This window comes from Pseudomonas asiatica (assembly GCF_009932335.1).
GTDB classification, from domain to species: Bacteria; Pseudomonadota; Gammaproteobacteria; order Pseudomonadales; family Pseudomonadaceae; genus Aquipseudomonas; species Aquipseudomonas asiatica.
Genome location: NZ_BLJF01000001.1, coordinates 2039568 through 2154910, shown reverse-complemented (window position 1 = coordinate 2154910; position 115343 = coordinate 2039568). Strand labels below are relative to the sequence as shown.

Sequence of the window (115343 nt, the reverse complement as noted above, 5' to 3'; positions counted from 1 at the left end):
GGGAGAGCCTTTGCTCACCGCAGGTTCTGCGATCGGGCCCAGTCCGTTGCATCAGCCAACGTGCGCTCGAAGGCGCTGAAGATCGCTTCGATGTCGCCCTGCGTGGTAATCAACGGCGGGCAGAACGCGATCGTGTCGTAGAGGGCGCGAATGATCAGCCCATGCTTGTGGGCCTGTGTGAACACGTAGCCACCCAGTGCACCTGGCTGGGCGAACGGTTGGCCGGTGGCCTTGTTCGCAACCAGTTCGATCCCGCCCATCAGCCCGACGCCTCGGACGTTGCCGACCAGCGGGTGGTCTTCGAACGTGCGCAGGTGGCGCTGGAACATGGGGGCCAGGCGCTGGACATGGCCAACCAGGTCGCGCTCTTCGATGATGCGGATGTTTTCCAGCGCAACCGCGGTGGCGACGGGGTGGCCCGTGCAGGTCAGGCCATGGGCGAATGCCCCCAGGCGCTGGCTCTGGCTCACCAGTACATCGTTGATGGCATCGGACACCACCACGGCCGCCAGCGGCTGGTAGGAAGAGGTGAGCTGCTTGGAGAGCACCATGATGTCGGGCTGGATGTCGTACAGCTGAGCCCCGAACATCGTGCCCAGCCTGCCAAAACCGGTGACGATCTCGTCGATCACCACAAGAATGTCGTAGCGCCTGCACACTGTCTGGATCGCCGCCCAGTAGCCAGTGGGAGGAGGGATCACGCCGCCCGCTGCGATCACCGGTTCGCCGACGAAGGCGGCAATGCTTTCCGGCCCTTCGGCGAGGATGTAGCGCTCCAGTTCGTTCGCCAGGCGGGCCGAAAAGGCTTCCTGCGTTTCCCCTGGCCGGGCGAACCGGTAGAAGTTCGGGCACGTCAGATGGTGAACCGGGATGGCCGGCAGGTCGAAGTCGCGATGAATCGAGGGGATGCCGGTCAGGCTCCCGGCAGCGATGGTGGCGCCGTGATAGGCCTGCTGGCGAGAGATGAATTTCTTCTTGTGCGGTTTGCCCAGCGCGTTGTTCACGTACCAGAGCATCTTCACCACCGAGTCGTTGGCTTCGGAGCCTGAATTGGTGAAGAAAACATGGTTCAGGTCGCCCGGCGCCAGCTCGGCCAGCTTGGCGGCGAGCGCCGCCGCCGGGGCGTTGGTCTTGTGGCTGAAGCTGTGGTAGTAGGGCAGTTGCCTGAACTGCTCGACGGCGGCGTCGACCAGGCGCTTTTCACTGAAGCCCAAGGCAACGCTCCACAGGCCCGACATCGCCTCGATGTAGGCGTTGCCTTGCTCATCGAAGACCCGCACGCCGTCGCCGCCGGCGATCACGAGGGGGCCGATTTCCTGGTGCTGCGCCAGGTTGGTGTTGGGGTGTATGAATGAAGCCAAGTCATTCTGGATGGTTGAAGTGACGTTGCTCATTGGTGTGATTTCCTGCCACGGACGGGTTGTCGACTGCACGCGATGAGCCTGCATGCGGCGCTGTATCGATACAGGCCGCACCGCAGGCCCGTGCAGTTACTGGCTAAACGCTGCCGCGACCGATTCGCCGAAGGCTTTCAGGCCTTCTTCGAGCTGGTCGGTCGGGGTGTTCACCGGTGGCATCAGCTTGATGATTTCGCCGTTCGGGCCGCAGCGGTCGACCAGCACACCCGCCTGCAGCACACGCTGCTGGGCATCCTTGGCGAATGCGACGTTGCCGCGACCGAAGTCGATGCCGGCGATCATGCCGCGACAGCGCGCGGAGGCGACGCCAGGAATTTCCGCGAAACCGGCGACCGCGCGCTCCATGGCCGCGCAGTTGGTGGCCAGCAACTTCAGGAACGACTCATCGCGCCAATAGCCGAGCGCGATCTGGGCCGTCAAGAAGGCCAGTTGATTGCCGCGGAAGGTGCCGATGTGATCGCCCGGTTGCCACACATCCAGCCCGGCGCGAATCAACACGATCGCCATCGGCAGGCCGAAGCCGCCGATCGATTTGGCGCAGGTGATCAGGTCTGGCACCACCCCGGAGCGCTCGAAGCCGAAGAAGTCGCCGGTGCGCCCGCAGCCGGCCTGGATTTCGTCGCAGATGAGCAACACGCCGTGATCGCTGGTCCACTTGCGCAAGCGTTGCAGCCATTCGTTGGAAGCCGGGTAGACGCCGGCCTGGATCTGCACGGACTCGACGATCACCGCCGCCGGTAGCTCCGAGCCGCTGCCCTGGTCGTTGGCCAGGCGCTCGAGGAAGCCAATGCTGTCGAATTCGCCGTAGGGGCTGTCTTCGTACGGCACGAACACCACATCGGTGGAAAGCCCAGGGCCACGGCGAGTGCGGTTGCCGGTGACGGCCAAGGCGCCGGCGGTCATGCCGTGGTAAGCCCCATAGAACGAGACGACCTTGGTACGCCCCGTCGCCTTGCGCGCCAGCTTCAACGCCGCCTCGACGGCGTCGGCACCGGTCGGGCCGGTGAACTGCACCTTGTAGTCCCAGCCGCGTGGCTTGAACAGGTCGCGCTCGATCGCTTCGAGAAACTGGCGCTTGGTGGTGGTGTGCAGGTCGAGGGCGTGGGTCACGCCGTTGGACGACAGATACGCGATCAAGGCATCGCGCATGCGCGGGTCGTTGTGGCCATAGTTCAGGGCGCCGGCGCCAGCGAAGAAGTCCAGGTACTCGCGGCCGTCTTCACCTCGGATCTTGCTGCCTTGGGCGGTATCGAACACCAGCGGCAAGTCACGGCAGTACATCCGCACGTTGGACTCGAGCCTTTCGAATGTCTCGATGTTGTTCATGCAAACCTCTTGAAAAATGATCTGGGCTATCTGGGTCGTGGGCGGTCAGTGCTTGAACATCACGTGGCGAACCACGGTGTAGTCTTCCAACCCGTACATCGACAGGTCCTTGCCGTAGCCGGACAGCTTCACGCCACCATGGGGCATTTCGCTCACCAGCATGAAGTGGGTGTTGACCCAGGTGCAGCCGTATTGCAGGCGAGCGGCCAGGCGATGGGCGCGACCCACATCGGCGGTCCATACCGACGAGGCCAGGCCGTAGTCCGATTCATTGGCCCATGCCAGTGCCTGGGCTTCGTCTTCGAATGGCGAAACCGTCACCACCGGGCCGAAGATTTCACGGCACACTACCTCGTCCTCCTGCGTAGCGCCGGCCAGGACCGTCGGCTCGAAGAAGAAGCCGCCGCCCGCAGCGCGCTTGCCGCCGGTGACCACCTCAATGTGAGGCAGTTCCTTGGCACGGTTCACGAAGCCCTCGACACGCTCCAGGTGCTCTTGGGTGATCAGCGGGCCCATCTCGGTCGCCGGGTCATCCTGAAGCCCGCACTTGATGCTGGACACGGCTTCGCCGAGCTTGCGCACGAACTCCGGGTACACCGCCTTCTGCACATAGAGGCGGCATGCGGCGGTGCAGTCCTGGCCGGCGTTGTAGAAGCCGAAGGCGCGGATGCCTTCGACGGCGGCGTCGATGTCGGCATCGTCGAAGATCAACACCGGTGCCTTGCCACCGAGCTCCATGTGCATGCGTTTGACGCTGTCGGCGGTGCCTTCGATGATACGGCTGCCGGTGCGCACGGAGCCGGTCAGCGACACCATGCGTACCTGGGGGTGGCTGGTCAGCGGCTCACCCACCGAGGCGCCGCGACCGTGCACGATGTTGACCACACCGGCGGGGAAGATGTCGGCGAGCAACTCGCCCAGTTTCAAGGTGCTCATCGGCGTGTGTTCCGACGGCTTGAGCACGACGGTGTTGCCGCCGGCCAAGGCTGGGCCCAGTTTCCAGGCTGCCATCAGCAGGGGGTAGTTCCACGGCGCGATGGAGGCGACCACGCCCACCGGGTCGCGGCGGATCATCGAGGTGTGGCCCGGGATGTACTCGCCCGCCGCCGAGCCCTGCAGGCAGCGCACGGCACCGGCAAAGAAGCGGAACACGTCGGATACGGCAGGCAGTTCATCCTGCAACACGGCGGTGAACGGCTTGCCGCAGTTGTCTGCCTCCAGGCGGGCAAACACCGGCGCCTGGGCGTCGATGCTGTCAGCGAGCTTGAGCAGCAGTGCCGCGCGGTCCTTGGGCGGCGTTTGCGACCAGGCGTCGAAGGCCGCATCCGCGCTTTGCACCGCGGCATGGACCTGGGCACGGCTGGCTTCGGTGGTCTGTACCAGGACGCTGCCCAGGGACGGGTTGTACACGTCGAGGTTTTCGCCTTCGCCGGCCACCAGGGCACCGTTGATCAAGAGTTTGGTTTGCATGTCGATTCTCGCCATTGAACGGCAAGGCCATGGCCTTGCCTTGTGGTTGTCGTCAGGGCATTCGATTGGAAGGTGGCCGCTACGCCAGCGCGTCAGGCACTGGGTTGCGGAAGAAGCTGGTCCGGCAGGCGAGGTAAACCGCGCCCAGGGCGAGCCAGCTACAACCCATGATCAGTGCGTCTTTATCCAGGCTGGCCAGCATCCAGCCGGCCGTGACCAGGCCGATGAGTGGGAAAAGCACGCCGTGCAGCAGGCCGGCCCCGTCCTTGACGCGTGCGTCAAAGGTGAGCCGCAACGCGCAGAGGTTGACGGCGGTGAAGGCTAGAAAAGCGCCGAAATTGACCAGGGACGTCGCGGTGGCGATCGTCAGGCCAAAACCTGCGGTGCCGAAAATGCCGCAGAGCAGGATGTTGAAGACCGGGGTCTTGTAACGAGGATGCAAGGCCCCGAATAGCTTGCGTGGCAGTTGGTTGTCCCGGCCGAGGGCGTACAGCAGCCGGCCCACGCTGGCCTGGAATGACATGCCTGCGGCGAAGTGGGCGATGATGATCCCCGCCAGGACCACGACGAAGAACAGGTCGCCGCCGATCATGCGGGCTATCTCGAAGGCAGCCCCGTCCACGAACTCGAATGTGGGGGAGGGGTGCGCCAGGTACATGAAGTACGAGGAGCCGACGTAGACCGAGCCGCCGATCAACGCGACCAGCAGGATGGCGCGCGGCAGTGTGCGGCCCGGGTCGCGGGTTTCCTCGCTGAGCGTGGACAGCGCGTCAAAGCCCAGGAACGAGTACGCGGCGATGGCGGCGCCGGCCATGCTGGTGGCGAAGGGCACGTTCTGGTTGAAGAACGGCTTGGCCGACAACAGCCCGCCAGGGCCGTTGGCCGCGACAATGTAGTGCACGCACAGGCCGATGAACACGACGATGATGGCCAGTTGCGCGACCATCAACAGCACGTTGAAACGGTTGGCAACCTGGATGCCCAGCACGTTCAGCAGCGAGGTGGAGACGATGAACCCGATGATCCACACCCACTGCGGCACTTCTGGAAACGCCATGTTGAGGTAGCTGGCACCGAGCAGCCAGATCAGCATGGGGATGAAGAAGTAATCGAGCAGGGCGGCCCAGCCCACCATGAAACCGAGGTTCGCGCTCAGCATCTTGCGGGTATAGGTGTAGGCTGAACCGGCCACCGGGAACACCCTGACCAGCCGGCCATAGCTCAACGCCGTGAACACCACGCCGGTCGCCGCGATCAGGTAGGCCATCGCCGTGGTGTTGCCGCTGGCCTGGGTAATCACGCCATAGGTGCCGAAGACGATCAACGGCGCCAGGAACGCCAGGCCGAACAGCAGTACCGAAAACGGACCCAGGGTGCGCTTCAGCGAAGCGCTAGGGATTGATTCGCTCATGACTGACATCCCTCACGCTACGAAGTGGTAAGCAGTGGCGACGATTTCACGGTAGGTCTCGACGGTCATTTCCTTGGCATTGCTGGCGTCGGAGAAGTTTTTCTTCGACTTTTCAGCGATGGTCAGGAAGTCTTCCTCGCGCACGCCCTTCACCTCGGCGAAGCGGGGGATGCCCAGATCCTTGCTCATCTGGAACAGGTAACCGACAGCGGCCTCGGCGGCCTCGGCCGGCGAGAGGTTGGGGTCGATCCCGAGCGCATAGGCGACCTGGGCGTGGCGGGTGATGTCGGCATCGCGGTTGTGACCGAACACGAAGGGCAGGAAGATCGCGTTGCCCACGCCGTGCGGTGTGTCGTACATGCCACCGATGGCTTCGGAGATGCAGTGCACGCTGCCGACGTCGGCGTTCCCGAAGGCCATGCCGGCGATCAGACTAGCCACCAGCATCTGCTGGCGGGCGTGCAGGTTGCCAGGCTCCAGCACGGCGGGCTTGAGGTGTTGGCTGATCAGGCGGATGGCGTGCAGCGCCAGGCCGTCGCTGATCGGGTTCGCCATGCGACCGGTGTAGGCTTCGATGGCGTGGGTGAGGGCATCCATGCCGGTTGCGGCGGCAATCGACGAAGGCAGCGTGTCGAGAATATGGGCGTCGAGCAGTGCCAAAACGGGCCCGACCCGGTAATCCTGGACGCTCATCTTGAAATGGCGGACGGTGTCGGTGATCACCGCGAAGCAGGTCACTTCACTGCCGGTGCCGGCGGTGGTCGGGATGGCGACGATAGGTGGAATGGCATGCTTAAGGGTGAAAGAACCCTCGTAGTCTTCGATCCGGCCCTCGTGGGTCAGCAGCAGGCTGATGGCCTTGGCCGCGTCCATCGCGCTGCCGCCGCCGATGGCCAGGAGGCCCTGGATACCTTTGCCGCGGTACAGCTGTGCCGCGCGGTTGATGTCTTCGCTGCGAGGGTTCGCCTTCACGTCCGCGATTTCGTCGAACGAAATGCCCGACCTTTCCAGGCTGGCGTAAACGCTGTTCAGCAGCCCGGCGGCCTTGACCCCGGCATCCGTGACGATCAGAACGTGCTTGAGCCCCAATTCACGCAGATGCTCGCCAGTGCGCTCACGCAGGCCTGGCTCCATCACGACTTTGGTGGGGAGTAAGAACTTGAATTCCATACGTACCTCTTGCTCAGTTGTTGTCGTTGTTGAACGGGCAGTGGAGGAGCATCGCGCCAGGCCGTCGTCGCGGCTCAGGTGTGCTTGAAACTGGAATGTTGTTGTTTTGGGTTTGGGTTAAGCCTGTTGCGAGAAACCTCTGGTGGAATAAAAAGAGGGGCGGCCAAGCAATCCGCCCCTAAATGGAAACGGTGTTAGCGCATGTGCCCTGCCAGCAGGGAAAGCAGTGTGCCCGACAGGCACGTTGGGAAGTCATGCCCCATCCCAGGCAACAGCACCAGGCTCGACTGGCGAATCGCCGCGGCCGTGGCGAAGCCTCCGGTGGTCGCGACCATGAGGTCTTTGTCCCCGTGGATGACCAGCGTGCTGCAGCGAACCCGCTGCAGCTCCTGGGTGCGGTCTCCAGAGTTGATGATGGCGCCGATCTGCCGGGCGGTGCCGAGGTTGCTCACCTCGCCGCCGCCGCGCTCCCAGGCCTGCGTGGCGTAGTTGCGCAGGGCTTGCTCGTCGCATTCGAGGGGCGAGCCGATCAGTCGCATGATGTCCACGTAGTCCCGAACGCTTTCCTGCTGGTTGCGCGGCGGGCGGCGCAGTAGTTGGAAAAGGGCTTTGAGCGCGGGCTGGCCGACGCGCAGCGAGCCGGTGGTCGAGAAGATCGAAGTGAGCGTCCTGACGCGCTCGGGGTACCGGGCCGCGAGGGTCTGGGCGATCATGCCGCCCATCGACATCCCCACCACGTGCGCCGTTTCCAGGTTCAGGCCGTTCATGAGCCCGATCACGTCGTTGGCCATGTCGCCCAGGTCATAGCCGGGAGTGCGCTTGCGCAGGAACTGCTGCATGGCCGTGGGAGGTACCACGTCGGTGAAGAACGATCGGCCCGAGTCACGGTTGTCCAGCGTGATGACGCGGAACCCGCGCTCGACCAGGCCGGCGATGATCGGTTGCGGCCAGTAGGTCAATTGCAGCCCCAGGCCGACGATGAGCAGGACCGCCGGGGCGTCGTCATCGCCGTGAGTGCGATAGCAGAGCTTGCGCTCCCCCGGTAGCTCGCAGAAGCGATCGGCGCTCATCGACGGCTACCTTGTTGCTGCAGCATGACACCAGCGTGCAAAGGCGCGTTGGGCACTGTGGTGAACGAGAGGCACTTGTCGGCAACGTTGCCCCGACGCAGCAGTTTGACGTCGCGGAAGTAGTCCATCGACATCACCCAGGGCTCACGCGGCCCTTGGCGCGGCATGCTGTCCAAGGCGCGTTGCACGTAGCCGGCGCCAAAGTCCAGCAAGGGGCGGGTTTCGATACCGGCTGGCGCCTTGGGTTCGCAGACGTTGTGGCCCTGTTTGTCCATGAAGCCCAGCAGGCGACAGAAATGATCGCACAGCAGGCACACTTTCAAGGTCCAGGACGAGTTGGTGTAGCCCACGGCAAAGGCGAAATTGGGCACACCAGAGAGCATCATGCCTTTATAGGCCAGGGTTTCGCTGAGTATCACCGGTCGGCCGTCCTTGTGCAGGGTGATGCCGCCGAACAGCTGTACGTTCAGCCCCGTGGCGGTGACGATGATGTCGGCCTTCAGTGTCTTGCCCGATTTGAGCAATACTCCGGACTCGGTGAACCGCTCGATGTGATCGGTGACGATGTCGGCTTTGCCTGCGCTGATGGCTTTGAACAGATCGCCTTCGGGGACCGAACACAAGCGCTGGTCCCAGGGGTTGTAGGGCGGGTTGAAATGTACGTCGACCGGGTAGTCTTTGGGCAATTCCTTGCGGGTCAGCCACAGCAGCAGCTTTTTCGAAAGCTTGGGGAAGCGTTGGCAGAATGCCCAGAAAGCCAGGGTGATCTTGGCGTTCTTGTAGCGTGTCAGGGAATAGGCGGTTTGCGCAGGCAGGATTTTGCGCAGAAACGCTGCAACGGAGTCTTTGGCGGGCTGGTTGATGATGTAGGAAGGGGTGCGCTGCAGCATGGTGATGCTGGCGACCTTGTCCGCCATCGCTGGAATCAAGGTTACCGCCGTTGCACCGCTGCCGATGACGACGACACGCTTGCCCGTGTAGTCCAGGTTTTCCGGCCAGTGCTGGGGATGAATGATCTGTCCCTTGAACGCCTCCGTGCCCTCGAAGCGTGGGCTGAACCCTTGGTCATAGCGGTAGTAACCGCCTGCACTGAACAACCAGCGGCACTCGATGATGCGGGTTTCTGCCGTGTGACCATCCTCGACGCTCACTGCCCAGAGCCCTTTATCGCTCTGCCAGTTCGCCGAAACGACTTTCTGCCGGTACTGGATGAAGGACGCCAGTTCATATTCGTCGATGGCTTCTCGCAGGTATTCGAGAATGTCTGCGGCGTCCGCCAGGGACTTTGCCTTGGTCCAGGGCTTGAAGTCGAAACCGAAGGTGTACAGGTCCGAGTCGGAGCGAATGCCAGGGTAGCGGAACAGGTCCCAGGTGCCGCCCATTCGTTCGCGGGACTCGAGAATCGCAAATCGTTTGTGCGGCTGATGACGCCGCAGGTAGGCTGCCGCACCAATGCCAGACACACCGGCTCCCATGATCAAAATATCGAGCGGCTCAACCGGAAGAGCAGTGTGAGAGGACATGTCGCCTCCTATTGTTGTGTTATAGAGACTTGGTCAAATGACTTGATCGTTTGGCAAGAATAGGATTGGCAACGCAGGCGGATCAAGGTGCGAAATGCACCAGGTTTCTATTGGTTTGGGATGATTTGCACCATCGCGCCATGGCGCGGGGGCAGTTCTCTCAAGAAAGGGAGAGGCAAGGAGGGGGCAGGCTGGGGCAGTCGCCCGGTATGAGAAAGGCGGGAAGGTAAGCCAGGTTGATGGCTAGTCAGTACCGATCGCGCCGTACTGAAGCACGGCGCATTCGAACCTTGATCAGTAACTGGCCACCAGCAGTTTTACAGCTTGGCAGGCGGTTTCGGTCTCGGCTTCCAAGCGTTCCCGGTCGCCATGGGCGGACCAAGCCAGCAACAGGCCGTCGAACAGGTTGATGAGCAAGCGGCTGATGGTGGTCAGCCTGGCCTGGTCCAGCCCGGGGCCAGTGACCTTTTCGATGGCTTGCTTGGTCGCTTCGACGGATACGGTATAGATCTTGGTTGCCATGGCCGGGTTGTTGCGCAGGTTCCAGAAGAAGAGCTCGAACTGTGTGGTCGCCAGGTCAGGGTGGGCGGTGAACCATTTGACGAGCTGGCGCAGCATTTCCCCCACCGACTCTGCCGCCGTGGCGCCTGTGGGTACGTCCTGCAACGACTGTTGCGGCATGTTGATCAAGGACTCATAGACCGCATAGAACAACTCGTCCTTGGTATGGAAGACGTAGTGCAACGAAGCCAGTGGCGAATTCGCCTCGGCCGCGATACGGCGAGTGGTGGCGTTGGCTATTCCATGTTCCGCGATCACTTTCACGGTGGCTTCAATAAAGTCTTGTCTGCGCAATTCAGCGCCTATTCGAGCCATTGGGCATTTCTCCCTCTTCGGTATTGCCGCCAGCCATCGGGTCTGGCCTCGGCGGGGACGAATGCTAACGCATGGTTGTTTCCCAATCCATGCGTCGATGCGATTGAGCGTCAGGGGGCGGTCTGCGCGACGCCTTCCCTGGGAAACTTTAGATAACAAGTGTTTCGTTAATACACAATATGGCGTGCCGGGCGAACACGGGGAGGCACCGATTTGGGAACGCCAGTATCACTGTGCATCGGCAGGCCAGGCGCTCGCCCCTGAATTTCCGTGGACGCTGGCGCGGGTCAGGAAAACGGCACGTGAATTGCTTTGGTCATAAGACTTGATCAAGTGATCATGTCGGTTGATCAGTCGATCGCTCTTGTCGGTAGTGCCGGATTTTCGGCGCTCGCGACAGGTGAGCGCAGGGTGCCTACGGCAACTTGTAGCCGGGCCCTGGGCCCAGATCCGCTGACAAACAATGACTCAAAGCACACAGGTAAATGCGCAAATGGATACACGGAAACTTTCGACGGTCAGCAGCGACACACCGGTCGAGCAGGTAGTGGAAATCATCAAGCGTGACGGTGCCGTAATCATTTCCAACTTTGTCTCGGAAGGCACCTTGAAGGCCCTGACCGAGGAGTTGGACACCTTTTTGAGTGTCACGCCTTGCGGTATGGACCCTTACTTTGCCGGCACCCAGACACGCCGCGTCGCCCGAATTCTCGGGCGAAGTGACACGGCGGTAGAGGTGGCGCTGAATCCGTTGTTTCTCGAGTCCGCCAGAAAGATCTTGCAAACACCTACCCATGTCTGGGTCGGAAGCGACCGCGTCGAGATCGAGCCGGATATCCAACTCAGCATTACCCAGGCTATCCAGATCGGCCCAGGCCAGGGTTTGCAACCTTTGCATCGCGACGATGCCACATCGCTCTGGCGGCATCCGCAATATGGTCGTGAGGCTCGGCTGCAAATCATGCTGGCCATTACGGACTTCACCGAAGAGAACGGTGCGACACGTGTCATTCCCGGCAGCCATCAATGGGATGACGAACGCATGCCAACGCAGGAAGAAACAATCGCCGCCGAAATGAAGGCAGGCTCTGCGCTGCTATGGATGGGGTCGGTCTACCACGGTGGTGGCGCCAATACATCCTCAACGCCTCGCACCGGTCTGACCATGGCGTATGACTTGGCTTTCCTGCGACTGGAAGAAAACCACTTCCTGTCCATTCCTGTTGAGCGTGTTCGGCAGCTCCCTGCGCAACTGCAACGTCTGCTGGGTTGGAGTGCCAGCTCCACGCTGCTGGGTTGGGTTGAAATCGATGGGCAGATGCGCGACCCACAAGAGCTTCTGGGCATGGCGTCTTTCTCCGAGCCAGGCAAAGGCTTCTAACCCTTCCCCTTGGCAGAATTCCCTGGAGCGAAGTGAATGAATGCGTCGAACAATGTGGCCGGGAACGGTTCGGAAACACTGAGGTTTCGCAGCCTCGGCGGGTGGGTGGAACGTCCTATCGACCTGCAACCTGAATTGAAAGGTCACGCGCATGCCGATGTGATCGTGATAGGAGCCGGGTTTGCCGGTTTATCGACGGCCTTGGAGCTGTCAGCCCTTGGGGCGAGCGTCATCGTGCTGGAGCAGGAGTTCGCCGGTTTCGGTGCCAGTGGGCGCAATGCCGGTTACCTGCTCGGCAGCATGGGAATCGAGTGCGAAGTCTTCGTCAAGCGCGTGGGGCTGGAACAGGCCAGGACGTTCGTCAGTTTCTACGACGAGGCTGTCACGTATGTGGAAGGGCGTTTCGCGGCGTTGGGTATAGATTGTGACTACATCCCCTCGGGGGTTATCCGAGCTGCCGTGCATCCAGGCCAGGAAAAGCGGCTGCGCGCGAACATGGCGCTTGGGCACACATTGGGCTCTGTGACCCGTTTCGTGGACCAGGCCGAGATGCGCGCCCGCGGGCTCCCACCTGCCTTTTTGTTTGGCAGCGAGCAGCGCGGTGGCACCCTGAACCCAGGGAAGTACATCGGTGGCCTGCGCCGTGCGGCCATCCAGGCCGGCGTGAAACTCTACGAACGCACCCCGTTGGTTTCCTACAGTGAAGGGCAAGTCATCACTTGCAAGACCCCGTTCGGCACTGCAACGGCGCCCGTGATGGTCATGGCGACCAACGCCTATACGCCTCAGGTGGGACTGTTGCGCAACAAGGTGGCGCCGATTCGCGTATCGGCAATCGAAACCGAGCCCCTGTCGACGGAGCAGTTGGCTGCCCTGGGATGGAAAGGGCGAGAAGGGATCATCACCCCGCACTACACGATGGAGAGCCACCGCCTGACGGCGCATGACACCCTGGTGTTGACGGTCAAACAGTTGGGCTATGCCTACGGTTCCAAGACTCCCAACATTCCGGACTACAGCGCCTATGCCGCGTTGGCGCGGGTGTTGCGCCAACGTTTTCCGGGTCTGCAAGGCCTTGGCATTCAGCACTGCTGGAGCGGTTATGTCAGTGGGGCTTACGACTTCCTGCCCGTCATCGGCACGACGGGGGCGAAACAGAACATTTTCTATACGGCGGGATGCTCGGGCCATGGCCTTGCGACGCAATCGCTCATGGGCTCGCTGTTCGCCCAGAGAATCAACGGCCAAAAGCCGCCACTGCTTTCGGCATTGCAGCACAAGACACCGTCCATGCTGCCGGAGCCTTTCCAATGGTGCGCTATAAACACGGCGCTTGCAGCGGCCCGGTTGTTGGATGCCTGGACCGATAAAAAAGTGCGCAAAGACAGTGCATTGAAAAACTGAACAGTGCCGGCGCCTCGATGGCGCAAGGCTGTGGCGCGGCATTATTTACAGAGGCGGTTATCGTGGAGCTCAGAGATCTAGGTGCACTGGTTTCGTGCATTCTGTTGGTGGTGTGCGGGCTGGGTTATGGCATGGCATTCGTCAGGCGGAAGAATTATCTGCTTGGCCTGGAGTTCCTGGTCGTGGGGATTTCCGCATCGAACTTCACGGCGTTCATCGCGACGGGTTGGCAGGCCAATTACAATGTCGCGATTTTTCTCGATGCGTTTTCGCGCGGGGTGGGCGTACCTGTTATCGCAACATTGGGGTTGATGGCGGTTACCCACGGTTACAAACCTTCTATAGCAAAAGACCTGCTGCTGTTCGTGGCCGGTTTTGCCGCCACCTGCGTCTACTACCTGTCTGGCATCGTCAACGATACATTGGCGTTCTTCTACTTGCTCATGTGGTCACTCTACACGGTGTACCTGTGCTACTTCACGTGGCGCCTGGCACGTGCCGGGGAGGTGTTCCATGCATTGGCTACCGTGCTGGGCGGGGCGGCGGGGCTGACGGTGGCGTTGCGGTATGACTTCTTTCCGATTCCGGGCGATGACACGAAGATGGTCTTCATGACCTTCGCCTTCCTGACCTGGTCCTATTCGATCGTGCAGTTGTACTACGCCTATGGCGCGCTTGAGCGCTCCAAGCGGGTTTCCTCTCAGTCGCTCGTTCATTCCCGATAACGTTTACTCCATGGCGGGCCACCGGCCTGCTTTTTTGCCGCCCCTCGGGGCGGTTTTTTTTGGGGGGGCATTTTATGCGCCGTACGGTTGTCGGGTGAATGGCACGCCTCAGCTGGTGTCGTTATGCCCAGCCGTCGATCATCTTTTGGTAACACTTGTTTCGATAATTCACATGATGGTGCATGAAAGCGCTGCGTCCACCGCAGGGAGTATCATCTAACTAATTGATATTGAAAGAATATATTTATTCATGAGGATTCTGGCATATGGCTTGCGTCATGATCTTGCGACATGATCGGTTGATCAGGTCAGTTGATCATGAGATGTGACAGGGCTGGTTTTCCGTCTGGAAAGTCGAGCCACGGTCAAAGCCCTTTGTTGAGGATCCTGCAATGAAAGAAGTGACTGAACGGCTGGAAGGTGAAGTGTCCGCTCGCCGTGTTTTCAGGCAACTGCTGCTGGCTTGCGCGGTATCGACCGCGATCTGCTCGGTTCAGGCAGCGACCCAGGAGCCTGAGGCGCTGGGTTCGAAGCTGACCCCTCTGGGCGGTGAGAGCGCAGCGAGTTCAAGCGGGGATATTCCGGCCTGGGCACAGCCAGGGCAGCAGGGGGCGGGGTGGAGTTACGGCCAGGTACGAGGGGAGCACTGGAAGTTCAAGGGTGATAAGCCCCTCTACAGCATCGACGCGAACAATGTGACACAGCATGCGAGCAAGCTGTCCCCTGGCCAGCTCGAACTGTTCAAGAAAGTCCCAGGCTATCGCATGGATGTCTACCCGACCCGTCGTACCTGCAGCGCGCCGGATTTCGTGATCGAGAACACCAGGCAAAACGTTGGCTTTGCCAAGCTCGACGCTGCCGGTGTAGCCCTTGAAGAAGCCCATGTACCCGGTATCCCGTTCCCAATGCCCAGCACTGGGGCCGAGGTAATGTGGAACATGAAGATGCGCTATCGCGGCGTCGGCGTGGAAATTCCCCGGAGCATTTCAGGCATTTCTCCGCGCAAGGGCGGGGAATGGTTGCGCCAGTCGACCGACACCTTCTTCCTGACCCCTTGGGGCAAGAAGGGGAGCGCGCTTTTCTCTTCCTATGGCCGGCTGGAGAACGCGACCTTCTTCAACTACCTGGAGCCCGCTGCGCTGGCCGGTCAATCCGCCGTGCAAACGGCTGTGGCCGGCGAGCAGGCCACGACCTTCTACTACTTCCCTGGTCAGCGTCGCGTGCGGCGCATGCCGTCGTATTCCTACGACGCGCCACAGATCGGCCTCGACAACCAGTACACCGTGGACGAGGCGAACATCTTCTTCGGCACCATGGACCGTTTCGACTGGAAACTGATCGGCAAGCAGGAACTGCTGGTGCCTTACAACGATTTCGGTGCCTACGACACCGCTGCCAAGGTGGAGGCGTTCGCTGGCAACGACTCGATCTCGCCGCAGTCGCGTCGCTATGAACTGCATCGCGTCTGGGTCGTCGAGGCCAATGTTCGCCAAGGCATGCGCCACCAAGCGCCCAAACGCATGTTCTACATCGACGAGGACAGCTGGAACCCGCTGCTGGCCGTCGACTTCGACAAGCAAGGGCAGATCTGGAAGGTGCGTGAAGGGTTCTCGATTCCCGTGTTCGAGACCGGCGCTTGCGACGTGCAGGCCCAGGTCCAGTACAACCTGGCCGAGGGTCGTTACCTCTTCGACATGACCTCCATCGGGGCAGGCAAGAACGATATTCGCTGGATCACCGAAGACAGTGGCAACCCTCGCCTGAAGCGCGACTTCTTCACCTCCGACAATCTGCGAGCCATCAGCGAGCGCTAAACCGACGCCAGATCGAGAGCCAACATGAAAAAAATAATTACGAAAGCGTCAGGCCTTGTCATCGTGTGCGCAACCCCCTTGGCAATGGGGTTCACATTTGAAACCGAAACCCTCAATGGCTCCTTCGATTCCACGATCACCGCAGGCATGGGCCTGCGTACCGAGTCGCGGGGCTGCAACCTGATCAACCAGGGGCCGATCGGGCACAACGTGCCCTCCGGCTGCCTGGCACAGAGCTCCGGCGTGGCGGACCAGGGCGACCTGAACTACGACCGCGGCGACATGTTCACCAACTACCTCAAGGGCACCCATGAGCTGTTGCTCAAGATGCCCGAGGACGTCACCTTCATGGCGCGTGGCACCTGGATCCGCGACTTCGCTGCCACCGATACCACCGGCACGCTGTCGTTCAACACCCCTGAGAGCGTCGGTAGCAACGGGCTGAGTGACGACGCGCGTGACGACCTCGCTTTCAAGGCTCGCCTGCTGGACCTTTGGGTGAGCAAAGGATTCAACGTGGGCGGGCAGCGGGTCCGCGCGCGCCTGGGTAACCAGGTGATCAACTGGGGCGAAAGCCTGTTCGTGGCCGGTGGCATCAACAACACCAACGCCTACGACTACCAAGCCTTGGCGCGCCCTGGCGTGCAGCTCAAGGAGGCCGTGCTGCCCGCGCCGATGCTCAGTGTCGCCTCGGGCCTGGGCTCGGGTGTCAACGTCGAGGCCTACTATCAATTTCGCTGGAACAAGAGCGAGTTGCCGCCGGTGGGCAGCTACTGGTCCACTACCAACGCGCTGGGTGAGGGCAGGGGAGACTATGGGTTCTCCGAAAAAGACGCCCGCGACAGCGGCCAGTGGGGCCTTTCGCTGCGTTGGCAGCCGGAAGACAGCGACATCAACTATGGCTTCTACGTGATGCGTTATCACGACAAGTTGCCATCATTGCGCGTCGCCATTCTTGACCCTAACACCTTCGCGGCGGCACCGACCTGGGAATACCAGGAAGACCGGATGATGTATGGCGTCAGTGCCAACATGCCGATCGGTGACTGGGCAGTGGGTACAGAGCTTTCTTACCGGCCGAAGGATTCGGTCATGCTCAACCCTGTTGTCGACCTGTGTTCCAGCAATGGGGGCAAGTGCTGGAAAGACGAAAAGAAATTCCAGTGGCACCTCACCGGCCTTTACAGCTTCACACCGTCCAACTCCCCGACGCTGCTCGATTTCACCGGAGCCAGCACGGGTACCCTGCTGTCGGAACTGGTGGTCATCCATTACCCCGGGCTGCATGACGAGTTCAATGGCGAGCCCCTTGCCGCGGGGCTCAATGCCTGGCAGTTGGACCCTGCGACAGCGCCCAAGTCCCGTGGCGACAAGACGTCCTCGGGCATCAATTTGGACTTCAGCCTGACCTACGACGGCACCTTGTTACCGGGCTGGCAGGTCACTCCAGGTGTCTTCTATTCGCGCTCGCTGGGGGGCAGAACGCCGAACTTGAGTGCGACCTTCACCGAAGACGCGAGCAGCATGAACCTGTACCTGAACTTCGTGCGAAACCCGGCCAGTTGGCAGATTTCCCTCAACTACGCGAAGTTCATGGGCGGCGAGACGCCCTACGACCAGCTTTATCGTGACCGCGATTATGTCGGCATCGCGATCTCCCGCACCTTGTGAGGCTTGCCGTGAACGGTTCTGTAAAGCTATCTGAAGCCCCGGCACGTGGCCTGTTGTCACGTGTCGAGGGTGTGTTGTTCGGGCATCGTCGTCTGGTGCTGGCGAGCCTGGCGATGTTCACGCTGATCATGGGCTGGTTCGCCGTGCAACTGCGCATGGATGCCGGCTTCGAAAAGCAATTGCCGGTAGGCCATGAATACATCGAGACATTCGAGGCTTACCGCAATGACCTGCTGGGGGCGAACCGGCTGACCCTCGTGGTCAAGGCCCGACAGGGCGATATCTGGAGCTCCGCAGGTCTGAAACGGCTGTATGACGTCACCCAGGCGGTGACCTTTCTTCCGGGTGTTTCGCGCAGCAGCGTGCGTTCGTTGTGGACGCCCAATGCCTTCGTCAACGAAATCACCGAAGAGGGTTTTCGCGCGGATCCACTGGTACCGGGGACGGTTTCTCCCGAGCACCTGGATGACCAGGTCATCGCGACGATCGCCAACTCCACTGCCCAGGGTGGTTTCATCGGCACGCTGGTTTCCCGTGATCAGCGCAGCGCGATGATCACGGTGGAACTCAACGAGTACGACACCCATGGCGCCCACCTGGACTACGTGGCGTTCAACCACAGGCTGGAAAAAGAGATCCGCCAGCAGTTCGAAGATGGCGATTTCGAAATCCAGATCATCGGTTTCGCCAAACAGATCGGCGACATCGCTGACGGGGCTTCAGCGGTGTTGGAGTTCTGTTTGCTGGCGTTGCTGCTGACGGCGGGGGCAGTGTACTGGTATTGCCACTCCCTGCGCTTCACGCTGCTGGCGCTGGTCTGTTCGCTGGCCTCGCTGGTCTGGCAGTTCGGCAGCCTGCGCCTGTTGGGGTACGGGCTCGACCCGCTGGCGGTGCTGGTGCCCTTCCTGGTATTCGCCATCGGGGTTTCTCATGGCGTGCAGCAAATCAACTTCATCGTGCGCGAGATCGCCATCGGCAAGCGCGCCGAAGAGGCGGCGCGCTCGAGCTTCACGGGGTTGCTGATTCCCGGGACGCTGGCGCTGGTGACCGCGCTGGTTTCCTTCGTGACGCTGCTGTTGATCCCGATCCCGATGGTGCGGGAGCTGGCGATCACGGCCTCGCTTGGCGTGGCCTACAAGATCATCACCAACCTGGTGATGTTGCCGTTGATGGCGTCCTTGCTACGTGTCGATGACAAGTATGCGGCCGCTCAGGAAATTTCCCGGCAGCGGCGCACCCGCTGGCTGCGTGGCCTGGCCCGGCTCGCCGAACCGCGCAAGGCGCAGTGGGTGCTTGGCGCGGCCTTGGTGGTGTTCCTGGTGGCGATCTGGCAAAGCCATGACCGTGTCGTTGGCACGCTGCAGGCGGGCGCGCCGGAATTGCGCGAGAATTCGCGCTTCAATCGCGATGCGGTCTCCATCGCCAGCAACTACGACATAGGTCTGGACTGGCTCAGCGTGGTGTTCGAAGTCAACAAGGCCGCTTCCAGCGAAGGCAGCCAGGTGGCCTGCGAGGATGTCGCCCTGGGCCAGTACCAGGATCGCTTCGTGTGGGCCATGCAGGGGGTGCCCGGTGTCCTGTCGGTCGCGTCTTTCTCCACCAACATGCGCCAGTTCAACGAGGGCTACAACGAAGGCAACCCGAAGATGGCGGCGGTGCCCATCGACCCGATGAACTACGCCGCGCTGGCCACCGAGGTGGCGCGTACGCCCGGGCTGATGCGCACCGACTGCAACATGTCGGCGGTGCACCTGTACCTGGCAGACCACAAGGCCACCACCATCAACCGAGTGGTGGACGCCGCCAAGGCGTTTCGCAGCGAGTACCCGATGCCAGGCATTTCGGTTCGCCTCGCGTCCGGTAACGCCGGCGTCCTGGCCGCCATCAACGAAGAGGTGGAAAAAAGCGAAACCCCCATGCTGCTGTATGTCTATGCCGCCATCGCATTGCTGGTGTTCGTGGTGTACCGGGACCTGCGAGCGGTCCTGGTGTGTTGCCTGCCGCTGACTATCGGCACTTTCATTGGCTACTGGTTCATGAAGGAACTGCAGATCGGCCTGACCATCGCCACCTTGCCGGTGATGGTGCTGGCGGTGGGCATTGGCGTTGATTATGCCTTCTATATCTACAATCGCCTGCAACTGCACCTGGCCCATGGCCAGTCGATTACCAAGGCGGTCGAGTGCGCGCTACTCGAGGTGGGTGTCGCCACTATTTTCACCGCCATCACCCTGGCCGTGGGCGTGGCCACCTGGGCGTTCTCGGAGCTCAAGTTCCAGGCTGACATGGGCAAGCTGCTGGCCTTCATGTTCATCGTCAACATGGTCATGGCCATGACCGTGCTGCCGGCCTTTGCCGTCTGGCTGGAGCGGGTGTTCCCGCGTAAGCGTCCCGTGCGCATGATCGGTGCGCTGGTGCACTGAGGAGAGAAGCATGAAATTCAGGGTTTCATTCACCGCGGCCTTGCTCGCAGCAGCATTGCCGCTGATGTCTCTTCAGGCCGCGCCGTTGCAGGCCGTGCCGGCCGTACAGGCGAGCAATGCCACGCAGGCCACCATGCTGGCCGCCAGCTGGGCCGGGGAGCGCGTGGTTGCCGTGGGCGACCACGGTGTCGTGTTGTTGTCCGACGACCAGGGCAAGCAGTGGCGCCAGGCGAGGTCGGTACCGCTGTCCACGCCATTGACGGGGGTGTCGTTCGTGGATGCCAAGCGCGGGTGGGCGGTGGGCCACTGGGGCGCGATCCTGGCCACCACCGATGGTGGGGAGTCCTGGCAGGTCCAGCGCCTGGCCACCGAAGAAGACCGACCGCTGTTCGCCGTGCACTTCTTCAATGCCCGGCAGGGCGTGGCGGTAGGGCTCTGGTCGTTGGTGCTGACGACCGAGGATGGGGGGCTGACGTGGGCTGAGCAGGCGGTGCAAGCGCCGCCCGGGGCCAAGCGGGCCGACCTCAACCTGATGGGGCTGTTTGCCGACAGCCGCGGCACGCTTTACGCCACGGCCGAGCATGGGCAGGTGCTGCATTCCGAAGACCACGGGAAGAATTGGCGTTACCTGGATACCGGCTACGAAGGCACCCTGTGGTCAGGCGCGGTACTGGCCGATGGGCGTCTGCTACTGGGTGGCCAGCGCGGTACCTTGTTGCAGGGTTCAGCGGACGGCAAGGGCTTTCGCCGAGTGCCCACGCAAAGCAAGGGCTCTGTCACTTGCGTCGCGGTAGCGGGCTCTCGTGTGCTGGCGGTCGGGTTGGACGGGCTGATGGTGCAGAGCAGCGATGGTGGACACAGTTTCGAGGAAACCCAGTCGGCTGATGGCCTATCGCTGACGGCGGCGCTGTTCAATGCCGATGGCACACCGGTTCTGTTTTCACGTCGTGGGGTAATGCCTTATCGGGAGTGAAGGGCTGGCGCTCAAAGGCCAGGCATCGCAAACCGATGCCTGGCCTGTTTCCTTGCCTGGGCGTTTGGATGGTCGTGGCACCTTCAGGGCCAGGCAAGTCAACGCTGGATGCTAGAGCTGAAGGTAATCCGCCAGGTCTGCGTAGTTATGCTGCCAAAGGCCAGGGCTGCCATTGGGGTATTGGGAGCGGAAACCGAGGATCTTCTGAACGCGTGGAGAAAGCGTGCGCACCAGCTCGAGCGGCACGATCAACGGGTAGGCTTCTTCAGGCGTGATGATCGAAGCCTGCATCGGGATCGTCAGCCCGCGACGGTAATAGTCGGCGGTCACGTTGGCCCCGCCACCGTGAACGACCTTGCCGCCGAACAGCACGGCATCCCCGGCTTTCAGCAGGGCGGGGATCGTCATCTCTGGGGTTCCGACGTCGTTGAAGTCATCCCAGTCCTGGCTTCCCGGAATCAAGCGCGTGGCGCCGTTTTCCTCGGTGAAATCGGTCAGCGCCAGCATCAGGTTGGTGATGGCGCGTGGCGCATGTTTGTTCATGGCCACGAACGGTTGGTACTGCGCCATGTCGCGGTGCAGCATTTGCGCTTTGTTGCCCGGGCCGATCTCGATCAACTGGGCCGTGGTCAGCCACCAGTCTCCGCACTCCGGGGCGAAAAGCACGTTTCCCAGTTCGTGGAAGAGGTCGTCATCGAGGATTTCCTCACGAAAGGTCTTGCTGTGGGTGACGAGGTTGGTGAGCCGTTTGGTCTGATGGCCGTGGAACTCGGCGATCAGCGCGTGCTCATGCTTGGAGCCGGCATCGAGCGCGGCCAAGGGAGCGTCGAGTTCGTTGTTGATCCGCACGACTTGTTCGGGGGGCATGAAGTTGCGAATGATGACCGCTCCTGCTTGGTCGCTCAGCAGCGCAATCTCTTGCGCTGAAGTCGAGCGGGTTACCACGGGCAGGCTTGGCATGGAGTCGCGAGAGGCTGACATTGAGAACACTCCAGATTGAAAGAACGGTTGGCGCAGGCGGGTTGATCCCCCCAACTGCTGGCATCAGGAAACAAACCCGCTTGCCACTGCGCTAAACCCAAAAAAGGGACATGAAGCGTCACGGTGCCTCCTTGTATTTTTTGTTCAGGCAGTGAGTTCATGCTAGGTTTCCCCTGGCCTTGAGCCAAGGTACGAACTGCACCATTTACCAGACGATTTTTGAGCGATTTGCACTGATCATGACCAGCACGCCATTCCCCTGGCCACGCCCCTCGGAAGCCGTTCGCGAGCTCATGCGCAAAGGTGCCGAACTCGCTCAGGCGCTGCCGCCCGAGTGGATCGAGCGCCTGAACCAGGCACTGTTTTCTACACCGGAAGATGCCAAGTTGCTGGAGGATCCGGTCATCCTCGCCGCGTGCCGGCGCGCCAATCGGGCAGAGTTGCTGCACTGGGCCAATGCCAATCTGCAGCGCCCTGGGGAGCCGGTGGAGCCCTACGTGTCTGCTGACATGGTGGACACGGCCAGGGAGCTCGCCCGCAGGGGGCTCTCCGAGCTGCTGATGAATGTCGCAAGGTCGACACAGAACGCAGCCTGGGACCTGTGGATGAAGATGGCCTTCAGCCTGACGCAGGATCCCGCGCTGCTCGCGGAGTTCCTGGAGGTCTCGTCGCGGTCGATCTCGACGTTCATCGACAGCAACATGCGTGTGGTGACCCAGATCATCCTCGAAGAAAAGAGCGCCCAGGCCCATGACGACCCTATCGATAAACGCAGCCTCGTAAGCCGGCTGCTCGACGGCAGGGATGTGGACGCCGAGCAATTTGGCAGGCGACTGGGCTACAGCCTGGCTCAGAGGCATCACGCCTGCCTCGTCTGGAGCGAAACCCCGGACGCCGAGATTCGCCCGCTGGAAGATATGGCGCGAGCCCTGGCGCAGCTCACGGGTACGGTAGCGCCTCTGATCGTATTCGCGGGCCCTGCGACCCTGTGGGCCTGGTGCAATGCGGCAAAGCCGCTGGACCTGAACCTTTTGCAAGGTGTCGCTCGACAATTTCCCAAGATACGCGCGGCAATCGGTTCGGCGGGCGCGGGGATGAATGGCTTCCGGCGCTCGCACCTGGAAGCCTTGACCACCCAGCGGTTGATGGGCCGGTTGGCGGGTTCACCTGCCGTTGCCACGATCGATCAGGTGAGGATGGTGTCGCTGATGACCCAAGATGCCCGCGCGGCCAGGCAGTTCGTCTTGAGCACCCTGGGGCGCTTGGCGACCGAGCCCACGGTACTTCAGCATTCGTTGCACGCCTTCCTGGCCAATGGCTGCAACATCACCCAGACCGCCGAGGTACTGCGTACGCATCGCAACACCTTGCTGCGCCGACTGGAGCGCGCCCAGGACCTGCTGCCTGTCCCGCTTGCCGACCATCGCATCCAGATCGCCGCTGCCCTTGAGCTGGTGATCTGGAGTACGCCGCTCGATGGCGACGAGCAATAGCGTTCATTCCCTACCTTTGACGCAATAGCGGCCTCACGGCTGTTGCCTCCATGCGGGCGCTCAACAGGGCGCCCGCGCTGCAATGCCCTGCAGGAACGCGTTCTCCAGCACCGTTGCACTCTCCCTCGGCGCGCGCCCTCGTTGGCGGGCATCGACCATGCCATGCAACAGCGATACGAACATCTCGGTCAGCAATGCCGCGGTGACATCCGCGCGAAATACACCCTGTCGCTGGCCGCTGAAGAACAATGCATCGAGCCGTTCCAGATAGAACCGGAGGTCGTGCTGCACGCTCATGTGCACAGGGTAACGGGAGGCGAGGAATGCGATCAGTTCACTTTGGGCCAGGTGCGCGCGGATCAGCTGACGCAACGCGGCCAGGGGCTCTGTGGAGGCCAACGTATCGCTGTTGTCGAGGATCTGCATCAGCGTGTCTTTGGCGTGCTGTTCGAGCTGGCTATCGAGGTTGTCTCTCGTCCCGCAGTAACGGTGCAAGGTGGCCCGGCTGATGCCCGCCAACGCCGCCAGTTCACCCATGGACGCTCTGGGCCGCAAGGCGGCAGCGGCATAGAGGGCATTCACCAGCTTGGCGGGAAGCGATGAAGGTGGGAAGCCTGAAGTGATCATGAGGAGCCTTGTTTGATTTATATGAGACATCATTGACTCATCTGGGTTTGAAAAGTAGCATTCGCCCCGTTTTCAATCAAGGCTCGGGTGAGTGATGGGCAAGACAGGTTCGATAAGAGTGGGCGTACTCGCTGTGGCGATTGCCTTGGCCGGGTGCGAGCCCGCAGCAGAGCAGTACGGTGCAGCCAATGCGAGCTACCCGGTGGAAATCGTGACGTTGGCCTCCGAGCAGGTGACCTTGGCCGCTGAGTTGCCGGGCCGGGTCGAGCCGATGCGCGTCGCAGAGGTGCGGGCGCGGGTGCCGGGTATCGTGTTGCACAAGCGCTTCGAGGAAGGGGCTGACGTCAAGGCGGGGGATGTGCTGTTCCAGATCGACCCGGCGCCGTTCAAGGCCGCCCTGGCCCGCGCCGAGGCGGACCTCGCCCGTGCCCAGGCCATGCAGCAGGAAGCCCAGGCACGTGTGAAGCGCTATGAGCCGCTGGTCAAGATCGAGGCGGTCAGCCAGCAGGACTTCGACAGCGCCACTGCCGAGTTGCGCAGTGCCCGTGCGGCGGTACGTTCCGCGCAGGCCGATGTGCAGGCCGCTCGCCTTAACCTGGGCTACGCCACTGTCACTGCGCCGATCTCCGGACGCATTGGCCGTGCGCTGGCCACCGAAGGCGCGTTGGTGGGGCAGGGGGATGCGACGCTGATGGCGCGTATCCAACAACTCGACCCGATCTACATCGACTTCACGCAGTCTGCCGCTGACGCGCTGCGCCTGCGACAAGCGGTGAAGGACGGCGCACTTTCGGCCGACAGCCAGCGCCTGACCGCGCAAGTGGAAGGCACCGATTTCCAGCGCTCGGGCGAGCTCATGTTCACCGATGTGAGTGTGGACCGCGGTACCGGCCAGGTCATCCTGCGGGGGCGTTTCGACAACGCGGACGGCACCCTCTTGCCGGGCATGTATGTGCGCGTGCGCACGCCGCAAGGCACCGACAACCACGCCATCCTGGTTCCTCAGCGTGCGGTCCAGCGAGGCAGTGACGGCCAGGCGCGGGTATTGGTCGCCGCCAATGGTATCGCTGAGGCACGCGTCGTGCGAACCGGCGTGATGCAGGGTTCGCGCTGGCAGATTACCGAGGGGCTGGAGCCGGGTGATCAGGTGATCGTCGGCAGCCCGGCCGGGCTGGCCCCCGGTATGCCGGTGGCGCCTGCCCAGAAACAAACGGCTGCCGCCCAGTGATGCGAGGGAAGTGAGATGTCCAGATTCTTCATCCATCGCCCGAACTTCGCCTGGGTCGTGGCGTTGTTCGTTTCACTGGCGGGCCTGCTGGTGATTCCATCCTTGCCCGTGGCCCAGTACCCCAACGTGGCGCCACCGCAGATTTCCATCACCGCCTCCTACCCCGGCGCTTCGGCCAAGGTCATGGTGGAGTCGGTGACCAGCATCATCGAACAGTCGCTCAATGGCGCCAAGGGCCTGCTGTACTACGAGTCCACCAACAACTCCAACGGCGTGGCCGAAGTGATGGTGACCTTCGAGCCAGGCACCGACCCGGACATGGCGCAGGTCGATGTGCAGAACCGTTTGAAACAGGCCGAGGCGCGCATGCCTCAGGCGGTGCTGACCCAAGGGCTGAAAGTCGAGCAGGCCAGTTCCGGTTTCCTGCTGATCTACGCCCTGACCAGCACGGCTGGCAACCGTGGCGATACCACGGCCTTGGCCGACTATGCCGCGCGTAACATCAACAACGAACTGCTGCGCGTGCCTGGCGTGGGCAAGCTGCAGTTCTTCGCCTCGGAAGCGGCCATGCGGGTCTGGGTGGACCCACAGAAACTGGTGGGCTATGGCCTGTCCATCGACGACATCAACACGGCGATTCGCGGCCAGAACGTCCAGGTGCCGGCCGGCAGCTTCGGCAGCACGCCGGGCGCCAGCGAGCAGGAACTGACCGCCACCCTGGCGGTGCAGGGCACCCTCGACACGCCGGAGGCTTTCGCCGGCATCGTCCTGCGCGCCAACCCGGATGGCTCCAGCGTACGCCTGCGTGATGTCGCGCGCATGGCCATCGGTAGCGAGAACTACAACCTGTCGGCACGCCTGAACGGCCACCCGGCGGTGGCCGGCGCGGTGCAGCTGGCGCCGGGCGCCAACGCCATTCAGACCGCGACGCTGGTCAAGGAGCGCTTGGCCGAACTGTCGCAGTTCTTCCCCGAAGGGGTCGAGTATTCGGTGCCGTACGATACCTCGCGCTTCGTCGACGTGGCCATCGAGAAGGTGATCCACACCTTGATCGAAGCCATGGTGCTGGTGTTCCTGGTGATGTTCCTGTTCCTGCAGAACGTCCGCTACACCCTGGTGCCCTCGATCGTGGTACCGGTGTGCCTGCTCGGGACGCTGATGATCATGAAGCTGCTCGGCTTCTCGGTGAATATGATGACCATGTTCGGCATGGTGCTGGCCATCGGCATCTTGGTGGACGACGCCATCGTGGTGGTGGAGAACGTCGAGCGCTTGATGGCCGAGGAAGGCCTGTCGCCGGTGGAGGCGACCATCAAGGCCATGGGGCAGGTTTCCGGGGCCATTATTGGTATCACCCTGGTACTGGCGGCGGTATTCCTGCCTTTGGCGTTCATGTCCGGTTCGGTGGGGGTGATCTACCAGCAGTTCTCTGTGTCTCTGGCTGTCTCGATCCTGTTCTCCGGCTTCCTGGCCTTGACCTTCACCCCAGCGCTGTGCGCCACGCTGCTCAAGCCAGTGCCTCAGGGCCATCATGAGAAGGGCGGTTTCTTCGGTGCCTTCAACCGTGGCTTCGCCCATATCACCGAGCGCTATTCGTTGCTCAATAACGGGCTGGTGGCGCGTGCCGGGCGCTGGATGCTGGCGTATGTCGGCATCCTGGTGGTGCTGGGCTATTCCTACCTGCGTCTACCGGAGGCCTTCGTGCCAGCTGAAGACCTGGGCTACAGCGTCGTCGACGTACAGTTGCCGCCAGGCGCCAGCCGGGTACGCACCGACCACACCGCCGAGACGCTGGAAAAATTCCTGATGTCTCGTGAGGCGGTGGCCAACTCGTTCATCGTCAGCGGCTTCAGTTTCTCGGGTCAGGGCGACAACGCCGCGCTGGCGTTCCCCACCTTCAAGGACTGGTCGCAGCGTGACAAGACGCAATCGGCAGAGGCGGAAACGGCAGCGATCAATGCGCAGTTCGCCGCCAACGGTGATGGTGCCATCACCGCGGTTATGCCGCCGCCCATCGACGGCCTGGGCAACTCCGGCGGTTTCGCCCTGCGTCTGATGGACCGTGGTGGCCTTGGCCGTGAAGCGCTGCTCGCCGCCCGTGACCAACTGCTGGCCCGCGCCAACAGCAACCCGGTGATTCTCTATGCGATGATGGAAGGCCTGGCCGAGGCGCCGCAGTTGCGTGTGCACATCGACCGGGAAAAAGCCCGAACACTGGGGGTGAGCTTCGAGGCCATCAACAGCACCTTGGCCACGGCTTTCGGTTCGGCGGTGATCAACGACTTCACCAATGCCGGGCGCCAGCAGCGCGTGGTGGTGCAGGCTGAGCAAGGCGAACGCATGACCCCCGAAAGCGTGCTGCGCCTCTATGCCCCGAATGCCAACGGCGAGCAGGTGCCGTTCAGCGCCTTCGTCACCACCCAGTGGGAAGAGGGGCCGGTGCAACTGGTGCGCTACAACGGCTACCCGTCCATCCGCATCGCCGGCGACGCTTCGCCGGGGCATAGTACTGGCCAGGCGATGGCCGAGATGGAGCGCCTGGTCAGCGAGCTGCCGCCGGGTATCGGCTACGCCTGGACGGGCCTTTCCTACCAGGAGAAGGTGTCCAGCGGCCAGGCGGCCAGCCTGTTCGCCCTGGCCATCTTGGTGGTGTTCCTGCTGCTGGTGGCGCTGTACGAGAGCTGGGCGATCCCGCTGACGGTCATGTTGATCGTGCCGATCGGTGCTCTGGGTGCGGTGTGGGCGGTGACGCTCACCGGCATGCCCAACGACGTGTACTTCAAGGTCGGCCTGATCACCATCATTGGCCTGGCGGCGAAGAACGCCATCCTGATCGTCGAGTTCGCCAAGGAACTGTGGGAGAAGGGCTACAGCCTGAGCGACGCCGCCATCGAGGCCGCGCGCCTGCGTTTCCGCCCGATCGTGATGACCTCCATGGCCTTCATCCTCGGCGTGGTGCCGCTGGCCATCGCCACCGGCGCCGGTGCGGCCAGTCAGCGCGCCATCGGTACCGGGGTGATCGGCGGCATGCTCAGCGCCACCTTGCTGGGCGTGGTGTTCGTGCCGATCTGTTTCGTATTCGTGCTGAAGCTGCTCAAGCGCAAGCCGGCCCCCGTGCAACACGCTGTCGAGGTAACCCAGTGATGCTCATGCGCAATCTTGCAATTCCGTTCGCGCTGGCCGTCACTTTGGCCGGCTGCTCCCTGGCACCGACCTACCAGCGCCCCGAGGCGCCGGTGGCGACCGCGTGGGGCGATGCCGCCGGCCATCGCGGCCGGGCGGTGGAGCAACTGGACTGGCAGGCGTTCATCGTCGACCCGTCCCTGCGCCAGCTGGTGGGGACCGCGCTGGACAACAACCGCTCGCTGCGCCAGACCCTGCTGGATATCGAGCAGGCCCGCGCGCAGTACCGCATCCAGCGTGCCGACCGGGTCCCGGGCTTGAATGCCGGGGCTTCCGGCAACCGCCAGCACTTGCCGACCGACTTGTCGAGCGATGGCCGCGAAGGGGTCAGCAGCACCTATCAGGTGGGGTTGTCGCTGCCGGAATACGAAGTGGACCTGTTCGGCCGTGTCAAAAGCCTGAGCGATGCGGCACTGGAACAGTACCTGGCCACCGAGGAAGTCGCGCGTGCCGCGCGCATCGCCCTGATCTCCGAGGTGAGCCAGGCCTACCTGACCCTGGACGGCGCCGAGCGGCGCCTGGCGCTGACCCGCCAGACCCTGGCCAGCCGCGAGGATTCGCTGGCCCTGGTCGGCCAGCGGCGCACCGCCGGCACGGCCACGGCGCTGGATCACCAGGAGGCGCTGGGGCTGGTCGAGCAGTCGCGGGCCGAGCTGGAAGGCATCGTGCGCGAGCAGCGCCAGGCCTACAACGCCCTGGTGCTGCTGCTGGGCAGCGCGGACGCGGCGAAGGCGATCCCGGCCGAGCGCGACGAGGCGCCGATGGTCCTGCAGGACATCGCCCCGGGCGCGCCGTCGGCGCTGATCGAACGTCGCCCGGACATCCTCGCCGCCGAGCATCGGCTGCGGGCGCGCAACGCCGATATTGGCGCGGCGCGGGCAGCGTTTTTCCCGCGTATCAGCCTGACCGGCAGCTTTGGGACCGCCAGTGCGCAGATGTCCGGGCTGTTCGACGGAGGCTCGCGTAGCTGGACCTTCATGCCGCAATTGTCGCTGCCGTTGTTCGACGCCGGGCGCAACCGGGCCGGGCTCAGCCTGGCCGAGGCACGCAAGGACTCGGCTGTGGCCGCCTATGAAGGCGCGATCCAGGTGGCCTTCCGCGAAGTGGCCGATGCGCTGGCCGCCACCGACACCCTGCGCCGTGAGCAGGCTGCGCGAAGGGCCCTGGTCGATACCAGTCGTGCGACCCTGGCGCTGGCCAAGGCACGTTACGAGGGGGGAGTGGACAACCATTTGCGCTACCTGGACGCCCAGCGCAACAGCAACGTGAACGAAGCGGCCTTCATCGAAGCCAGTACCCAGCGGCAACTGGCGTTGGTCGACCTGTTCCGCGCACTCGGTGGTGGGTGGTCGGGCAAGGGCTGAAACGGCCTCCTTTGGTTGGCATGTCCAGCCACTTCGCCCTAGGGATCGATGCCCTGGGGCTTTTTTTTTTGCGTGCGCAGTCAGGTCAGCGGGCGGGTGCCGCAGCGCCGTCGAGGAACATCAGTTCCAGCGTCTGCACGGACGTCGCGCTGGCCGCCCGCCCGCGTCGTTCGGCATCGACGATGCCGTACACCATGCTCAGGAACATTTCGGTGAAGATCGCCGCGCTGATATCGATACGGAAAGCTCCCGCCTTCTGGCCGCGCAGGAAGAAGGCATCCAGGGCGTCGGCATAGGCCCGCCACGGACGGTTCGCTTCGCTGTCGTCGAACGAGTCCGGGCGGTACTGGAAGAGCAGGAAGATCATCATCTCGCGATGCTTGAGGTGCTCGACGATGAGACGATGCAGGGCTGCGGTCGGGTCGCCGCCGTGCAAGTCAGCGTTGCCGATGACCTGGGAGAGGATCTGGTCGCCATAGCGTTCCAGCATGTTCACCAGGTTGTCACGGGTGCCGCAGAAACGGTGCAGGGTCGCTTTGCTCACGCCCGCCGCCTCGGCCAGCTCCTTCAAGGTGGCTCGGGGGTGGACGACGATCGCGTCGGCCAGCGCTTTGAGCAAGCGCTCATCGGTAGGGAGGTGCATCAGAAGATTCCACACTGCATATCGTGCAGGCATTGTGAAGGAAAACGGCTCATAGGGCACCCATTTGAGTAAATAATGGCTCAACCAAGGCTTGCAGGTCGCAGCCGTGCGGGTCCTTGCTTGCGGGCACCAAGGCACCGCCTCCCTCGGCGTTCCAGGTCGAGGGAGGCGGCGAAGCTCAGGGCAGGGTGAAGAGCACTTTGACCTTGTCATTGACGGCCGAGGTGTCGACATAGCCGATGGCATTCGACTCGCTGCCCACTTTGGCAATCACTGCGGCGTCATCATCCACGCTCTGCAGTGGTTGCCCCTTGCCCGTGAACACCAGGCCTGACCAGTACGACTTGAGCTGAGATTCGTTCTTGTTGGTCAGCGCGCTGTAGAACCTTTCCTTGGTGGGGTTCCAGCCTTTCTGGTCGAGGCCCTTGAGGCTGGTGTTCTTGCCCAGGAATATGTTGGCCACCTCGGCCTGGGACGGTGCGGCGCTGGCGCTGGCATTCACGATCACGGCCACTTCGGCGCGGGCCAGGGTGCAGGCCGTGGCCAGGGCTGCGGCGAACACTGCGGTGATGAGTGGTTTCATGTGGCGCTCCTTAGAAGACGAAATCGACGCCGACGCTGACGATATCGCCGTCGTAGTTGCGCGAAGGAGTGCCGGCGGCACCGTTGCTAGCCGCGAAGACTGCCTGGTCGAAGGTCTCTTGGGCGTTCTGCACGAAGGTGCCGCGGTAGCCGTTGCCGCGCGTGTCCACCCGCTTGTACTCGCCCTTGAGCACCAGGTTCGGCGCCAGGTTGTAGTTCACGCCGTAGGTCCAGGAGCTCTGGCGGCCAGCGTCTTCGTCGAGCTGAGCGTAAGTGAGGTGGAGCAGCACGTCGCCAAAACGGCGCCCGCCCATGAGGTAGAAGGCATCGATGCTGCCTTGCTGGTCACCTTCGGTGTTGTTGCTGGTCCACTCGTTCGAAGAGACCCAGGTGCCATTGTCGTACTGGTAACCGATGGATGCGAAGCGGCCTTTCTTGCGGTTCAGGCTCAGGAAGTCGACACGCGTGGGCGCTCCCCCAGGGGCGACCACCGACGCACTGAGGTCCGTGTCGATGTCTGCTTCGGCATACCCGACGCGCAGCGTGCCGAAGTCGTAGGTTTCCAGGCTGACATTCGCCGCGAAGATTTTCTTGTAGTCGATGTCGTACAGGTCATCCATGGCGAACAGGTTGCGCTTGGCGGCTTGGCCGCCTGCCACCTGGAGCGTCACGGAGCCGATGCCGGTGGGCAGGGTGTAGAGGGCATCGGCGCCTTCGTAGTTGCTCAGTTGGACCTGGCTGTAGACCTCATCCGGCAGCCGCAACCAAGGGTGGGTGACGCCGACGTCGAGGGTTTCGGAGTACATGTAGATCGGCAGGCGCAGCCGGCCTGCGCGCAATGTCAGGCCTTCGGTCGCCTTCCAGGAGAGGTAGGCCCATTCCAGGTTGCCTTTCCAGGTGTCCTGTTCCGGCTTGAGGGTGCCCTGCACGGTCATCCCCAGCTTGTCGGTGAGCCCATATTGGAGTTGGCCGCCCAGCCGGGAGAGCTGGTCACCGCGCCAGGCGTCCGTGGTCTGCCCGCTGATGCCGAAGCTCCGTCCTTGACCCTCGCCTCCCAGGTGGGTGAGGCCGGCAGTGCCGAAGCCGTTGAATCGATAGTCTCCCTGGTCCAGGGCCATTGCCGGGGTGGTCGCGATAAGGCCTGCGATACCGAGTGCTCTAATGCCTTGCATGCTTCAACTGCTCTTGTGGTGGGTAAGGGTCAAATGCGGAACTGAGCGGTGGCGCTGCGAAGGTGGTTGCCCATACCGACCAATTGCTCACCGAGCCGTGCGGTGGCGTCGGCACCTTGCGTGGTGGCCTGGGTATCCTGTTGCAGCTTCTCGGTGTCTTGCTGGATCGAACGGGAAAGGCCGATCTGCTCGTTGGTGAAACGGGCGATGCCGGCGTTCAACTCATCGATCTGGCGAACGGTCTTGGTAATCGCCTCCAGGGTCTGCGTGGCATGTTCTGAGCGCTCGATGCTTGTCCTGGCCTTCTCGCCGTTCAGGTTCATTGCGTGCAAGACGCCGCTGGCGCTGCTTTGCAGGCGCTGGATGATGTCTTGGATCTGCGCGATGGAAGCGGCGGTTTTCTGGGCCAGGTTGCGCACTTCGTCGGCGACCACGGCGAAGCCTCGCCCTTGCTCACCGGCCCGTGCCGCCTCGATGGCGGCGTTCAGGGCGAGCAGGTTGGTCTGTTCGGCGATGCTCCGGATCACCGTCAGCACCGCGCCGACATGCTGGGTTTCTGCTTCCAGTTGTTCCATGGCCTGCACCGAGCCGAGCACGCTGTTGCCCAGGTCGCCGATGCTGGAGGACAGTATGTCGATGTTGTGCCTGGCTTCGTTCGCCTGGCGCGCCGCGGCGCTGGCTTGCTCGGAGGCCTGTCCGGAGCGCTGTGCCACTTCTTGAATGCTGTTGGTCATGGTGTCGATGTCACTGCTGATGGACTCGGTGCGCTCCTGCTGCGAGCGCGCGCTGTCCTCCGCGCCCTGGGTGAGCCGGTGCAGCTCGCGGGACATCTGCTCCAGGGGCGCGGCGGTTTCGATGACCTGGCGCAGGGTGCCTTGCAGGCTGTCCAGCAAGCCGTTGAACAGGCCGATCATTTCGCCGATTTCGTCCGAGGAGTCGACATGCACGCGGCGGGTCAGGTCGCCATCGCCGCTGGCAATGGTCCTGAGCGACGCGATGACGCCGCGGACATTGCCCATGACCTGACGAATCACCCAGGCCGCGCTGGCGCTGACCAACAGCAGCAGGCAAAAGCTGAGCAGGTAGCCGACATGCGTGGTGGTGGCGTTGTCGGCGCGGACCTGGGTCAAGCTGCTCAGGAAGTCGGCGTAGGCGTGGCTGCGAAACTGTTCGCCCAGCGCCTGGGCGTTCTTGAGGTCGCTGGCCATGCGGTCGAAATGGGGGCGCAAATCATCGAACGCGGCCCCGTCGAGCAGTTGGCCGGAGGAGGCGAGCGCGTTATCGGCGTAGCGCTTGATCGCCGCTGACCAGGCTTGAAGCTCCCGGTGTCGGTCGGCCCGTTCAGCGGTCAGCGGTTCCAGGTCGCGCAGCCGCGCATGGACGTCGGCCAGCACGTCGCTCGCTTCATCCAAGGTGTCCCGCTCGCCCGCTGCCACGGCGCTGTTGAGCAGGCCGGGCAGGCGGGAAAACTGGAAGATCACGTTGTCGGCAGCTTCCAGCGTTGGGTAGCGCTGCTTTTCGAGCGATACCAATCGGCTGTCGTTGTCGTCCAGTTGCACCGCGGTGTAGCCCACGAACAGCAACAGACCGAACAGGGCGATGGCGGGTGGCAGGAAGAGTTTCAAGGTGAGCGAGATTTTTTTGAACATGGGCTGTGCGGGCCTCGTCGGAACGAAGGGCAAATCGCAGGCAAGCAGGGCCGCAAAAGCCGGTGCGCTGTTGGCAGGGCCTGCTATCGCTACGCGTCGGACAAAGGGCTGTCCTTCGGAAGTTGGCGTTACGTGATCATGGCGCCCCTCCGTGCCCCGTTGCGAATTGGCCACCCGCTTGCGCGGAGGGTCAGGCCGAGGCCAGGTTGGGAGAGGTGGGGGAAGGTGAGGTCGTCCATTTCAGACAACCTGCGTCTTTGTGGAATAAGGAGCCGGCAGTTCTGGCATGCCTGCTCGGATCGCGACAGCGTCTTGGTGCTAAAGCCCATTTTCGCTCCTGCCACTTGGTTGTGTTTTATTTGTTATATCAAGTGTTTTGTAAAATACAGGAGTTTTGCTTACATGCAAGACGCAATGGCGCCAGAGCCTGCAAAAAAAGCAGGGCAGGCGCTATCGGGGCCTGGTGCTTGGGTTGGGTCGGCAAGGCGCGGGGCGACGGTTGCGCGACGACGGAAGGCGGCGAAGACCGAGCGGTTTGGTGGGGTGACGCCTTCCTGGGAAGGCGCCGGGTTTACCGGGAGGCGACTTAGGACTTGGCGGTTTTAGGGGGAGAAATCATGACAATGAAGGCGTCAATCAAGGCCTTCCCGCGCTCTGCGCTGACAGGCTCGGATTCGAAAGGCAGCATCATGAGCCAGCCATCACTGAACGCGGCAATGTGATCGGCCAACACATCGGCCGGCACATCTTCACGGACCTGGCCCTGGCGCTGGCCGGCCTCCAGCACCGAAGTGGCCACCTCGCGGAAGTTGGTATAGCGCTGCTTGATGACGCTGGCGAACGCGGGCTGGTGCCGGGCATGGGTGAGCAGTTGCAGCCATGCAAGCCAGTTGCCTGGCTCGTCAAGGCTGATCCATTGGTGCCACTGCTCAATGAGCGACTTGATGTCGACCTGATCGAGGTGGATGTCCAGCAGTGCGTCGACCTTGTCGAACAGGGTCTGCGCAACGGCACTGACCATTTCTTCCTTGTTGGCGAAGTAGTAGGTCACCGCGCCTGTGGTGCACCCGGCGTGCTGCGCCACCTTGCGCATGGTGGCACCGGCATAGCCTTCTTGCGCGATCACCGCGATCGCCGCCGCCAGCAACTCGGACCTTTTGGCGTCGCGATCGCCAACCGGGCGCCCACGACGGGCAATCGGTTCGGATTCGCATTCATTGGCCTTGGCGTTGGGAGCAGGGCGGGGATGTGCTTCAGGCATAGGGAGGCGATTTCATCGGACAACCAATAGAGCCGGCAGTTTGCCACAGCACAGCCGACGCGCGCGATGTCAGTGGGTGGCGAGGCTCGTGCTTTTTACCTACCAGCTTTGTGGGCCAAGTGAGCGACGATGAACTGCATTGCGACCTCTACGGTAGGGGCCGTCGCCGAGCGCCCGGTGATGCGCAGTTGAAGCCAGGCCGACCAATAGGCGAGGGCGCTCTGGTAACTGCGCACGGTATTAGCCGCCGTGCCCGGCGAAGACGCCTCGACCGAGGCGCCACTGCATCCACCGCCAGTGGAACTGAGACGGCAATCCTTAATATATTGTATTATTTGACACGTATACCGTATTGTTAATTAAGTTTAATGACGATTAGCTCGGATAAGATTTAATTATCAGACCTAAAATGGTGGAGGGCAGGGCATGGCGGTAGGCGTACCGGAAAATGACGTGTTTGCGGCGGCGGACGCGGTCCTCGCCCGTGGCGAGCGGCCAACGGTGGAGCGGGTGCGCCAAGAGTTGGGGCGCGGCAGCCCCGCGCGGGTCGGGGCCTTGCTCGATCAGTGGTGGGAGCAACTGGCAGCGCGCCTGCGCGGCGAAACGCGCTTGCCTGGATTGCCAGCGGAGGTGGCACAGGCGTTTATGGCTATCTGGCAGCAGGCCACTACCCTGGCCCAGGGTGTGGCGGAGCAAGCGTTGGCCGGCCAGCGTCAGGTCCTAGCCGAGGAGCGCGAAGTGCTGGGTGCGCTGGAAGCTCGTGCCCGACTGGAGGTTGTCCAGGCGCGACAGCAAACAACCGAGGCCGTTACCGCACGGCAGGGCGCAGAAACCCGCTTGGCAGACCTAGAACAATTGCTTGCTCAGCGTCAGGCGCAGATCGACGACCTGCGTGCGCAGCGTGATGAATTGCAGGCGCAGCGTGACGATGCCCACCAGCAACTGGAGCAGATAGAGTCGCAGTTGTATGACAGCCGTAAGCAGGCCGAACATGCGCGCGTGGAGCAGCAGCGCTACACCCGTGACGTCGAAGACCGGGCCTATCGCGAGATCGATCGAGCCCGGGAGGAGAGCAAGGCGCTGGGCGCACAACTCAAGGACGCCCAGGGCCGGCTCAGTGTGGCCCAACGCAGCCTCGAGGAGTATCAGCTCAATCTCGGCGATGCCCGTGAGCAAACGCACGTCGCGCGTACCCAGGCGCAGCTATTGGCTGCCCAGTTGATACACGCCCAGCAACAAGCGACTGGGGCGGGGGAGCAAATGGCTGTTCTGCAAAGTGCATTGCAGGCAGTGCGCGAGGAGTTGGCTGCGACCCGTGAGCGTGCGATCGCTGCCGAAGCCCGTGTTGAAACGCTGGCCAGCCGGCCCAAGCGTTCAGAGAAAAGCCGTGGATGATGCCAAGCCGCCTCCGCATATGTGCCAGTCACGCCGTTTAACCTAGTAGGCCTTTATCAAGTCGGATGGGATCAGTGGCTGCCAAGGTTACGATGCCGAATCTGCTTCGTAGGGAGCGCAACGCGCGCTCTGCAAAAGCAGTCCCACGGAAGGCATTGGGCCAATTTCTCGACTACTGTGTGATAGCTATTGGCCTTTTTGTCTGAGGCTTACACAGGATCGGGAGCGGACGGATATGCGGGTTGCACGGCTGCAGATTGAGAATTTCCGTGGCATCAAGCGTGCGGATGTTTTGTTGCCCAAACATGCCGTCATCGTTGGTGATAACAACATTGGTAAGTCTACGCTCCTAGAGGCACTTGATCTCGTACTAGGCCCCGAGCGACTCTCCCGTAGGCCAGTGATAGATGAGCACGATTTTTATGCGGGAGAGTATGTCGATCTGCAGGGGCAGCCAGTAAACATAACCATAGAAGTGGTCATCACTGATCTGAATATGGATCAGGAAATGCGTTTTAGGGATCACATCGAGTGGTGGGATAATGGCGCGGGAGATCTGCTCGGAGGCCCGCCAGCAGAGAGTACTGACGAGCAGATGGTTCAGGCCTGTTTGCGCGTCGTTTTTATCGGCAGCTACGATGCCGATGAGGATGATTTCACTGGTACCACTTACTTCTGTTCGCCGATGAAACAGGATGGGTCCTACGATTTCTTCAGAACTGCCGATAAGCGTGTCTGTGGATTTCTGTATCTGCGCACGATCCGAACCGGCAGTCGTGCGTTGAGCCTTGAGCGTGGTTCGCTCTTGGACATCATTTTGCGGTTACAGGACGACAAGAACTTCAAAATCTGGGAAGGGCTTTTGGTTGAGCTTCGACAGTTGCAGGTTGCAGCTGATCCGGAGATCGGGATCAACGACATCCTGGCGGATGTTCAGGCCTCGATCCGCGGCTACATGCCCAGCGATGATGGTAGCGATCCCCAAATGCGTGTCACGCAACTGACTCGCGAGTCTCTGCGAAAAGCGTTAACTGTCTTCATGGCAACCGGTGCGCAGCGCAGTGATGGCGAAGCGCATGCAGCACCATTCCAGAGCCAAGGCACCGGTACTGTTAACATGATGGTACTGGCACTTCTGTCACTGATCGCGGAGCTAAAGCAGAACGTGATTTTTGCGATGGAGGAGCCAGAGATAGCAATCCCGCCGCATATTCAAAAACGCATCATCAACGGTGTGCGCAACAAGTCAGCCCAGGCGCTGTTTACCTCGCATTCGCCTTACGTGCTCGAAGAGTTCGACCCCGAGCAGGTAATCGTTATCAGCCGAAACGATGGAAACTTGAGTGCTATGCCTGCAGGGCTGCCGCCGGGCATCAAAGCAAAAATGTACCGGCAAGACATGCGGCTGCGTGTTTGTGAGGCCCTTCTGGCACGTCGGGTGCTGATTGCCGAAGGCCGGACGGAATATGACGCTTGGCCCGCCGTAGCGCGACTGCTTCATCAGCAGGAGCCGGAGTCTTTCATGCCGCTTGAGGCGTTGGGCATCCCAATCATCGATGCGACGACTGACTCGCTGATCGCTCCGATGGGGGCCTACTACCGCAGGCTCGGGAAGAAGGTCTATGCCGTTTTCGACGAGCAGGCACCCGAGCAATTGGAAGCTATTAGGGCGTCGGTCGACTACCCCTATCAAGCGCCTGAGAAAGGTTTCGAGAACGTCGTTCTCAAAGGAACCGATGAGGAAGTGTTGCGTGGCTGGGTTGCGTCTCTGGTCGACAGCGGTGCTTGGCCTTCAGACTTAAAGGACAAGGCCCCGGGCCCTGATGCCACGAAGGATGAGGTAGCAGCGATTCTAGGGGTGCTGCTGAAGCGCTGGAAAGGCGATGGTGCTGCTGCCAGCTTACTTTGTACCGCCATGACCCGACATCAACTCCCGGAATTCATTGTCAGCACCCTCGAGAGCATTACAGCCACAATTGTTCCCAAGAAGCCCGAGCCTGAACTGTCGGAACTGGATGATGACTTTCTCGATTTGGTTGGGCCTTAACAGATGATGGTGCTTGATCAGTCTCGACGGGATGTTATCGAGTCACCCAGACATCTGGTGGTGATGGGCGGCCCTGGCTCAGGGAAAACCACAGTCGCATTGCTCAAAGCTGAAGCATTTCTAGGCCGACTAGACCTCACAGAGTATCAGCAGGTGCTGTTCCTGAGCTTCGCCAGGGCAACGGTCGCGAGGGTTGCGGAACAGGCCGGGAAAATGCTGCCGAAACTTGAGCAGGCTCGGCTCGAGGTCAACACCTATCATGGCTTCACGTGGAATTTGCTGCGCAGCCATGGCTACTTGCTCCGCAACGGGCGACCCTTATCGCTTCTTCCTCCGCCAGAGGCTGCTGCGCGATTGTCCACATTGAGCGAAGAACAGATAGCCTTGGAGAAAATCAGGCTGCTCGAGGAGGAGGGACTGTTGCACTTCGACCTGTTCGCCAGCAATGCTGCCATGTTGCTGGAGAGAAGCCAGTCGCTGCAGCGCATCTACGGCAACAGCTATCCACTGATCATACTCGACGAGTTCCAGGACACGAACGAGGATGAGTGGCGTTTCATTCGGGCGTTGACTCGGCATAGCCAGGTGCTGGCTTTAGCTGATCCGGAACAACGAATCTACGAATTCCGCGGTGCCAGTGCTAGCAGGATTCAAGAGTTCGAACAGGCCTACCGCCCCGCCTCCTTTTCTTTTGGAATGGAAAATCACCGGAGCACAGGGACCGACATTGTCCAGTTCGGCAACGATCTGCTGGCAGGAGTAAATAGGGGCAGAGCCTACACCCATGTGTCGGTTACACCCTATGCGCCGCGCAAGGGGATGCTCCATCGGGCTTTCAAATTTGCCATTCTGACTGCTATAGCACGGTTGAATAGATACGGACGTGATTGGTCACTAGCCATTCTGGTTCCCAGCAAAAGCTTCATGGCTGAGGTTTCTGCGTACCTTTCGAGTGATGCGGACAATCTGCCCAGGCTTTCCCATGAGGTGGCGTTCGACCAGGAGGCGGCAGCGCTCTCTGCTACGGCGATCGCCGCGTTGCTGGAAGGTGGCGCGAATGCTGAACTCATTACTGAAAGACTTCTTAGAAACCTATGTGCTCATCTGCGTGGCAGGAAAGGCGAGAAAGCCCCAAGCAAGGCTCACTTGGAATTGGTACTCGCTCTGGAGCAGTTGTTCGGTGGGCAAGCACTTCGTCGAGCGCCGCACAAGCGGGTTCTTGCTGCCGCACAGCTTATTGCAGTCCAGCGTCTTGAGTTGCAATTGACTGGCGACCCCCAAGTTGACTGGGTTGCCGCACGACAATTTCTGGATTCAAGCACCGAGCAGGTTTTCAAGCAGATCGGTATAGATGGTCGGTATGTGCGCTTGCTTGGGAAGGGGTCGCTGCTTCGAAGCCGTTTGAGCGAGATGTGGCGCTCAGCTGAAGGCTATTCAGGAGCAGAGAAGCTGGTGCGGGATGCTCTTATTCAGGACCACTTTCAAGCTGTCACCAGGGACTGGAAGGGGCTCCATCTGATGACCATGCACAAATCGAAGGGAAAGGAATTCACAGAGGTCATTCTTTATGAGGGAGTGATGAAGGGGCGTTTCTTGCCGACCGAAGCAACCCCGGATCGCGTGCGTCAGGCCCGTTTAGCCATGCGTGTCGCTGTCACTCGTGCAATGAAGAAGGCGACTATCTTGACGCCGACTGGGCGAAATCGCTGCCCGTTGATTTGAACGCAAGATTGGGGATGCCGCCAGGGACCATCGTATTATTACTGATGTGCGGCTGATCGGACGTTGCGATCCGCTAACCTAGAGTGAAAGACAAAATGCCCAGGCCCAACCACCTCGCCTTCTTTGTCTGGCGGATAATGGTGAGCGGGTTCCAGATTAGTGCAAAACGGCGCTGGTTGATCAAGGTTGTACCATTACCCCTTTCTTACAGCTCGCGGATGATACTCCGATTAATCGGCTTTCGAATAAGTACGAGTTTGATCCTGTCCGATGTCCTGTACACTAGCTCTTTTTCATTTTCATCAGAGGCCTCGAAACTGATTGATATCTGCTGTTTGTGAATAATGATACTCCTTGGGTGAAAAGCGTCCCTGTGGGCCAAACAATAAATTGGCCGTTAGATATTCGAGATAGATGATCGCCTCCGGTTGCGCATATCGCATAAAGCACTCGCGCTGGGCCGCAGATAGACAGGCTCGGTGCTTCAGACATGTTTTCACCATTTCCGCCAGTACATAGCCGCGTATGTCGTATCGCTCATCCATGGCGCAAAGGATGGTTCGATAGCATAAGTGATAGTTCGGTTGCTGGCCGGTCTGTAGGTAGGCGTCGTTACTCATCCTTGACTCCCGGCCTGCCAGGAGGCCAGAAATTGCAGCACCTGCTCAACTTGGCCCTGACTGACTAGTTGCTCCGCAGTTCGCCCCTCGAAAGTTAACAATTGATCTTGGCGGAACCAGCCAATTGCTTGCTCGATAGTCGCACCGGTCTCAGTCACCATCAGAACCACACGTAGGACATCTGCTATGAAGCGTAGCGCTGCTTCGGAGTCAGTCGTGGTTGCACCATCTGCCTGGCTTTTGCGATACGTAGCGAGGTAAACGTCAAACTCAGCTGGGTTCAGACCAAAAGCCCTGGCGTAACGTTCCCCTGGAGAGGTTGTCCCTTTCGTGTTGCGTAGGTAATCAGCCAATTCAGCAGCTGACAGCGCGCTTATTTGAAATGCCTCTTGGTTCATGACTTGTTCCCCTCGCGACCTTTCGTTAACAGCATGCCCCCAAATCAACAGTAAGCAAAGCCATAGCTGTGTGGCTTTTATGGTCGACGTGGCAAGGGCGGTCGTTCAGCGGAAGCGTATGTACGCCACGGATGTGGAGCTTTCACGCAACGGCCTAGGAGCATCCCCCGATGACACAGTAGACACAGAGAGGGCCAGGCGGAACGACTGAGACCACGCGATGGTGGTGGGCGGCCTGGAACTAATGTTTAGGGAATGTGCTGTAGGGTCGATTTGGGGGTTTGACTTACCGCTTTTTGGCCTTTTCAGTTCTGATTACTATCGCAGCCGCCAAGCCGTCGACGAAGGGGGCTGTTCAGCGTGCTCCGAAAAGAGTACAAATGTGCTCCATGGACAATCTTACCCCAAAACGCCGCGCCATCTTCGAGTTCATCCGTGAGCGCATCGCCGACCACGGCCAGCCGCCGAGCCTGGCCGATATCGCCACGCGCTTCGGTTTTGCCTCGCGCAGCGTGGCGCGCAAGCACATCACCGCCCTGTGCCAGGCCGGCTACATCGACGTCACGCCGAACCAGGCGCGGGGCATACGCCTGGCCGAACGGCTGCGCCGCCCGGAAATCCTCGAAGTGCCGGTGCTGGGCCAGGTGGCGGCAGGCGCCCCCATCGGCCCGGACCTCGACATTCACGAGCAACTGCTGCTCGACCCCAGCCTGTTCCGCCGTACCCCCGACTACCTTCTGAAGGTGCGTGGCGATTCGATGATCGACGACGGCATTTTCGACGGCGACCTGGTCGGCATCCTCCAGCAGGCCGACGCCCGCGATGGCCAGATCGTGGTCGCCCGCCTGGACGGCGAGGTGACCATCAAGCGCCTGCAGCGCCAGGGTGGCAATTACCGGCTGTTGCCACGCAACCCGGCCTATGCGCCCATCGATGTGCGGCCTGAACAGGAGTTCTTCATCGAAGGCGTGTTCTGCGGCTTGCTGAGGCGTGACTGATGGGCGCGGTGGTCGACCTCGACAGGTTGCTCGACCAGCGCCGGGTATGGCGCGGCCGGCAGGCCCAGGCGCGGCCGCTCGGCCTGCAGCCCACGGGCCATGTCGCCCTTGACCAATGCCTGCCGGAAGGTGGCTGGCCGGCGGCTGCGCTCAGCGAACTGTTGCTGGCCAGCCCCGGCTGCGGCGAATTGCAACTGCTGTGGCCGACCCTGGCCCGCTTGAGCGCTGAAGCCAGCCGAATCGTGCTGGTGGCTCCGCCATTCATTCCTTACGCCCCGGCCTGGCAGGCCGCGGGGGTGGACCTGCGCTGGCTGGTACAGGTGGACGCCGAACCTGCCGATGCCCTGTGGGCCGCCGAGCAGTGCCTGCGCTCCGGCAGTTGCGCGGCGGTGCTGTGCTGGCCGGAACGTGCCGATGACCGCGCCCTGCGGCGCTTGCAGGTGGCTGCCGAAACCGGCCAGGCGCTGGCCTTCGCCTGCCGGCCGCAACAGGCGGCGCACAACCCTTCGCCCGCAGCGCTGCGCATTGCCGTCGACACCCGCCCGGCACAATGGCGCGTGCTGAAAAGCCGTGGCGGCATGCCCCCGGCGCTGCCCATCGCCTGCCCGGGGCGGGGCTGATGCAACATGCTCTGGGCCTGCATCCTGCTTCCGCAGCTGGCGCTGGACACGGTCCTGCGTGAGCGTGACGACCCCGATACCCCCCTGGTGCTGCTTGGCGGGCCGACCCAGCGACGTGTGCTGCAGGCGGTCAACCCGGCGGCGGCGGCGCTCGGCCTGCGGGCCGGGCAAAGCCTGACGACGGCGCGTGCGCTGGCCGATGGCTTCAGCTGCGTCGAAGCCGACCCCAAGCGCATCGACCAGGTGCAGCAGTTGCTGGCAGCCTGGGCCTACCGCTTCAGTGCCCAGGTCAGCCTGCACTACCCACGGGCGCTGTTGCTGGAGGTGGGCTCCAGCCTGCAGCTGTTCGGCCCCTGGCCGCTGTTCGAGGCCCGCCTGCGCCAGGAGCTGGCGGAGCTGGGCTTGCGCCAACGCATCGTCCTGGCCAGCAACCCGGTGGCGGCGCGCATGCTCGCCAATGCTCACGATGGCCTGGCCGTGATGGATGCCGATGCCACCCGTGCGGCGCTGCTGGGCATGCCCATCGAGCGTATCGGCCTGCCTGCGCAGGCTGCCGAGGCCTTTGCCCGCATGGGCCTGCGCCAGTTGAGCCAGGTGCTGGCCTTGCCCCGCGACAGCCTGGCCAGGCGCTTTCCGGCCCAGGTGCAGCTGCACCTTGATCAGCTGCTCGGCCTGCGCAACCTGGGGCTGGGCTTCTACCAGCCCCCGGACCGTTTCGAGACCCGGCTGGAGCTGAACTTCGACGTCGAATCGCACCAGGCCCTGCTGTTTCCGCTGCGGCGCATGCTCAACGACCTTGCCGCGTTCCTCGCCGGGCGTGACTGTGGCGTGCAGCGTTTCTGCCTGCACCTGGAGCATGCCGAAGGGCCGGATACCTTGCTGAAGGTAGGCCTGCTGGCCGCCGAACGCGATGCCGCGATGCTGTTCGAACTGGCGCGCGGGCGCCTGGAGCCGCTACGCATTCCCGCACCTGTGCGCAACCTGCGGCTGGTTGCCGAGGACCTGCCACCCTTCGTGCCGCAACACCAGGCATTGTTCGACCCGCGTGCGCAACAGGCGCAACCTTGGGAACAATTGCGCGAACGGCTACGCGCCCGCCTGGGGGATGAGACGGTCAAGGGCCTGAGCGCGGCAGCCGATCATCGCCCCGAATGCGCCTGGCAAGCGGTAGAGCAGGGTGCCGAGGGCAGCATGCCGGTCGTTCCTGGCAGCCGCCCTGGCTGGCTGCTGTCGGCCCCCATGGCGCTGGACGAAGGCGGCTATCGCCTGCAAGGCCATGCCGAGCGCATCGAATCGGGCTGGTGGGATGGCGGCGATGTGCGCCGCGACTATTACCGCATCGAAACCCGCGACGGCCTGCGCGGCTGGGCCTACCGCGACCTGGGCAAGGCCGGCCCGTTGTGGCTGCAGGGCTGGTTCGCATGAACACCCCGGGTTATGCCGAGCTGCACTGCCTGTCCAACTTCAGCTTCCAGCGCGGCGCGTCGAGCGCCGACGAGCTGTTCCGGCGCGCGCGTGAACAGGGCTACCAGGCGCTGGCGATCACCGACGAATGCACCCTGGCCGGCATCGTCCGTGCCTGGCAGGCGGCCAAGGAACACCAGCTGCGGCTGATCGTGGGCAGTGAAGTGCAGTTGCAGGACGGCCCCAGGCTGGTGCTGCTGGTGCAGGACCTGGCCGGCTACCAGAACCTGTGCGCGCTGATCACCCGGGCCCGGCGGCGGGCGCAGAAGGGCGAGTACCAACTGTTTCGCGATGACCTGCAGCAGCACCATCAGGGCCTGCTGGCATTGTGGGTAGCCGATGACAGCGGCAATGCCACCCCCGGGCAGTGGCTGCACGGCGTGTTCGGTGAGCGCCTGTGGCTGGCCGTGCACCTGCACCGCGGCAGTGACGATACCTTGCGCCTTGAACGCTTGCGCGGCCTGGCGGCCAGGGTCGGCATCCGCGCCGTGGCCTGTGGCGACGTGCACATGCACGTGCGCGGTCGCCGCGCCCTGCAAGATTGCATGACCGCCATTCGCCAGCATTGCCTGGTGGCCGAGGCCGGGCGCTTCCTGTTTGCCAATGGCGAGCGGCACCTGCGCAGCCAGGCGCAACTGGGCGAGCTCTATCCCGCCGACTTGCTGGCCGAGACCCTGGCCATCGCTGCGCGCTGCCAGTTCGAGCTGAGCGAATTGAAATACCAGTACCCACGCGAACTGGTGCCCCAGGGGCATAGCCCGGCGAGCTGGTTGCGCGAATTGTGCCAGCAGGGTTTGCCGTCGCGCTGGCCAAACGGGCCGAGCAGCAAAGTGAGGGATGTGCTGGCCAAGGAGCTGGCGCTGATCGAGGAGCTGGGCTACGAAAGCTACTTCCTGACTGTGCACGACATCGTCGCCTTCGCCCGCAGCCAGCGCATTCTGTGCCAGGGGCGGGGCTCGGCTGCCAACTCGGTGGTGTGCTTCGTGCTGGGCATCACCGAGCTCGACCCCATGCAACACCACCTGTTGTTCGAGCGCTTCCTGTCGCGCGAGCGCAACGAACCGCCGGACATCGACGTGGACTTCGAGCACGACCGGCGCGAGGAGGTGATCCAGTATGTTTTCCGTCGCTACGGCCGACACCGGGCGGCGCTCACTGCGGTGGTCAACACCTACCATGCCGCCGGTGCGGTGCGGGATGTGGCGCGGGTGCTGGGGCTGCCCGCCGACCAGGTGGACGCCCTGGCCAAATGCTGTGGCCGCTGGAGCGATCGCATACCCGACGACCAGCGCCTGGCCGAGGCCGGCTTCGAGGCGGGCAGCCCTTCGCTGCGCCGGGTACTGGTGCTGGCCGGCGAACTGATCGGCTTCCCTCGGCACCTGTCACAGCACCCGGGCGGCTTCGTCATCTCGCAGCAACCCTTGGACGAACTGGTGCCGGTGGAGAATGCCGCGATGCCGGAGCGCACGGTGATCCAGTGGGACAAGGACGACCTGGACATGGTCGGCCTGCTCAAGGTCGACGTGCTGGCGCTGGGCATGCTCAGCGCCTTGCGCCGTTGCTTCGACCTGCTGCAACGCCACCGTGGCCGGCACCTGACCCTGGCGTCCATCCCCGCCGAAGACCCGGCCACCTACGCGATGATCAGCCGTGCCGAGACCATGGGCGTGTTCCAGATCGAATCGCGCGCGCAAATGGCCATGTTGCCGCGGCTTCGGCCGGAAAAGTTCTACGACCTGGTCATCGAGGTGGCCATCGTCCGCCCCGGGCCGATCCAGGGCGACATGGTCCACCCTTACCTGCGCCGGCGCCTGAAGCAGGAACCGGTGACCTATCCCTCGCCGCAACTGAAGGCAGTGTTCGAGCGCACCCTGGGTGTGCCGCTGTTCCAGGAGCAGGTGATGGAGCTGGCGATGGTCGCGGCCGACTACACCCCGGGCGAGGCCGACCAGTTGCGCCGCAGCATGGCCGCCTGGAAGCGTCACGGCGGTCTGGAACCGCACCGCGAGCGGCTGGTGCAGGGCATGTTGCGCAATGGTTATGACCTGGCGTTTGCCGAGCGCATCTTCGAGCAGATCAAGGGCTTTGGCAGTTATGGCTTTCCGGAATCGCACGCGGCCAGTTTTGCCTTGTTGTGCTACGCCAGCAGCTGGCTCAAGTGCCATGAACCGGCGATTTTCACCTGCGCGCTGGTCAACAGCTGGCCCATGGGTTTCTACAGCCCCGACCAGTTGCTGCAAGAGGCCCGACGCCAGGGTATCGAGGTCAGGCCGGTCGATGTGTGCCACAGTGACTGGGACTGCACGCTCGAGCCTGAGCCTGGAGAGGTGCTGGCCATTCGCATGGGCTTGCGCCTGGTACGCGGCCTTGCCGAGGCCGATGCCAGGCGCCTGGAGCAGGCGAGGGCACAGCGGCCATGGCGCGATGTCGAAGACCTGTGCCTGCGTGCCGGGCTCGATTCGCGTGCCCGCGCCCACCTGGCCGATGCCGGCGCGTTGCGCGCCTTGGCCAGCGACCGGCACCAGGCGCGCTGGCAGGTGGCGGCGGTGCAGCCGCAGCTGCCTTTGTTCGCCGATATCGAAGCCTTGCCGGAACGTACCGTCGAACTGCCCGTCCCCAGTGTGGCAGAGGACCTGATGGCCGATTACCAGACCCTGGGTACCACGCTTGGGCCGCATCCCCTGACCTTGTTGCGCTCACGCCTGCGGGCCCTGGGCTGTCGCAGTTCGCGCGAGCTGCAAGATGTCGGGCATGGTGACAACATTGCCGTGGCCGGGCTGGTGGTGGGCCGCCAGCGGCCACAGACCGCCAGCGGCGTGACCTTCGTCACCTTGGAGGACGAGCACGGCATGGTCAATGTGGTGGTGTGGCGGGATCTTGCCGAGCGGCAGCGGCGGGCACTGGTGGGGGCGCAGTTGCTCAAGGTCAGCGGGCGGCTGGAGCAGGAGAATGGCGTGCGCCACCTGATAGCACGGCGGCTGGAGGATGTGAGCCCGTTGTTGCAAGGGCTGGATGTACGCAGCCGGGACTTTCACTGAAGCCCCATCTTTGCGCGGGTACTTGTGGGAGCGGGCAAGCCCGCGAAGCAGCCCCCGCGGTGGATGGCACCGGCTTTGCCGGTGTTCGCGGGCACGCCCGCTCCCACAAAAAACGATTTCGTGTCAGTCGCTACACCATCGCCAACCGCTGCTTGCGCGTCGGTGCCGGCAACGCCCGGTCGATCGCCCGCAGGTCTTCGCCGGTCAGGGTCAGCGCACCCGCAGCGGCATTCAACCGCACATGCTCGGGTGTCACGGCCTTGGGGATGGCTATCACCCCGTCATTGCGTGTCACCCACGCCAGGCTGACCTGGGCCACCGTGGCCCCATGGCGCTCGGCGATTTCCGCCAGCACCGGGTGCTGCAGCAGGCGCCCGGCCTGGGCCAGCGGGCAGTAGGCCATGGTCGGCAGCGCACGCTTTTCGCACCACGGCAACAGGTCGAACTCGATGCCACGCTGGGCCGGGTTGTACAGCACCTGGTTGGTGGCGCAATCGGGGTTGTGCAGTTCGCGCAGGTCGTCGACATCGAAATTGGAAACACCCCAGCGCTTGATCTTGCCTTGCTCGCGCAAGCGCTCGAACGCTTCGACGGTTTCCTCCAACGGATGCTGGCCGCGCCAGTGCAGCAGGTACAGGTCGATGCAGTCGGTGCCCAGGCGGGTGAGGCTGCGCTCGCAGGCGGCGGCCATGGCGCGCAGGCTGGCATTGTGCGGATACACCTTGCTGACCAGGAACACCTGGTCGCGGCGGCCGGCAATGGCCTGGCCAACCACTTCTTCCGCGCCACCTTCGGCATACATCTCGGCGGTATCGATCAGGCTCAGCCCAAGTTCGATACCCTGTTGCAGGGCCGCCACCTCGGCCGCCTTGCGAGCCGGATCTTCACCCATGTACCAGGTGCCCTGGCCGATGGCCGGAACGCTCGAACCTGCCAGTTTCACGTAACGCATGTCACCTCCGGGATGCGGGTATTGGAAAGCAGTACCTCGAGCAGCGCTTGCGCTGCCGTGGAAAGCTTGTGTTCGCTAAGAGCAATCACACCGATGCGGCGCTCGACCGTGGGCTCGACCAAGGGCACGCAGCGGGCGCCAAGCTCCTGCATCTGATTGATGCAAAGTGCCGGCACGGCACTGACCCCCAGCCCACTGGCGACCATGCGCCCGACGGTAGACAACTGATGGCTCTCGAAAGCCACCGCCAGTTTGCCGTGGCGGGCGGCCACGTTCTGCTCCATCAGCAGGCGCACCGCCGAAGGGCGTTGCAGGGCCACGAAGTCTTCGGCCAGCAATTGTGCCCAGCTGACCTGGGGCAGCTGCGCCAAGGGCGAATCGGCGGGCACCACGGCGACGAAACGGTCCATGTACAACGGGTGGAAATCCAGGCCATCGTTGTTGTCCGGTTCGAAGCCGATGCCCAGTTCGACGCGGCGATGGCGCACCAGTTCCTGCACCTGTTCGTTGATCACATCGTGCACCGTGACGTTGACCTTCGGGTAACGCTGGCGAAATACCTTCAGCGAGTGGGGCAGCAGGTTGCCGGCAAAGGCCGGCATGGCCGCCACCGAAACCCGGCCCAGTTGCAGGGTGAAACGCTGGCGCAGCATTTCTTCGGTGTCGTCCCAGTCGGCCAGCAGGCGCCGTGCCAGCGGCAGCAGCACCTCGCCCTCGGCAGTCAGGCTGACGCTGCGCGTGGTGCGGCTGAGCAGGGCGCCGCCAAGGTTTTCTTCCAGGGCCTTGATGGTCAGGCTCAGTGCCGGTTGCGAGACATGCAGGTGTTCACCGGCCTGGGCGAAGCTCTGGTATTTGGCCACAGCGACAAAGGCGCGCAGTTGCTTGACGTTCATGACAGGCCTGTTGGTTGTTTTGCAAAAGTTATCAATCGATGATGAAAACAAAATTAACAAATCAGTCGCTTGCGGTGAAGATGTCCCCACACGCTCACCGACAGCCTCGTCGGTTCAACAACTACAAAAGGCGGATCAGCATGGCCGGACTGGACAAGCGCGTTGCAACCTATGAACAGGCCCTCGAAGGCCTGACCGACAACATGACGGTACTGGCTGGTGGTTTCGGCCTGTGCGGTATCCCTGAAAACCTTATCAGCGAAATCAAGCGCCGTGGCGTCAAGGGCCTGACCGTGGTCTCCAACAACTGCGGTGTCGACGGCTTTGGCCTGGGCGTGCTGCTGGAAGACCGGCAGATCCGCAAGATGGTCGCTTCCTACGTGGGCGAGAACGCCGAGTTCGAACGCCAGCTGCTGAGCGGCGAGCTGGAAGTGGAACTGACCCCGCAAGGCACCCTCGCCGAGAAAATGCGCGCCGGTGGCGCCGGCATCCCGGCCTTCTACACGGCCACCGGCTACGGCACCCCGGTTGCCGACGGCAAGGAAGTGCGCGAATTCAACGGCCGCAAGTACATCCTCGAAGAATCCATCACCGGCGACTTCGCCATCGTCAAGGGCTGGAAGGCCGACCACTACGGCAACGTGGTGTACCGCAACACCGCGCAAAACTTCAACCCGCTGGCGGCCACCGCCGGCAAGATCACCGTGGTCGAAGTGGAAGAGATCGTCGAACCTGGCGTGCTGCTGCCCAGCGAGATCCACACCCCGGGCATCTACGTGGACCGCGTCATCGTCGGCACCTTCGAAAAGCGTATCGAAAAGCGCACCGTCAAGGCCTGAGCGCCATCCACCAGAACAACAAAGAGATCCTGACCATGGCACTGACCCGCGAACAGATGGCGCAACGCGTCGCCCGTGAACTGAAGGACGGCTACTACGTAAACCTGGGCATCGGCATTCCGACCCTGGTGGCCAACTACGTACCCGCCGACATGGATGTGATGCTGCAATCGGAAAACGGCCTGCTCGGCATGGGCGAATTCCCCACCGAAGGCACCATCGATGCCGACATGATCAACGCCGGCAAGCAGACCGTCACCGCCCGCCGCGGTGCCTCGATCTTCGATTCGGCGCAGTCGTTCGCCATGATCCGTGGCGGCCACGTCGACCTGACCGTGCTCGGCGCTTTCGAAGTGGATGTGCAAGGCAACATCGCTTCGTGGATGATCCCGGGCAAGCTGGTGAAGGGCATGGGCGGCGCCATGGACCTGGTGGCCGGTGCCGAGAACATCATTGTCACCATGACCCACGCGTCCAAGGACGGCGAGTCCAAGCTGCTGCCGCAGTGCAGCCTGCCATTGACCGGTGCTGGCTGCATCCGCAAGGTGCTGACCGACCTGGCCTACCTGGAAATCGAAAACGGCGCCTTCATCCTGCGCGAGACCGCGCCTGGGGTGAGCATCGAGGAAATCATCGAGAAAACCGCCGGCAAGCTGATCGTGCCGGATGATGTGAAGGAAATGACCTTCTAAGATCGCGAGCGTCACGCCCCCCCCTGTAGGAGCAGCCTTGTGCTGCGAAGCGGCCAGCGCAGGCATGCACGAGATGTGTTGTCTGTACTGGCCGCTTCGCAGCACAAGGCTGCTCCTACAGGGGTTTTGCGTTTTTGCTGATGTATCCGATAAAACCAATAAAAGGAATTGAACTGTGGCCGCTGAAATCCAAGACAGCCGTTCCGCGCGCTTTGCCTTGCGCTGCTCCAACTGGGCCGAACGCTGGTTCCCCGATTCCTGGGTGTTTGCCGCCCTGGCAGTGCTGCTGGTGTGCATCGGCGCCCTGGCCATGGGCGCCAAGCCGACCGACACCGCCAAGGCCTTTGGCGATGGCTTCTGGAGCCTGATCCCCTTCACCATGCAGATGGCCTTCGTGGTCATCGGCGGCTATGTGGTGGCCAGCTCGCCGCCCGCGGCGCGGCTGATCGACCGCCTGGCGCGCATCCCCGGCAATGGCCGTTCGGCAGTGTGCTGGGTGGCGCTGATCTCGATGCTGGCATCGCTGCTCAACTGGGGCCTGTCGCTGGTGTTCGGCGGCCTGCTGGTGCGCGCCCTGGCCCGACGCACCGAACTGAAGATGGACTACCGCGCCGCCGGCGCCGCCGCCTACCTGGGCCTGGGCGCCGTGTGGGCGCTGGGCCTGTCTTCGTCGGCGGCGCAACTGCAGGCCAACCCGGCCAGCCTGCCACCGTCGATCCTGTCGATTACCGGGGTGATCCCGTTCACCGAGACCATCTTCCTCTGGCAGTCCGGCGTGATGCTGGCGGCATTGGTAGTGGTCTCGCTGGTGATCGCCTACGCCACGGCGCCGGGCCCGAACAGCGCGCGCAGCGCCCAGGACTGCGGGGTCGACCCCAGCTTCACCGCGCCACCGGCCCCCCAGCGCACCCGCCCGGGCGAGTGGCTGGAACACAGCCCCATCCTGATCCTGTTGCTGGTGGCCCTGGCCGCCGGCTGGCTGTACCAGGAGTTCGCCACCAAACCGGCGATTACCGCCATTTCCGGGCTGAACACCTACAACCTGTTGTTCATCATGCTCGGTGCCTTGCTGCACTGGCGCCCGCGCAGCTTCCTCGATGCGGTGGCGCGTGCGGTTCCGACCACCACCGGGGTGCTGATCCAGTTCCCGCTGTATGGTTCGATCGCTGCCATTCTCACCCAGGTGAAGGGCGTCGACGAGCAGACTTTGGCCCACCACATTTCACTGTTCTTCACCCAGATCGCCACGCATGACACCTATGCCGTGCTGATGGGCGTCTACTCGGCGGTGCTGGGCTTCTTCATCCCATCGGGTGGTGGCAAGTGGATCATCGAGGCCCCGTACGTGATGCTGGTGGCCAATGACCTGCAGTACCACCTGGGCTGGGCAGTGCAGATCTACAACGCCGCAGAAGCCTTGCCGAACCTGATCAACCCGTTCTACATGCTGCCGCTGCTGGGGGTACTGGGGCTCAAGGCACGCGACCTGATCGGCTTCTCGTTCGTGCAGTTGCTGGTGCACGTGCCGCTGGTGCTGGTGTTGCTGTGGGCATTGGGTACGACATTGCAGTACCTGCCGCCGGTGATGCCGTAACCCTGGGCCTGCGCTGGCTTTTTGTAGGAGCGGCCTTGTGTCGCGATAGGGCCGCAAAGCGGCCCCAGGGTTTCAGCAATAGTGCACAAATTGCCGGGGCTGCTCTGCAGCCCTATCGCGACACAAGGCCGCTCCTACAAGACTCAGCGCAGCAGCCCCAGCATTTCCTGAGCAGTCCACGTATCATTACCAGGCTGCCTTCGCCTGGGAAATCCGCGTCACATGTCTATCCGATTGAAACTGCTGCGAAAGAAACTGGGGATGACCCTGGAGCTGCTGGCTGACAAGACCGGCATGACCAAGAGCTACCTGTCCAAGGTCGAACGTGGCCTGAACACCCCCTCGATCGCCGCCGCGCTGAAGCTGGCGCGGGCACTGAATGTCAATGTCGAAGAACTGTTCGCCGAAGAGCAGACCGGCCAGAACCGCTACAGCCTGGTACGCCATGGCGAGCGCCAGGCATTGGTGGGTGACGGGGCAGGGCCGGGGTACTCGGCCCTCACCAGCCAGGTCGGGCAGCGCAGCCTGCTGCCGTTCCTGATCCAGCCGCCGACCGAGTTCAGCGACCCTACGTTCAAGGAGCACCTGGGCGAAGAATTCCTGTTCGTCCACGCCGGCCAGGTGGAAGTGGACTTCATGAGCGAGCGGGTACTGCTGGAGCAAGGCGATGCCTTGCATTTCAATGCCCAGACACCACACCGGCTAAGGTCGGTGGGGCCGCTGCCGGCGCAGTTGCTGGTCGTGGTGCATCACACAGACGAATAACATGCCGGGGCGCCAAAGCGCCCCACGGCCTTGCCTTTCTCAGCGATGAAACTATGGCGCCACCAATGCAGCGCCCTATGCTCAATTTGCGCGTCGATATTTTGACTATATTGTCCGGCGCCCATTGAATTTTATTATAGTGTCGAATCGTTGACGCAATGTCATTGTGTTCATAAGCTCATCTCAACGGTGAAACAACTCCCGAACACCACGCCAACAAACAGTTGATTTTCCTCTTCAGGAGGGCGTATGCGCACGGCTCTGATTATCAAATCGATGTCTTTGCTGGCGCTGTTAAGTGGCGCAGCGCGTGCCGCGGATATGTATATCAATCAGAACAGTATCGTCCCTGTTTCAACGGCAGGGTGGTTCTTTGCATTTGCTGTCGTTGGCTTTGTAGCTGTCGCCAACAGGAGAAAGATCTGAATCCGCCAGCCTGGGTTCTAACCTTGACGCCAGCGGCCCGGGGCCTCGCTTGTCAATTCCCCAGCCGTTGCTATATTGCCAGTAGCCCGTGCAGGTCCACGGTTGCAGGCAGCAAAGCCCAGGCTGCACAGCGTCAAGGCAAGGCCTCGTAAAGATCGAGGTTATCGCGGTTGGCGTATGCCGCGAAGCGGAGCGAGAGTTGGTGTGCTGTTCTCATTCAGTGCTCTTTGTCGGGCCTTTTCGGCCGGAGGGACCCTCATGGTGCGTTCAATGTTTGCCGCGTTCTGCATGCTGATGGTGTGGTCTGGTGCCGGTAAGGCCGACCCGAGCAGTGCTACCTACCTGCTCAGCCCCGGCGATGTGGTGATGGTTTCGGTGTGGCAGGAAGATAGCCTGCGCCAGGAAGCCACCGTACTTCCCGATGGAAGTATCACGTTCCCCCTGGCAGGTCGCATCGATGTTGCCGGGCTGGATGTGACGACCGTTGAAAAACAAGTGGCTGCCAAACTCGAGAAATTCCTCCCCGACCCGAACGTCAGCGTTGTCGTCAAGAGCATCGCCGGCAACCTGGTCTATGTACAAGGCAAAGTGATAAAGCCCGGGCCGGTACAGATGGCGGGCCCTACCGCAGTGTTGCAGGCCCTGAGCATGTCTGGCGGCCTGGACAAGTTTGCAGATGAAAGCGAAATCAAAGTGGTGCGCGGCACTGGCGCTTCCCAAAAAATCCTGCCCGTGCGATATAGAGACCTGGTGTCTGGCCGGGATATGTCCACCAACATCCAACTTCAGGCTGGCGATACGCTGGTCGTCCCTTGATCTTGCCTTTAATAAGAACACTTAATGCCTCTTCTCAGAACAACTAGTATTGCAACGGCAATCTTGGTGTTGCCGTTTACGAACACGGTCTTGGCAGCAAATTGGCAGTCTACGGTAGTGGTACCGACATCTGTCGAACATGACAGCAACCCCTTGCTGCTGTCGTCGGGTGAAAAGGGCATAACGCGCACGATCATCGCGCCGGATTACACCCTGATCGGTACCTTCGACCGGGACGAACTGAGGTTGGGGCTGGGTATGAATGTATTGCGCTCGTCCGACACGGCGGTGGTCGACAACCGTGAGGACCCTGACGTGAGCCTGGGCTGGCAGCGTCAGACCGAGCGCGGGCGGTTTGGCCTGCTGGCGCGTTACAACGAAAGTTCGACGCTGTCGGGAACGGTGCTGGATACCGGTGTGGTCACCACCGATGGCACGCAAAAGCTGTATACGCTGACCGGCAACTGGAGCCAGGCGGTTACCGAGCGTAGCACCTTGAGCAACGAAACCACGTACAACCGTGCCCGTTATGACATCAGTACGCTGACGGGTTACGAAGAACTGGGCAACGTGTTCACCTGGACCTACGCCTGGAGCGAGCGGGCTGATCTGTACAGCCGCTTTGGTGCCCGGCGCTATGAGCCCGAGGAGGACCAGACGGCGACGGCGTCCAACAGCTACAGCCCCGCGGTCGGGGTCAAGTACCAGTTTTCCGAAAGCCTCAGCGCCGATGCGCATGTGGGTGTCACCGAGGTTTCCGGTGACGAAGGTGGCCGACGCGGGGAGGGTGGGGTTGCGCTGCTTTACACCGGTGCGCGCGCCGTCGCCAGCTTCACCGCCGAACGCAGCACGGTAGCCAGCGCCGAAGGCGGCTTCGCCGAGCTGGACCAGGTGCGCGGTGTGTGGAGTTACGCCGTCAGCGAATTGACCCGGGTGGGCGCGGACGCTGCCTGGCAAGACAGCAAAGGGCAGACCCCCAACACCCTGCAGACTTACAGCGTGTGGGCCAGCCGCGAGTTTTCGCCGTACTGGGACCTGCGCCTGTCGCTGATGTACAAGGAACGGCAGCAGGATAACGAAGCCGATGCGAACGCTACGATCGTGGGTTTGACGTTGACGTACAGGTACCCCGACATCTGAACTTCAGGCAGGTGGCCCCATGAAGTCTGACTACGAGCTCTCCCTCAGAGATTACATTGCCATAATCAAGGACAGGGCCCTGTTATTGGGGGTGAGCATCGTAGTCATCCTGGCCGCGACCGTTGCAGTCGCGGTGATGGTGCCGCCGATCTACCAATCGACCGGCACCATCCTGGTGGAGTCGCAGCAGATTTCCCCTGAGCTGGTGTCGACCAACAACACCAGCTTTGCCGATGAACGCATCGAAGTGATTCGCCAGCGGGTGATGACCCGCGAGAACCTGCTGCGCATCATCGACAAGTACAACCTGTTTCCCGACAAGCGTTTCAGCGATAGCGACAAGATCGACCACATGCGCAGCGCCATCGTCGTCGAAACCCTTACCACATACGTGCGCGGGCGGGGTGAAGCGACCGTGGCGTTCAATGTGTCCTTCGAGCACAAGCAGCCCGAGGTGGCCAAGGAAGTCGCCGATGAGTTGGTGACGCTGTTCCTCAACGAGAACCTCAAGCAGCGTACCGAGCGGGCCAACGAAACCACCGAGTTCCTCACCCAGGAGGCGAACAAGCTGGGTGCCGAGCTGGCCAACCTGGAAAACCAGCTGGCGGATTTCAAGCAGGCCCACGCCAACGCCTTGCCCGAGCACCAGACCTTGCGCATGAACATGCTGTCACGGTCGGAGCTGGAGTTCCGCGAGGTCGACCGTGATTACAAGGCCGCCCAGGAAGAACTGCGTTACCTTGAGCTGGAACTGTCCGCGGCCAATGCCGGGCTGGCAACCAAGGCCGGCGAAGGCCCCAGGGCGGCCGGTGCCGAGCAGCCCCAGGACCTGCCCAGCCTGAAGGCCGAATATGCCCGGCTGTTGAGCCGCTACAAGGAAGCCCACCCCGATGTGGTGGCGGTCAAGCGCAGGATCCAGGCGCTCGAAGCCAGTGGCAATCGCACGGCAGCGGCCTCCACGGTCGGCCTCGATGTCGCCCGCGTGCGCGCCAAGATGAGCGCGGCACAGGAGCGCATTGCTTCGCTGGCCGAGCAAAAGCGCGAGTTGACCCGCAAGATGGAAGGCTACGAGGCCGAGATCCTCGAGGCGCCGCAGGTCGAGCGTGGCCTGGTGACCTTGATGCGTGACCACGACAACGCGCGCAAGAAGTACGAGGAAATCCGCGCCAAGGAAATGGGCGCGAAGATTACCGAAAGCCTGGAACAGGAGAACAAGGCCGAGCGCTTTGTACTGCTTGAACCACCGCTGATGCCCGAGAAACCGATCAAGCCCAACCGCAAGAAGATCGCTGCGCTGGGCCTGGTGCTGGCACCGGCAGGTGGCGGTGCGCTGGTGATGCTGCTGGAGATGTTCAACCAGCGCATTCGCGGCGTCGGTGCACTGGAGAACCTGCTGGGCAGGCGGGTGCTGGTGGCGCTGCCATACATCGATACCAAGGCCGATGTGGCCAGGCGCAAGCGTTGGCGCAACTGGCTGATCGTGGCGGCACTGGCGCTGGCGGCTATCATGGTAGTGCTGGTGCACGTGTTCTACATGCCACTGGATGTGCTGTTGTTCAAAGTCATGTCTCGGTTTGCATAGGGAAGCAGTGATGGACAGGACCAAGCCGGCTGTTGGCAATAATCTTCACCAGGTTACCCCGGGTACCCCGCAGGCCTTGTCACCCGCCCCTGGTACGGGACTGGCGGAAGTGCCTGGCCAGTTCGATTACGTGAACACCAAGGTGGTGCCGCTGCGCGCGGAGCACCTGGAGCGTCACCGTATCGTCGCCTACAACAAGAACTCCAACATGAACGGGCCGATCGACCTGCTGCGCACGCAAGTGCTCAGGACCATGGACGAGAATGGCTGGCGAACCCTGGCCATCACCTCGCCAACCCCTGAAGCGGGCAAGACGGTGCTGGCGATCAACCTGGCCATGAGCATCGCCCACCACACCACCAAGACCGCTTTGCTGGTGGACTTCGACCTGCGTCGACCCAAGGTTGGCAGCAGCCTGGGCCTGCCCATGGACCAGTCGTTGAACGAGTTTCTGACGGACAAGGCCGAGTTGCAGGACTGCCTGGTCAACCCGACCTTGCCTCGGTTCGTGGTACTGCCCACGCGGGTGCCGGTGCCGTTGTCCACCGAAATGCTGTCGTCGCCCAAAGTGAGCAACCTGATCAGCGAACTACGCAACCGATACGAGTCGCGCATCTGCATTTTCGATTTGCCGCCATTGCTCAGTTCTGACGATGCGATCACCGTGATACCCAAGTTCGACTGTGTGCTGCTGGTGGTGGCCAACGGTATGAACAACAGGAAGGAGATCGAGGATTGCCTGCATCACCTGGCAAGGGTGAACCTGGTGGGAACGGTATTGAACAAAGCTGACGAGCAGCCTCGAACCTATTATTGAGTCTCGGTATTGTTGGGCTGCTTCGCAGCCCATCGCGACACAAGGCCGCTCCTACAGGTACAGCGCATTCCTTCAGCTGGTGGGGTCTCTGTGGGAGCGGGCATGCCCGCGAAGCAGGCGACGCGGTGGATGGCACCGGCTGCGCCGGTGTTCGCGGGCGCGCCCGCTCCCACAGGTATGGCGCACTCTTTTCAGCTTGTGGGGTAGCGAGCCCAGGGGTACTGCAACTCCCACTGCCACGCATGCCGCACAATCGACTCCAGCGTGGCAAACTCCGGCCGCCAGCCCAGCATGTGCATGGCCTTGCCAGCATCCGCCACCAATCGGGGCGGGTCGCCGGGGCGGCGGGGGGCGTCGAGGGTGCGGATCTGCCGGCCAGTCACCGCCCGGGCCGTATCGATCACCTGCTGCACCGAAAAGCCCAGCCCGTTGCCCAGGTTGAACGCAGTTCGCTCGCCACCCGCCAGCAGGTAATCCACCGCCAGTGCATGAGCCGCCGCCAGGTCGGCCACATGCACATAGTCGCGTATGCAGGTGCCATCCGGCGTGTCGTAGTCGCGGCCAAACACCGTTACTGCATCACGCCGGCCCGAAGCGGCCTGCAGGATCAGCGGGATCAGGTGGGTTTCGGGTTCATGACGCTCTCCCAGCTGGCCCTCCGGGTCTGCGCCCGCTGCGTTGAAGTAACGCAGGCATACCGACTTCAAGCCATAGGCCCGGTCGAAGTCCTCGAGAATCTGCTCGACCATCCATTTGCTCAACCCATACGGGTTGATCGGCCCCTTGGCATGCGCTTCGTCGATCGGCACGTACTGCGGGTTGCCGTAGACGGCTGCGCTGGAAGAAAACACCAGGTGCCTGATACCGGCATTCACCATGGCCTGCAGGAGGGAAAGGGTGGCCGCGACATTGTTCTGGTAGTACTTGCCGGGCACGCTGACCGACTCGCCCACCTGGATGAACGAGGCAAAGTGGAACACGGCATCGAAGCGGCAAACACCGAACAGCACATCCAGGGCGGGTTCGTCGGCGATGTCCAGTTTCGCCCACTGGACGCCGGGGCCGGGCGAGACGAGGTCCGCCACCACCACCTCATGGCCTGTACCGAGCAGGTGCTTGACCATGTGCGAGCCAATGTAGCCTGCGCCACCGACAACCAGAAACTTCATCCATGCCTCCTGGACTCTGCTGTTGTACAGCTGCGCTTTTCAGCTACAGGACTGTTGTGAGGGTAGATGGCCATATGCCCTATTTCAAGAACAGCCAGTTGGACATGTACTTGCCGTCGAACGTGATGCTGTAGCGTCCATCCTGGTAAGCCATCGGCAAGGGTTTCAACTGGGCCTGTGCATCCCGGGCGAACAGCTTCAGGCCAGCAGGCGCCTTGATGCTCAAGGTGCCGGCAAGCGGCTCTACGTTGAACGGTGTCTTGTCATCGGCCTTGGGCACGGCCCGGGTACCCAGCGACAGCAGCAGTTCGCGCGACTGGCCCAGGGGGTTGCCGTCCAGGCTTTGCACCACGACGCTGGCGTACGGCGTTCGTGCTTGCACCTGGATGGCGCCCAGGCTGATCAAGCGACCTCCCAGCCATCCGGTGGCGGCCTGGGTCAGCGGTGTATCGATGGTATAGATGCCCTGTTGCCAGTTGCGCTTGAGTTCGCCCGTATCGCTGACCGCTTCCGTGGCGTCGGCCGGTAGCAAGGACTGCTCCGGGTCCTGCAGTACCTGCGCACCGGCAGGGATGGCGGCGGGTTTCAGCCAGGGCAACTCCGGCGTCTGTGGCAGGGCGATCTGCAGTTGGCCCTTTTCCATGGCCGTGCGCAGCAGTGGCGAGTTGCGCGGAGTGATCTCCTGGTTGTACAGGGTGGCGGGCGTCGGCGCGAACACGTATCGGGTAGTGGCCGGCTTCACATCCGCACGGCGATAGAGCAGGGCGGCAGCGGGCAGGGTGGCGATCATCGCCGGGTCGTTGTACGCGTGCCAGTTATCCGCCGTGCGCCAGCCAGGGTTGAAGGCCTGCTGGCTGTAAGCGTACTGCATCATGGCGTCCCAGCCCTGGTGGGCAGCGGTGCCGGCCACGTACAGCGGCAGCGAGTGGCGGTCGGGCAGCGGGAAGGGTTCGGCGTTCCACTCGGTGACGGTCAGCGGCTTGCCGACTACCTGGGCGGCAGCGAGCCAGTCGATCACGCCGTCGCTGGTCAACGGGTTCTTCTCCAATTGGCCATTGGCACCGTAGCCATGGGCATCGATGACATCGCCTGTGGTCAGTGCCGGCAGCGCGCTCAGGCCATTGCCGCCCCAGGTACTGGTGGTGGCGATCGGCACTTTCACGCCGAGGCCGCGCAGGTGAGTGATCATGTCGGTGTTGAAGCGCTGTTCCAGGTCGTTGAGAAACAGCTTCGAAGGGCCATGCTCCCAGGCGCGCCAGGTGAGGTCGGTGGGCAGGTCATATTGTTTGGCGAAGGCTTTGGCCGCTTCCATGTAGCGCTCGCTATGGCGCGGCACGTCCTTGTTCGGCATCAGGGCGTTACCATAATGCTGGGTGAGGTCGTTCTCATTGGTGAGCAGCACGGCAGCGATGGCGGGGTCGTCCTTGTAAGCCAGGCCGGTGTATTCATTCACATGAGTCAGGTACTGCTCGGCAAAGCGTTTCATCGCCTGTTGGATGCTTCGGTTCACATAGGCGTAACCCTTCAGGTCGACCTGGCTCTCACCCTTGGCCAGTTCCTTGAAGTCATCGATATTGTCATTGGCAGTAAGCGCCCGCTGCACGTGCAGGTCCAGCCAGATATAGATGCCCTCGTCCTTGAGCGCCTTGATCCACAAATCGAGCTTGCGCAGCGATTCGGCACTGAGCTGCTGGGTATCGCGCACCAGGGTGCCGTCGCCGAACACGTTCGGGCTGACCCAGGGCGAGTCGTGGTGATGCAAACGCACCAGGTTGAACCCCAGTGCCGACAGGCGCTTGGCCTGTTGGCGGATTTCTTCGTCGGGGCTCTTGAACAGCGAATAGGCGGACAGGTTGGTGCCCCAGAAGCGCACTGGGGTGTTGTTTTCGAACATCAGCTGCTCGCCGACGGCCTTGACGAAGCCATGCTTGCCGGCAGGCTTTTCCGGGGCGTTGAGGAATGACAGGTCCACGGGCGAGGTGCGCCAGTCCAGTTGGTCGTCGGGCCAACCGGCGGGGTCGGCCAGGCCGAAGCGTTCGCTGGGCGTGGGACCCAGGTCGATGTCGCCGGTGATGTTCAGCACCGCCTTGATCTGCTGCCGACCAGCGTTGATCGGGTCGCTGTAAATGAACGCACGCAGTTCGGACGGGTTGCCGCGCTCGAAATACACCTTGGCCAGCGGCGGGTCGAAGCGCATTTCGATGCGTCGGCCCTGGTCAGCCTTGCCCCATGACCAGCCACGGTTGCCGGGCAGCAGCTGCGGTGCACCCATGCCCCCGGCAATTTGCCCAGGGTCGAACTCGAACACCATGCCACCGCCCATTACTCCGGCCTGGCGGCTGTGGGCCTCGAGGTCGAAGGCCCAGCCCAGGGTTTGCGCCTGCTCCTTGCGGATATCCGCCGCCAGATCGAAGTCCAGTTCCTTGTTCTTGCCCAGCAGCGTGTAGTGGCCGGGGCCAACTACCTTGAACGTGGTGGAAAAACCGGTCCAGCTCCAGTTGGCCGCCCAGAAGTCGAACTTGGCTTTCATCACTGGCCCACCACCGCGGGTCACCAAGGGCAGGCCGTTCTGTTCATCGACACTGACTTGCCACGCTGAGGCCCAGCCGGTGAGCGGCAGTGAGGTCAGGCCGGCGATGGCCGAAACCCGCAGCAGGGTTTGAAAACCCCAGCGGCGCAGGGGGAGCAGGTTCATAGGCGTCACCTGGGTTGAAGGGCGGGGTCGGCCAGCGCGATGGCCTGGCTGTTGTGCAGCTTGCGAACCATCTGGACATAGGCCACGCCCAGTCCGGCGACAGTCCAGTACACCACCGGGATGAAGGTGATGCTGCTGACGGTGAAGATGATCACCAGGATGCCGATCAGTGTCGCCAGCAATGCCCGGCCGAGCTGGCGTCGCTCGTCGTCCTTGTCGGGGAAACTGCGCATGGCCTTGCGGATACCGTGCAGTACGGCAGCGAAGAACGCCACGAACAGGCCCAGCCCGACCAGCCCGACCCGCAGTGCCAGGTTTATATAGGTGTTGACGATGTCGATGATGCCGTCACCCTGGATCATCGATTGCATTTCCGGGGTGTTGCGGAAGTCGAACGAGCCGAACAACGGGTTGCGCTGGATGACGATCCACGAGTTGTCCATCAGCCGTTCGCGGTAAGTGATGTTCTCTTTCTCGAGGTTGCCGATGAACGGCAGCATGTCCAGTACCTTGTCGCCACCGGGCACGATGGTCAGCAAGGGCAGGGCCAGCATGCCGGCCGCAGCGAGCAGCGCCAGGCGCCTGACCGCACCTTTGCCCAGGGCGATGAACACCACCACGATGACCACGGCACCGATCCACGGGCCGCGTGACAGTGGCGCGAACAGCCCTGCGGCCAGCAGCAGGGCGCCCAGGGCCCGCTGCAGGGGGCGGCGCACGTAACCCTGGACGAAAAGGAACAGGCCGATGGCCACGCTCATCACATAACCCAGGGCAATCGCCTGCCCGGTGGTAACGCTGGCGCGCAGCGAACCGCCACGGCTCAGGTAGCCGGACATGCTCCACGGCACGCCCATGGCGTCGACCAGGGCACTGTACAGCAGCCAGTGGCGCACGTACTCGGCCACGCCGATCAGGGCCAGAACGAATGAGGCAAGCACGAAGGCCAGCAGGGTGTCCTTGAAGTCGCTGATCTGGCGCAGGCCACGGCTGGCCACGTAATACGGCAGTAACACGTCGACAAACAGGTACAGCGTCTGGCGCAGGGTGTCGGTCAGGGTGGTCTCGCGCAGGTACAGCACGCTCATCAGCAGCAGGCCGGCCGCCAACAACCTGTCGGGCCAGGTGCGGCCGAAGCGCAGGGTGTCGCCTTGCCGGCGCAGGGCCAGCGCCGCCGGCAACAGCACGCACAAGGCCAGCAGGCGGATATGGTTGAGGTCGACCAGGTAATTGACCACGCCAAACCCGGGCACCTGCACCGAAGCCGGCGGGATCAGGAACAGCAGCATGTAGAACAGCGCCATGGGGTTGTGTTCGCGGCGCCCGGCGATGTACAGGATGACGGCGCCAGCACCCAGGTACAGCCAGAAGCTGTGCGAGAAGAAGGCCAGCAGGGTAAGCAGGAACCACAGGTTGCGTCGGCGCTTGAAGTCGCTCAGCGGAATCAGGTCGGTGGCAGGCCGCCGCGCCAGCAGGAAGACCACGCTCGCCAGAAAAAGGATGACGATCAACGCACGAAAATGTTCAGGCATTGGCTATGTGCACCTTTGCATCGGTGGGCAACGGCTAGCGTCGTGGCTGATTGAAACTATAGTGACCTTTTAGCCAGTCAGTCAGAGATTGCTCTCATGCCGTCGATTGATGTGTCTGCCACCGCGAGCCTGCGCAAGCGGGCCCTGAGGGCCGGGTCATGGAACCTGGTTGCACAAGTGGCGTCACAGGTGATGCGCCTTGGCGGCAACCTGATCATGGCCCGCTTGCTGCTGCCGGAAATGTTCGGGGTGATGGTCATCGCCACCACCGTTTCGGTACTCCTGCATCTACTGTCCGATGTCGGCCTGCGGCAGAACATCATCCAGAGCCATCGCGGTGACGACCCGGATTTTCTCAATACTGCATGGACCGTGCAGATCATCCGCGGCTTCGTACTGTTCGCCCTGACCTTGCTGCTGGCCTTGGGGGCCTGGTTCGCCCAGCTCGCCGAGCTGTGGCCGGCGGACTCCACCTATGCCGCACCGGTGTTGCCGATGGTGCTGGCGGCAACCGGGCTGTCGGCGGTGATCTGGGGCTTTCAGTCCACCAAGATAGATGTCGCGGTACGGACTTTCCAACAGAAGCGCGTGGTGCTGGTGGACCTGGCCTCGCAGGCGGTCGGCCTGGTGGTGATGCTGGTGCTGGGCTACCTGACCCATTCGGTGTGGGCACTGGTGATCGCTGGCCTGGTGTCTGCCGTGGCCTGGACCCTGCTCGGTCACACCGCCCTGGAGGGGCATGACAACCGCCTGCAGTGGGACCGCAGCGCGCTGACCGAACTGATCGTGTTCGGCCGCTGGATCTTGCTGTCGTCGATGGTTGGCGTGTTGGCCATGTACGGTGACCGCATGTGGTTTGGCGCCAGCATGACGGCGGCACAACTGGGTGTGTATTCGATTGCCGTGTTGATCCTGGGTGCCGTGCAGACCGCGCTGATGAAGGTTTTCGGCGCGGTGGCGCTGCCCGCCTTCAGCGAAGCGGCACGGGCCGATGACAAGGAGCGCCTCAAGGCCCTGTATTACCGCTTCCGCCTGCTGGTCGACCTGCTGGTGCTGTTCATCTGTGGTGGCTTCCTGACCGCCAGCCCGTTGCTGATCGGTTGGCTGTACGACGATCGCTACCGTGAAGCTGGCCCGATGATGGCCATTCTTTCGCTGTCGTTCCTCACATTGCGCTATACCTTGGCTCATCAGGTGTGGATTGCCCTGGGCCTGACCAAGTACCAGGCCATGGATAACATCATCCGCCTGGTCTCGTTGTGGGGGTTGTTGCCACTGTTGCTGGCGATCGGTGGCGTTGACTGGGCGATCTGGGGGGTTGCCCTGCATACCGTGCCAACCCTTGTGTTGATCGTGTACGTGAATCGCAAGCTGGATATGTTCAGCCTGAGGCGTGAGCTGGTGGTACTGCCGATGCTGCTGGTCGGGGCGCTTTGCGGGGCGCTGCTGACAGCCTTTTTCAACTGGCTGTAATTCGGCTTGTCGGGTGAAACTTTCTAAGGTGCAGGTCATTGGATCATGGGGAAACTTACGTTTTGTACTGCGCAATTGGGTCGTAGGGGGTTTCTCCAAAGTTGTGTCTTGCTTGGTGTAGGTGGTGTGGTGTTCGCTGCTACGCCAGCCGTCGCCAGCCAACCTGCTGGCAGGCCTGGGTTCGTGGTGATCAACGGCTGGGTACTGCCGTCCCGTTACTTCCGGAACGAGCACGCATGATCAGGGACTATCAGCAGCAGAAGGCGCTGCGCGACAGTTACGATGTCTGCATCATCGGCGCCGGCCCGGCCGGTATCACCCTGGGCCTGCGCCTGGCCGCCGCCGGCTGGAGCGTCCTGCTTGCCGAAGGTGGCGGGCGCGAGTACTCGGCGAACTCGCAAGCCTTGTACGCCTGTGCATCCACTGGCCTGGAACTGTATGCCGGGGAAGCTCGCCTGCGTTACCTGGGCGGCACATCCAACCATTGGGCCGGCCGTTGCCGGCCGTTCAGCCCCTCGGACTTCGCAGTCCCTCCCATTGGCGACTTGCCTGGCTGGCCCATTCCTTATTCGGAGATCGCAGGCTACCTGCCTGCTGCCATGGATATCGTCGACCTGCCGCCAGGGGCGGACTTTCGCGCGTTGAATGATGGCCTCGACGGCGGTGACTTCGAACCGGACCGCTTTCTGCTCAGCCCGCCAACGCGCTTTGCGCAGAAGTACGCCACGGCCCTGGAGCAGACCCAGGGCCTGGACGTATTCATCAACTGCAATTGCGTGAACCTGGAGTTCGACCAGGCCTCCGGTCACTTGGCTGCAGTCGTGCTTTCCGATTACGAGTGCAATCGCCAGCGCCTGGTTGCAAGAAACTTCGTACTCGCTACAGGTGCCATCGAGAATGCCCGGCAACTGCTCAACAGCGAGTCGTTGGCGGCGGCGGGGATCGTGAGCAAGGACGGGCTGGTCGGCGGGTGCTTCATGGAGCATCTGAACATTGATCTTGGCACCTTTATCCTCAATTCGAGGCTGGCCCCTGAACCGCGCGAGTACTACACCACCGATGCTTTCGTTGAGGAGTACAAGGCAGGCAAGGGCAACGTCAGGGCCGCCTTGCTGGCTGATGTGCAAACCTATGGTCGTACTGCCGAGGTGAAGCATTTTCTGGAGAACCTGGCCTGCGACATGGGAGTAGCCAGCAAGATCGCCTTCGTGGCCAAGTTCAACTGCCCCGGTGATGGCGTCATCAGCACCATGATCGAGCAGTTTCCCAACCTGCACAGCCGTATTTCGCTGCTGGAGGAGAAGGACGCACTGGGCGTGGCCAAGGTCAATGTCAACTGGGCCCTGACCGCTGATGACCGGCACACCATCAAGTGCATCGGAAGCGAGCTGGCCAAGCAGTGGGCTGCCATGGACCTGGGCTACATCAGGCTCAATGACTTCGTTTACGACACCTCGATACCGTTGAAGTTGTCGCCACATGCCCATCACATGGGTACCACGCGCATGGCGTCTTCGGCGCAGTTTGGTGTTGTCGATACCAACTGCAAGGTGTTCGGTACCGAAAATCTTTATGTCGCCGGCAGCAGCATCTTTGCCACGGGCGGCGCTTGCAATCCGACCATGCCGCTGCTGCAGTTTGCGGTACGCCTGGCCGACCACCTCGATGCCAGGCTGAGCGCGGCCAGCGACGCCGTGGGGTGATGCATGTTGTAAACGGGTTGAGTGCGCGACGGTCAGCACCCACAAGAACGAGACCGGATGCGCCTCAGGGACAGTCCAGATGGCTTTGATTGCGAGGCTGGCAGAATGAAGGGATGGATACGCAAGGCAGTGGCGCACTATGTCCATGCAACGGGGCGAGGAAGCTCCTTCTACAGGAGGTTCTGCAAGCCGTCAGGGCTTGAGTGGGGGGCCTACCTTGCCCGCTGGGGCAACTTCCACTCGGTAGGCAGCAACTTCTATGTCAATACAGGCTGCAAGTTCCTCGACCCTTCGCTGGTTCGCATCGGCAACAGTGTGGGGCTGTCCGATTGCACCCTGATCGGTCATGACGGGGTGGTATTGCTGATCGAACATCGCTTCGGCAAGCACCTGGATTCGGTCGGTTTCATCGACATCAAGGACAACTGCTTCATCGGCCACGGTGCAATCGTCATGCCCCGCGTCACCATCGGGCCTGAGTCGATCGTGGCCGCCGGTGCCGTGGTGACCAAGGATGTGCCGCCGGGCACGGTGTTCGGTGGCAACCCTGCAGAGTTCATATGCACCACCGAGGCGTTGATCAAGCGGGTTGAGGCACGTTGCGAGGCCTACCCATGGATCGACCTGGTCAAGCAGCGCAATGGTGCCTACGACCCGCAACTGGAGCCGCAGCTGATGGCGCAAAGGCGCCAGTATTTCTTCGGGGACGGCAACAATGGCTAGCAAACCTGTGGACGTCATGGTGGTCAACTTCAACACGGCCGGGCTGCTGCAGCCGATGTTCGATGCACTGCGTCGGGCCGACAGCGAACGGCTGGCCAGCTACCTGGTGGTGGACAATGCCTCCGCCGATGACTCGCTGCAGCGCATGGCCGAGGTATGCCCGCAGGCGCTGCTGCTGAGCAACAAGCAGAACGTGGGGTTCGGCCGGGCTAACAACCAGTTGCTGGCGCACCTGAAGGGCAAGTACGCCTTGCTGCTGAACACCGACGCCTTTGTCGCCACCGATTCACTGCAGAAAACCCTCGACTACATGGAAGCCCACCCGGAGTGCGGTGTGCTGGGGGTCCGCCTGGAGGGACGCGACGGCGCCCTGCAGCCCAGTTGCCGCTACTTCCCCACACCGTTCAACGTGTTCGTCGGGCGTACCGGGCTGGGGCGCTTTTTCCCGGGCTTGAAAATGGTCGACGAAATGGATTGGGACCACGCTTCGGTCCGCGAGTGCGACTGGCTGCCTGGCTGCTTCTACCTGGTGCGCCGCGAAGTGCTCGACCAGGTGGGCCTGTTCGACCCGCGCTACTTTCTTTATTACGAGGAGGTCGACCACTGCAAGCGGGTGAAGGCTGCAGGCTGGAAGGTGGTGTTCTACCCGCATACCACGGTGGTGCACATCGGAGGGGAAAGCTCCAGATCGGTGGCCGAACTGGAGGCGGCCAGCCGACAGATCTCGTCATACCAGATCGAAAGCGAGCTGCTGTACTTCCGCAAGCATCACGGGCTGGCGGGCCTTGCCCTGCACATGCTGCTGGTCACCTTGGGCGACCTGGTACTGGCACTCAAGGCGCTGTTGAAACGACGCGGTCTGGGCGCAATACAGGCCTGCTGGCGTCACTGCCGGGCGACCTGGTCTCTGTTGTTCAAGACCCGGTACGCCAGCCAACCGACAAGGTAGGTGGAGCCATGTTCGAGAATATACGTGCCGACCTGCGTGCCCATGGGGGCGACTGGGGCGCCCAGGGCTTCTGGGTATTGCTGGTGTACCGCTTCGGCCGCTGGCGCTATGGGGTGCGCCCGGCACTGCTGCGAAAACTGTTTTCGCTCATCTACAAGGTCCTGTTCAAGTTCGTGCAGATCATCACAGGTGTGGAGCTGCCGTGCGAGGTGGTGATCGGCCGCAACTTCGTCATCGACCATTTTGGCGGCATCGTAGTCAGCGGCTATGCCCGGTTTGGCGATGACTGCCGCATCCGCAACGGGGTAGTGGTGGGCCTGAAGAACGTCGATGAGCCGATTGCACCAGTGTTCGGCAACAACGTCGATATCGGCACCGGGGCCAAGGTGCTGGGTAGCATCCGTATCGGCAACGACGTGATCATCGGTGCCAACGCCGTGGTGCTGGTGGATGTGCCGGACAATTCGCTGGCGGTGGGGGTGCCGGCCATCATCAAGGCCAGGCAACCGGCCGCCACGGCGCCCGTCGAGTGAGGCCCATGGCGAGCGGCATCGGAGTGGTGGTGATTGGCCGCAACGAAGGCCTGCGCCTGGAGCGTTGCCTGCGTTCGCTGCTACAGGGTACGGACAAGATCATGTACGTCGACTCCGGCTCTACCGATGGTTCACCGCACCTGGCCCGCAGCCTGGGGGTAGAGGTATTGGCGCTGGACATGGACACCCCGTTCACTGCCGCACGCGCGCGCAACGAAGGCTTTTTCGCCTTGCAGCGGCGGTTGCCGTCGCTGCAACGGGTGCAGTTCGTCGATGGCGATTGCGAGGTGGATGGCGGCTGGCTGGCCGCGGCGCAGGCGTTTCTCGACGACCACCCCGACGTGGCCGTGGTGTGTGGCCGCCGACGCGAGCGCTTCCCCCAGCGGTCGGTGTACAACCTGTTGTGTGACCTGGAGTGGGACACCCCCATTGGCGAGGCCAAGGCGTGTGGTGGCGATGCCCTGATGCGAGCAGATGCCTTTGCCGCCGTCGGCGGCTTTCGCCCCGAGCTGATTGCCGGAGAGGAGCCCGAGCTGTGCGTGCGCCTGCGGGCAAAGGGCTGGAAAGTCTGGCGCCTGGACGCCGAGATGACCCTGCACGACGCCGCCATGACCCGTTTCAGCCAGTGGTGGCGGCGTAGCCTGCGCGCTGGCCACGCCTATGCCGAAGGGGCTTACCTGCATGGTCAGCCACCCGAGCGGCACTGGTTGCGCGAATCGCGCCGGGCTTGGCTGTGGGGTCTGGGCATCCCCGTGGTAATCGTGCTGGCCTGCCTGCTGCTGGGCGGCTGGGGCCTGCTGTTGCTGGCGGTCTACCCGCTGCAGGCCGTACGCCTGGCACGCCGTGGTGGCAAGTCGGTGCGGGAGAACTGGCTACAGGCAGTGTTTCTGGTATTGGGCAAGTTCCCGGAAATGCTCGGGCAACTGAAGTTCCTGCGCCACCGCATCGCGGCCGGCAAATCGACGTTGATCGAGTACAAGTGAGAGAGGCCCATGATGCTCGGCACGATCGTCAAAAGCGTGTTTACCTTGCAACCGGGCTACTCGTTGCGGGCGCTGAACAACAAGTGCAGGTTGGCGCTGCAGATTGCCAGGCAATGGCCTGAACTGAACGCCTTCCTGCAGCGCATGACGGCGGCGCTGGGCCAGCAAGGCTTGCAGCGGCTAGGGGTGGATTGCATCGGTGTCGTGCAGTGGCCTTACCTCAGCAAATGCTGGGAAGCCCCGCAGCGCCTGGAGGTGGTGGCTTCGCACTTCGAAGTGCTGGCCGGGCAGTTTCCGGCGCTGTTGCTGCTGGGGCGGGACGAAAGCCTGACGCTGTGCGAGCTGTCCAGCCATTCGCCGGGTTGTCGTCTGGTTTTGGACCGGCCGATCTGGTTCAAGCGCGAAGGCGAGTTGGTATTGAACCTGTTTCAGAGCGACCTGCGCGTGGCATCCCTGGCATTCAGCCTGTGCCGCAGCCAGGGCGAACTGTGCCTGTTCATTGGTGCCGTGCAGGGCATCCACAAGGGTATCGACAGCGAAACCTCACTGGCCATCTACCGCGACCTGACCAAGGACTTCGAAGGGCTGCGCCCGCGCAGCCTGTTGCTCGAGGCATTGAAGTGCCTGGCCAGGACCCTTGGCGTGGCGCACCTGTATGCCGTCCGTGATGCCTGCCGCCACCATCGGCACGCGTATTTTGGCAGCGACAAAGGCCACGACCTGGCGGCCAATTATGATGTGATCTGGCTGGAACACGGTGCTACTGCATCGAGCCATGCTGACTTCTTCGCCCTTCCGCTGGCTGCGGTACAGCGGGCGGAACAGGATATTCCGGCGAAGAAACGGGCAATGTACCGCCGCCGCCAGGTGCTGCTCGACGATGTTTTCGCCCGCTTGCAGGCCGTGTTGCCAGGCAGCGGTCACAACCTTGGACTACAAGGGGAACAGGGGGATGTATCTGACGAGATGGCATCGGCGGGGCCCCGGCCGCCGGTAGTCGACAGCCTGAAGTAATCGCCAGCCCTGCCGCGGCAGGTCTGAATGTTCACTACGCGGGTCTTGATCTGGATTTCTATGCGCATTGCTTACTTCATAAACCAGTACCCGAAGGTCAGCCACAGTTTCATCCGCCGCGAGATCCTGGCGCTGGAGCGCCAGGGGGTAGAGGTGCAGCGTATTGCCCTGCGCGGGTGGGACGCCGAGTTGCAGGATGCCGACGACGCGAGCGAACGGGCCAAGACCCGCTATGTGCTGCAGCGTGGCATCAAGGGGTTGCTGGCACCGGCCTGGCAAGTGCTGCGGGCACAGCCGCGCCGGTTCTTCCGGGCACTGCAGTTGGCCATGCGCGTTGGCTTGCGGGCCGACCGCGCCTGGCCCTACCACCTGGTCTACCTGGCCGAGGCCTGCCAGGTACTGCAATGGTTGCAGGCTGGCGAGGCAAGACATGTGCATGCACATTTCGGCACCAATTCCACCGAGGTGGTGATGCTGGCCAATGTGCTGGGCGGGCCGGCCTACAGCTTTACCGTGCACGGGCCGGAGGAGTTCGACAAGCCGCAGTTTCTGCACATGGGCGAGAAGGTGCGGCGTGCCGCATTTGTCGCGGCGGTCAGCTCGTACGGGCGCAGCCAGTTGTTTCGCTGGGTGGCACACGACCACTGGGCCAAGGTGAAGGTAGTGCATTGCGGCCTCGAGCGCAGTTTCCATGAGGTGGCGCCGGTTGGCGTGCCCACGGCGCCGCGCCTGGTGTGCGTCGGCCGCCTGTGCGAACAGAAAGGCCAGCTGCTGCTGCTCGAGGCCGCGCGAGTACTGGCCGCCCGGTCGATCGCCTTCGAACTGGTGCTGGCCGGCGACGGTGAAATGCGTGGCCAGGTCGAGGCGTTGATTGCACGGTATGGCTTGCAGCAGCAGGTGCGCATCACCGGCTGGATCAGCAGCGCACAGGTGCGCGAGGAAATCCTGGCGGCGCGTGCGTTGGTGCTGCCCAGCTTTGCCGAGGGTTTGCCGGTGGTGATCATGGAGGCGATGGCCTTGCGCAGGCCAGTGCTGACCACCTATGTGGCAGGCATTCCCGAGCTGGTGCGGCCGGGCGAAAACGGCTGGTTGTTCCCTGCCGGTGCCGTGGACGAGCTGGCAGCGGCCATGGCCGATTGCCTGGCACAACCTGCCGAAGTGCTGCAGCGCATGGGCGAGGCGGCACGCCAGCGTGTGCTGCAACGGCATGACATCGATACCGAGGCGGCCAGGCTGGCCAGCTATTTCAAGGCATCCGCATGATGAGTGTATTGGCTTGGATACTGGGCATGCTGGCGGCCATCGTCCTGTTGCCGGTGCTGCTGCTGTTGGTGCAGGTGCTGATGGCCTGCCTGCCTGCACGCGCGCAGCCGATGGGCAACACCGCCCGTCCGCAGGTGGCAGTGCTGGTGCCAGCTCACGACGAGGCTTCGATTATTGGTGCCACGCTGGCGAGCATTGCCCCGCAGTTGCGGCCTGGCGACCGCTTGCTGGTGGTGGCGGACAACTGCACTGACGACACCGTGCAACTGGCGCGCGAGGCGGGTGCCGAAGTGGTGGAGCGCCACGATGCACGGTTGCGCGGCAAGGGCTACGCCTTGGACTTTGGCGTGCGCCACCTGGCCGATCAGCCGCCCGAGGTGGTGATCGTGGTGGATGCCGACTGCCAGGTGGGCGAGGGGGCAATCGAGCGCCTGGCGCGGCGCTACCGAGAAGTCGCTCGCCCGGTGCAGGCGCTGTACCTGATGTACGCACCGGCAGGGGCTGGGCTGACAGTGCAGGTTGCCGAGTTCGCCTGGCGGGTCAAGAACCTGGTGCGCCCGCGTGGTTGGGCGCGGCTGGGCCTGCCATGCCAGTTGATGGGCGCCGGCATGGCATTCGGCTGGCGTGACCTGACCTTGATCGACCTGGCCAACGGGCACCTGGTAGAGGATGTGAAGCTGGGCCTGGACCTGTGCCAGCAGGGCAAGCCGCCAGTGTTCTGCCCCGAGGCCGTGGTCAGCAGCCGGTTCCCTGCCAGCCAGCAAGGCCTGGGCAGCCAGCGCACCCGCTGGGAACATGGGCACCTGAGCCTGATGCTGGCCGATGTGCCCAAGCGTGCGCTGGCGGCAATCACCCAGCGTAACGGCAGCTTGCTGGCCATGACCCTGGACCTGCTGGTGCCGCCGCTGGCGTTGCTGGTGCTGGCCTTGCTCGGCCTTAACCTGGTGGCCTGGCTGGCGTACCTGCTGTTCGGCCTGGCGGCACCTGCGTGGATCGCCCTTTGCGCGCTGGCCTTGCTCGGCCTTGCTGTCGCAGTGGCCTGGGCGAGTTTCTGTCGCGAACTGATCCCGTTCTCCGTGCTGCTGTACGCGCCGTTCTACGCTGTAAGGAAGCTCCCCTTGTATCTGCGGTTCCTGATCAAGCGACAGGTTGAATGGGTACGTTCGAAACGGGATGAAGACTGATGGCTCATTGGCAGGAACGCTGGAACACCCTTGTCGGCAAGCTCGAAGTGGTGCCGGATGCCACTGCCGCGCAGCGCCTGCTGGACAGGCTCAGCGCCCCGAAAGCCGCGACCGTGCTGGGCTTCGTCAATGCCCATGCAATGAACCTGGTGGTTCGTGATGGCGCCTGCCACCAGGCATTGTCAGCGGCCGACGTACTGCTGCGCGATGGTTCCGGCCTGGCGATCCTGTATCGCCGGCTGGGGCTTGAGCCAGGGCTCAACATGAATGGCACCGACTTCATTCCAAGGCTTCTGGCTGCCTACCGTGGGCGGCGGGTTGCGTTCTGGGGCACCCGACAGCCGTACCTGGACCAGGCCGTGCAACGAAGCACAGCCACGTTCGGGGTGGTACCGGTGTCGGTCCACGATGGCTTTGCCAGCGTCGATACCTACCTGCAACTGGCCAGGGATTTGCAACCTGAGCTGATCGTGCTGGGCATGGGAATGCCCAGGCAGGAGATTGTGGCCGCAAGGCTGGCGGCAGCTGGGGGGCCGTGCCTGATCGTGTGTGGCGGCGCGATCCTGGATTTTCTCGGCGGCAAGGTCAGCCGGGCGCCCGAGTGGTTGCGGCGGTTGGGTGGGGAGTGGCTATACCGGCTGTTGCGCGAGCCGAAGCGTTTGTTCATTCGCTATGTTGTGGGCAACCCGTTGTTCCTCGTGCGTACCCTGCTGTTCCGCCGCGACGGTGGGCGGCCAGGCACACCGTATGAGCGTCAGAATCCGCACGAACGGTGATTCCGGGCACGCTGATGGCGGATGGCTGCTACAGTTTGATCAATGGCTTGCGGCTGCAGGATTTTGCTCCACGGGCTTTGCATGAGCCGTTGTCAAGCCTTGCTGGTTGGTGGAAGGCATTTGCTGCGCGCAAATTGATGAGGTCTGAAATGGTCTTAGAGCCGAGAAGCAGTCGTTCCTTACTGCAGAGAAGAAGCAGCGTAAGTAACGCCATTCAGGCCGGCCTCGATGGAATTGCAGTCATCGGTATTGCCTGGTACCTGATCTACGACCAGTTCGGCTACATCACTTCCGATTACGTGATCATGCTGCTGTTGCTGGTTGGCGCACTGGCAGTCATCTACGATCACTATGCGATCTACCGTACCAACGTCGGGCTTTCCATCAAGGCTTTCCGGCTGTTCAAGGCCTGGTCGGCAACCTTTTGCTTCCTGGTGGTCATGGCCTTCCTGGCCAAACAGAGCGAAACCTATTCGCGACTGCTGGTCGTGCAGTTGTTCATCATTGGCTACATCGCCCAGTTGTTCCTGCACTTTGCCGTGCGCGAATTGCAAAAGCGCTTTAGCGCCCATGCACGCCTGGACAACGCCCTGATCATTGGCGCCGGTGACTTGGCCAACTTCCTGTATCAGAAAATCAGCAACAACCCCTGGTTCGGCGAACGCGTGCTGGGTTGCGTGCTGATCGACAATGCCGATGAGTCGGGGCGCGAAAGTGCCGAAGGAAAGCAGCGCATGCCGGTGCTCGGGCTTATTGCCGACCTCGACGATATCGTGGCCCGCCATGGCATTCGCACGGTGTACCTGGTGACCCCGCTGGGCGGTTCCGAGGTCATCAACGATGTGTATCTCAAGTTGCTCGACAAGTGCATTGCGGTGAACTGGGTACCGGATATCTTCTCGTTGCGCCTGATCAATCACAGCGTGCGGGAAATTGCCGGCATACCTGTGCTGACCTTGTCGGAAACACCGCTGACGGGCATGAGCCTGTTCTTGAAGAACCTCGAGGACAGGGTGTTGGCGGCGCTGATCCTGCTGCTGGCATCGCCGGTGTTGCTGGCCGTTGCGCTGGCCATCAAGCTCGATAGCCGCGGCCCGGTTTTCTTCCGTCAGGAGCGCACCGGCTGGACGGGGGAGGCGTTCCGTATCTGGAAGTTCAGGAGCATGCATGTCCACCAGCCGGAAGATGGCGTGGTGAAGCAGGCGCAGAGGGATGACCCACGGCTGACCCGGGTCGGCGCCTTTATCCGCCGCACCAGCCTCGATGAACTGCCGCAGTTGTTCAATGTGCTGACCGGGGAGATGTCGCTGGTAGGGCCGCGGCCGCATGCGTTGCAGCATGACACGCTGTATTCGCAGGACATCGTCGACTACTTCGCTCGCCACAATATCAAGCCTGGCATGACCGGCCTGGCGCAGGTGCGTGGGTTCAGGGGCGAAACCAGGGATATCGAACAGATGATCCAGCGGGTGGACTCGGACATCGAGTACATCAACAACTGGTCGCTGTGGCTGGATTTCGTGATTCTGGTGCGCACACTTAGCGCCTTTACCGGCAAGCAGGCTTATTGAGACCTCCCCAGGTGTGGCTGCGCTGTCGCCGGAGAACAAATATCGCTCGCTTGGCGCGTCCTTTGTAGGAGCAGCCTTGTGCTGCGAAGAGGCCGATACAGTCAATAGACAGGCTTTGTCAGCCCCGGCCTCTTCGCAGCACAAGGCTGCTCCTACAGAACCCCGCCGAACCAATGAGTCATGTGTTGTTCTATGAGAGCGATTTCGTGCAGCCGCAATTGGTTGGCCTAGTCCTTGTTCAGCGGGTGCAACTCCCTGAAACCCCGCGCTTCCTCCACTAGCCAGTCATGCACCGCCCGCGCCCCCGGCTGGTTCAGCCCGCCCGGTGGGTAATGCACTACATAGCGCTTGTGATTGGCGATAGGCACCCCGAACGGCACGATCAGTGCGCCGCGCTCCAGTTCGTCGTTGAGCAGCGTGCGTCGGGCGATCGCCACGCCAATGCCGGCAATCGCCGCCTCGATGGTCAGGTGGTTGCGGTTGAAGGTATGCCCGCGCCGCACATCCAGGCCGGCGGCGCCGATGCCCTCCAGGTAGAACTCCCATTCGGCATATTCCGAACTGCCGCGCCAGGCCGTAATGTCGTGCAGCAGCGGGTAGTGCACAAGATCCGCCGGCCCGTGCAGCGGCGGGCGCCCGCGCAGCAAGGTGGGGGAGCATACGGGGAAGATCTGCTCGTCCAGCAGTGGTGTCGAGAGCATGCCGGGGTAGCTGCCATCGTTCAGGTCGATGGCCAGGTCGAAATCGCCCGGGGTCAACGCCTGGGCACTGTCTTCGGCCACCAGACGCAACTCGATGTCCGGGTAGCGTTGTTGAAAACGCGGAAGACGAGGCGTGAGCCATTTGGCCAGGAACGACGGGATCGAGCGCAGGCGCAAGGTGCCGCGGATCTCACCTGCATCCAGGCGCAGCAGTTCGGCTTCGATGCTGCCGTAGGCTTCGGTCACCGTCTGTGCCAAGCGTTGCCCTTCGGCGCTCAGTTCCACACCACGTGCCCGACGCAGGAACAGCTGGTAGCCCAGGCGTTCCTCCAACTGGCGCATCTGTTGGCTGACGGCGCCCGGGGTAATGTGCAGCTCTTCGGCACAGCGGGTGAAGGACAAGTGCCGGGCCGCACAGGCGAACACGTGTAGCCAGACGAACGTCTGGCCATTGAGTTGTCGTCGCATCGTTTAGTACCACTAAAGCCTTGCTTAGGAAGTTTCGTTGGTCATCCGTGAACCAGCGCGGCAGTATCGCGCAAAATCGCAATATCGCTCAATTTCTCCAGATAACCGCGCTGCGGCTTCATACCCGGGCACGGTCAGGCATTAGCATGGCTATCAGTGTTTTCGACCTTTTCAAAATCGGCATCGGGCCGTCCAGTTCCCACACCGTCGGCCCGATGCGGGCGGCGGCTACCTTTGCCCAGGCCCTGCGCGAACAGGGGCTGCTGGCCCGGGCAAGCCGTGTCGAGGTGCGGTTGTACGGGTCGCTGTCGGCCACCGGGGTTGGCCATGCCACCGATCGCGCCTGCCTGCTCGGCCTGATGGGCCAGTGGCCGGACCGCATCGATCCGGCCACCATCGAGTCGCGCATCGGCCAGGTGATGCAGGAGCACTGCCTGATGCTCGATGGCAGCCACCCACTGGCGTTCGAGTACAGCCGCGACATGCTGCTGCTTGACGAGAACCTGCCGTATCACCCCAATGCCATGAGCCTGGAAGCCATGGACGGGCAGGGCAGCCTGTTGCGCCAGACCTACTATTCGGTAGGCGGAGGCTTTATCGTCGAGCAAGCCGAGATCGATGCGCCAGCGGTCGAAGCGAACGCGGTGGTGCTGCCGTACGAGTTCGACAGCGCTGCGCAATTGCTGGCTTTGTGCAAGGGCCATGGCTTGAGTGTGGCGCAGCTGATGATGGCCAACGAATGCGCCTGGCGCTCGGAGGCCGAGGTACGCGAGGGCCTGCTGCGGATCTGGGGTGCCATGCGTGAATGCGTCGACAATGGCCTGCGCAATGAAGGCATCCTGCCGGGCGGGTTGCACGTCAAGCGCCGTGCGGCGCGGCTGCATCGCAGCCTGCAGGAGCTGGGCAAGCCCAACGTGATCGGCTCCACCCTCAGCGCCATGGAATGGGTCAACCTGTTCGCCCTTGCGGTGAATGAAGAGAATGCCGCCGGCGGGCGCATGGTCACAGCACCTACCAATGGTGCTGCCGGCATCATCCCGGCGGTGCTGCATTACTACATGAAGTTCAACCCGGGGGCGTGTGACGCGGACGTGGTGGACTTCCTGCTGGCGGCAGCGGCGGTTGGCATCCTGTGCAAGAAGAACGCATCGATTTCCGGGGCCGAGGTTGGTTGCCAGGGCGAGGTAGGTTCGGCCTGTTCGATGGCCGCTGCCGGCCTTGCCCAGGTGCTGGGCGCTACGCCGCCGCAATTGGAAAATGCCGCCGAGATTGCCCTGGAACACAACCTTGGGCTGACCTGCGACCCTGTCGGCGGCCTGGTGCAGGTGCCGTGTATCGAGCGCAACGCGATTGCTGCGGTGAAAGCGATCAACGCCGTGCAGATGGCGTTGCGAGGGGATGGCGAGCACTTCATCTCGCTCGACCGGGTGATCCGCACCATGCGTGATACCGGGGCGGACATGCATGCCAACTACAAGGAGACCTCGCGTGGCGGCCTTGCCGTTGCCTTCGTAGAGTGCTGACGCGGTCAACTGTAGGAGCGGCCTTGTGTCGCGAAAGGGCTGCGAAGCAGCCCCAGCGATTTCAGCTTGAATATGTGGATCTGGGGCCGCTCCGCGCCCCATCGCGACACAAGGCCGCTCCTACATGGACCAGTGAGGCTTTAGCGGGCTTTCTGCTTCGCTTCCAGGAAACTCGCACGCATGTCCTTGGCCCAGCCATCCAGCACCGGCTTGACGTCATTCAGGGTCAGCTGCGTGGTCTTGTTCTCCAGCTCCTGCCCCGTGCCCTTGCGCACGACCTGGGCCAGCACTTTCTGACTGGCACCATCGAGGAACGCAGCTTCCACGCCGACATCCACCTCTTGGTCACGGCCGCCCATGGCGGTGTTCACACCGGCTGAAATCAGCGCGATAGGGATGACCTCATAGGGCTTGAGGCCCTCGTTGCTGGTGGACACCGCAGTGATGGCCGGGCGCACCACGATCACGCCCGGGCCGGGGCCCTTGGCCAGTGGTACCACGCTGCCCATTTCACGGCGCAGCGCTTCGTTGAAGTAGCGGGTGATTTCCTGCAGCGTCTGCGCCGAGATGACCGGCGTCGGCTGCGGCTTGGGGTAGAACTGGCTGGGCTCGATGAACACCTGGCTGTACTGGTTGACGTTGACCTTGGGGTCGATCCAGCGCATCACCGGGTCACCCGACGGGCTCTTGGTTTCCTCCAGACGGCTGTAATCCTTGAGGAAGCCGGAGTAGTCCTTTGGGTCCACGCGATTGCTGGAGCAGGCGGCCATGGTAAGCAGTGCGGCGCACAACAGGGTAATGCGGGGCAATGATTTCATGATGAAGATGCATCCATGATAGGTCGGCCAGAACAACGCTAGCAGGTGCGGGGCAGTTGGCCAGTGGGCTGGTTCAATCTGTAGTGGGAAGTGGCTACGGTCACGTTCCCAAGCGCGCAAATTCCTACAGTGTCTTGGGACTTCGCTGGCTTTTCAGTTTCTGCCGCCCTTGGAAAACTATGCCCGTTAAGGAGCAGAAGTGCTGCGATTCGCGGGCAAAGTCTTTCTGGGTTTGCTCTGCCGGGCGTTGCAGGCGGGTGGAGGTATGTTGTGAGCAGCAAACTGATTGAATCGTTACGCGAGGACCTTGTCGCCCTGCACGAGGCCGGAGCGATCGGCAAGGTCACGCTTCGGGATTACGAAGCGCTATGCCCTGCACCGGTGCGAGATTTCAGCGCACTGGACATACGCCGTTTGCGCGAGGCACTCAACTTCAGCCAGCCGGTCTTTGCGATGCATTTGCACACGAGCGCATCGACAGTGCGCAAATGGGAGCAGGGCGAGACGCGTCCATCGGGACCGGCTTTGAAGCTGCTGAATATCATTAAAAACAAATGGTTACAGGCTCTTCTTTGAGTCCTTTATCTTTGTTCTTTGAAAGCCCTTTAAAATCAGTGAATTACGGAATTTTTTGAAAAATTTCCTTTAACTTCCGATTCGCAGGCAAGCCTGCTGCCACGTCAACCCAGCACCTCCCGCAGTCGATACCACAACATCCCCAGCGCCAGCAGCGGTGAGCGTAGTGCCTTGCCACCGGGGAAGGTCAGGTGCGGCACGGCGCTGAACACGTCCAGCCCCTGGCTGTGGCCGAGGGCGATGCTTTCGGCCAGCAGTTTCGCCGTCCAGTGCGTCACGTTCAGCCCATGCCCGGAATAGCCCTGGGCGTAGTAAACATTGGGGTGCTGGCTGAGGCGCCCGACTTGGGGGAAGCGGTTGGCGGTGATGCCGATCATGCCTCCCCACTGGTATTCGATACGCACGTTGGCCAGTTGCGGAAACACCTTCAGCACCTTGGGCCGCATGTAGGCGCCGATGTCCTTGGGGTCGCGGCCGGAATAGTGGCAGGCGCCGCCGAACAGCAGGCGCCGGTCTGCCGTGAGGCGGTAGTAGTCCAGGCCGACTTTCTGGTCGCACAGCGCCATGTTCTGCGGGATCAGGCTGTTGGCCAGCGCTTCGGGCAATGGCTCGGTGGCCACCACGTAGCTGCCGGCCGGCAGCACCTTGCCGCTCAGGCGTGGTTCCAGTTCATCGAGGTGGGCGTTGCAGCCCAGCACCAGGCTGCTTGCCCGCACCTTGCCACGGGCTGTGTGCAGTGTCACGCGGGGGCCGTGCTCGATGCGCAGCACCGGGCTCTGCTCGAAGATGCGTACGCCCAGGCCGTGGGCGGCGCGGGCTTCGCCCTGGACCAGGTCAAGCGGGTGCAGGTGGCCCGAGCCCATGTCCACCAGGCCGCCGGCGTACTGGTCGCTGGCGACGATTTCATGCAGCTGGTCGGCACTGACCAAGCGGGTTTCAGGGCGATAACCGAGTGCGGCCAGGTCGTCCTGTTCGTCCTTGAAGGCGGCGAACTGCGCAGGGGTGTTGGCCAGTTCGCAGAAGCCCCAGCGCAGGTCGCAGGCAATGCCGTACCGGGCGATACGGCTGGCCACCAGCGCTACCGAATCGATGCCGGCCTGTTTCAGGTAGTGCACACCGTCCTGGCCGACATGCCGGGCAAAGCCGCTGACGTCATGGCCGATGCCGCGAATCAGCTGGCCGCCATTGCGGCCGCTGGCACCCCAGCCGATGCGTCGGCCCTCCAGCAGCACCACCGAGAGGCCGCGCTCGGCCAGTTCCAGGGCGGTATTGACCCCGGTCAGCCCGCCGCCGACCACGCACACATCGGCGCTCAGCTCGCCGTCCAGGCTGGGGTAGGGCGCCGCATCGCGTGCCGTGGCGGCATAGTACGAAGCGGTGTGTTGGGTAGTGAAAGACATGGGCGTTCTCGGCTCAGCGGTTGGACTTGATCTTGCTCCAGGAGCGAGTCATGACACGCATGATTTTCGGGCTCGGCGTGCTGGAGATGTACAGCTTGTCCAGCACGTCCTGGGGTGGGTAGATCTCAGGGTTGTTTACCAGCGATGCGTCCATGTAGGCCTGGGCATCGGGGTTTGCATTGGCATATCCGACCGTGGCGCTGACCTTGGCGATCACCTTGGGGTCGAGCAGGTAGTTGATGAACGCCAGGGCTTGTTCGGGGTTGTTGGCGTCCTTGGGGATGGCCAGCAGGTCGAACCACAGGTTGCTGCCTTCCTTGGGAATGCTGTAGGCGATCTTTAACCCGTTCTTCGCTTCCACGGCGCGGTTGGCGGCCTGGAACACGTCGCCGGAGTAGCCGAAGGCCACGCAGACATTGCCATTGGCCAGGTCGGAAACGTACTTGGAGGAGTGGAAGTAGGTGATGTAGGGGCGCAGTTCGAGCAGGCGGGCTTCCGCCTTGGCGTAGTCGGCCGGTTTCTCGCTGCGCGGGTCCATGCCCAGGTAGTTGAGCACGGCCGGGAACAGTTCATCGGGCGAGTCCATGAACGCCACGCCGCATTGCTTGAGCTTTTTCAGGTTCTCGGGCTCGAACAGCACCGCCCATGAATCGATATGGTCGACGCCCAGGGCCGCCTTGACCTTGTCGATGTTGTAGCCGATGCCGTTGGTACCCCACAGGTAGGGTACGGCGTACTGGTTGCCTGGGTCGTTCTGTTCAAGTTGCTTGAGCAGCTTGGGGTCCAGGTGCTGCCAGTTCGGCAGCTTGCTGCGGTCCAGCGGCAGGAAGGCACCCGCCTGTGCCTGGCGTGCGAGGAAGTGGTTGGATGGCACCACTACGTCATAGCCGGTGCGCCCGGCCAGCAGCTTGCCTTCCAGTGTTTCGTTGGAGTCGAACACGTCATAGACCACCTTGATCCCGCTGCTGGCCTGGAAGTCGGCCACGGTGGTGTCACCGATGTAGTCGGTCCAGTTGTACACGCTGACCGAGGGAGTGGCCTGGGTAGTGGTGGCGAACAGCAGGGTGAATGCGGCGGGTATCAGGGCTTGCAGATGACGCATGGGGACACCTCGTTGGTATTGTTCTTGGCGTTCGGTTTATGGCGGCCGCTCCCACAGGTGACTCATCACCTTGTAGGAGCAGCCTTGTGCTGCGAACAGGCCGGTAGGGCAAAGGATCAGCTGTGGCGGCACTGGCCCCTTCGCAGCACAAGGCTGCTCCTGCAGGTCCGGTGCATGCCCTGGAAGGTGATTACACGCTCAGCATCAGGAATTCACGCTCCCAGGAGCTGATCACGCGCTTGTAGTTCTCGTGCTCGGCACGCTTGACCGCCACATAACCCTGGACGAATTGCTTGCCCAGGTACTGCTGCACGGTCTCGCAGTCTTCCATGTGCTGCAGCGCGTCCTCGATGGTGATCGGCAGGCGCAGGTTGCGCCGCTCGTAGGCACGGCCCTGCACAGGTGCGCTGGGCTCGATGCGCTCGACCATGCCCAGGTAGCCGCACAGAAGGCTGGCGGCGATTGCCAGGTACGGGTTGGCGTCGGCGCCCGGCAGGCGGTTTTCCACGCGCATTGCCTCGGGGCTTGAGGTGGGTACGCGCAGCCCGGCGGTACGGTTTTCCTCACCCCACTCGACGTTCACCGGTGCCGAGGTGTCCGGCAGGAAGCGGCGGAACGAGTTGACGTTGGGCGCGAACATCGGCAGCAGCTTGGGGATGTGCTTCTGCAAACCGCCGATGTGGTACAGGAACAGCTGGCTCATGCTGCCGTCTTCATTGGCGAAGATCGGCTTGCCGGTGGCGATGTCGACCACGCTCTGGTGCAGGTGCATGGCGCTGCCGGGCTCGTCGGTGATCGGCTTGGCCATGAAGGTGGCGGCTACGTTGTGCTTGAGCGCGGCTTCACGCATGGTGCGCTTGAACACGGTGATCTGGTCGGCCAGGTCCAGGGCGTCGCCGTGGCGGAAGTTGATCTCCATCTGCGCCGGGCCGTCTTCATGGATCAGCGTGTCCAGGTCCAGGCCCTGGATCTCGCACCAGTCGTAGACGTCTTCGAACAGCGGATCGAACTCGTTGGCGGCATCGATCGAGAACGACTGGCGGCCGCTTTCGGCACGGCCGGAACGCCCCAGCGGCACTTGCAGCGGCAAGTCCGGGTCTTCGCAGCGCTGGGTCAGGTAGAACTCCATCTCCGGTGCCACGATTGGCTGCCAGCCTTTGTCTGCATAAAGCTTGAGCACTTTCTTCAGCACGTTGCGCGGCGACAGTTCGATGGGGTTGCCTTGCTTGTCGAAGGTGTCGTGGATAACGATCGCGGTCGGCTCGATCGCCCACGGGATCTGGTACACGGCACTCGGGTCTGGGCGGCAGACCATGTCGATGTCGGCGGCATCGAGCAGGTTGTAGTAGATGTCATCGTCGACATAGTCGCCGGTGACCGTCTGCAGCAACACGCTCTCGGGCAGGCGCATGCCACGCTCGTGGAGAAACTTGGCGGTGGGTGCGATCTTGCCGCGGGCGATGCCGGTCAGGTCGCTGATCACGCATTCGACTTCGGTGATACGGTGTTCTTTCAGCCAGGCGGACAGCTGATCGAAGGGGGCGTTCATACAGACCTCTTGGTTGGGTTTTGGTGTGGGAGCAAGCGTGCCAGCGTAAACCGTTCCAGGGTTTCGAAGGCGTCCCGCTTCCCAGGTGACGCGCTGGAGACTATCTTGGTCGCAGCCCGCAAGGCTGATCTATCCACTTTCTCCGGCAATGAATGCACCAAAAGAGTGCAACTAGGACCGAGCGTGACAACCGCCAATGCCCTGCAAGTCCAGGCTTACCACACCACCGACGTAACCGAACAAGTACGTGCCACCCCTGGCTGGCAGCAGCAGTACCGGCAGATGTCGCCCGGGCATTTCAGCGGTGAGCTGCGTTGCCTGGGGCTGGACGGGGTGGAGGTGTACGAGGAGCGGCTGAACACCCGGGTGGAGCAGTTTTTCCGCGCGCCGAGCGGTTCGCTGGCGTTCTGCTTCGACCGCAGCGAGAACAGCCTGTACCTGCTGAACGAGCAGAGCCGGAACATCTGGATCACGCCAGAGAACTACCAGGAAGTGGCGGTCGTGTTCGACCAGGCCTTCCTGGCGCGCCATGGGCTTGACCCGCAGCGCCTGGAAGGGTTGTTCATGGTGCCGCTGGGCAGCGGGCAGAATGCGCTGTTCGGCAGTTGGCTGAGTGCGACACTGACCCGCCTGGGCCAGGCGGATTGCCCTCTGCAGGGGCAGGCCCTGGCGGAGCAATTGCTGGAGGACTGCCTGTTCATCCTCGACAACGCCTGCCAACGCCTGCAGGGCGTGGCGTTGGGCCGGCGTGACGAGGAACGGGCGATCATGCGGCGGGTGAGCGAGTGGGCGGCCGACTGCCCGGAGGAAACGCTGAATCTGGTGGAGCTGGCGGATGTTGCCGGGGTTTCCTTGCGTCAGTTGCAGCAAGCCTTCAAGGCGTTTACCGGGATGCCGCCGGCGCACTGGTTGCGCCTGCGCCGGCTGAACGGTGCGCGGCGCGATCTGCTGCATGGCGGTGAAGTGACCGTGGCCGAGGTGGCGATGCGTTGGTCGTTCTGGCATTTGGGAAGGTTTTCAGAGAGTTACCGGCAGTTGTTCAAGGAGTTTCCCAGCGAGACCTTGAAGCGGGGCAGGGGCTGAATCTGGTGGTGTAGCTTGGTGGTATAGCTGCTCTTACAGGATTACCTCAGTGCCAGGCATTGTGAGGTCCCTGTGGGAGCGGGTTCACCCGCGAAGAGGCCGGGCCAGGCAATACACAACCCAGCATTCCACAGCAAAAATTGCTATCGTGCCGCCCTGATTTCACCCGAGGTGCCGATGTTCTACCTGCCTTTGCCCAGCGACCAGGCCGACCGCCTCGCCAGCGAGCCCACCACCGACTTCTTCACCACCGCCAGCGTGCTCGACGCCGCCGTCGTGCTGTTCGTGCAGAACCTGCCGCGCCAGCCCGCCACCGCCTCGGCGGATGCGCAGGAACGCCGCTTTGCCGAAATCGTGCGCATTGCCAACGAGGTCGAAAGCGCCGCGCCGGGGCGCTTCCAGGGGCAGGTAGCACAGCACTTCGATCGCGAAGCCTTCGCCATGGGCCTGGGCATGCTGGGCGAAAACGGGATCGCACTGCTGTCGACCGAGGTGGAGTACCAGGCCGAGGAGTTGCTGGACGCCGAGGGCCAGTGGAATTTCCAGTTCGCCGACAGCTACCGCCAGCGGGCAACCCCGCTGCACCCGGTGTACCTGCCTTCCCTGGCCAGCGACCTGATGCTCAGCGACCAACAGAACCGCCTGCTGCGCGAATTCCTCAGTGGTATCGATGAGTCGGTGGCGGTGCAGGGCTTTGCCGGCACCGGCAAGACCTTCCTGATTCACCAGTTCGCCCGCCTGCTCGAGCCCCAGCGCACGCTGTTGCTGGCCTTGACCGAAGGCCAGCTGCGCGCCCTGCAGGCGCGGGTCAAGGACGCCGCCGCCTACACCGCGCTGACCTTCGGCCAGCTGGCCGACGAACTGCTCAACCGCGACCTCACCAGCAATGGCTGGCGCCTGCGCGACCCGTATCGCACCAAGCTGTCGTGGCGCCCGCAGGATGCGCAGGTGGTACGTTGGCTGGCCATCCCCGACATCGGCCCGCTCGCCGCGCGCGATGTGGTTGCCTTGTGCATCCGCGCGGTACGCACGTTCTGCCACAGCGCCGACACCCAGCTGCAGTTGCACCACCTGCCGTGGGCCGGGCCGGGCACCACGCCGCTGGACCAGGAAGTGTTGCTGGAAAAGGCACGCCTGTACTGGCAGGAGCTGATTCGCCCGTCGGCACGGGAAATCCAGTTGCCGGTGCGCGATTACCATCGGGTCAAACTGCTTTCGCTGACCGGTCATGTGATCGACAGCCGCTACACCCATGTCATCGTCGACGAGGCCCACGAGCTGTCGGCACCGATGCTTGCCGTGCTCGACCGCAGCCCGCAGTCGATCATTGCCCTGGGTGACGAGCTGCAGAACCTCAACGGCCTCAGCGCGCACCATGGCGGCTTTATCCGCCAGCGTTATATCGACCACTCACTGCGGGCCGGGCCGGCGATGGACAACGTGCTGAACCCGCTGATCAATGCCCACCCGGCGGCGATCCAGGCGGCCTTCAGTGGCAGCGCCGAGCACTACACCCGGGTCAGCTTTTTCGATGCGGTAACGGTGCCGGAACAGCCTACGGCGCTGATCGTCGACGATGAATGGGGCCTGTTTGGCTGGTTCCAGCGCCTGACCCACCAGGGCGTGCCGTTCGTGCTGCTGAAAAGCGCGCGCAAGGACTTCGAGCTGTTCGTCGAAGACTGCATCGAGTTGTATCGCCATGGCACCCGGCCGCGTCACCCGATGCTGTTCCGCTATGCCAGCTGGCAGGCGCTGGAGCAGGACAAGGGTGATGACAAGGCGTTCGTCGCCGTGGCCAACATGCTGCGCAAGGGCTACACGCCAGAGCACTTTGCCAGGGCCAAGAGCCGTTACCGTTGGGACAAGGCGCCCAAGCTGTTCCTGGGGCGGGTGCGCGATGTGAAGAACATGGAATTCGCCCGGGTGATGGTGTCGCCGGAGCTGATGGTAGCGCCGCAGGTAGCGGGGAACCGCAATGAACGGGCGCGGATGCTGGCGGGGTTGTATACCGCCTGTTCGCGGGCGCGGCATGAACTGATCGTGCCGGGGGGGATGCTGGACTGGGTCAAGGACCAGGTTCGGGATTGATATTGTTGGGGCTGCTTTGCAGCCCATCGCGACACAAGGCCGCTCCTACAAGGGACCGCGATACAGGCCGACCCCACAGGATCGCACCGTGATCGTCTGTAGGAGCGGCCTTGTGTCGCGATGGGCCGCAAAGCGGCCCCTGTTACGCTGGATCAGTTACGGTCCAGCCACACAGTCTGGGCATTGGTGAACTCACGCACACCAAAGTGCGACAGTTCACGCCCGAAGCCGCTCTTCTTCACCCCGCCAAACGCTACGCGGGGGTCGGAAGCGCAATAGCCGTTGATGAACACGCCGCCGGTATCCAGCGCCGCGGTCATGCGTTCGGCCAGCGCGTAGTCGGCGGTGTAGATGGTTGAGGCCAGGCCGAATTCGCTGTCGTTGGCCAGCTCCACCGCATGCTCCGCATCACGTGCGCTGATGATCGCCGCCACCGGCCCGAACAGCTCCTGCTTGAACGCAGTCATCTGCGGGGTGACGTTGGCGAACACGGTCGGCGCGTAGAAGTTGGCCACGCCATCGACCTTGTGGCCGCCCAGCAGCAGGGTGGCGCCTTCGGCGATGGTCGCCTGGACCTGGCCATCCAGCTCGTCGCGCAGGTCGTAACGGGCCATCGGGCCAATGTAGGTACTTTCTTCCAGCGGGTTGCCGACCTTCAGCTCGCGAGTAGCCTCGACGAACTTGCGGGTGAATTCGTCAACGATGCTTTCCTCGACGATCAGGCGCTTGGCCGCAGCGCAGACCTGGCCGGTGTTCTGATAACGGCCGATCACGGCAGCTTTCACGGCGGCATCCAGGTCGGCGTCGGCCAGCACGATGAACGGGTCGGAACCGCCCAGCTCCAGCACGCACTTCTTCAGCGCCGCGCCGGCTTGCGCACCAATCGCCATGCCGGCACGCACGCTGCCGGTCAGGGTCACCGCGGCGATGCGTGGGTCGTTGATGGCGCGAGTGACACCGTCCGGCGTCACGTTGAGCACTTCGAACACGCCTTCCGGCAGGCCGGCATCCTTGAACAGCTCGCCCAGCAGGTAGGCGCTGCCCATTACGTTCGGCGCGTGCTTGAGTACGTAGGTATTACCGGCCAGGATTGCCGGCACGGCGCCACGCAGAACTTGCCAGACCGGGAAGTTCCATGGCATCACGGCCAGGATCGGGCCCAGCGGGCGGTATTCGATGCGGGCTTTCTCGACCTGGGTCGGCTCGGGGGCGAGCATGGCCGGGCCATGTTCGGCGTACCAGCGGCACAGGCCGACGCACTTGCTGACTTCACCACGGGCCTGGGCGACAGGCTTGCCGATTTCGCGGCTGATCATTTGCGCGAAGGCTTCGGCCTTGGTTTCGAGGGTGCTGGCCAGGGCAAGCAGGTACTCGCTGCGCTGACCCAGCGACACCTGGCGCCACTGGCGGTAGCCAACCTTGGCGCGTTGCAGCGCCGCTTCCAGTGCGGCGTCGGTGTCGAACGGGTAGGCGCCGATCTGCTCGCCGCTGTACGGGTCGAGGGAGATGGCGTGGGTCAGGCTGCTGATCGCGCTCATGGCGGGACACTCTCGTTGTTGTTGAACCGTGACGCCAGACTAGTGGGCTATGGCTTTAATGAAAACTGAATAATAATGAGCGAAACATTCACGTTTGGAGAATGGCTGTGGACCTGGTGCAACTCGAGATCTTCAAGGCCGTGGCTGAGCAGGGCAGCATCAGTGCCGCTGCGCAGCATATCCACCGGGTGCCGTCGAACCTGACCACGCGTATCAAGCAACTGGAGGAGGACCTGGGCGTGGAGCTTTTCATACGTGAAAAGAGCCGCCTGCGCCTTTCCCCCGCAGGCTGGAACTTCCTCGAGTACACCCGGCGCATCCTTGACCTGGTGCATGAGGCGCGGTTGACCGTGGCCGGTGAAGACCCGCAGGGCACCTTCGCCCTGGGGTCGCTGGAAAGCACGGCCGCGGTGCGCATCCCGGCCTTGCTGGCGGCCTATAACCAGCGTTACCCCAAGGTCGACCTGGACCTGTCCACCGGGCCTTCCGGGACCATGCTCGAAGGCGTGCTGTCGGGGCGCCTGGTAGCGGCGTTCGTAGACGGCCCGGTGCTGCACCCGACGCTGGAAGGCATGCCGGTGTTCGAGGAAGAAATGATGGTCATCGCGCCGCTCAACCACGCCCCGGTAACCCGCGCCCAGGACGTCAACGGCGAAAGCATATACGCCTTCCGCGCCAACTGTTCGTACCGCCACCACTTCGAGAACTGGTTCGTGCAGGACCAGGCGGTGCCGGGCAAGATCCACGAAATGGAGTCGTACCACGGCATGCTGGCCTGCGTCAGCGCCGGCGCCGGCCTGGCCATGATGCCGCGCAGCATGCTCGACAACATGCCCGGTTGCAGCACCGTCAGTGCCTGGCCGATGTCGGAGGATTTCCGTTACCTGAAGACCTGGCTGGTGTGGCGCCGGGGCACGGTATCGCGCAGTTTGAGCATGTTCGTGAAACTGCTTGAGGAGGGGCGCGCAACCTGATGTTCCAGCGCAATATTCACACCATCGATGCGAATTTCATCAAGACGACCATGCATCAGCACGAACGCCGTTACGCCCGAAGGATCAGATAATAGGTAAGCCATCCTCGAAAGGAGGGTCGTACCATGCGTAACCATCACTATGCCCTCGGCTCGGCGCTGCTGATCACCCTGGCGCTGCCATGGACCCTGGCGGCCGCCGCCGACCTCAATGCCCCCATCGACATGCAGGCCGTGCAACTGCAACAGCAGGAGCAGAACGGCGTCCGCTACCTGCAAGGCGGCATCGGCCAGGATGAAGCCAACGCCCTGCGCAAGACCCCGGGCTATGACCTGCACGTGGAACTCTCCACCGGCCCGGAAGGCAAGTTCCAGAGCGGTGCCACCGTCGACATCCAGAATGCACAGGGCCAGCCCGTGCTCAGTCTTACGGATGCCGGGCCGCTGCTGTATGTGCAGTTGCCTCCCGGTAAATACAAAGTGACTGGCAACGCCCAGGGTGAGACGGTGCAGCAATTGGTGACCGTGAATGGCAAGACCCCCACCACCGTGAACCTGAACTGGCGTTGATGGAAAAACGGGCAGGAGTACGGATGTGCTCCTGCCTGAAAGGAGCACATCGCCATGAGCCTGGATCTTCAGCTGGAGATGTTGGACGAGCGGGGCTATGTGTTGCTCCCCGGTGTGCTCGAGCCCTTGCGTATCGCCTTGCTGCGCTGCGCCATCGATGACCTGCAGCCTATCCACTGGGATTACCAGGGGCTGCTGGAACACTACAAGTGCGTATTCAACCGCAACCCGTTGTGGTTACCCTTTCTCGACCTGCCGCCGCTGATTGCCCTGGCCGAAGCGGCACTGGGCGCCGACTGCCATGTGATCGGCCAGACCGCCTGGCGCAGCCACCCGGGCTACCCCGGCATGGCCCTGCACCTGGACCATCTGCCCATGCAGTTGCCCGACTGGCTCAGCGAGCGTGGCGACTTCACCCAGCCCCCGCAAATCCTGACTGCGCAGCTGTACCTCAGCGATATCGACCATCACATCGGGCCGACCTGGATTGTGCCCGGCAGCCACCGCGCGGCACGGCCACCGCAGGCTGGCGAGCAACACTGGCAGGGCCGTGAGGCCCAGCCGGTGCTGTGCAATGCCGGGGACGCGCTGGTGTTTCGCAGCGATGTCTGGCATAGCGGCGGGGCCAACTGCACCCAATCAAGCCAGCGCGACATGCTGCAAGTGCACTATGGCCGGCGCATGGTCGCGCAGAAGTTTTCGCCATACCTGAACTGGCGTTTCAACCCGCAGGTGCTGGAGGAAGCCACACCCAGGCAAAGGCGCCTGCTGGGCGAACACGAAGAGGCGGAATACGACTGACTGCTGCTGTTCGGCATGGCAGATGCTGGCGCAGGGTATTAGCCAATGGTGGCAATTCACTTTCAACTTTCTGTTTATCTGGTCGATAATCAGAAAACTATTACTTCGTGTGACCGGTCGGGATGCATCCGGTCACCACATAAGATCGAGGGGCCCAAGCCCCCACTTGTCGTATAGACCATCAGGAGAAGTCATTGATGAAAACCCGTCTAGCAGCTTCGCTGGCTGCTGCAGTGCTGGCCTTTGCCGGGGCGAATCTGGCCCAGGCAGCGCAGGTGAGCGGTGCCGTTGGCGCCACTGGCCAAGGTGACATGACCTACCGTATCGGCCTGTCGTTCGACTGGGACAAGAAATGGCTGGAAAGCAGCACCGGTCATCTGACCGGGTACTGGGATGCGGCCTACACCTATTGGGAAGGCGGTGAGGCCAGTGGCGCGCACTCGCTGTCGTTCAGCCCGGTGTTCACCTACGAGTTCAGCGGTTTCACCTATACCCCGTACATCGAGGCCGGCATTGGCCTGGCGGCGTTTTCCAAGACCGACGTGGGCGACCAGCGCCTGGGCTCGTCGGTCAACTTCGAAGACCGCATCGGCTTTGGTCTGAAACTGCCGGGGGAGCAGAAGGTGGGGATCCGCGCGATGCACTACTCCAACGCGGGGCTCAAGCAGCCTAACGACGGCATCGAGTCGTACTCGCTGTTCTATAGCAAAGGGTTCTGAGACCGGGGGCCGCTTTGCGGCCCATCGCCGGCAAGCCAGCTCCCACAGGGACCGCGCAGTTCTTTGGATCTGCGCTGGCCCCTAAAGGGACTGCGTATGGCTGGGACGATGCGGTCGAGGTGGGAGCTGGCTTGCCGGCGATGGGCTGCAAAGCAGCCCCATTAACTGTCAGAAGGTATACGAAACCCCAGCTTGCACTGTCCTTGGCGCACCCGGGTAGACGTAGTTGTTGAACGCGCCCTCGTCATAGCCCTTGTTGAACACGTTCTTCACATCCAGGTTCAACCGCACGTGTTCGTTGACCTTGTAGAAGCTCAGCAGGTCCACCACGCTGTAGCGCTCCATGGTGTAGGTCGTGGCTGCCGTCTGGCCGGCGCGATCATCCACGTACTTCACCCCAACCCCCAACCCCAGCCCCTTGGCCAGGCCATCCTGGAACTCGTAGGTGTTCAGCAGGCTGAAACTGTTGCGCGGGATGTTGGCCAGGCGCGTGCCCTTGGGCAGGGTCGTATCCTGGGTGACTTCGGCGTCCACGTAGGCATAGCCACCGATCACGCGCCACTCTGGCGTCAGGTTGCCGGCGATGTTGATGTCCAGGCCACGGCTGCGCACTTCACCGGCCGCAATACTGTAGGTACCGGTTGAGTCGTTCGGGTCGCGCGCCAGGACGTTCTCTTTGACGATGTGATAGATCGCCGCGTCGATGCTCAGCTGGCGGTCGAGTGCCTCCCATTTCACACCCAGTTCGTAGGACTTGCCTTTCTCCGGGTCGAAGCCTCCGCCTCCGTTTGGCGTGCCGGTGTTGGGCTTGAACGAGCGCGCGGTGTTGGCATAGACCGCAACCGTATCGGTCAGGTCGTAGATCAGGCCGAAGCGTGGGGTGACGCCGTTTTCGCCCTTGCTGAAGTCGCGGTTGGTCGGCAGCTTGTCGTCGTAATCGTGCTCGAAGCGCTCGAAGCGCACACCCGCCAGCGCCTTCAGTCGCTCGGTCAGGGCCACTTGGTCCTGGATGAATGCCGCCCAGGTCTTCAGGTTTTCCTTGTCATGGGTGGTGGTGCGGGTCAGGGCAGGGCGTGGCTGGCCCAGTACCGGGTCGAAGATGTCAATCGGGTACTTATCGGCACCGCTGGCCGAGCGCTGGATGATCGAGTTGTAGTCGTAGTCTTCGTACTCGATGCCCGTCAGCAGTGTATGAGCGTAGCCGCCGGTGTCGAAGTGGCCGGTGAGGTTGAGCTGGTAGTCGCGGTCGGTCCACTCCAGTTTGCGGTAGTTGAAGTTGCGCCCCAGCGTGCGACCGTCAGCCTGCAATGCGTTGGCTTCCACGGCATTGCCCTTGAGCGAGCCGTCGAGCCACTGCATGCCACCGCCCAGCGTCCAGTTGTCGTTGAGCAAGTGCTCGAAACGCAACTGGGCCATGTTGTTGTCGTTGTGCAGCAGGTTGTCGCTGCCCTTTTCCCAGATGTTGGTGTCGCGCGAAGCTGTGCCGAGCTGGCCGGGCAGGCGGGTCAGGCCACGGTCCAACGGATGGTTGTTGCGCATGAAGTCGCCCTCGAAGACGATCTTCGTGCTGTCGTTGACCTGCCAGCTGACTACAGGCGCCACGTCATAGCGCTCGCTTTCCACATCGTCACGGAAGCTTTCGCCGCCTTCACCCAGCAGGTTCAGGCGGTAGGCCAGCGAGCCGTCCTGATTCAGCGGCCCGGTGGCGTCCAGGGTAGCGCGGTGCATGCCTTGGTCATCGAACTGGCTGCCCAGGGTAACTTTCGACTCTGGCAGCGGCTGCTTGCTGACCACGTTGAAGGTGCCGCCTGGGTCGCCACGGCCGTACAGGCTGCTGGCCGGGCCACGGATCACTTCCAGGCGTTCGACGGTGTTGGCGTCGGGGGCGTTGGGGTAGCCGCGGTTGATCGGGAAACCGTTGAGGTAGAACTCGCCGGTGGTGAAGCCACGCACGGTGAAGGTGGTCAGGCCCTGGCCGCCGAAGTTGTTGGCGCGGCCGACGCCGCCGGCGTAGTCCAGGCCGTCCTGCAGACGCGTGGCGCCGGTGTCTTCCAGTACATCCTTGGGCACCACGCTGACCGATTGCGGGGTTTCGTGCAGGGCAGTGTCGGTGCGAGTGGCGCTGGCCGAGCGGGTAGCCTTGTAACCCTCGACCGGGCCATCGGCACGTTCGCTGTCGGCGCTGCTGGTGATGTTCAGGGCCTGGAGTTCGATCTGGGTGGGTTCGCTGAGCGGTTCAGGCTCGGCAAAGGCCAGCGGAGAGACAGCATGAAGCACACAAAGCGAAACGAACGTGCGACGCATCGACGGTACGATCCTGGAGTAGGGCGCTGAGGGTAGGGTGGGCAAGCGCCGAGAAACTACTACGAATCATTATCAAATGCATTCTTTTTATGTGGAACTGGTGTACCAGATGCCAAGGGTAGAATCCGTGTTGGCTTCTTCGCGGGTAAACCCGCTCCCACAGGGGTTTCACCAAGCCTGAGGTCAGTGGAATTCCTGTGGGAGATTGCCCAACCCTTTGGGCTGCGCTTTCGCGCAGAGAACCAATATCGCTCGTCTGACGCGTCCTTTGTAGGAGCAGCCTCGTGCTGCGAAGAGGCCGGTACAGCCAATAGACAGGCTTTGTCAGCCCCGGCCTCTTCGCAGCACAAGGCTGCTCCTACAGAACCTCGCCGAACCAATGAGTCATGTGTTGTTCTATGAGAGCGGGTTCACCCGCGAAGAGGCCGGTGCAGGTATACCAGCACTCACCGAACCGCCTTGATCGCCAACACATTGCACAGCGGATGCTCCAGCACATGCGCTGTCGTCCCGCCCAGGAACGTCTGCATGGCATCATGCCGGTGGCTGCCCATCACGATCACATCCGCCCGGCTGTGGCCGACGAACTGGGCAATCGCCTTGATCGCGGCCCCTTCCAGAAAGTGCCTGCGCTCCAGCGGGATCTGGTGGTGGTCGCCCAGCCGGTTGAACGCCGCCCGCTGCGCGGTGCGCACGCTGACATCGAAGCCGGGCATGGTCACCGTGCCAGCGCCGAAGTCGGCAATGTGTGTCTTGGCCGCGTCGCACACATGCAGCAGGTGCAACTCGGCATTGCACTGCAGGGCCAGGGCATGGGCGCAGCGGATCACCTGCTCATCCAGATGCTCGCCTGCGCCATGGCTGTTCAGGTCCACCGCGGCGGCAATCTGCCGGGGCAGGGGAAGGCGGATATCGCTGACCAGGTGCACGGCGACCGGGCTGTCCTTCAGCAACTGCCAGTCCAGTGGCGTTACCAGCAGGCGCTTGAGCACCGGTTCGTGCTGCACATCCTTGATCAGCAGGTCGCAACCCAGTCGCTCGACCCGTTCCAGCACACTGTTCAGCGGGTCGCGGGTCAGCAGCAGTTCGGTAGATACATCCAGGCCGGCGTTGGCCAGTTGCTCGGCTTCGTCCGCCAGCCATTGGCGGTTGTCACTGAGCAGCCGTTCCCGCTCGCGGCTATCGCTCATCAAACCGAAGGTGTCGACATCGTCGACGAACACGTTGATATCCAGCAAGGCACCGCTGGATTCCGCCAGCGCCGCAGCGCGTTGCAGCGCCGGCGTGTGGCGCATCTGCGGGCCGAGCATGACGAACAGACGCTTGAACTGGCTCATCTCACACCTCCACGTGTGGCAGCCCCCCGGTGATCTGGTCTTGTTCAGTCTAGACCGCGCAGGGCGCATGAGCAGCCTGGCGGAGGCTGGCGCGGAACGGCGTGTCGGGTATGATGCGGGCCCCATCATTTTCACGAGGCCCGCCCCATGTCCCTGAGTGCTGAACAGATCGGCGAATTCCGCGCCTTTGCCGAGCAGCTGGCCGATGCCGCTGCCGTGGCGATCAAGCCATACTTTCGCGCCAGCCTGGACGTCGAGGACAAGGGTGGGCGCCTGTACGACCCGGTGACCGTGGCCGACAAGGCAGCCGAGGACGCCATGCGCGAGCTGATCCAGGCCCGCTATCCCGACCACGGCATCCTCGGTGAAGAAGCCGGCGTGGCAGTCGGCAGCAGCCCGCTGACCTGGGTGCTCGACCCGATCGACGGCACCCGCGCCTTCATCACCGGCCTGCCGCTGTGGGGCACGCTGATTGCCCTGAACGACGGCACGCACCCGGTGGTCGGGGTGATGAACCAGCCGTTCACCGGCGAACGCTTTGTCGGAACGCCGGAAGGCGCCTGGCGCAGCGGTGCGCCGTTGAAGACCCGCGCCTGTGCCGACCTGGCCTCGGCCACGTTGATGTGCACCACGCCGGACATGTTCGATACCGCCGCGCGCAAGGCTGCGTTCGAGGCCGTTGCCGGCAAGGCGCGCCTGATGCGTTACGGTGGCGATTGCTATGCCTATTGCATGCTGGCTTCCGGGTTCGTCGACGTGATCGTCGAGGCGAGCCTGCAGCCATATGACGTGCAGGCGCTGATGCCGATCATCGAAGGGGCGGGCGGGGTGATCACGGCGTGGGATGGTAGCAGTGCGCAGAATGGCGGGTGCGTGGTGGCCTGTGGTGACCCGGCGCTGCATGCGCAGGTGGTGGAGATGTTGCGTCACGCCATGTAATTCATGTAATGCCTGCGCCGGCCTCTTCGCGGGTAAACCCGCTCCTACAGGTTCTGCGCAGTTTTCAAGATTTGTGGTGATCCTGTGGGCGCGGGTTTACCCGCGAAGCGGCCGGCACAGGTATGCAAAACCCCCGATCACCGCACTTTTTCCAATTTCCGGGCTCTATGCATGGCCAGGCCACACTGATCCACGGTGCGGCCGCCGAATATCGACCCGGTGCCGATGGTTGCAAGCAAGCCAAAATTCTTCCCCCGCCTGCTAATGGCAGGCGCCCTCACATGCCTGTGCGCCTGCACCCAGCAGCAGGGCCGCGACGTGCTCGACCAGTTCGGCAACGGCAAACCCAGCGAGCTGTTCCAGACCAGCGTCGATCGCCTGGCCACGCTGTCCATGCGCGATAACCTGCAGAGCTTGTACCTGCTGATGAACAAGCTGTACCTGCGCAACCCCAATCAGTGGAAGCTGTCCGGCTACGTGGATGCTGCAACTGCCGAGGGGCAGATCCGTATCGCCATCGAGCAACGCCAGCCCTTGCCACAACTAGGCAACCGTCGCGACCTGGCAGCCTTGAGCTACGCCCTGAGCCCCGAGTTTCGCGGTGACCGGGTCGGTGCGTTCATCTACGCCATCGGCAGCATGCTGATTACCGCGCACGGCGGCCGTACAGAGTTCTACATGACCGATACCATCGACCCGCTGTTCGTCAACAACGCGGCACGCAATATCGAGAAGGCCACCTGGATGTTGAGCCAGCGGCAAGATGCCAATGGTGTTCTGCTGTTGTTCTCCAACGAAATCTCGGAAGAGGGCAGCAACCTGAGTTTTGCCGTGGAGTTCGGCAAGATCGTGGCACGGCTGGATTTGCTGGCGGAGTTGCTGGATGAGCGGTATAGGAGGATTGGGTTGAATTATGCGCAAAGCCTGTTGTTGATGAACTTCCTGCCGGTGCAGTGAAGTGAGCGTTGCCGGGTTGCCTGAGCCGTTCGATAAACGAACACTGACCTGTCCTTACTGTTCGCTATCCGCCCATCCATTCCCAAGGTCGCATTGCCCAACCCCCGCCTTTTTGCTTAAGTGTGCCCATCCACCGGTTGTCGCCTGCCCCCGCGACCCGCAACCGGCTCGGTAGAATGACCGTGACGACCGCAACCACAGCCCGCCGGGCCGTAGGATGCGGCAACCAGAACAATAACGATCCGGGTAACCTTGCCTATGGAAAGCCGCCTGCTGAGCGAGCGCAGTAGCGTGTTTCATCACGCCGACCCTTATGCTGTGTCCGATTATGTCAACCAGCACGTAGGCCAGCATTGCATCGGTTTGTCTCGCACCACTCATCCGCAAGCCAGCCTCAGCCACCGCAAGTTCGCTGAGCTGGACCTTTGCCGCATCAGCTACGGCGGCAGCGTGCGCGTTACCTCGCCGGCACTGGAAACCATCTACCACCTGCAGGTGCTGCTCAATGGCAACTGCCTGTGGCGCGGGCACAAGCGCGAGCACCACCTGGTGCCGGGCGAACTATTGTTGATCAACCCCGACGACCCGGTTGACCTGACCTACTCGGAAGACTGCGAGAAGTTCATCCTCAAGGTGCCGACCCGGCTACTGGATTCGATCTGCGACGAACAGCGCTGGCACCGCCCTGATGGCGGGGTGCGGTTCTTGCGCAACCATTACCGGCTGGACGAGCTGGACGGGTTCGTCAACCTGCTGGGCATGGTCTGCCAGGAAGCAGAGGTGAGCGATTCGCTGCCCAGGGTGCAGGGCCACTACAGCCAGATCGTCGCCAGCAAGCTGCTGACCTTGATGAGCACCAATATCCGTCGCGAATGCCTGAGCGCACCGCAAGCGGGGCTTGAGCGCATTCTTGAGTACATTGAGCGCAACCTGAAGCTGGAGCTGTCGGCTGAAGTTCTGGCGGAGCAGGCATGCATGAGTTTACGTTCGTTGTATGCGCTGTTTGACCAGCATTTGGGTACCACACCCAAGCATTACGTACGCCAGCGCAAGCTGGAGCGGGTGCATGCGTGCCTGAGCGACTCGACTTGTGGGGTTCGCAGCGTGACAGAGCTTGCTCTGGATTACGGATTTCTGCATTTGGGGCGGTTTTCCGAGGTGTATCGGCAGCAGTTTGGTGAGCTGCCTTCGCAGACGTTCAAGCGACGAGGATGAGGCCAGCTAGCTCGGCCACCTGATATTTTTGCTAGTTGTTCGCATTTAATGCTCGACCCACCATTTGCTTTATTTCGGGTAAAAGGTGGCAACCATGTCGACGTTACAGAAGGATCTCTATTTCTATTCCCCCGAAGGCCTCGCGCTGGTCAAACATACCGGCGCAGGGGCTTCGGCTTTGCTGCGGGGCGCTGGCCGGGCACTGGCACAGCGCAATGGTGGGCAGGCGGCGTTCTACGCCATGGACGAGCATGGATCTATCTTGCAGTTTCCCCCTTGTTCGCTGCAGTACACAGTTTATGGATTTGATGGAAACGAGCAATGCGCAACTGTACTTCGCTACAGCGGGCAGAAAAAAGAGTCTGTAACAGGGCACTACTTGTTGGGGGAGGGATATCGTGCGCTCAACCCGGGTTTGATGCGGTTCAACAGCCCGGACAGCTTGAGCCCAATGGGTGCTGGAGGAATAAACTGTTACGCCTATTGTGGTGGTGATCCAGTTAATAATACTGACCCCAGCGGTCATATAGTTGTTCCAAAAGTAAAACTCCCAAGCATCCGGCCTAAGGCTGGAAGCACCAAAAGCGGGTATAGCATCAATCCAGATTTCAACGGAGGCAAGTCTGCCCCCCGTGTAGTAGGCCAGCATGTTGTAAAGGCGGTTGATGCACTGGGTCGTGGTTATGGGAATCAAATAGAACCAATCATGAACGCGGCTATATGGTCTGATGGGCAGAAGTTGCTGGTGGAGGGTAGCGTCTTAACGTTGTCAACTCGTATTGCGAAAAAAGGGTGGCTGATTGATAGAACGCCAGTTAACTGGAGCAGTGGCCGCAATTGGCTTATAGCGGAGCGGGAACAGAATCTTGAAGCATTCGTGGTTCTTGACGCGCTCCATAGTCGCATGAAAGCAGCTGAGGAGATACCTCAAGTAAACAGCTGGCTCCATGACCCCAAACGGCTGAGTCAACAAGTGCGAGACCCCGGCAAAGCTGGATAACACTCTGCACAATCCGGATAGTCCCCCGCCAGCCGTCTCCCTAACCTGACCAGGTCTAAACAATAACAAGGGAGACCCTGGCCATGTCCCTGGGATTCGACTACCTCAATGCCTTGCTCGAGGACGACCGTGAAAAGGGCATCTACCGCTGCAAGCGCGAGATGTTCACCGACCCACGCCTGTTCGACCTGGAGATGAAACACATCTTCGAGGGCAACTGGATCTACCTGGCCCATGAAAGCCAGATCCCCGAGAAAAACGACTTCCTCACCCTGACCATGGGGCGCCAGCCGATCTTCATCGCGCGCAACAAGGACGGTGAGCTCAACGCCTTCCTCAATGCCTGCAGCCACCGCGGCGCCATGCTCTGCCGGCACAAGCGCGGCAACCGCGCCAGCTACACCTGCCCGTTCCACGGCTGGACCTTCAACAACAGCGGCAAGCTGCTCAAGGTCAAAGACCCAAGCAACGCCGGCTACCCCGACAGCTTCAACTGCGACGGCTCCCACGACCTGACCAAGGTGGCACGCTTCGAGTCGTACCGTGGCTTCCTGTTCGGCAGCCTGAAGGCCGACGTCAAGCCGTTGGTCGAGCACCTGGGCGAGTCGGCCAAGATCATCGACATGATCGTCGACCAGTCGCCGGAAGGCCTGGAAGTGCTGCGTGGCGCCAGTTCGTACATCTACGAAGGCAACTGGAAGCTAACCGCCGAGAACGGCGCCGACGGCTACCACGTCAGCTCCGTGCACTGGAACTATGCCGCCACCCAGAACCAGCGCAAGCAGCGCGAGGCGGGTGACGAGATCAAGACCATGAGCGCCGGTGCCTGGGCCAAGCAGGGCGGTGGCTTCTACTCCTTCGACCACGGCCACCTGCTGCTGTGGACCCGCTGGGCCAACCCCGAGGACCGCCCGGCCTACGAGCGCCGCAACCAACTGGCCGCCGACTTCGGCCAGGCCCGTGCCGACTGGATGATCGAGAACTCGCGCAACCTGTGCCTGTACCCGAACGTGTACCTGATGGACCAGTTCAGCTCGCAGATCCGCATCGCCCGGCCGATTTCGGTGAACAAGACCGAAATCACCATCTACTGCATCGCGCCGAAAGGCGAGAGCGCCGATGCCCGCGCCAAGCGCATTCGCCAGTACGAAGACTTCTTCAACGTCAGCGGCATGGCCACCCCCGACGACCTGGAAGAGTTTCGCTCGTGCCAGACCGGCTACGGCGGCGGTACCGGCTGGAACGACATGTCCCGCGGCGCTGAACACTGGGTGGAAGGCGCCGACGAGGCGGCCCGGGAAATCGAGCTCAAGCCGCTGCTGTCGGGCGTACGCACCGAGGACGAAGGCCTGTTCGTGCTGCAGCACAAGTACTGGCAGGAAACCATGATCCAGGCCTTGAAGGATGAACAGCAACTGATCCCCGTGGAGGCCGTGCAATGAGCCTGTATGCAACCGTGCGCGACTTCCTTTTCCGCGAAGCGCGTTACCTGGATGACGCCCAGTGGGATCAGTGGCTGGAAATGTACGCCAGTGATTGCACCTTCTGGATGCCGAGCTGGGACGATGACGACACCCTTACCGAAGACCCACAAAGCGAAATCTCGCTGATCTGGTACGGCAACCGAGGCGGCCTGGAAGACCGGGTGTTCCGCATCAAGACCGAGCGCTCCAGTGCAACCGTGCCCGACACCCGCACCTCGCACAACATCAGCAACATCGAGATCGTCGAGCAGGGCGAGGGCAGCTGCCAGGTGCGCTTCAACTGGCACACCCTGAGCTTCCGCTACAAGACCACCGACAGTTACTTCGGCACCAGCTTCTACAACCTCGACCTGCGCGGCGAGCAGCCGCTGATCAAGGCCAAGAAGGTGGTGCTGAAGAACGACTACGTTCGCCAGGTCATCGACATCTACCACATCTGATCCAGGGTTTTTGCGAGCGCTGCCCGGAGCGTCCTGCGACGTGCCGTGGCCAGGCTCGCCCGCGAGGTGCAACATGAGCTACCAGATCGCACTGAATTTCGAAGACGGGGTTACCCGCTTCATCGAGGCCGCCGGCCATGAAACCGTGGCCGACGCCGCCTACCGCCAGGGCATCAACATCCCGCTGGACTGCCGCGACGGCGCCTGCGGTACCTGCAAGTGCAAGGCCGAGTCCGGCCGCTACGACCTGGGCGACAACTTCATCGAAGATGCCCTGAGCGAAGATGAAATCTCCGAAGGTTACGTACTGACCTGCCAGATGCGCGCCGAGAGCGACTGCGTCATCCGCATCCCGGCCTCGTCGCAGCTGTGCAAGACCGAACAGGCCAGTTTCGAGGCCGCCATCAGTGATGTCCGCCAATTGTCGGCCAGCACCATTGCCCTGTCGATCAAGGGTGAATCCCTCAGCCGCCTGGCCTTCCTGCCGGGGCAATATGTCAACCTCAAGGTGCCGGGCAGCGAGCAGAGCCGAGCCTATTCGTTCAGCTCGCTGCAGAAGGACGGCGAGGTCAGCTTCCTGATCCGCAACGTGCCGGGTGGGTTGATGAGCAGTTTCCTGACCAACCTGGCCAAGGCCGGCGACAGCATGACCCTGGCCGGGCCGCTGGGCAGCTTCTACCTGCGGCCGATCCAGCGCCCGCTGTTGCTGCTGGCCGGTGGTACCGGCCTGGCGCCGTTCACGGCGATGCTGGAGAAGATCGCCGAGCAGGGTAGCGAGCACCCGCTGCACCTGATCTACGGCGTGACCAACGACTTCGACCTGGTCGAACTCGACCGCCTGCAGGCGCTGGCGGCGCGCATCCCCAACTTCACCTTCAGTGCCTGCGTGGCCAACCCGGACAGCCAGTACCCGCAGAAGGGCTACGTGACCCAGCACATCGAACCGCGCCACCTCAACGATGGTGATGTGGATGTGTACCTGTGCGGCCCGCCACCGATGGTCGAGGCGGTCAGCCAGTACGTGCGCGAGCAGGGCATTACCCCGGTGAACTTCTACTACGAGAAGTTCGCGGCGGCGGCCTGATTCCTTTTATTCCAAGTAATACGCCGACCCTGTGGGAGCGGGCGTGCCCGCGAAGAGGCCAGCAGGTTCAACAACTTTGTCTGGTCGGACGCATTCGCGGGCATGCCCGCTCCCACAGGAACCGTGGCGAACCGGAGAGATGGATATGAACAACCGATTCCAAGGCAAGGTCGCCCTGGTCACCGGTGCCGCCCAGGGCATCGGCCGTGGCGTGTGCTGGCGGCTTAAGGCCGAAGGCGCGCAAGTGATAGCGGTAGACCGCTCCGAACTGGTTCACGAACTGGCCAGCGAGGGCATGCTCACCCTCACCGCCGACCTGGAACAATATGGTGACTGCGCCAGGGTAATGGCCAACGCGGTTGAAGCGTTCGGCCGCCTCGACATCCTGGTCAACAACGTTGGCGGCACCATCTGGGCCAAGCCCTTCGAACACTACGAAGTGGACCAGATCGAAGCCGAAGTACGCCGTTCGCTGTTCCCCACCCTGTGGTGCTGCCATGCCGCACTGCCATACATGCTCGAGCGTGGCAGCGGCGCCATCGTCAACGTCTCGTCCATCGCCACCCGTGGCGTCAACCGCGTGCCCTACGGCGCAGCCAAGGGTGGCGTCAACGCGCTGACTGCGTGCCTGGCCTTTGAAACCGCCGGCCGTGGCATCCGGGTCAACGCCACTGCTCCCGGCGGCACCGAAGCGCCACCCCGGCGCGTACCGCGCAACAGTGCCGAGCAGACCGAACAGGAAAAGCACTGGTACCAGCAGATCGTCGACCAGACCCTCGACAGCAGCCTGATGCACCGCTACGGCAGCATCGACGAGCAGGTCGGCGCGATCCTGTTCCTCGCTTCCGACGAAGCCTCGTACATCACCGGCGTGACCTTGCCGGTAGGGGGCGGCGACCTCGGCTGAGCGACACCCCTAGGCAAAAAGCTTTCTTTCACAACAAAAACAAGAGCGACAGATGCCATGCGAACCCTTGACGTACACCCGATCATCGATAATGCGCGCTTTACCCCCTTCCACTGGATGGTCATGGCCTGGTGCGGCCTGCTGCTGATCTTCGACGGCTATGACTTGTTCATCTACGGCGTGGTACTGCCGGTCATCATGAAAGAGTGGGGCCTGACCCCGTTGCAGGCCGGTGCACTGGGCAGCTATGCGCTGTTCGGCATGATGTTCGGCGCCCTGGCGTTCGGCAGCCTGGCCGATCGCATCGGGCGCAAGAAGGGCATCGCCATCTGTTTTGCCTTGTTCTCCGGGGCGACCATCCTCAACGGGTTTGCCAGCAGCCCGAGCGAGTTCGGCATCTACCGCTTCATTGCCGGCCTGGGCTGTGGCGGCCTGATGCCCAACGCCGTGGCACTGATGAACGAGTACGCGCCCAAGCGACTGCGCAGTACGTTGGTAGCGATCATGTTCAGTGGCTACTCGCTGGGCGGCATGCTCTCGGCGGGTGTCGGCATCTTCATGCTGCCGCGTTTCGGCTGGGAATCGATGTTCTTCGCCGCAGCGGTGCCACTGCTGTTGTTGCCGGTAATCCTGTACTACCTCCCTGAATCGATCGGTTTCCTGGTACGCCAGGGCCGTACCGACGAGGCCCGCAAGCTGCTCAAGCGGCTGGACCCGGATTGCGACGTGAAGGCGGACGATGCGCTGCAGGCGGCCGACCGCAAAGGCAGCGGGGCGTCGGTGCTGGAACTGTTTCGCAACGGCCTGGCCATTCGCACCCTGGCGCTGTGGCTGGCGTTCTTCTGCTGCCTGCTGATGGTCTACGCGCTCAGCTCCTGGCTGCCGAAGCTGATGGCCAACGCCGGCTACAGCCTGGGCTCGAGCCTGTCGTTCCTGCTGGCGCTGAACTTCGGTGGCATGGCCGGGGCGATTCTCGGTGGCTGGCTGGGCGACCGTTACAGCCTGGTCAAAGTCAAAGTGGCGTTCTTCATCGCCGCCGCGCTGTCGATCAGCCTGCTGGGCGTCAACAGCCCGATGCCGGTGCTGTACCTGCTGATCTTCATTGCCGGCGCCACCACCATCGGCACGCAGATCCTGCTGTATGCCGGCGCCGCTCAACTCTACGGGCTATCGGTGCGCTCCACCGGGCTGGGCTGGGCCTCGGGCATCGGCCGCAACGGTGCCATCGTCGGCCCGCTGCTGGGTGGTGCGCTGATGGGCATCAACCTGCCCCTGCAGCTCAATTTCATTGCTTTCGCCATCCCTGGCGCAATTGCCGCGCTGGCCATGGCCGTGCACCTGGCCAGCGGCCGTCGGCACGCCCAGACGGTTGCGGCACAGGCGTAACTCCAGAAAAACAACATGAGGTAAACCACCATGACCGTGAAAATTTCCCACACTGCCGAGGTACAGCAGTTCTTCGAAGAGGCCGCAGGCTTTGGCAACGATGCCGGCAGCCCGCGCCTTAAGCGCATCGTGCAACGCGTGCTGCAAGACACCGCGCGGCTGATCGAAGACCTGGACATCAGCGAAGACGAGTTCTGGCATGCCGTCGACTACCTCAACCGCCTGGGTGGCCGCGGCGAGGCCGGGTTGCTGGTGGCTGGGTTGGGCATCGAGCACTTCCTCGACCTGCTGCAGGATGCCAAGGACCAGCGGGCAGGCCTTGTCGGCGGCACTCCACGCACCATCGAAGGCCCGCTGTACGTGGCCGGCGCGCCGATCGCCGAAGGTGAAGTACGCATGGATGACGGTAGCGAGGAGGGCGTGGCCACGCCGATGTACCTCGAGGGCCAGGTGCTCGACCCACAAGGGCGGCCGTTGCCTGGGGCCACGGTCGACCTGTGGCATGCCAATACCCGTGGCACCTATTCGTTCTTCGACCAGAGCCAGTCCGAGTACAACCTGCGCCGACGCATCATCACCGATGGCGAAGGCCGCTACCGCGCGCGCTCCATCGTGCCGTCCGGGTATGGCTGCGATCCACAGGGGCCGACCCAGGAGTGCCTGGACCTGCTCGGCCGTCACGGCCAGCGTCCGGCGCATGTGCACTTCTTTATCTCGGCACCGGGGTACCGACACCTGACCACGCAGATCAACCTGGCCGGAGACAAGTACCTGTGGGATGACTTTGCCTATGCCACGCGGGATGGGCTGGTGGGCGAGGTGGTGTTCGTCGAGGGCGAGGCGGGGCGACATGCCGAGTTGAAATTCGACTTCCAGTTGCAGCAGGCCCGGGGCGGTGCCAATGAGCAGCGCAGTGGGCGGCCGCGGGCTTTGCAAGAGGCCTGAGGCCTTATCGCCGGCAAGCCAGCTCCCACAGGATCACCACAGGGCTGAAACCAGTGGGATCCCTGTGGGAGCTGGCTTGCCGGCGATCAAGGGCGCAGCCCTTGCCATACATCACCGATGCGAGAGGTGCCATGAAAACCCTGATCAAGGACAGTTCACTGTCCGCCATCGTCGCCGGCTGCATCGCCACGATGATCTCCTACGCAGGCCCCTTGGTGATCATCTTCCACGCCGCAGAAGCTGCCGGCCTGTCCCATCGGCAACTGTCCTCCTGGGTCTGGGCAGTGTCCATGGGCAGTGCCGTACTCGGCGCGCTGCTCAGCCTGCGCTACCGGGTGCCGGTGGTGATCGCCTGGTCGATCCCTGGCTCGGCGCTGCTGGTCACCGCCTTGCCGCAACTGGGCCTGGAACAGGCCGTTGGCGCCTACCTGGTAGCCAACCTGTTCCTGCTGCTGATCGGCATCAGCGGGGCCTTCGACCGCATCATCGCGCGCCTGCCGGGCTCCATCGCCGCCGGCATGCAGGCCGGCATCCTGTTCAGCTTCGGCATCGAGGTGTTCCGCGCCTTGCCGGTGCAACCGCTGCTGGTACTGGCGATGTTCGTCACCTACGTGCTGATGCGCCGGGTGCAGCCGCGCTACGCCGTGGCGGCGGTGCTGTGCGTGGGCACGCTGGTGACCGTGGCCAGCGGTGCGTTTCGCAGCGAGGCATTGGTGCTGGAGCTGGCGTCGCCGCAGTGGGTCACCCCGCAGTTCAGCCTGGCAGCGGTATTCAGCCTGGCACTGCCGCTGGTGCTGGTGGCCCTTACCGGGCAGTTCATGCCGGGCATGGCAGTACTGCGCAACGCCGGCTACCCCACGCCGGCCAGCCCGATCATTAGTGCCAGCGCGCTGGCCGGTGCCGCGCTGGCGCCGTTCGGTTGCCACGGGCTGAACCTGGCGGCGGTCACTGCCAGCCTGTGCACTGGCCATGAAGCCCATGAAAACCCACGGCGGCGCTATGTCGCGGCGGTGGCTGGCAGTGCGCTGTACCTGCTGCTGGGGATCGCCGGGGCCACGCTGATGTCGCTGTTTGCAGCATTCCCCGCCGCCCTGATCGCCGCCCTGGCCGGGCTGGCCCTGTATGGCGCCATCAGCGAAGCCCTGGCCCGCAGCCTGGCGGAACCAACCGAGCGCGATGCCGGGCTGTTCACCTTCCTGGTCACCGCTTCGGGGGTGGCCTTCCTGGGCCTGTCGGCAGCGTTCTGGGGCTTGCTGTTCGGCCTGCTGAGCCATGGGTTGCTCAGGCTGCGCCAGCCACGTGCCCGGGAGGTGCTGCGCCGTACCCCATGAACCGCCGTGCTTCCAACGCTTTACCCATAAAAACAAGATCAAGAGAGCTTCGGAATGAACCACACCCCTTGCGTCGCCCTGGGCCTGACTTTGCTCAGCCAACCGTTGCTGGCCGCCGAAGGCGGCTTCTTCGAAGATTCGAAGGCCACCCTGAGTGCCCGTAACTACTACTTCAGCCGCGACTTCTCCGACATCGTCGGGGCAAACCGGCAATCCAAGGCCGAGGAGTGGGCCCAGGGCTTCATCCTCGACTTCAAGTCGGGCTACACCCCGGGCACGGTCGGCTTTGGCATTGATGCCCTGGGCCTGCTGGGCATCAAGCTCGACAGCAGCCCAGACCGCACCAATACCGGGTTGCTGCCGGTGCACGGCGACGGCCGCGCCGCCGACGAATACAGCCGCCTGGCGCCCACCTTCAAGGCCCGGCTGTCCAAAACCGAATTGCGCGTCGGCGAACTGCAACCCAACCTGCCGGTGCTGACCTTCAGCGACATCCGCCTGTTGCCACCGACCTACCAGGGCGCCAGCCTGAGCTCGGCGGAAATCGACGGCCTGACCGTGCAGGCCGGGCACCTGAAAAGCATCCACCTGCGCAACGAAGGCGGCGACGGCAAGATGAATGCCATGCTCGGCCATGTGCCGATCCGCCAGGTAGAAAGCGACGCCTTCAACTACCTGGGCGGTGACTATGCGTTCAATGCCAACCAGAGCAGCGTCAGCCTGTGGTATGGGCAGCTTGAGGACATTTACGAACAGGGCTTTGTCGGCCTCAAGCACAGCAAGCCCCTGGGCAACTGGGTGCTCAGTGCCAACCTGGGGTATTTCACCGCGCGCGAGGACGGCGATGCGTTGCTCGGCAACATCGACAACCAGGCGTTCTTCTCGATGTTCACTGCCCGGCATGGCGGGCACAGCTTCCATGCCGGCTACCAGGGCATTTATGGCGACAGCCCGTTCCCACGGGTGTTCGCCAACATCTCGCCGCTGGGTAACGAAGTACCGACCTATGAGTTCGCCTACACCGACGAACGCTCGTACCAGGTGCGCTACGACTACAACTTCGCGGCCATGGGCGTGCCGGGGCTGACCGCGACCGTGCGCTACATAACCGGTAACAATGTCGATACCGGGCTGGGTTACGAAGGGCGCGACCGCGAGCGCGACCTGGACATCGGTTATGCGGTGCAGGGCGGTGTGCTGAAGGGGCTGGGGATCCGGGTGCGCAATGCCATGGCCCGGTCCAACTACCGCAGCGACATCGACGAGAACCGCTTGACGCTGGTGTACACCTGGCAGTTGTTCTGAATCATCCATAGAGGCATGTGCAAACCCGGTGGGAGCAGCTGTCTTATGTTGCCTGCACTGACCTCATCGCCGGCAAGCCAGCTCCCACAGGGATAGCGCATACCTTGAGCTCAACGCGGTCGGGGTGGGAGCTGGCTTGCCGGCGATGAGGCCAGTGCAGGCAGCCCGTTACAGATGCACCTTCAAGAGGAATTGCGCATTGGGCCCGGATGAAGTTAGCTTCCGGAAACCTCCCTTTCAGGAATGCCACCCTTGGACTCCATCACCCAGGCCGTACTCGGCGCGGCCTTGCAAGGTACCGTGCTCGGCCGCATCCAGGGCCGCCGCTCACTGTTGTATGGTGCGGCGCTGGGCACGCTTCCCGACCTGGACGTGATCATCCGCTACGCCGACCCGGTGTCGCAGATGACCTACCACCGCGGCTTTTCTCATTCCTTGTTCGTGCTCACCGGGCTGGCCTTGCTGCTGGCCTGGCTGGTCAACAAATGCTGGCCAGGCAAAGGCTATACCTTGCCCAGGCTGTTCCTGGCGTTCTGGCTGGTGCTGGTCACCCACCCGTTGCTCGACGCCTTCACGGTCTACGGCACGCAGTTGTTCTGGCCCTTGCAGGCCACCCCGGAAAGCTGGGCGGCGGTGTTCATCATCGACCCGGTCTACACCGTGCCGCTGCTGGCCGCGGTGATCTACGCAAGCATCAAGGGGCTGACAAGCAAGGCGGTGCAGATAATGACCTTGGCCTTGCTCTTCAGCGCAGCCTACCTGGGGTTCGGCCTGGCCGGACGCATGGCGGCCGAGCAGCGGTTCCAGGCTGCCCTCGACCGTCAAGGCATCGCCGTCAGCCAGGTGCGTGCCGTGCCGATAGCGTTCAACAGCCTGGTCTGGCGGGTGCTGGCCAAGACCCCGGATGGCGATTACTACGAGGGCATCAGCAGCGGGTTCGACCAGCACCCGCCAGAAATGCAACGTTTGCCGCGTAATCTTCAACTGGCGCAAGCGCTGGCCGGGCACCCGTTGCACCAGCGCCTGCGCTGGTTCACCGACGACTGGCTGCGCTACGACCAGATCGGCGATGCGCTGGTGGTCAGCGACCTGCGCATGGGTATCCCGGGTAACTACACGTTCCGCTTCAACATGGCCCACCGAGACAGCCAGGGGCACTGGATTGCCGATGTGCCGTCGCTGTGGGAGGGTGCCGGGCCAGGGGCGACGTTCAATGGCGACGACCTGGTGCTGATCTGGCGACGGATCGTCGAGCAGCAGCCACCTTTGCCGCTGGCCGCGTGGACCGATCGCTACCTGGGGCCTGCCACAGTCGAGCGCGGGCGCTGAGGCGTGCGTTCAGCCGGGCTGGACCTGGTCAAGTGGACGGCGATGCTGACCATGGTCGCCGACCACCTGCGTTTTCTGTGGCCTGATGCCGATGGCTTGTTCGTGGTTGGCCGGTTGGCGTTTCCACTGTTTTGCCTGGCGATTGCGGTGAATGTGGCGCGCACCAGGTGCGGTGCGCTCTATACCCGCGGCAACCTGCGTTATCTGGGGCTGATGCTGGTGTTCGCGGTGCTGTCGGAACCTGCGTACCGTTGGCTGGACAGTGGTTCGTCAACGTTCAGTGTGATGCCGACCCTGGTGTTGGGGTTGCTGGTTGCCTGGGGTGTGCATCATCCGTTGATTTCGGCGCGCGTGCTTGGCTTTGCCGGTCTGCTTGCAGGGTGGCTGTTCAGCGAACAGCTGATGTACGGGCTGCCGGGGGTGATGCTGCCGGGCGCCTGGTTGATGGCTCGGCGCAAGGAAGGGGCAGCCTGGTTGTTGCCCTGCCTGTTGGCCATGGGGGGGAACCTGACCAACAGCTGGTTGCAGGAGCATCTGTTGGCGCCGTTTACCGTGCTGACGCTGATGGCCGCGGCCTTGGCGATTCCGCTCGGGTGGTCGTTGCTGCGTCAGGAGGGTTGGCGGGTGCCTGCGGTGGGGCGTTGGGGTTACCTGTTCTATCCGGTGCATTTAGTGGTGATCAAGGTCTTCGCTTGATCGCTCTCGACAGTCCTGCTTGCATTTCACAAATCCATACCTATCTAAACCAGCCGCACCAGACTCAGGAACCACCCATGGAACCCAACCGCTTCGGCGACATCACCGCCTTCGTCAGCGCCGCGAAGGCTGGCAGTTTTACCGCCGCCGCCGCCACCTTGGGCCTGACGCGCTCGGCGGTGGGCAAGAGCATCGCTCGCCTGGAGGCGCGCATGGCCGTGCGCTTGCTCAACCGCACCACGCGCAAGCTGAGCCTGACCGACGAGGGCCTGGTGGCCTATGAACGCTGGCGGCAGATTCTGGATGACCTGGACGAGGTGGAAAGCACTATGGCCCAGCGCCGTGGCAAGCCCACCGGCACCCTGCGCCTGACAGCACCCCTGTCGTTCGGTCAGCGCCATGTGCTGCCGATTCTCGACCGCTACCTGAAGCAGTGGCCCGAGCTGCGCGCGGATATACGCTTCACCGACCGTTTCGTCGACCTGGTCGAGGAGGGTATCGACGTTGCGGTGCGTATCGGTGTGCCGAAGGAAGACTCGCAACTCTTGACCCGTACGGTGGCCTGGCAGCAGTTCGTCACCTGCGCCTCGCCCGCATACCTGGACGCACGCGGCGTACCACAGGTGCCCGGCGACCTCTACGGCCATGACAAGATCGCCTTCCTGGCCGGCGAAAAGGTCATGCCGTGGCGCTTTCATACCGAAGCGGGGCTGCACCTGTGCGAAGACCCCGGGCGGCTGAACATCGACAGCTCCGAGGCGATGCTCGCCGGCGCCCGGGCGGGTTTCGGGCTGATTCACCTGCCCACCTACATCACCGGCGACGACCTGCGCGCCGGCACCCTGGTGGAGGTGCTGCAAGCCTATCGGCCGCCAGCGGACCCGATTCGCATCGTCTACCCAAGCAAGCGCCACCTGTCGCCACGGGTACGCGGCTTCATCGACCTGCTGGTAGCCAGCTGGGAACCGGGCGTGCCCTGGGAGGACTGATTGGGGAATGGCAGGCCCCTATGCCGGGCCTGAAACCGGGTTTATCACTGGCTGCGCAGCAGGGAAACTGGCAGTCACTGATAATCCCTGTGGAGACCCCATGACTGCACTGTCCGTACTGGACCTGGTCATGATCGGCGAAGGCAAGACCTTCGCCGACGCGATCGAAGAGTCCCGCCAACTGGCGCGCCATGTCGAGCAACAGCACTACAGCCGCTACTGGATCGCCGAGCACCACGACATGCCGGGCATCGGCTCGGCCGCCACGTCACTGGTCATCAACGAAATCGCCAACGCCACCCGGCATATCCGCGTCGGCGCCGGTGGCATCATGCTGCCCAACCACGCGCCGCTGGTGGTGGCCGAGCAGTTCGGTACGCTCGACACCCTGCACCCTGGCCGCATCGATCTGGGCCTCGGCCGTGCGCCGGGCAGTTCCGGGCCTACCGTGCGCGCCTTGCGTGGTGCTGCGCCAGAGCGCGACTTCAGCCAGGACATCGCCGAGCTGCGTGACTACCTGGCCGACAACGGCCAGCGCCGCGTGCGCGGCGTGCCGGGCAAGCATGACATCCCGGTGTGGATCCTCGGCTCCAGCCTGTTCGGCGCCGACCTGGCAGCGAAACTGGGCCTGCCCTATGCCTTCGCCTCGCACTTTGCCCCGCGCTACCTGCTGCAGGCCATTGCCCATTACCGGGCCAACTTCCAGCCTTCGGCACAACTGGCCAAGCCGTATGTGATGGTGGGCATGAACCTGTTCGCCGCCGACAGCGATGCCGAGGCGGATTATCTGGCCAGCTCCCATCGCAAGTGGATGCTGGACTTGCACGTCGGGCGCGTCGGCCTGTTGCCCAAGCCGCAGGAGGGCTATGTCGAGAGCCTGCCGGACCATGAACGCGAGGTACTTGAGCAGGTGATGGCCTGCACCGTGGCCGGCGGGCCGGACCGGGTAAGGGAAGGGTTGCGCACGCTGATCGAGCAGACCGGTGCGGATGAACTGATGATCGACTGCCGCATCCACGACCCGCTGGCGCGGCAGCGTTCGCATGCCTATGCCGCGCAGGCCCTGGCGCAGCTGGGTTAAAGCTACCGGCCTCTTCGCGGGTGAACCCGCTCCCACAGCGGTTGCACAGGCCCTGGAGTCATGGGCAATCCTGTTGGAGCGGGTTTACCCGCGAAGAGGCCAGAACAGGAGAGCGATCAGCTACGGGCCAACCGCCCACTCACATAATGCGCCACATCATTGAACCCCGGCGTCGAGGCATGCCCCGGCGTGACCAGCGAATCAATGAACGCTTCATCCTCCGCGGTAATCTTCACCGCCAGCGCCCCGCCATAGGTATCCCACTGTTCTTCGGTCCGCGGCCCGACAATCGCCGAACTGACCAGCCGATTGTTCAGTACCCAGGCAATCGCGAATTCGACGATACCCACGCCCTTGGCTTGCACATAGGCCTGGATCTGCCGGGCAATGGCCAACGACTCCTGCCGCCATTCCACCTCCATGATGCGCTTGTCCTGGCGCCCGGCACGGCTACCGGCATCCGGTACCGCCCCCGGCGCATACTTGCCGCTGAGCACGCCCCGCGCGAGCGGGCTGAATGGCACCACGCCCAGACCATGGGCGGCCGCAGCGGTGAGCTGCTCCGGTTCGGCCTGGCGATTGACGATGTTGTACAGCGGCTGGCTCACCACCGGCCTGGGCACGCCCAGGCGCTCAGCAATGTGGCAGGCCTCGGCGATGCGCCAGCCGCGGAAGTTGGACACGCCCCAGTAGCGGATCTTGCCTTGGCGCAGCAGGTCGCCGATGGCCTGCACGGTTTCCTCCAGCGGCACCTTGTGGTCTTCGCGGTGCAGGTAGTAGATGTCCAGGTAGTCCATGTCCATGCGCGTCAGCGTGGCATCGAGGGCATTGAAGATGTGCTTGCGCGACAGGCCGCTGCGGTTGGGAAGGCCATCGGCCGGGCCAAAGCCGACCTTGCTGGCCACGATCCAGTCATGGCGATGACGGGCCACCGCTTCGCCGACGATTTCCTCCGCACGCCCGGCGTTGTAAACGTCTGCGGTGTCGATGAAGTTGATGCCCTGGTCCCAGGCCTTGTCGATGATGCGCAGGGCGTCTTCGGTGCTGGTTTGCTCGCCGAACATCATGCTGCCCAGGGTAAGGGCGGAAACCTGCAGGCCACTGTGGCCGAGGGGGCGGTAGATCATGCGCTTGGGTCCTTGTGCAGTCGGCAGATCTACCCGTTTTACACACAACCGGGGCGCAATGAAAGGCAGCTTCAGCCGATCAGCGCCAAGGCCTCCTGCAAGGTCAACGGGCGCTTCAGGCGTTGCGACAGCGTCGCCATGGCATCGGAATAGCCCTTGGCGATAACTGCCTCGACCCGCTCATCCACGCATTGCAAGGCAATGAAGTGGCCTTTTTCCGGCTCGCCGACGAACTCGATACGGTTCCAGTCCCGCGCGTGGCCCAGTACTTCGTAGGTGCGGCCGTGCTGGTAGGTCCAGAAGAACGGTACGTCGGCGTAGCGGCGCTGCTCGCCGAGCATGTTGGCCGCGGCGATCACCCCATGTTGCTGGGCCAGCCGCCAGTGTTCGATACGCACCGGGCGCCCGCTGAGGGGGAAGGTGGCGATATCCCCCGCGGCCCACAGGCCATCTGCAGCGCGCATTTCAGCGTCCACTTGCACCGACTTGTCCTCGGTCAGCAGCACGCCCTGAATGAACGCGGTCGCAGGTCTTACCCCGGTACCCAGCAGCACCAATGGCGTCTGTAGTCGCTCACCGTTGGCCAGCAGCACGGCCTCGACCTTGCCCTGGCCCTCGATCCGTTCGACCTCGGTAGGGCCGTGGAAGGTGACCCCCTTGCGTTTGTGCAACTCGCGGATGCTACGGCCAATGCGCTCGCCCAGTTGCCGGGCCAGGGGGACCTCATGGCGGGTGATCAGGTGCACCTGCACGCCGTACTTGCGCAAGGCCGATGCGGCTTCCAGGCCGATGAAGCCATCGCCGACGATCACTGCCGGCTGGCCGGGCTCGGCAGCATCCAGCAGGTGCGCGGCATCCTCCCGTGAACGCAGGGTAAATACCCCAGGCAGGTCGACGCCCGGGATATCGGGCCGCAGCGCCTTGCCGCCGGTGGCCAGCAGGCAGGCGTCATAGTCGATCTGCTGGCCGTCGGCCAGGATGACCTGGCGTTTCTGGGTGTTCAGTGTGCGCACCTTGCCATGCTTGCGCTCCAGCTGGCCCTTGCGCAGGGCGTCGGGCTCGAGCAGGGCCGGCACTTCATCGGGCGGCATCTGCCCGGCGATCACGAATTTGCTCAGGGAAGTACGATCGTAGGCAGGTTGGCGCTCCTGATCGACCCAGACCAGGCGGCCGGCAAAGCCATGGTCCAGCAGGGTGGCGACTGCGGCGCTGCCCGCGGCACCGGCGCCGACCACCACGAAACAGCGGGCGTCGCTGTGGCGGGGCGGCTCGGTTCTGGGCAGGGGTTGGTCGTCGACCCAGACCTGGTCGCCCTTGACCCAGGTTTTGTAGCGTCGCAGGTCGGCCAGGGCCGGCGGCTCGCAGACCGCGCCCTCGTCCACGGCGAACGCGGCCTTGTGCCAGGGGCACACCAGCAGGCCGCCGCACACCACGCCTTCATTGAGTGGCGCGCCTTCGTGGGGGCAGTTGCCCTGATAGGCGTGCACCTGGTCGCCCTGGCGGATGAGGATGATCTCCTCGCTGCCGGCCTGGACGCGCAGGGGGCGGTGTTCGTCGAGTTGGGCCAGGCGAGCTACGGCGTGCTGGGTCATGGGGGTTCTCCAAAGGGACCTTTGGAACCATTTGACGCCTGGGCTGGGGAGGGGATGCGTTGAGCTGACGATCGGTGGAGGGTGTGGATTTTATGTGGCCTGGGCTGGCCTCTTCGCGGGCTTGCCCGCTCCCACAGGGATACCACAGCGTTCGAGCTTGTGGTGATCCTGTGGGAGCGGGCGAGCCCGCGAATGGGTTCAACTGGCCCTTGCAGTACTCAGCGCGCCAGCCCGGGTAACCCGCAAGGCCACCAGGCTACCCAGCACGATCAACGCCGCCAGCGAATACAGCGCAGCATCGGTCGAGCCGGTCTGGTCCTTGATGAAACCGACCAGGTACGGGCTGAGGAAACCGGCCATCTGGCCCACCGAGTTGATGATCGCAAGGCCCGCGACAGCCGCGCCGGCGCTGAGCAGCGCGGTGGGCATCGGCCAGAACATCGGCAGGCCGGTGAGCGCGCCCATGGTGGCGATCGACAGGCCGAGGATGGCAATGGTCGGGTTGCCGGCGAAGTTCACCGCGATCAGCAGGCCGATGGCGCCCATCAGCATCGGCACCACAAGATGCCAGCGGCGCTCATTGCGCAGGTCGGCAGAACGCCCGCAGAGGATCATGAACACGCCGGCCAGCAGGTACGGGATGGCGCTGAGCCAGCCGATCAGCAGCGGGTTGTCGAAGCCCATGTTCTTGATGATCGACGGCAGCCAGAAGTTGATCGCATACACACCGCTCTGGATGCAGAAGTAGACAAAGCCGAAGGT

95 protein-coding genes and 1 pseudogene (1 of these 96 only partly in view) are annotated in these 115343 nt (G+C 62.7%); 62 read left to right on the top strand and 34 right to left on the bottom strand.

What is annotated here, in order from left to right:
• Nucleotides 1-14: 14 nt before the first annotated feature.
• The 8 genes from GYA95_RS10105 to GYA95_RS10070 form a co-directional block, all read right to left on the bottom strand.
• Nucleotides 15-1394 (bottom strand): aspartate aminotransferase family protein, encoded by a 1380-nt coding sequence (locus GYA95_RS10105; protein ID WP_015270454.1) that lies wholly within the window; start codon nucleotides 1392-1394, stop codon nucleotides 15-17.
• Between the two features lie 96 nt (nucleotides 1395-1490).
• Entirely contained in the window at nucleotides 1491-2744 is a 1254-nt protein-coding gene (locus GYA95_RS10100; RefSeq protein WP_015270453.1) for an aspartate aminotransferase family protein, read from the bottom strand.
• Between the two features lie 45 nt (nucleotides 2745-2789).
• Complete coding sequence (locus tag GYA95_RS10095) at nucleotides 2790-4214, bottom strand: gamma-aminobutyraldehyde dehydrogenase (protein WP_015270452.1); 1425 nt, start codon at nucleotides 4212-4214, stop codon at nucleotides 2790-2792.
• 79 nt (nucleotides 4215-4293) lie between these two features.
• Nucleotides 4294-5625, bottom strand: coding sequence for an APC family permease (locus GYA95_RS10090; RefSeq protein WP_015270451.1), 1332 nt, complete (start codon nucleotides 5623-5625; stop codon nucleotides 4294-4296).
• Nucleotides 5626-5637: 12 nt separating this feature from the next.
• The gene (locus GYA95_RS10085) at nucleotides 5638-6795 is read right to left on the bottom strand and encodes an iron-containing alcohol dehydrogenase (protein ID WP_015270450.1); all 1158 of its coding nucleotides are present in this window, start codon (nucleotides 6793-6795) and stop codon (nucleotides 5638-5640) included.
• 194 nt (nucleotides 6796-6989) lie between these two features.
• Nucleotides 6990-7865, bottom strand: coding sequence for an alpha/beta fold hydrolase (locus GYA95_RS10080; protein WP_003257190.1), 876 nt, complete (start codon nucleotides 7863-7865; stop codon nucleotides 6990-6992).
• Nucleotides 7862-9388, bottom strand: coding sequence for a flavin-containing monooxygenase (locus GYA95_RS10075; RefSeq protein WP_043935650.1), 1527 nt, complete (start codon nucleotides 9386-9388; stop codon nucleotides 7862-7864). Before GYA95_RS10075 ends, GYA95_RS10080 begins: the two co-directional genes overlap by 4 nt.
• 294 nt (nucleotides 9389-9682) lie before the next feature.
• On the bottom strand, nucleotides 9683-10264 hold the full coding sequence (locus tag GYA95_RS10070) for a TetR/AcrR family transcriptional regulator (protein WP_090342460.1): 582 nt from the start codon (nucleotides 10262-10264) through the stop codon (nucleotides 9683-9685).
• Nucleotides 10265-10757: 493 nt separating this feature from the next.
• On the opposite strand from GYA95_RS10070, the gene GYA95_RS10065 reads away from it, so the two are divergent.
• The 7 genes from GYA95_RS10065 (at nucleotide 10758) to GYA95_RS10035 (ending at nucleotide 20655) form a co-directional block, all read left to right on the top strand.
• The gene (locus GYA95_RS10065) at nucleotides 10758-11645 is read left to right on the top strand and encodes a phytanoyl-CoA dioxygenase family protein (RefSeq protein ID WP_015270447.1); all 888 of its coding nucleotides are present in this window, start codon (nucleotides 10758-10760) and stop codon (nucleotides 11643-11645) included.
• A gap of 36 nt (nucleotides 11646-11681) precedes the next feature.
• Complete coding sequence (locus tag GYA95_RS10060) at nucleotides 11682-13049, top strand: NAD(P)/FAD-dependent oxidoreductase (protein ID WP_015270446.1); 1368 nt, start codon at nucleotides 11682-11684, stop codon at nucleotides 13047-13049.
• 17 nt (nucleotides 13050-13066) lie between these two features.
• Nucleotides 13067-13774: a hypothetical protein gene (locus GYA95_RS10055; protein ID WP_015270445.1), complete on the top strand. Its 708-nt coding sequence runs from the start codon at nucleotides 13067-13069 to the stop codon at nucleotides 13772-13774.
• A gap of 392 nt (nucleotides 13775-14166) precedes the next feature.
• The gene (locus tag GYA95_RS10050) at nucleotides 14167-15588 is read left to right on the top strand and encodes a DUF1329 domain-containing protein (protein ID WP_003257183.1); all 1422 of its coding nucleotides are present in this window, start codon (nucleotides 14167-14169) and stop codon (nucleotides 15586-15588) included.
• Between the two features lie 24 nt (nucleotides 15589-15612).
• On the top strand, nucleotides 15613-17259 hold the full coding sequence (locus tag GYA95_RS10045; protein WP_308700757.1) for a DUF1302 domain-containing protein: 1647 nt from the start codon (nucleotides 15613-15615) through the stop codon (nucleotides 17257-17259).
• 8 nt (nucleotides 17260-17267) lie between these two features.
• Entirely contained in the window at nucleotides 17268-19682 is a 2415-nt protein-coding gene (locus GYA95_RS10040) for an efflux RND transporter permease subunit (protein ID WP_043935645.1), read from the top strand.
• Nucleotides 19683-19692: 10 nt separating this feature from the next.
• Nucleotides 19693-20655 carry a WD40/YVTN/BNR-like repeat-containing protein gene (locus GYA95_RS10035; protein WP_015270442.1) on the top strand — a complete coding sequence of 321 codons (963 nt, stop codon included), beginning with the start codon at nucleotides 19693-19695 and terminating at the stop codon, nucleotides 20653-20655.
• 111 nt (nucleotides 20656-20766) lie between these two features.
• Here the strand turns inward: GYA95_RS10035 and GYA95_RS10030 are convergent, their stop codons facing one another.
• Nucleotides 20767-21636, bottom strand: coding sequence for a phytanoyl-CoA dioxygenase family protein (locus tag GYA95_RS10030; protein WP_015270441.1), 870 nt, complete (start codon nucleotides 21634-21636; stop codon nucleotides 20767-20769).
• Nucleotides 21637-21815: 179 nt separating this feature from the next.
• Here GYA95_RS10030 and GYA95_RS10025 point away from each other — a divergent pair, with 179 nt between their 5' ends.
• Entirely contained in the window at nucleotides 21816-23129 is a 1314-nt protein-coding gene (locus tag GYA95_RS10025) for a PucR family transcriptional regulator (RefSeq protein WP_015270440.1), read from the top strand.
• A gap of 60 nt (nucleotides 23130-23189) precedes the next feature.
• Here the strand turns inward: GYA95_RS10025 and GYA95_RS10020 are convergent, their stop codons facing one another.
• Nucleotides 23190-23756 carry a TetR/AcrR family transcriptional regulator gene (locus GYA95_RS10020; RefSeq protein WP_015270439.1) on the bottom strand — a complete coding sequence of 189 codons (567 nt, stop codon included), beginning with the start codon at nucleotides 23754-23756 and terminating at the stop codon, nucleotides 23190-23192.
• Nucleotides 23757-23850: 94 nt separating this feature from the next.
• Between GYA95_RS10020 and GYA95_RS10015 the strand changes: the two genes are divergently transcribed.
• From GYA95_RS10015 to GYA95_RS10005, 3 genes are read left to right on the top strand one after another with little or no spacing between them, the layout of a single operon-like run.
• On the top strand, nucleotides 23851-24984 hold the full coding sequence (locus GYA95_RS10015) for a MexC family multidrug efflux RND transporter periplasmic adaptor subunit (protein WP_043935643.1): 1134 nt from the start codon (nucleotides 23851-23853) through the stop codon (nucleotides 24982-24984).
• Between the two features lie 15 nt (nucleotides 24985-24999).
• Entirely contained in the window at nucleotides 25000-28128 is a 3129-nt protein-coding gene (locus tag GYA95_RS10010) for an efflux RND transporter permease subunit (RefSeq protein ID WP_015270437.1), read from the top strand.
• The gene (locus GYA95_RS10005; protein ID WP_015270436.1) at nucleotides 28128-29531 is read left to right on the top strand and encodes an efflux transporter outer membrane subunit; all 1404 of its coding nucleotides are present in this window, start codon (nucleotides 28128-28130) and stop codon (nucleotides 29529-29531) included. The genes GYA95_RS10010 and GYA95_RS10005 overlap by 1 nt, the downstream gene beginning before the upstream one ends.
• 85 nt (nucleotides 29532-29616) lie before the next feature.
• On the opposite strand, the gene GYA95_RS10000 is transcribed toward GYA95_RS10005, so the two are convergent.
• The 6 genes and pseudogenes from GYA95_RS10000 to GYA95_RS27880 form a co-directional block, all read right to left on the bottom strand.
• The gene (locus GYA95_RS10000) at nucleotides 29617-30174 is read right to left on the bottom strand and encodes a TetR/AcrR family transcriptional regulator (RefSeq protein WP_015270435.1); all 558 of its coding nucleotides are present in this window, start codon (nucleotides 30172-30174) and stop codon (nucleotides 29617-29619) included.
• A gap of 178 nt (nucleotides 30175-30352) precedes the next feature.
• Complete coding sequence (locus GYA95_RS09995) at nucleotides 30353-30757, bottom strand: hypothetical protein (protein WP_003259136.1); 405 nt, start codon at nucleotides 30755-30757, stop codon at nucleotides 30353-30355.
• Nucleotides 30758-30767: 10 nt separating this feature from the next.
• Nucleotides 30768-31928, bottom strand: coding sequence for a porin (locus GYA95_RS09990; RefSeq protein ID WP_080604876.1), 1161 nt, complete (start codon nucleotides 31926-31928; stop codon nucleotides 30768-30770).
• A gap of 29 nt (nucleotides 31929-31957) precedes the next feature.
• Entirely contained in the window at nucleotides 31958-33577 is a 1620-nt protein-coding gene (locus GYA95_RS28475) for a methyl-accepting chemotaxis protein (protein WP_015270433.1), read from the bottom strand.
• Between the two features lie 586 nt (nucleotides 33578-34163).
• A complete protein-coding gene (locus tag GYA95_RS09980; protein ID WP_015270431.1) occupies nucleotides 34164-34838 on the bottom strand; it encodes a TetR/AcrR family transcriptional regulator in 675 nt (224 codons plus the stop codon).
• A gap of 113 nt (nucleotides 34839-34951) precedes the next feature.
• Nucleotides 34952-35092 (bottom strand): annotated as a pseudogene (locus GYA95_RS27880) (integrase); the annotation flags it as partial.
• Nucleotides 35093-35264: 172 nt separating this feature from the next.
• On the opposite strand from GYA95_RS27880, the gene GYA95_RS09975 reads away from it, so the two are divergent.
• From GYA95_RS09975 to GYA95_RS09965, 3 genes are all read left to right on the top strand, one after another.
• Nucleotides 35265-36233, top strand: a complete 969-nt coding sequence (locus GYA95_RS09975) for a DNA-binding protein (RefSeq protein WP_015270430.1) — start codon at nucleotides 35265-35267, stop codon at nucleotides 36231-36233.
• Between the two features lie 235 nt (nucleotides 36234-36468).
• Nucleotides 36469-38280: an ATP-dependent nuclease gene (locus GYA95_RS09970; RefSeq protein ID WP_015270429.1), complete on the top strand. Its 1812-nt coding sequence runs from the start codon at nucleotides 36469-36471 to the stop codon at nucleotides 38278-38280.
• Between the two features lie 3 nt (nucleotides 38281-38283).
• On the top strand, nucleotides 38284-40002 hold the full coding sequence (locus tag GYA95_RS09965; protein ID WP_015270428.1) for a UvrD-helicase domain-containing protein: 1719 nt from the start codon (nucleotides 38284-38286) through the stop codon (nucleotides 40000-40002).
• A gap of 302 nt (nucleotides 40003-40304) precedes the next feature.
• Here the strand turns inward: GYA95_RS09965 and GYA95_RS09960 are convergent, their stop codons facing one another.
• Together GYA95_RS09960 and GYA95_RS09955 are read right to left on the bottom strand one after the other, a co-directional pair.
• Complete coding sequence (locus GYA95_RS09960) at nucleotides 40305-40622, bottom strand: hypothetical protein (protein WP_015270427.1); 318 nt, start codon at nucleotides 40620-40622, stop codon at nucleotides 40305-40307.
• Nucleotides 40619-41020: a hypothetical protein gene (locus GYA95_RS09955; protein ID WP_015270426.1), complete on the bottom strand. Its 402-nt coding sequence runs from the start codon at nucleotides 41018-41020 to the stop codon at nucleotides 40619-40621. Before GYA95_RS09955 ends, GYA95_RS09960 begins: the two co-directional genes overlap by 4 nt.
• Before the next feature lie 389 nt (nucleotides 41021-41409).
• On the opposite strand from GYA95_RS09955, the gene lexA reads away from it, so the two are divergent.
• The 4 genes from lexA to GYA95_RS09935 are packed head-to-tail and all read left to right on the top strand — an operon-like array spanning nucleotide 41410 to nucleotide 47140.
• Complete coding sequence (lexA, locus tag GYA95_RS09950; protein ID WP_013972727.1) at nucleotides 41410-42018, top strand: transcriptional repressor LexA; 609 nt, start codon at nucleotides 41410-41412, stop codon at nucleotides 42016-42018.
• A complete protein-coding gene (gene imuA / locus GYA95_RS09945; protein WP_015270425.1) occupies nucleotides 42018-42638 on the top strand; it encodes a translesion DNA synthesis-associated protein ImuA in 621 nt (206 codons plus the stop codon). The genes lexA and imuA overlap by 1 nt, the downstream gene beginning before the upstream one ends.
• Nucleotides 42639-42644: 6 nt before the next feature.
• Nucleotides 42645-44063 (top strand): Y-family DNA polymerase, encoded by a 1419-nt coding sequence (locus tag GYA95_RS09940; RefSeq protein ID WP_161551384.1) that lies wholly within the window; start codon nucleotides 42645-42647, stop codon nucleotides 44061-44063.
• Nucleotides 44060-47140, top strand: coding sequence for an error-prone DNA polymerase (locus tag GYA95_RS09935; protein WP_015270423.1), 3081 nt, complete (start codon nucleotides 44060-44062; stop codon nucleotides 47138-47140). The genes GYA95_RS09940 and GYA95_RS09935 overlap by 4 nt, the downstream gene beginning before the upstream one ends.
• A gap of 130 nt (nucleotides 47141-47270) precedes the next feature.
• Here GYA95_RS09935 and GYA95_RS09930 read toward each other — a convergent pair whose 3' ends face one another.
• Nucleotides 47271-48092: an aldo/keto reductase gene (locus tag GYA95_RS09930; protein WP_015270422.1), complete on the bottom strand. Its 822-nt coding sequence runs from the start codon at nucleotides 48090-48092 to the stop codon at nucleotides 47271-47273.
• Nucleotides 48080-48985 (bottom strand): LysR family transcriptional regulator, encoded by a 906-nt coding sequence (locus GYA95_RS09925; protein WP_013972722.1) that lies wholly within the window; start codon nucleotides 48983-48985, stop codon nucleotides 48080-48082. Before GYA95_RS09925 ends, GYA95_RS09930 begins: the two co-directional genes overlap by 13 nt.
• Nucleotides 48986-49125: 140 nt before the next feature.
• Here GYA95_RS09925 and GYA95_RS09920 point away from each other — a divergent pair, with 140 nt between their 5' ends.
• The 9 genes from GYA95_RS09920 (at nucleotide 49126) to GYA95_RS09885 (ending at nucleotide 57656) form a co-directional block, all read left to right on the top strand.
• Nucleotides 49126-49824 carry a CoA transferase subunit A gene (locus tag GYA95_RS09920; protein ID WP_015270421.1) on the top strand — a complete coding sequence of 233 codons (699 nt, stop codon included), beginning with the start codon at nucleotides 49126-49128 and terminating at the stop codon, nucleotides 49822-49824.
• Nucleotides 49825-49859: 35 nt separating this feature from the next.
• Nucleotides 49860-50516, top strand: coding sequence for a CoA transferase subunit B (locus tag GYA95_RS09915; protein WP_015270420.1), 657 nt, complete (start codon nucleotides 49860-49862; stop codon nucleotides 50514-50516).
• 175 nt (nucleotides 50517-50691) lie between these two features.
• Nucleotides 50692-52110 carry a short-chain fatty acid transporter gene (locus GYA95_RS09910; RefSeq protein ID WP_013972720.1) on the top strand — a complete coding sequence of 473 codons (1419 nt, stop codon included), beginning with the start codon at nucleotides 50692-50694 and terminating at the stop codon, nucleotides 52108-52110.
• A gap of 222 nt (nucleotides 52111-52332) precedes the next feature.
• The gene (locus GYA95_RS09905) at nucleotides 52333-52875 is read left to right on the top strand and encodes a helix-turn-helix domain-containing protein (protein WP_015270419.1); all 543 of its coding nucleotides are present in this window, start codon (nucleotides 52333-52335) and stop codon (nucleotides 52873-52875) included.
• A 249-nt stretch (nucleotides 52876-53124) separates the two neighbouring features.
• Nucleotides 53125-53301, top strand: a complete 177-nt coding sequence (eppA, locus tag GYA95_RS27620) for an EPS-associated small membrane protein EppA (RefSeq protein ID WP_013972718.1) — start codon at nucleotides 53125-53127, stop codon at nucleotides 53299-53301.
• A 258-nt stretch (nucleotides 53302-53559) separates the two neighbouring features.
• Nucleotides 53560-54117, top strand: a complete 558-nt coding sequence (locus tag GYA95_RS09900; protein ID WP_015270418.1) for a polysaccharide biosynthesis/export family protein — start codon at nucleotides 53560-53562, stop codon at nucleotides 54115-54117.
• A 24-nt stretch (nucleotides 54118-54141) separates the two neighbouring features.
• Nucleotides 54142-55257 carry a hypothetical protein gene (locus tag GYA95_RS09895; protein ID WP_024087164.1) on the top strand — a complete coding sequence of 372 codons (1116 nt, stop codon included), beginning with the start codon at nucleotides 54142-54144 and terminating at the stop codon, nucleotides 55255-55257.
• Nucleotides 55258-55276: 19 nt separating this feature from the next.
• Complete coding sequence (locus GYA95_RS09890; protein ID WP_043935638.1) at nucleotides 55277-56839, top strand: GumC family protein; 1563 nt, start codon at nucleotides 55277-55279, stop codon at nucleotides 56837-56839.
• Nucleotides 56840-56849: 10 nt separating this feature from the next.
• Nucleotides 56850-57656, top strand: coding sequence for a CpsD/CapB family tyrosine-protein kinase (locus GYA95_RS09885; protein WP_015270415.1), 807 nt, complete (start codon nucleotides 56850-56852; stop codon nucleotides 57654-57656).
• Between the two features lie 191 nt (nucleotides 57657-57847).
• Here the strand turns inward: GYA95_RS09885 and galE are convergent, their stop codons facing one another.
• The 3 genes from galE to GYA95_RS09870 form a co-directional block, all read right to left on the bottom strand.
• Entirely contained in the window at nucleotides 57848-58825 is a 978-nt protein-coding gene (gene galE / locus GYA95_RS09880; RefSeq protein WP_015270414.1) for a UDP-glucose 4-epimerase GalE, read from the bottom strand.
• A gap of 79 nt (nucleotides 58826-58904) precedes the next feature.
• Entirely contained in the window at nucleotides 58905-61520 is a 2616-nt protein-coding gene (locus GYA95_RS09875; RefSeq protein ID WP_015270413.1) for a cellulase family glycosylhydrolase, read from the bottom strand.
• Between the two features lie 5 nt (nucleotides 61521-61525).
• Nucleotides 61526-63052, bottom strand: a complete 1527-nt coding sequence (locus GYA95_RS09870; RefSeq protein ID WP_015270412.1) for an O-antigen ligase family protein — start codon at nucleotides 63050-63052, stop codon at nucleotides 61526-61528.
• Nucleotides 63053-63148: 96 nt separating this feature from the next.
• Between GYA95_RS09870 and GYA95_RS09865 the strand changes: the two genes are divergently transcribed.
• The 11 genes from GYA95_RS09865 (at nucleotide 63149) to GYA95_RS09815 (ending at nucleotide 75224) form a co-directional block, all read left to right on the top strand.
• Complete coding sequence (locus GYA95_RS09865; RefSeq protein ID WP_015270411.1) at nucleotides 63149-64525, top strand: oligosaccharide flippase family protein; 1377 nt, start codon at nucleotides 63149-63151, stop codon at nucleotides 64523-64525.
• Nucleotides 64526-64761: 236 nt separating this feature from the next.
• Nucleotides 64762-66228 (top strand): FAD-dependent oxidoreductase, encoded by a 1467-nt coding sequence (locus GYA95_RS09860; protein ID WP_015270410.1) that lies wholly within the window; start codon nucleotides 64762-64764, stop codon nucleotides 66226-66228.
• Nucleotides 66229-66333: 105 nt separating this feature from the next.
• On the top strand, nucleotides 66334-66951 hold the full coding sequence (locus GYA95_RS09855) for an acyltransferase (RefSeq protein ID WP_024087161.1): 618 nt from the start codon (nucleotides 66334-66336) through the stop codon (nucleotides 66949-66951).
• Entirely contained in the window at nucleotides 66944-67900 is a 957-nt protein-coding gene (locus GYA95_RS09850; RefSeq protein WP_015270408.1) for a glycosyltransferase family 2 protein, read from the top strand. Before GYA95_RS09855 ends, GYA95_RS09850 begins: the two co-directional genes overlap by 8 nt.
• Nucleotides 67901-67908: 8 nt before the next feature.
• Complete coding sequence (locus GYA95_RS09845; RefSeq protein WP_013972705.1) at nucleotides 67909-68433, top strand: serine O-acetyltransferase; 525 nt, start codon at nucleotides 67909-67911, stop codon at nucleotides 68431-68433.
• Nucleotides 68434-68438: 5 nt separating this feature from the next.
• Nucleotides 68439-69416: a glycosyltransferase family 2 protein gene (locus tag GYA95_RS09840; RefSeq protein ID WP_015270407.1), complete on the top strand. Its 978-nt coding sequence runs from the start codon at nucleotides 68439-68441 to the stop codon at nucleotides 69414-69416.
• 9 nt (nucleotides 69417-69425) lie between these two features.
• The gene (locus tag GYA95_RS09835; RefSeq protein WP_043935637.1) at nucleotides 69426-70430 is read left to right on the top strand and encodes a VirK/YbjX family protein; all 1005 of its coding nucleotides are present in this window, start codon (nucleotides 69426-69428) and stop codon (nucleotides 70428-70430) included.
• A 60-nt stretch (nucleotides 70431-70490) separates the two neighbouring features.
• Complete coding sequence (locus GYA95_RS09830) at nucleotides 70491-71693, top strand: glycosyltransferase (protein ID WP_015270405.1); 1203 nt, start codon at nucleotides 70491-70493, stop codon at nucleotides 71691-71693.
• Nucleotides 71690-72877 carry a glycosyltransferase family 2 protein gene (locus GYA95_RS09825; RefSeq protein ID WP_015270404.1) on the top strand — a complete coding sequence of 396 codons (1188 nt, stop codon included), beginning with the start codon at nucleotides 71690-71692 and terminating at the stop codon, nucleotides 72875-72877. Before GYA95_RS09830 ends, GYA95_RS09825 begins: the two co-directional genes overlap by 4 nt.
• Nucleotides 72877-73653 carry a WecB/TagA/CpsF family glycosyltransferase gene (locus tag GYA95_RS09820; protein WP_015270403.1) on the top strand — a complete coding sequence of 259 codons (777 nt, stop codon included), beginning with the start codon at nucleotides 72877-72879 and terminating at the stop codon, nucleotides 73651-73653. The genes GYA95_RS09825 and GYA95_RS09820 overlap by 1 nt, the downstream gene beginning before the upstream one ends.
• Before the next feature lie 149 nt (nucleotides 73654-73802).
• Nucleotides 73803-75224, top strand: a complete 1422-nt coding sequence (locus GYA95_RS09815) for an undecaprenyl-phosphate glucose phosphotransferase (protein WP_015270402.1) — start codon at nucleotides 73803-73805, stop codon at nucleotides 75222-75224.
• Between the two features lie 227 nt (nucleotides 75225-75451).
• On the opposite strand, the gene GYA95_RS09810 is transcribed toward GYA95_RS09815, so the two are convergent.
• The gene (locus GYA95_RS09810) at nucleotides 75452-76393 is read right to left on the bottom strand and encodes a LysR substrate-binding domain-containing protein (RefSeq protein WP_013972698.1); all 942 of its coding nucleotides are present in this window, start codon (nucleotides 76391-76393) and stop codon (nucleotides 75452-75454) included.
• A gap of 146 nt (nucleotides 76394-76539) precedes the next feature.
• Here GYA95_RS09810 and GYA95_RS09805 point away from each other — a divergent pair, with 146 nt between their 5' ends.
• The gene (locus tag GYA95_RS09805; protein WP_015270401.1) at nucleotides 76540-77916 is read left to right on the top strand and encodes an L-serine ammonia-lyase; all 1377 of its coding nucleotides are present in this window, start codon (nucleotides 76540-76542) and stop codon (nucleotides 77914-77916) included.
• Nucleotides 77917-78056: 140 nt separating this feature from the next.
• Here GYA95_RS09805 and GYA95_RS09800 read toward each other — a convergent pair whose 3' ends face one another.
• Nucleotides 78057-78734, bottom strand: coding sequence for a DUF3313 domain-containing protein (locus GYA95_RS09800; RefSeq protein WP_015270400.1), 678 nt, complete (start codon nucleotides 78732-78734; stop codon nucleotides 78057-78059).
• A gap of 270 nt (nucleotides 78735-79004) precedes the next feature.
• Between GYA95_RS09800 and GYA95_RS09795 the strand changes: the two genes are divergently transcribed.
• On the top strand, nucleotides 79005-79310 hold the full coding sequence (locus GYA95_RS09795) for a helix-turn-helix domain-containing protein (protein ID WP_015270399.1): 306 nt from the start codon (nucleotides 79005-79007) through the stop codon (nucleotides 79308-79310).
• A gap of 104 nt (nucleotides 79311-79414) precedes the next feature.
• Here GYA95_RS09795 and GYA95_RS09790 read toward each other — a convergent pair whose 3' ends face one another.
• The 3 genes from GYA95_RS09790 to GYA95_RS09780 form a co-directional block, all read right to left on the bottom strand.
• Nucleotides 79415-80710, bottom strand: a complete 1296-nt coding sequence (locus tag GYA95_RS09790) for an NAD(P)/FAD-dependent oxidoreductase (RefSeq protein WP_015270398.1) — start codon at nucleotides 80708-80710, stop codon at nucleotides 79415-79417.
• Nucleotides 80711-80723: 13 nt separating this feature from the next.
• Nucleotides 80724-81812 (bottom strand): polyamine ABC transporter substrate-binding protein, encoded by a 1089-nt coding sequence (locus GYA95_RS09785; RefSeq protein WP_015270397.1) that lies wholly within the window; start codon nucleotides 81810-81812, stop codon nucleotides 80724-80726.
• Nucleotides 81813-82002: 190 nt separating this feature from the next.
• Nucleotides 82003-83361, bottom strand: a complete 1359-nt coding sequence (locus GYA95_RS09780) for a glutamine synthetase family protein (protein ID WP_161551383.1) — start codon at nucleotides 83359-83361, stop codon at nucleotides 82003-82005.
• Nucleotides 83362-83544: 183 nt separating this feature from the next.
• Between GYA95_RS09780 and GYA95_RS09775 the strand changes: the two genes are divergently transcribed.
• Complete coding sequence (locus GYA95_RS09775) at nucleotides 83545-84444, top strand: helix-turn-helix domain-containing protein (RefSeq protein WP_015270396.1); 900 nt, start codon at nucleotides 83545-83547, stop codon at nucleotides 84442-84444.
• A 177-nt stretch (nucleotides 84445-84621) separates the two neighbouring features.
• The gene (locus GYA95_RS09770) at nucleotides 84622-86532 is read left to right on the top strand and encodes a DEAD/DEAH box helicase (protein ID WP_015270395.1); all 1911 of its coding nucleotides are present in this window, start codon (nucleotides 84622-84624) and stop codon (nucleotides 86530-86532) included.
• A gap of 152 nt (nucleotides 86533-86684) precedes the next feature.
• Here GYA95_RS09770 and GYA95_RS09765 read toward each other — a convergent pair whose 3' ends face one another.
• Nucleotides 86685-88070 carry an aldehyde dehydrogenase family protein gene (locus tag GYA95_RS09765; RefSeq protein ID WP_015270394.1) on the bottom strand — a complete coding sequence of 462 codons (1386 nt, stop codon included), beginning with the start codon at nucleotides 88068-88070 and terminating at the stop codon, nucleotides 86685-86687.
• A gap of 107 nt (nucleotides 88071-88177) precedes the next feature.
• On the opposite strand from GYA95_RS09765, the gene ptrR reads away from it, so the two are divergent.
• The 4 genes from ptrR to GYA95_RS09745 all read left to right on the top strand — a co-directional run bounded on the left by ptrR (nucleotide 88178) and on the right by GYA95_RS09745 (nucleotide 91133).
• A complete protein-coding gene (gene ptrR, locus GYA95_RS09760) occupies nucleotides 88178-89044 on the top strand; it encodes a putrescine utilization regulator PtrR (protein ID WP_013972688.1) in 867 nt (288 codons plus the stop codon).
• A gap of 125 nt (nucleotides 89045-89169) precedes the next feature.
• Nucleotides 89170-89613 carry a hypothetical protein gene (locus GYA95_RS09755; RefSeq protein WP_015270393.1) on the top strand — a complete coding sequence of 148 codons (444 nt, stop codon included), beginning with the start codon at nucleotides 89170-89172 and terminating at the stop codon, nucleotides 89611-89613.
• A gap of 54 nt (nucleotides 89614-89667) precedes the next feature.
• Nucleotides 89668-90414: a phytanoyl-CoA dioxygenase family protein gene (locus tag GYA95_RS09750; protein ID WP_015270392.1), complete on the top strand. Its 747-nt coding sequence runs from the start codon at nucleotides 89668-89670 to the stop codon at nucleotides 90412-90414.
• Nucleotides 90415-90611: 197 nt separating this feature from the next.
• Complete coding sequence (locus tag GYA95_RS09745; protein ID WP_015270391.1) at nucleotides 90612-91133, top strand: acyloxyacyl hydrolase; 522 nt, start codon at nucleotides 90612-90614, stop codon at nucleotides 91131-91133.
• Between the two features lie 168 nt (nucleotides 91134-91301).
• Here GYA95_RS09745 and GYA95_RS09740 read toward each other — a convergent pair whose 3' ends face one another.
• On the bottom strand, nucleotides 91302-93437 hold the full coding sequence (locus GYA95_RS09740) for a TonB-dependent siderophore receptor (RefSeq protein ID WP_015270390.1): 2136 nt from the start codon (nucleotides 93435-93437) through the stop codon (nucleotides 91302-91304).
• Nucleotides 93438-93883: 446 nt separating this feature from the next.
• Entirely contained in the window at nucleotides 93884-94774 is an 891-nt protein-coding gene (locus GYA95_RS09735) for a universal stress protein (RefSeq protein WP_015270389.1), read from the bottom strand.
• Between the two features lie 147 nt (nucleotides 94775-94921).
• On the opposite strand from GYA95_RS09735, the gene hisN reads away from it, so the two are divergent.
• From hisN to GYA95_RS09655, 16 genes are all read left to right on the top strand, one after another.
• Nucleotides 94922-95713, top strand: a complete 792-nt coding sequence (gene hisN, locus GYA95_RS09730) for a histidinol-phosphatase (RefSeq protein ID WP_015270388.1) — start codon at nucleotides 94922-94924, stop codon at nucleotides 95711-95713.
• Nucleotides 95714-95938: 225 nt separating this feature from the next.
• Nucleotides 95939-96670, top strand: coding sequence for a hypothetical protein (locus GYA95_RS09725; RefSeq protein ID WP_043936158.1), 732 nt, complete (start codon nucleotides 95939-95941; stop codon nucleotides 96668-96670).
• Nucleotides 96671-96928: 258 nt separating this feature from the next.
• On the top strand, nucleotides 96929-97885 hold the full coding sequence (gene benR, locus GYA95_RS09720) for a benABC operon transcriptional activator BenR (RefSeq protein WP_015270386.1): 957 nt from the start codon (nucleotides 96929-96931) through the stop codon (nucleotides 97883-97885).
• Between the two features lie 94 nt (nucleotides 97886-97979).
• A complete protein-coding gene (locus GYA95_RS09715) occupies nucleotides 97980-98885 on the top strand; it encodes an RHS repeat-associated core domain-containing protein (protein ID WP_015270385.1) in 906 nt (301 codons plus the stop codon).
• A gap of 83 nt (nucleotides 98886-98968) precedes the next feature.
• On the top strand, nucleotides 98969-100327 hold the full coding sequence (gene benA / locus GYA95_RS09710; protein ID WP_015270384.1) for a benzoate 1,2-dioxygenase large subunit: 1359 nt from the start codon (nucleotides 98969-98971) through the stop codon (nucleotides 100325-100327).
• The gene (gene benB / locus GYA95_RS09705; RefSeq protein WP_015270383.1) at nucleotides 100324-100809 is read left to right on the top strand and encodes a benzoate 1,2-dioxygenase small subunit; all 486 of its coding nucleotides are present in this window, start codon (nucleotides 100324-100326) and stop codon (nucleotides 100807-100809) included. The genes benA and benB overlap by 4 nt, the downstream gene beginning before the upstream one ends.
• Nucleotides 100810-100882: 73 nt before the next feature.
• A complete protein-coding gene (gene benC / locus GYA95_RS09700) occupies nucleotides 100883-101893 on the top strand; it encodes a benzoate 1,2-dioxygenase electron transfer component BenC (protein WP_015270382.1) in 1011 nt (336 codons plus the stop codon).
• Between the two features lie 145 nt (nucleotides 101894-102038).
• Nucleotides 102039-102800 (top strand): 1,6-dihydroxycyclohexa-2,4-diene-1-carboxylate dehydrogenase, encoded by a 762-nt coding sequence (locus GYA95_RS09695; RefSeq protein WP_013972676.1) that lies wholly within the window; start codon nucleotides 102039-102041, stop codon nucleotides 102798-102800.
• A gap of 57 nt (nucleotides 102801-102857) precedes the next feature.
• A complete protein-coding gene (locus GYA95_RS09690; RefSeq protein WP_015270381.1) occupies nucleotides 102858-104186 on the top strand; it encodes an MFS transporter in 1329 nt (442 codons plus the stop codon).
• Nucleotides 104187-104216: 30 nt separating this feature from the next.
• Nucleotides 104217-105131, top strand: coding sequence for a catechol 1,2-dioxygenase (gene catA / locus GYA95_RS09685; protein ID WP_015270380.1), 915 nt, complete (start codon nucleotides 104217-104219; stop codon nucleotides 105129-105131).
• 131 nt (nucleotides 105132-105262) lie between these two features.
• Nucleotides 105263-106462 (top strand): benzoate/H(+) symporter BenE family transporter, encoded by a 1200-nt coding sequence (locus GYA95_RS09680; protein ID WP_015270379.1) that lies wholly within the window; start codon nucleotides 105263-105265, stop codon nucleotides 106460-106462.
• 54 nt (nucleotides 106463-106516) lie between these two features.
• Complete coding sequence (locus GYA95_RS09675; RefSeq protein ID WP_015270378.1) at nucleotides 106517-107767, top strand: OprD family porin; 1251 nt, start codon at nucleotides 106517-106519, stop codon at nucleotides 107765-107767.
• A 252-nt stretch (nucleotides 107768-108019) separates the two neighbouring features.
• Nucleotides 108020-109096 carry a metal-dependent hydrolase gene (locus GYA95_RS09670; protein WP_015270377.1) on the top strand — a complete coding sequence of 359 codons (1077 nt, stop codon included), beginning with the start codon at nucleotides 108020-108022 and terminating at the stop codon, nucleotides 109094-109096.
• A gap of 3 nt (nucleotides 109097-109099) precedes the next feature.
• The gene (locus GYA95_RS09665; RefSeq protein ID WP_080604873.1) at nucleotides 109100-109792 is read left to right on the top strand and encodes a TraX family protein; all 693 of its coding nucleotides are present in this window, start codon (nucleotides 109100-109102) and stop codon (nucleotides 109790-109792) included.
• 77 nt (nucleotides 109793-109869) lie between these two features.
• Nucleotides 109870-110781 (top strand): LysR family transcriptional regulator, encoded by a 912-nt coding sequence (locus GYA95_RS09660; RefSeq protein ID WP_015270375.1) that lies wholly within the window; start codon nucleotides 109870-109872, stop codon nucleotides 110779-110781.
• 100 nt (nucleotides 110782-110881) lie between these two features.
• Nucleotides 110882-111862 carry an LLM class flavin-dependent oxidoreductase gene (locus tag GYA95_RS09655; RefSeq protein WP_015270374.1) on the top strand — a complete coding sequence of 327 codons (981 nt, stop codon included), beginning with the start codon at nucleotides 110882-110884 and terminating at the stop codon, nucleotides 111860-111862.
• Nucleotides 111863-111978: 116 nt separating this feature from the next.
• Here the strand turns inward: GYA95_RS09655 and GYA95_RS09650 are convergent, their stop codons facing one another.
• From GYA95_RS09650 to GYA95_RS09640, 3 genes are all read right to left on the bottom strand, one after another.
• Entirely contained in the window at nucleotides 111979-112989 is a 1011-nt protein-coding gene (locus tag GYA95_RS09650; protein ID WP_015270373.1) for an aldo/keto reductase, read from the bottom strand.
• A 71-nt stretch (nucleotides 112990-113060) separates the two neighbouring features.
• Nucleotides 113061-114581 carry an FAD-dependent oxidoreductase gene (locus tag GYA95_RS09645; RefSeq protein ID WP_161551382.1) on the bottom strand — a complete coding sequence of 507 codons (1521 nt, stop codon included), beginning with the start codon at nucleotides 114579-114581 and terminating at the stop codon, nucleotides 113061-113063.
• A gap of 198 nt (nucleotides 114582-114779) precedes the next feature.
• Nucleotides 114780-115343 carry the end of an MFS transporter gene (locus GYA95_RS09640; RefSeq protein WP_015270371.1) on the bottom strand. 765 nt of this gene lie beyond the right edge of the window, so the window shows 564 of its 1329 coding nt (coding positions 766-1329); its start codon lies beyond the right edge, outside the window; it ends in the stop codon at nucleotides 114780-114782.

What these genes read in the sequence shown, in the direction of transcription:
- GYA95_RS10105 (WP_015270454.1), bottom strand. Translation starts at nt 1,394, where the DNA reads ATGAGCAACGTCACTTCAACCATCCAGAATGACTTGGCTTCATTCATA.
- GYA95_RS10100 (WP_015270453.1), bottom strand. Translation starts at nt 2,744, where the DNA reads ATGAACAACATCGAGACATTCGAAAGGCTCGAGTCCAACGTGCGGATG.
- GYA95_RS10095 (WP_015270452.1), bottom strand. Translation starts at nt 4,214, where the DNA reads ATGCAAACCAAACTCTTGATCAACGGTGCCCTGGTGGCCGGCGAAGGC.
- GYA95_RS10090 (WP_015270451.1), bottom strand. Translation starts at nt 5,625, where the DNA reads ATGAGCGAATCAATCCCTAGCGCTTCGCTGAAGCGCACCCTGGGTCCG.
- GYA95_RS10085 (WP_015270450.1), bottom strand. Translation starts at nt 6,795, where the DNA reads ATGGAATTCAAGTTCTTACTCCCCACCAAAGTCGTGATGGAGCCAGGC.
- GYA95_RS10080 (WP_003257190.1), bottom strand. Translation starts at nt 7,865, where the DNA reads ATGAGCGCCGATCGCTTCTGCGAGCTACCGGGGGAGCGCAAGCTCTGC.
- GYA95_RS10075 (WP_043935650.1), bottom strand. Translation starts at nt 9,388, where the DNA reads ATGTCCTCTCACACTGCTCTTCCGGTTGAGCCGCTCGATATTTTGATC.
- GYA95_RS10070 (WP_090342460.1), bottom strand. Translation starts at nt 10,264, where the DNA reads ATGGCTCGAATAGGCGCTGAATTGCGCAGACAAGACTTTATTGAAGCC.
- GYA95_RS10065 (WP_015270447.1), top strand. Translation starts at nt 10,758, where the DNA reads ATGGATACACGGAAACTTTCGACGGTCAGCAGCGACACACCGGTCGAG.
- GYA95_RS10060 (WP_015270446.1), top strand. Translation starts at nt 11,682, where the DNA reads ATGAATGCGTCGAACAATGTGGCCGGGAACGGTTCGGAAACACTGAGG.
- GYA95_RS10055 (WP_015270445.1), top strand. Translation starts at nt 13,067, where the DNA reads ATGGCGCAAGGCTGTGGCGCGGCATTATTTACAGAGGCGGTTATCGTG.
- GYA95_RS10050 (WP_003257183.1), top strand. Translation starts at nt 14,167, where the DNA reads ATGAAAGAAGTGACTGAACGGCTGGAAGGTGAAGTGTCCGCTCGCCGT.
- GYA95_RS10045 (WP_308700757.1), top strand. Translation starts at nt 15,613, where the DNA reads ATGAAAAAAATAATTACGAAAGCGTCAGGCCTTGTCATCGTGTGCGCA.
- GYA95_RS10035 (WP_015270442.1), top strand. Translation starts at nt 19,693, where the DNA reads ATGAAATTCAGGGTTTCATTCACCGCGGCCTTGCTCGCAGCAGCATTG.
- GYA95_RS10030 (WP_015270441.1), bottom strand. Translation starts at nt 21,636, where the DNA reads ATGTCAGCCTCTCGCGACTCCATGCCAAGCCTGCCCGTGGTAACCCGC.
- GYA95_RS10020 (WP_015270439.1), bottom strand. Translation starts at nt 23,756, where the DNA reads ATGATCACTTCAGGCTTCCCACCTTCATCGCTTCCCGCCAAGCTGGTG.
- GYA95_RS10015 (WP_043935643.1), top strand. Translation starts at nt 23,851, where the DNA reads ATGGGCAAGACAGGTTCGATAAGAGTGGGCGTACTCGCTGTGGCGATT.
- GYA95_RS10010 (WP_015270437.1), top strand. Translation starts at nt 25,000, where the DNA reads ATGTCCAGATTCTTCATCCATCGCCCGAACTTCGCCTGGGTCGTGGCG.
- GYA95_RS10005 (WP_015270436.1), top strand. Translation starts at nt 28,128, where the DNA reads ATGCTCATGCGCAATCTTGCAATTCCGTTCGCGCTGGCCGTCACTTTG.
- GYA95_RS10000 (WP_015270435.1), bottom strand. Translation starts at nt 30,174, where the DNA reads ATGCACCTCCCTACCGATGAGCGCTTGCTCAAAGCGCTGGCCGACGCG.
- GYA95_RS09995 (WP_003259136.1), bottom strand. Translation starts at nt 30,757, where the DNA reads ATGAAACCACTCATCACCGCAGTGTTCGCCGCAGCCCTGGCCACGGCC.
- GYA95_RS09990 (WP_080604876.1), bottom strand. Translation starts at nt 31,928, where the DNA reads ATGCAAGGCATTAGAGCACTCGGTATCGCAGGCCTTATCGCGACCACC.
- GYA95_RS28475 (WP_015270433.1), bottom strand. Translation starts at nt 33,577, where the DNA reads ATGTTCAAAAAAATCTCGCTCACCTTGAAACTCTTCCTGCCACCCGCC.
- GYA95_RS09980 (WP_015270431.1), bottom strand. Translation starts at nt 34,838, where the DNA reads ATGCCTGAAGCACATCCCCGCCCTGCTCCCAACGCCAAGGCCAATGAA.
- GYA95_RS09975 (WP_015270430.1), top strand. Translation starts at nt 35,265, where the DNA reads ATGGCGGTAGGCGTACCGGAAAATGACGTGTTTGCGGCGGCGGACGCG.
- GYA95_RS09970 (WP_015270429.1), top strand. Translation starts at nt 36,469, where the DNA reads ATGCGGGTTGCACGGCTGCAGATTGAGAATTTCCGTGGCATCAAGCGT.
- GYA95_RS09965 (WP_015270428.1), top strand. Translation starts at nt 38,284, where the DNA reads ATGATGGTGCTTGATCAGTCTCGACGGGATGTTATCGAGTCACCCAGA.
- GYA95_RS09960 (WP_015270427.1), bottom strand. Translation starts at nt 40,622, where the DNA reads ATGAGTAACGACGCCTACCTACAGACCGGCCAGCAACCGAACTATCAC.
- GYA95_RS09955 (WP_015270426.1), bottom strand. Translation starts at nt 41,020, where the DNA reads ATGAACCAAGAGGCATTTCAAATAAGCGCGCTGTCAGCTGCTGAATTG.
- lexA (WP_013972727.1), top strand. Translation starts at nt 41,410, where the DNA reads ATGGACAATCTTACCCCAAAACGCCGCGCCATCTTCGAGTTCATCCGT.
- imuA (WP_015270425.1), top strand. Translation starts at nt 42,018, where the DNA reads ATGGGCGCGGTGGTCGACCTCGACAGGTTGCTCGACCAGCGCCGGGTA.
- GYA95_RS09940 (WP_161551384.1), top strand. Translation starts at nt 42,645, where the DNA reads ATGCTCTGGGCCTGCATCCTGCTTCCGCAGCTGGCGCTGGACACGGTC.
- GYA95_RS09935 (WP_015270423.1), top strand. Translation starts at nt 44,060, where the DNA reads ATGAACACCCCGGGTTATGCCGAGCTGCACTGCCTGTCCAACTTCAGC.
- GYA95_RS09930 (WP_015270422.1), bottom strand. Translation starts at nt 48,092, where the DNA reads ATGCGTTACGTGAAACTGGCAGGTTCGAGCGTTCCGGCCATCGGCCAG.
- GYA95_RS09925 (WP_013972722.1), bottom strand. Translation starts at nt 48,985, where the DNA reads ATGAACGTCAAGCAACTGCGCGCCTTTGTCGCTGTGGCCAAATACCAG.
- GYA95_RS09920 (WP_015270421.1), top strand. Translation starts at nt 49,126, where the DNA reads ATGGCCGGACTGGACAAGCGCGTTGCAACCTATGAACAGGCCCTCGAA.
- GYA95_RS09915 (WP_015270420.1), top strand. Translation starts at nt 49,860, where the DNA reads ATGGCACTGACCCGCGAACAGATGGCGCAACGCGTCGCCCGTGAACTG.
- GYA95_RS09905 (WP_015270419.1), top strand. Translation starts at nt 52,333, where the DNA reads ATGTCTATCCGATTGAAACTGCTGCGAAAGAAACTGGGGATGACCCTG.
- eppA (WP_013972718.1), top strand. Translation starts at nt 53,125, where the DNA reads ATGCGCACGGCTCTGATTATCAAATCGATGTCTTTGCTGGCGCTGTTA.
- GYA95_RS09900 (WP_015270418.1), top strand. Translation starts at nt 53,560, where the DNA reads ATGGTGCGTTCAATGTTTGCCGCGTTCTGCATGCTGATGGTGTGGTCT.
- GYA95_RS09895 (WP_024087164.1), top strand. Translation starts at nt 54,142, where the DNA reads ATGCCTCTTCTCAGAACAACTAGTATTGCAACGGCAATCTTGGTGTTG.
- GYA95_RS09890 (WP_043935638.1), top strand. Translation starts at nt 55,277, where the DNA reads ATGAAGTCTGACTACGAGCTCTCCCTCAGAGATTACATTGCCATAATC.
- GYA95_RS09885 (WP_015270415.1), top strand. Translation starts at nt 56,850, where the DNA reads ATGGACAGGACCAAGCCGGCTGTTGGCAATAATCTTCACCAGGTTACC.
- galE (WP_015270414.1), bottom strand. Translation starts at nt 58,825, where the DNA reads ATGAAGTTTCTGGTTGTCGGTGGCGCAGGCTACATTGGCTCGCACATG.
- GYA95_RS09875 (WP_015270413.1), bottom strand. Translation starts at nt 61,520, where the DNA reads ATGAACCTGCTCCCCCTGCGCCGCTGGGGTTTTCAAACCCTGCTGCGG.
- GYA95_RS09870 (WP_015270412.1), bottom strand. Translation starts at nt 63,052, where the DNA reads ATGCCTGAACATTTTCGTGCGTTGATCGTCATCCTTTTTCTGGCGAGC.
- GYA95_RS09865 (WP_015270411.1), top strand. Translation starts at nt 63,149, where the DNA reads ATGCCGTCGATTGATGTGTCTGCCACCGCGAGCCTGCGCAAGCGGGCC.
- GYA95_RS09860 (WP_015270410.1), top strand. Translation starts at nt 64,762, where the DNA reads ATGATCAGGGACTATCAGCAGCAGAAGGCGCTGCGCGACAGTTACGAT.
- GYA95_RS09855 (WP_024087161.1), top strand. Translation starts at nt 66,334, where the DNA reads ATGAAGGGATGGATACGCAAGGCAGTGGCGCACTATGTCCATGCAACG.
- GYA95_RS09850 (WP_015270408.1), top strand. Translation starts at nt 66,944, where the DNA reads ATGGCTAGCAAACCTGTGGACGTCATGGTGGTCAACTTCAACACGGCC.
- GYA95_RS09845 (WP_013972705.1), top strand. Translation starts at nt 67,909, where the DNA reads ATGTTCGAGAATATACGTGCCGACCTGCGTGCCCATGGGGGCGACTGG.
- GYA95_RS09840 (WP_015270407.1), top strand. Translation starts at nt 68,439, where the DNA reads ATGGCGAGCGGCATCGGAGTGGTGGTGATTGGCCGCAACGAAGGCCTG.
- GYA95_RS09835 (WP_043935637.1), top strand. Translation starts at nt 69,426, where the DNA reads ATGATGCTCGGCACGATCGTCAAAAGCGTGTTTACCTTGCAACCGGGC.
- GYA95_RS09830 (WP_015270405.1), top strand. Translation starts at nt 70,491, where the DNA reads ATGCGCATTGCTTACTTCATAAACCAGTACCCGAAGGTCAGCCACAGT.
- GYA95_RS09825 (WP_015270404.1), top strand. Translation starts at nt 71,690, where the DNA reads ATGATGAGTGTATTGGCTTGGATACTGGGCATGCTGGCGGCCATCGTC.
- GYA95_RS09820 (WP_015270403.1), top strand. Translation starts at nt 72,877, where the DNA reads ATGGCTCATTGGCAGGAACGCTGGAACACCCTTGTCGGCAAGCTCGAA.
- GYA95_RS09815 (WP_015270402.1), top strand. Translation starts at nt 73,803, where the DNA reads ATGGTCTTAGAGCCGAGAAGCAGTCGTTCCTTACTGCAGAGAAGAAGC.
- GYA95_RS09810 (WP_013972698.1), bottom strand. Translation starts at nt 76,393, where the DNA reads ATGCGACGACAACTCAATGGCCAGACGTTCGTCTGGCTACACGTGTTC.
- GYA95_RS09805 (WP_015270401.1), top strand. Translation starts at nt 76,540, where the DNA reads ATGGCTATCAGTGTTTTCGACCTTTTCAAAATCGGCATCGGGCCGTCC.
- GYA95_RS09800 (WP_015270400.1), bottom strand. Translation starts at nt 78,734, where the DNA reads ATGAAATCATTGCCCCGCATTACCCTGTTGTGCGCCGCACTGCTTACC.
- GYA95_RS09790 (WP_015270398.1), bottom strand. Translation starts at nt 80,710, where the DNA reads ATGTCTTTCACTACCCAACACACCGCTTCGTACTATGCCGCCACGGCA.
- GYA95_RS09785 (WP_015270397.1), bottom strand. Translation starts at nt 81,812, where the DNA reads ATGCGTCATCTGCAAGCCCTGATACCCGCCGCATTCACCCTGCTGTTC.
- GYA95_RS09780 (WP_161551383.1), bottom strand. Translation starts at nt 83,361, where the DNA reads ATGAACGCCCCCTTCGATCAGCTGTCCGCCTGGCTGAAAGAACACCGT.
- GYA95_RS09770 (WP_015270395.1), top strand. Translation starts at nt 84,622, where the DNA reads ATGTTCTACCTGCCTTTGCCCAGCGACCAGGCCGACCGCCTCGCCAGC.
- GYA95_RS09765 (WP_015270394.1), bottom strand. Translation starts at nt 88,070, where the DNA reads ATGAGCGCGATCAGCAGCCTGACCCACGCCATCTCCCTCGACCCGTAC.
- GYA95_RS09755 (WP_015270393.1), top strand. Translation starts at nt 89,170, where the DNA reads ATGCGTAACCATCACTATGCCCTCGGCTCGGCGCTGCTGATCACCCTG.
- GYA95_RS09750 (WP_015270392.1), top strand. Translation starts at nt 89,668, where the DNA reads ATGAGCCTGGATCTTCAGCTGGAGATGTTGGACGAGCGGGGCTATGTG.
- GYA95_RS09745 (WP_015270391.1), top strand. Translation starts at nt 90,612, where the DNA reads ATGAAAACCCGTCTAGCAGCTTCGCTGGCTGCTGCAGTGCTGGCCTTT.
- GYA95_RS09740 (WP_015270390.1), bottom strand. Translation starts at nt 93,437, where the DNA reads ATGCGTCGCACGTTCGTTTCGCTTTGTGTGCTTCATGCTGTCTCTCCG.
- GYA95_RS09735 (WP_015270389.1), bottom strand. Translation starts at nt 94,774, where the DNA reads ATGAGCCAGTTCAAGCGTCTGTTCGTCATGCTCGGCCCGCAGATGCGC.
- hisN (WP_015270388.1), top strand. Translation starts at nt 94,922, where the DNA reads ATGTCCCTGAGTGCTGAACAGATCGGCGAATTCCGCGCCTTTGCCGAG.
- GYA95_RS09725 (WP_043936158.1), top strand. Translation starts at nt 95,939, where the DNA reads ATGGTTGCAAGCAAGCCAAAATTCTTCCCCCGCCTGCTAATGGCAGGC.
- benR (WP_015270386.1), top strand. Translation starts at nt 96,929, where the DNA reads ATGGAAAGCCGCCTGCTGAGCGAGCGCAGTAGCGTGTTTCATCACGCC.
- GYA95_RS09715 (WP_015270385.1), top strand. Translation starts at nt 97,980, where the DNA reads ATGTCGACGTTACAGAAGGATCTCTATTTCTATTCCCCCGAAGGCCTC.
- benA (WP_015270384.1), top strand. Translation starts at nt 98,969, where the DNA reads ATGTCCCTGGGATTCGACTACCTCAATGCCTTGCTCGAGGACGACCGT.
- benB (WP_015270383.1), top strand. Translation starts at nt 100,324, where the DNA reads ATGAGCCTGTATGCAACCGTGCGCGACTTCCTTTTCCGCGAAGCGCGT.
- benC (WP_015270382.1), top strand. Translation starts at nt 100,883, where the DNA reads ATGAGCTACCAGATCGCACTGAATTTCGAAGACGGGGTTACCCGCTTC.
- GYA95_RS09695 (WP_013972676.1), top strand. Translation starts at nt 102,039, where the DNA reads ATGAACAACCGATTCCAAGGCAAGGTCGCCCTGGTCACCGGTGCCGCC.
- GYA95_RS09690 (WP_015270381.1), top strand. Translation starts at nt 102,858, where the DNA reads ATGCGAACCCTTGACGTACACCCGATCATCGATAATGCGCGCTTTACC.
- catA (WP_015270380.1), top strand. Translation starts at nt 104,217, where the DNA reads ATGACCGTGAAAATTTCCCACACTGCCGAGGTACAGCAGTTCTTCGAA.
- GYA95_RS09680 (WP_015270379.1), top strand. Translation starts at nt 105,263, where the DNA reads ATGAAAACCCTGATCAAGGACAGTTCACTGTCCGCCATCGTCGCCGGC.
- GYA95_RS09675 (WP_015270378.1), top strand. Translation starts at nt 106,517, where the DNA reads ATGAACCACACCCCTTGCGTCGCCCTGGGCCTGACTTTGCTCAGCCAA.
- GYA95_RS09660 (WP_015270375.1), top strand. Translation starts at nt 109,870, where the DNA reads ATGGAACCCAACCGCTTCGGCGACATCACCGCCTTCGTCAGCGCCGCG.
- GYA95_RS09655 (WP_015270374.1), top strand. Translation starts at nt 110,882, where the DNA reads ATGACTGCACTGTCCGTACTGGACCTGGTCATGATCGGCGAAGGCAAG.
- GYA95_RS09650 (WP_015270373.1), bottom strand. Translation starts at nt 112,989, where the DNA reads ATGATCTACCGCCCCCTCGGCCACAGTGGCCTGCAGGTTTCCGCCCTT.
- GYA95_RS09645 (WP_161551382.1), bottom strand. Translation starts at nt 114,581, where the DNA reads ATGACCCAGCACGCCGTAGCTCGCCTGGCCCAACTCGACGAACACCGC.